General features: G+C 44.8%; 100 protein-coding genes, 4 tRNA genes, 1 other RNA gene, 2 pseudogenes and 1 riboswitch (2 of these 108 only partly in view). Of the genes and pseudogenes, 16 read left to right on the top strand and 91 right to left on the bottom strand.

Features of this window, described 5'->3' with window-relative positions; genetic code table 11:
* The 10 genes from WA381_RS02810 to WA381_RS02765 form a co-directional block, all read right to left on the bottom strand.
* A protein-coding gene (locus WA381_RS02810; protein ID WP_156086085.1) for a DMT family transporter crosses the window boundary here: on the bottom strand, positions 1-719 show its 5' portion. The gene continues 211 nt to the left of window position 1, outside the view; the window shows 719 of its 930 coding nt (coding positions 1-719); the start codon lies at positions 717-719; the stop codon falls past the left edge of the window.
* A 228-nt stretch (positions 720-947) separates the two neighbouring features.
* Entirely contained in the window at positions 948-1244 is a 297-nt protein-coding gene (locus WA381_RS02805) for a hypothetical protein (protein ID WP_014975948.1), read from the bottom strand.
* Positions 1245-1372: 128 nt separating this feature from the next.
* A complete protein-coding gene (rimI, locus tag WA381_RS02800) occupies positions 1373-1873 on the bottom strand; it encodes a ribosomal protein S18-alanine N-acetyltransferase (RefSeq protein ID WP_156086084.1) in 501 nt (166 codons plus the stop codon).
* A gap of 8 nt (positions 1874-1881) precedes the next feature.
* Entirely contained in the window at positions 1882-2610 is a 729-nt protein-coding gene (locus tag WA381_RS02795) for an alanine acetyltransferase (RefSeq protein ID WP_156086083.1), read from the bottom strand.
* A gap of 304 nt (positions 2611-2914) precedes the next feature.
* Positions 2915-2991: transfer RNA gene (locus WA381_RS02790), tRNA-Trp, on the bottom strand.
* 211 nt (positions 2992-3202) lie between these two features.
* Positions 3203-4054 carry a phosphotransferase gene (locus WA381_RS02785; protein WP_231506426.1) on the bottom strand — a complete coding sequence of 284 codons (852 nt, stop codon included), beginning with the start codon at positions 4052-4054 and terminating at the stop codon, positions 3203-3205.
* The gene (gene pnuC / locus WA381_RS02780; RefSeq protein WP_039226441.1) at positions 4011-4655 is read right to left on the bottom strand and encodes a nicotinamide riboside transporter PnuC; all 645 of its coding nucleotides are present in this window, start codon (positions 4653-4655) and stop codon (positions 4011-4013) included. The genes WA381_RS02785 and pnuC overlap by 44 nt, the downstream gene beginning before the upstream one ends.
* The gene (locus WA381_RS02775) at positions 4655-4918 is read right to left on the bottom strand and encodes a hypothetical protein (RefSeq protein ID WP_014948708.1); all 264 of its coding nucleotides are present in this window, start codon (positions 4916-4918) and stop codon (positions 4655-4657) included. Before WA381_RS02775 ends, pnuC begins: the two co-directional genes overlap by 1 nt.
* Before the next feature lie 17 nt (positions 4919-4935).
* Positions 4936-7026, bottom strand: a complete 2091-nt coding sequence (locus WA381_RS02770; protein WP_156078056.1) for a TonB-dependent receptor — start codon at positions 7024-7026, stop codon at positions 4936-4938.
* Positions 7027-7081: 55 nt separating this feature from the next.
* A riboswitch (TPP riboswitch) is annotated at positions 7082-7185 on the bottom strand.
* A gap of 130 nt (positions 7186-7315) precedes the next feature.
* Entirely contained in the window at positions 7316-7741 is a 426-nt protein-coding gene (locus tag WA381_RS02765; RefSeq protein WP_012517742.1) for an acyl-CoA thioesterase, read from the bottom strand.
* A 59-nt stretch (positions 7742-7800) separates the two neighbouring features.
* Here WA381_RS02765 and WA381_RS02760 point away from each other — a divergent pair, with 59 nt between their 5' ends.
* Positions 7801-10062 carry a GNAT family N-acetyltransferase gene (locus tag WA381_RS02760; RefSeq protein WP_156086081.1) on the top strand — a complete coding sequence of 754 codons (2262 nt, stop codon included), beginning with the start codon at positions 7801-7803 and terminating at the stop codon, positions 10060-10062.
* Positions 10063-10291: 229 nt separating this feature from the next.
* On the opposite strand, the gene WA381_RS02755 is transcribed toward WA381_RS02760, so the two are convergent.
* From WA381_RS02755 to WA381_RS02730, 6 genes are read right to left on the bottom strand one after another with little or no spacing between them, the layout of a single operon-like run.
* Positions 10292-11557, bottom strand: a complete 1266-nt coding sequence (locus WA381_RS02755) for a tetratricopeptide repeat protein (RefSeq protein ID WP_156078054.1) — start codon at positions 11555-11557, stop codon at positions 10292-10294.
* Between the two features lie 2 nt (positions 11558-11559).
* Positions 11560-12165, bottom strand: a complete 606-nt coding sequence (locus tag WA381_RS02750; protein ID WP_156086080.1) for an energy transducer TonB — start codon at positions 12163-12165, stop codon at positions 11560-11562.
* A gap of 1 nt (position 12166) precedes the next feature.
* Complete coding sequence (locus WA381_RS02745; protein ID WP_012517737.1) at positions 12167-12565, bottom strand: ExbD/TolR family protein; 399 nt, start codon at positions 12563-12565, stop codon at positions 12167-12169.
* An 11-nt stretch (positions 12566-12576) separates the two neighbouring features.
* Complete coding sequence (locus tag WA381_RS02740; protein ID WP_012517736.1) at positions 12577-13101, bottom strand: MotA/TolQ/ExbB proton channel family protein; 525 nt, start codon at positions 13099-13101, stop codon at positions 12577-12579.
* Between the two features lies 1 nt (position 13102).
* Positions 13103-14461 carry a MotA/TolQ/ExbB proton channel family protein gene (locus WA381_RS02735; protein WP_156078053.1) on the bottom strand — a complete coding sequence of 453 codons (1359 nt, stop codon included), beginning with the start codon at positions 14459-14461 and terminating at the stop codon, positions 13103-13105.
* A 6-nt stretch (positions 14462-14467) separates the two neighbouring features.
* Entirely contained in the window at positions 14468-15229 is a 762-nt protein-coding gene (locus WA381_RS02730) for a DUF3450 domain-containing protein (protein ID WP_014948702.1), read from the bottom strand.
* Positions 15230-15689: 460 nt separating this feature from the next.
* On the opposite strand from WA381_RS02730, the gene WA381_RS02725 reads away from it, so the two are divergent.
* Positions 15690-16247 carry a 2OG-Fe(II) oxygenase gene (locus WA381_RS02725; protein WP_014975937.1) on the top strand — a complete coding sequence of 186 codons (558 nt, stop codon included), beginning with the start codon at positions 15690-15692 and terminating at the stop codon, positions 16245-16247.
* A 6-nt stretch (positions 16248-16253) separates the two neighbouring features.
* Here the strand turns inward: WA381_RS02725 and WA381_RS02720 are convergent, their stop codons facing one another.
* The 7 genes from WA381_RS02720 to WA381_RS02690 form a co-directional block, all read right to left on the bottom strand.
* Positions 16254-18044, bottom strand: a complete 1791-nt coding sequence (locus tag WA381_RS02720; protein WP_231506425.1) for a putative 2OG-Fe(II) oxygenase — start codon at positions 18042-18044, stop codon at positions 16254-16256.
* A gap of 7 nt (positions 18045-18051) precedes the next feature.
* A complete protein-coding gene (locus tag WA381_RS02715; RefSeq protein ID WP_061485092.1) occupies positions 18052-19065 on the bottom strand; it encodes an aspartyl/asparaginyl beta-hydroxylase domain-containing protein in 1014 nt (337 codons plus the stop codon).
* 1 nt (position 19066) lies between these two features.
* Positions 19067-19324 (bottom strand): hypothetical protein, encoded by a 258-nt coding sequence (locus WA381_RS02710; protein ID WP_061485090.1) that lies wholly within the window; start codon positions 19322-19324, stop codon positions 19067-19069.
* Between the two features lie 17 nt (positions 19325-19341).
* Positions 19342-20481 (bottom strand): 2OG-Fe(II) oxygenase, encoded by a 1140-nt coding sequence (locus tag WA381_RS02705; RefSeq protein ID WP_061485089.1) that lies wholly within the window; start codon positions 20479-20481, stop codon positions 19342-19344.
* A gap of 69 nt (positions 20482-20550) precedes the next feature.
* The gene (locus WA381_RS02700) at positions 20551-23388 is read right to left on the bottom strand and encodes a TonB-dependent receptor (protein WP_061485087.1); all 2838 of its coding nucleotides are present in this window, start codon (positions 23386-23388) and stop codon (positions 20551-20553) included.
* Positions 23389-23710: 322 nt separating this feature from the next.
* Positions 23711-26656, bottom strand: a complete 2946-nt coding sequence (locus tag WA381_RS02695; RefSeq protein ID WP_061485084.1) for a TonB-dependent receptor — start codon at positions 26654-26656, stop codon at positions 23711-23713.
* Between the two features lie 250 nt (positions 26657-26906).
* Complete coding sequence (locus WA381_RS02690; RefSeq protein WP_061485082.1) at positions 26907-27995, bottom strand: tryptophan 2,3-dioxygenase family protein; 1089 nt, start codon at positions 27993-27995, stop codon at positions 26907-26909.
* Between the two features lie 236 nt (positions 27996-28231).
* Between WA381_RS02690 and WA381_RS02685 the strand changes: the two genes are divergently transcribed.
* A complete protein-coding gene (locus tag WA381_RS02685) occupies positions 28232-28513 on the top strand; it encodes a late competence development ComFB family protein (protein ID WP_014948691.1) in 282 nt (93 codons plus the stop codon).
* Between the two features lie 15 nt (positions 28514-28528).
* On the opposite strand, the gene ffs is transcribed toward WA381_RS02685, so the two are convergent.
* Together ffs and WA381_RS02675 are read right to left on the bottom strand one after the other, a co-directional pair.
* An RNA gene (gene ffs, locus WA381_RS02680) (signal recognition particle sRNA small type) lies at positions 28529-28625 on the bottom strand.
* 86 nt (positions 28626-28711) lie between these two features.
* The gene (locus WA381_RS02675; RefSeq protein ID WP_061485081.1) at positions 28712-29770 is read right to left on the bottom strand and encodes a Glu/Leu/Phe/Val dehydrogenase dimerization domain-containing protein; all 1059 of its coding nucleotides are present in this window, start codon (positions 29768-29770) and stop codon (positions 28712-28714) included.
* A gap of 308 nt (positions 29771-30078) precedes the next feature.
* Here WA381_RS02675 and WA381_RS02670 point away from each other — a divergent pair, with 308 nt between their 5' ends.
* Positions 30079-30546: an Lrp/AsnC family transcriptional regulator gene (locus WA381_RS02670; protein ID WP_014948689.1), complete on the top strand. Its 468-nt coding sequence runs from the start codon at positions 30079-30081 to the stop codon at positions 30544-30546.
* 45 nt (positions 30547-30591) lie between these two features.
* Here WA381_RS02670 and maiA read toward each other — a convergent pair whose 3' ends face one another.
* From maiA to pspA, 7 genes are all read right to left on the bottom strand, one after another.
* The gene (gene maiA, locus WA381_RS02665; RefSeq protein WP_061485079.1) at positions 30592-31245 is read right to left on the bottom strand and encodes a maleylacetoacetate isomerase; all 654 of its coding nucleotides are present in this window, start codon (positions 31243-31245) and stop codon (positions 30592-30594) included.
* Positions 31246-31400: 155 nt separating this feature from the next.
* Positions 31401-32411 carry a fumarylacetoacetate hydrolase family protein gene (locus tag WA381_RS02660; RefSeq protein WP_061485077.1) on the bottom strand — a complete coding sequence of 337 codons (1011 nt, stop codon included), beginning with the start codon at positions 32409-32411 and terminating at the stop codon, positions 31401-31403.
* A 416-nt stretch (positions 32412-32827) separates the two neighbouring features.
* Entirely contained in the window at positions 32828-34384 is a 1557-nt protein-coding gene (tyrR, locus tag WA381_RS02655) for a transcriptional regulator TyrR (protein WP_014948686.1), read from the bottom strand.
* A 215-nt stretch (positions 34385-34599) separates the two neighbouring features.
* A complete protein-coding gene (phhA, locus tag WA381_RS02650) occupies positions 34600-35400 on the bottom strand; it encodes a phenylalanine 4-monooxygenase (protein WP_014948685.1) in 801 nt (266 codons plus the stop codon).
* A gap of 203 nt (positions 35401-35603) precedes the next feature.
* The gene (pspC, locus tag WA381_RS02645; RefSeq protein WP_014948684.1) at positions 35604-36050 is read right to left on the bottom strand and encodes an envelope stress response membrane protein PspC; all 447 of its coding nucleotides are present in this window, start codon (positions 36048-36050) and stop codon (positions 35604-35606) included.
* On the bottom strand, positions 36047-36286 hold the full coding sequence (gene pspB / locus WA381_RS02640) for an envelope stress response membrane protein PspB (protein ID WP_014948683.1): 240 nt from the start codon (positions 36284-36286) through the stop codon (positions 36047-36049). The genes pspC and pspB overlap by 4 nt, the downstream gene beginning before the upstream one ends.
* A 75-nt stretch (positions 36287-36361) precedes the next feature.
* Positions 36362-37045, bottom strand: coding sequence for a phage shock protein PspA (gene pspA, locus WA381_RS02635; protein WP_014948682.1), 684 nt, complete (start codon positions 37043-37045; stop codon positions 36362-36364).
* A 222-nt stretch (positions 37046-37267) separates the two neighbouring features.
* Between pspA and pspF the strand changes: the two genes are divergently transcribed.
* The 6 genes from pspF to WA381_RS02605 are packed head-to-tail and all read left to right on the top strand — an operon-like array spanning position 37268 to position 43864.
* Positions 37268-38389, top strand: coding sequence for a phage shock protein operon transcriptional activator (gene pspF, locus WA381_RS02630; protein WP_061485076.1), 1122 nt, complete (start codon positions 37268-37270; stop codon positions 38387-38389).
* A 3-nt stretch (positions 38390-38392) separates the two neighbouring features.
* Positions 38393-40153 carry an ABC transporter substrate-binding protein gene (locus tag WA381_RS02625; protein WP_014975926.1) on the top strand — a complete coding sequence of 587 codons (1761 nt, stop codon included), beginning with the start codon at positions 38393-38395 and terminating at the stop codon, positions 40151-40153.
* A gap of 59 nt (positions 40154-40212) precedes the next feature.
* Positions 40213-41181 carry an ABC transporter permease gene (locus WA381_RS02620; RefSeq protein ID WP_014948679.1) on the top strand — a complete coding sequence of 323 codons (969 nt, stop codon included), beginning with the start codon at positions 40213-40215 and terminating at the stop codon, positions 41179-41181.
* Complete coding sequence (locus WA381_RS02615) at positions 41168-42061, top strand: ABC transporter permease subunit (protein ID WP_014948678.1); 894 nt, start codon at positions 41168-41170, stop codon at positions 42059-42061. Before WA381_RS02620 ends, WA381_RS02615 begins: the two co-directional genes overlap by 14 nt.
* 1 nt (position 42062) lies before the next feature.
* Positions 42063-43058 (top strand): peptide ABC transporter ATP-binding protein, encoded by a 996-nt coding sequence (locus WA381_RS02610; protein ID WP_014948677.1) that lies wholly within the window; start codon positions 42063-42065, stop codon positions 43056-43058.
* Complete coding sequence (locus WA381_RS02605; RefSeq protein WP_014948676.1) at positions 43058-43864, top strand: ATP-binding cassette domain-containing protein; 807 nt, start codon at positions 43058-43060, stop codon at positions 43862-43864. The genes WA381_RS02610 and WA381_RS02605 overlap by 1 nt, the downstream gene beginning before the upstream one ends.
* Before the next feature lie 171 nt (positions 43865-44035).
* On the opposite strand, the gene WA381_RS02600 is transcribed toward WA381_RS02605, so the two are convergent.
* The 10 genes and pseudogenes from WA381_RS02600 to WA381_RS02555 all read right to left on the bottom strand — a co-directional run bounded on the left by WA381_RS02600 (position 44036) and on the right by WA381_RS02555 (position 52729).
* Positions 44036-45166, bottom strand: a complete 1131-nt coding sequence (locus tag WA381_RS02600; protein WP_014948675.1) for a sodium ion-translocating decarboxylase subunit beta — start codon at positions 45164-45166, stop codon at positions 44036-44038.
* A 3-nt stretch (positions 45167-45169) separates the two neighbouring features.
* The gene (gene oadA / locus WA381_RS02595) at positions 45170-46990 is read right to left on the bottom strand and encodes a sodium-extruding oxaloacetate decarboxylase subunit alpha (protein WP_156086079.1); all 1821 of its coding nucleotides are present in this window, start codon (positions 46988-46990) and stop codon (positions 45170-45172) included.
* Between the two features lie 19 nt (positions 46991-47009).
* Positions 47010-47297, bottom strand: a complete 288-nt coding sequence (locus WA381_RS02590; RefSeq protein ID WP_041693403.1) for an OadG family protein — start codon at positions 47295-47297, stop codon at positions 47010-47012.
* A gap of 219 nt (positions 47298-47516) precedes the next feature.
* Positions 47517-48007: pseudogene (locus WA381_RS02585) on the bottom strand (acyl-CoA thioesterase).
* A gap of 141 nt (positions 48008-48148) precedes the next feature.
* Positions 48149-48225 (bottom strand) — tRNA-Arg (locus tag WA381_RS02580).
* Positions 48226-48278: 53 nt separating this feature from the next.
* Positions 48279-48355, bottom strand: a tRNA-Arg gene (locus tag WA381_RS02575).
* A 37-nt stretch (positions 48356-48392) separates the two neighbouring features.
* Positions 48393-48484 (bottom strand) — tRNA-Ser (locus tag WA381_RS02570).
* A gap of 565 nt (positions 48485-49049) precedes the next feature.
* Entirely contained in the window at positions 49050-49241 is a 192-nt protein-coding gene (gene csrA, locus WA381_RS02565) for a carbon storage regulator CsrA (RefSeq protein ID WP_012517705.1), read from the bottom strand.
* 134 nt (positions 49242-49375) lie between these two features.
* A complete protein-coding gene (gene alaS, locus WA381_RS02560; RefSeq protein ID WP_014948671.1) occupies positions 49376-51973 on the bottom strand; it encodes an alanine--tRNA ligase in 2598 nt (865 codons plus the stop codon).
* Positions 51974-52270: 297 nt separating this feature from the next.
* A complete protein-coding gene (locus WA381_RS02555; RefSeq protein WP_014948670.1) occupies positions 52271-52729 on the bottom strand; it encodes a regulatory protein RecX in 459 nt (152 codons plus the stop codon).
* 118 nt (positions 52730-52847) lie between these two features.
* Here WA381_RS02555 and WA381_RS02550 point away from each other — a divergent pair, with 118 nt between their 5' ends.
* Positions 52848-54173 (top strand): GNAT family N-acetyltransferase, encoded by a 1326-nt coding sequence (locus WA381_RS02550; protein WP_156086078.1) that lies wholly within the window; start codon positions 52848-52850, stop codon positions 54171-54173.
* Positions 54163-56238, top strand: a complete 2076-nt coding sequence (locus WA381_RS02545) for a M13 family metallopeptidase (RefSeq protein WP_156086077.1) — start codon at positions 54163-54165, stop codon at positions 56236-56238. Before WA381_RS02550 ends, WA381_RS02545 begins: the two co-directional genes overlap by 11 nt.
* Before the next feature lie 228 nt (positions 56239-56466).
* On the opposite strand, the gene betI is transcribed toward WA381_RS02545, so the two are convergent.
* The 4 genes from betI to WA381_RS02525 form a co-directional block, all read right to left on the bottom strand.
* Positions 56467-57042, bottom strand: coding sequence for a transcriptional regulator BetI (betI, locus tag WA381_RS02540; protein WP_289617962.1), 576 nt, complete (start codon positions 57040-57042; stop codon positions 56467-56469).
* Between the two features lie 73 nt (positions 57043-57115).
* On the bottom strand, positions 57116-59539 hold the full coding sequence (locus WA381_RS02535; RefSeq protein WP_156086076.1) for a TonB-dependent receptor domain-containing protein: 2424 nt from the start codon (positions 59537-59539) through the stop codon (positions 57116-57118).
* Positions 59540-59792: 253 nt separating this feature from the next.
* Positions 59793-61430 carry a SulP family inorganic anion transporter gene (locus WA381_RS02530; protein ID WP_014948665.1) on the bottom strand — a complete coding sequence of 546 codons (1638 nt, stop codon included), beginning with the start codon at positions 61428-61430 and terminating at the stop codon, positions 59793-59795.
* Between the two features lie 11 nt (positions 61431-61441).
* A complete protein-coding gene (locus WA381_RS02525) occupies positions 61442-62095 on the bottom strand; it encodes a carbonic anhydrase (protein ID WP_014948664.1) in 654 nt (217 codons plus the stop codon).
* 158 nt (positions 62096-62253) lie between these two features.
* Between WA381_RS02525 and WA381_RS02520 the strand changes: the two genes are divergently transcribed.
* Positions 62254-63222: a hydrogen peroxide-inducible genes activator gene (locus tag WA381_RS02520; RefSeq protein ID WP_014948663.1), complete on the top strand. Its 969-nt coding sequence runs from the start codon at positions 62254-62256 to the stop codon at positions 63220-63222.
* A gap of 17 nt (positions 63223-63239) precedes the next feature.
* Entirely contained in the window at positions 63240-64127 is an 888-nt protein-coding gene (locus WA381_RS02515; protein WP_156086075.1) for a LysR family transcriptional regulator, read from the top strand.
* A gap of 135 nt (positions 64128-64262) precedes the next feature.
* Here the strand turns inward: WA381_RS02515 and WA381_RS02510 are convergent, their stop codons facing one another.
* The 18 genes from WA381_RS02510 to flhA all read right to left on the bottom strand — a co-directional run bounded on the left by WA381_RS02510 (position 64263) and on the right by flhA (position 84870).
* On the bottom strand, positions 64263-66284 hold the full coding sequence (locus tag WA381_RS02510; protein WP_156086074.1) for a methyl-accepting chemotaxis protein: 2022 nt from the start codon (positions 66282-66284) through the stop codon (positions 64263-64265).
* Positions 66285-66772: 488 nt separating this feature from the next.
* Positions 66773-67057, bottom strand: a complete 285-nt coding sequence (gene ppnP, locus WA381_RS02505) for a pyrimidine/purine nucleoside phosphorylase (RefSeq protein WP_014948660.1) — start codon at positions 67055-67057, stop codon at positions 66773-66775.
* A gap of 79 nt (positions 67058-67136) precedes the next feature.
* Positions 67137-67727, bottom strand: a complete 591-nt coding sequence (locus tag WA381_RS02500; RefSeq protein ID WP_156086073.1) for a DUF938 domain-containing protein — start codon at positions 67725-67727, stop codon at positions 67137-67139.
* A gap of 23 nt (positions 67728-67750) precedes the next feature.
* Positions 67751-70375 (bottom strand): methionine synthase, encoded by a 2625-nt coding sequence (metH, locus tag WA381_RS02495; protein WP_156086072.1) that lies wholly within the window; start codon positions 70373-70375, stop codon positions 67751-67753.
* A gap of 9 nt (positions 70376-70384) precedes the next feature.
* Complete coding sequence (locus WA381_RS02490) at positions 70385-71452, bottom strand: homocysteine S-methyltransferase family protein (RefSeq protein ID WP_156086071.1); 1068 nt, start codon at positions 71450-71452, stop codon at positions 70385-70387.
* 3 nt (positions 71453-71455) lie between these two features.
* On the bottom strand, positions 71456-72394 hold the full coding sequence (gene metA / locus WA381_RS02485) for a homoserine O-acetyltransferase MetA (RefSeq protein WP_039224879.1): 939 nt from the start codon (positions 72392-72394) through the stop codon (positions 71456-71458).
* Between the two features lie 111 nt (positions 72395-72505).
* On the bottom strand, positions 72506-72940 hold the full coding sequence (locus WA381_RS02480) for a DUF2802 domain-containing protein (protein ID WP_014948655.1): 435 nt from the start codon (positions 72938-72940) through the stop codon (positions 72506-72508).
* Between the two features lie 59 nt (positions 72941-72999).
* A complete protein-coding gene (locus tag WA381_RS02475) occupies positions 73000-73491 on the bottom strand; it encodes a chemotaxis protein CheW (RefSeq protein WP_014948654.1) in 492 nt (163 codons plus the stop codon).
* A 17-nt stretch (positions 73492-73508) separates the two neighbouring features.
* Positions 73509-74315, bottom strand: a complete 807-nt coding sequence (locus tag WA381_RS02470; RefSeq protein WP_014948653.1) for a chemotaxis protein CheW — start codon at positions 74313-74315, stop codon at positions 73509-73511.
* A 7-nt stretch (positions 74316-74322) separates the two neighbouring features.
* A complete protein-coding gene (locus WA381_RS02465; protein ID WP_014948652.1) occupies positions 74323-75087 on the bottom strand; it encodes a ParA family protein in 765 nt (254 codons plus the stop codon).
* A gap of 28 nt (positions 75088-75115) precedes the next feature.
* Positions 75116-76246, bottom strand: coding sequence for a protein-glutamate methylesterase/protein-glutamine glutaminase (locus tag WA381_RS02460; protein ID WP_156086070.1), 1131 nt, complete (start codon positions 76244-76246; stop codon positions 75116-75118).
* A gap of 28 nt (positions 76247-76274) precedes the next feature.
* Positions 76275-78509, bottom strand: coding sequence for a chemotaxis protein CheA (locus tag WA381_RS02455; protein WP_039224875.1), 2235 nt, complete (start codon positions 78507-78509; stop codon positions 76275-76277).
* 12 nt (positions 78510-78521) lie between these two features.
* Complete coding sequence (locus tag WA381_RS02450; protein ID WP_014948650.1) at positions 78522-79277, bottom strand: protein phosphatase CheZ; 756 nt, start codon at positions 79275-79277, stop codon at positions 78522-78524.
* A 34-nt stretch (positions 79278-79311) separates the two neighbouring features.
* Positions 79312-79695: a chemotaxis response regulator CheY gene (gene cheY, locus WA381_RS02445; protein WP_012517682.1), complete on the bottom strand. Its 384-nt coding sequence runs from the start codon at positions 79693-79695 to the stop codon at positions 79312-79314.
* Between the two features lie 36 nt (positions 79696-79731).
* On the bottom strand, positions 79732-80463 hold the full coding sequence (locus WA381_RS02440; protein WP_014948649.1) for an RNA polymerase sigma factor FliA: 732 nt from the start codon (positions 80461-80463) through the stop codon (positions 79732-79734).
* Positions 80460-81326, bottom strand: coding sequence for a MinD/ParA family protein (locus WA381_RS02435; protein WP_014948648.1), 867 nt, complete (start codon positions 81324-81326; stop codon positions 80460-80462). Before WA381_RS02435 ends, WA381_RS02440 begins: the two co-directional genes overlap by 4 nt.
* 5 nt (positions 81327-81331) lie before the next feature.
* On the bottom strand, positions 81332-82741 hold the full coding sequence (flhF, locus tag WA381_RS02430; protein WP_156086069.1) for a flagellar biosynthesis protein FlhF: 1410 nt from the start codon (positions 82739-82741) through the stop codon (positions 81332-81334).
* Positions 82742-82770: 29 nt separating this feature from the next.
* Positions 82771-84870, bottom strand: coding sequence for a flagellar biosynthesis protein FlhA (gene flhA / locus WA381_RS02425; protein ID WP_039224872.1), 2100 nt, complete (start codon positions 84868-84870; stop codon positions 82771-82773).
* A gap of 242 nt (positions 84871-85112) precedes the next feature.
* On the opposite strand from flhA, the gene WA381_RS02420 reads away from it, so the two are divergent.
* Positions 85113-86720, top strand: coding sequence for a L,D-transpeptidase family protein (locus WA381_RS02420; RefSeq protein ID WP_156086068.1), 1608 nt, complete (start codon positions 85113-85115; stop codon positions 86718-86720).
* The gene (locus WA381_RS02415; RefSeq protein WP_156086067.1) at positions 86713-87687 is read left to right on the top strand and encodes a D-Ala-D-Ala carboxypeptidase family metallohydrolase; all 975 of its coding nucleotides are present in this window, start codon (positions 86713-86715) and stop codon (positions 87685-87687) included. The genes WA381_RS02420 and WA381_RS02415 overlap by 8 nt, the downstream gene beginning before the upstream one ends.
* A 69-nt stretch (positions 87688-87756) precedes the next feature.
* On the opposite strand, the gene flhB is transcribed toward WA381_RS02415, so the two are convergent.
* The 27 genes and pseudogenes from flhB to WA381_RS02280 all read right to left on the bottom strand — a co-directional run.
* Positions 87757-88881: a flagellar biosynthesis protein FlhB gene (gene flhB / locus WA381_RS02410; RefSeq protein WP_156086066.1), complete on the bottom strand. Its 1125-nt coding sequence runs from the start codon at positions 88879-88881 to the stop codon at positions 87757-87759.
* A 6-nt stretch (positions 88882-88887) separates the two neighbouring features.
* Positions 88888-89667 (bottom strand): flagellar biosynthetic protein FliR, encoded by a 780-nt coding sequence (gene fliR / locus WA381_RS02405; protein ID WP_014978604.1) that lies wholly within the window; start codon positions 89665-89667, stop codon positions 88888-88890.
* Positions 89668-89679: 12 nt separating this feature from the next.
* Positions 89680-89949, bottom strand: a complete 270-nt coding sequence (gene fliQ / locus WA381_RS02400; RefSeq protein ID WP_012517675.1) for a flagellar biosynthesis protein FliQ — start codon at positions 89947-89949, stop codon at positions 89680-89682.
* 8 nt (positions 89950-89957) lie between these two features.
* Complete coding sequence (gene fliP / locus WA381_RS02395; RefSeq protein ID WP_014948641.1) at positions 89958-90713, bottom strand: flagellar type III secretion system pore protein FliP; 756 nt, start codon at positions 90711-90713, stop codon at positions 89958-89960.
* Positions 90706-91158, bottom strand: a complete 453-nt coding sequence (fliO, locus tag WA381_RS02390; RefSeq protein ID WP_014948640.1) for a flagellar biosynthetic protein FliO — start codon at positions 91156-91158, stop codon at positions 90706-90708. The genes fliP and fliO overlap by 8 nt, the downstream gene beginning before the upstream one ends.
* A 28-nt stretch (positions 91159-91186) precedes the next feature.
* Entirely contained in the window at positions 91187-91594 is a 408-nt protein-coding gene (gene fliN / locus WA381_RS02385) for a flagellar motor switch protein FliN (protein WP_014948639.1), read from the bottom strand.
* 17 nt (positions 91595-91611) lie between these two features.
* Entirely contained in the window at positions 91612-92670 is a 1059-nt protein-coding gene (gene fliM, locus WA381_RS02380; protein ID WP_014948638.1) for a flagellar motor switch protein FliM, read from the bottom strand.
* Positions 92671-92697: 27 nt separating this feature from the next.
* Positions 92698-93237, bottom strand: a complete 540-nt coding sequence (gene fliL, locus WA381_RS02375; protein ID WP_156086065.1) for a flagellar basal body-associated protein FliL — start codon at positions 93235-93237, stop codon at positions 92698-92700.
* Between the two features lie 227 nt (positions 93238-93464).
* Positions 93465-95780: a flagellar hook-length control protein FliK gene (locus WA381_RS02370; RefSeq protein ID WP_156086064.1), complete on the bottom strand. Its 2316-nt coding sequence runs from the start codon at positions 95778-95780 to the stop codon at positions 93465-93467.
* Between the two features lie 351 nt (positions 95781-96131).
* Positions 96132-96578, bottom strand: coding sequence for a flagellar export protein FliJ (gene fliJ, locus WA381_RS02365; RefSeq protein ID WP_014948635.1), 447 nt, complete (start codon positions 96576-96578; stop codon positions 96132-96134).
* A gap of 72 nt (positions 96579-96650) precedes the next feature.
* Positions 96651-97985, bottom strand: a complete 1335-nt coding sequence (gene fliI, locus WA381_RS02360) for a flagellar protein export ATPase FliI (RefSeq protein WP_014948634.1) — start codon at positions 97983-97985, stop codon at positions 96651-96653.
* A complete protein-coding gene (gene fliH, locus WA381_RS02355; protein WP_156086063.1) occupies positions 97978-98760 on the bottom strand; it encodes a flagellar assembly protein FliH in 783 nt (260 codons plus the stop codon). The genes fliI and fliH overlap by 8 nt, the downstream gene beginning before the upstream one ends.
* Before the next feature lie 39 nt (positions 98761-98799).
* A complete protein-coding gene (fliG, locus tag WA381_RS02350; RefSeq protein WP_014975903.1) occupies positions 98800-99840 on the bottom strand; it encodes a flagellar motor switch protein FliG in 1041 nt (346 codons plus the stop codon).
* A gap of 12 nt (positions 99841-99852) precedes the next feature.
* Positions 99853-101547, bottom strand: a complete 1695-nt coding sequence (gene fliF, locus WA381_RS02345) for a flagellar basal-body MS-ring/collar protein FliF (RefSeq protein ID WP_101563697.1) — start codon at positions 101545-101547, stop codon at positions 99853-99855.
* 12 nt (positions 101548-101559) lie between these two features.
* A complete protein-coding gene (gene fliE, locus WA381_RS02340) occupies positions 101560-101895 on the bottom strand; it encodes a flagellar hook-basal body complex protein FliE (RefSeq protein ID WP_014948630.1) in 336 nt (111 codons plus the stop codon).
* 241 nt (positions 101896-102136) lie between these two features.
* On the bottom strand, positions 102137-103474 hold the full coding sequence (locus tag WA381_RS02335; RefSeq protein WP_156086062.1) for a sigma-54-dependent transcriptional regulator: 1338 nt from the start codon (positions 103472-103474) through the stop codon (positions 102137-102139).
* A gap of 16 nt (positions 103475-103490) precedes the next feature.
* Positions 103491-104633 (bottom strand): sensor histidine kinase, encoded by a 1143-nt coding sequence (locus WA381_RS02330; protein ID WP_156086061.1) that lies wholly within the window; start codon positions 104631-104633, stop codon positions 103491-103493.
* A gap of 136 nt (positions 104634-104769) precedes the next feature.
* A pseudogene (locus tag WA381_RS02325) lies at positions 104770-106233 on the bottom strand (sigma-54 dependent transcriptional regulator).
* Positions 106234-106396: 163 nt separating this feature from the next.
* A complete protein-coding gene (locus WA381_RS02320; protein ID WP_156086060.1) occupies positions 106397-107197 on the bottom strand; it encodes a flagellin in 801 nt (266 codons plus the stop codon).
* Positions 107198-107465: 268 nt separating this feature from the next.
* Complete coding sequence (locus WA381_RS02315) at positions 107466-107672, bottom strand: 3-oxoacyl-[acyl-carrier-protein] synthase III C-terminal domain-containing protein (RefSeq protein ID WP_231506422.1); 207 nt, start codon at positions 107670-107672, stop codon at positions 107466-107468.
* Positions 107673-107715: 43 nt separating this feature from the next.
* Positions 107716-107964, bottom strand: coding sequence for a hypothetical protein (locus tag WA381_RS02310; RefSeq protein WP_156086059.1), 249 nt, complete (start codon positions 107962-107964; stop codon positions 107716-107718).
* Positions 107965-108566: 602 nt separating this feature from the next.
* Positions 108567-111929 carry a motility associated factor glycosyltransferase family protein gene (locus WA381_RS02305; RefSeq protein WP_156086058.1) on the bottom strand — a complete coding sequence of 1121 codons (3363 nt, stop codon included), beginning with the start codon at positions 111927-111929 and terminating at the stop codon, positions 108567-108569.
* Positions 111929-112246, bottom strand: a complete 318-nt coding sequence (locus WA381_RS02300) for a hypothetical protein (protein WP_156086057.1) — start codon at positions 112244-112246, stop codon at positions 111929-111931. The genes WA381_RS02305 and WA381_RS02300 overlap by 1 nt, the downstream gene beginning before the upstream one ends.
* Positions 112243-112671 (bottom strand): flagellar export chaperone FliS, encoded by a 429-nt coding sequence (fliS, locus tag WA381_RS02295; protein ID WP_156086056.1) that lies wholly within the window; start codon positions 112669-112671, stop codon positions 112243-112245. Before fliS ends, WA381_RS02300 begins: the two co-directional genes overlap by 4 nt.
* A gap of 21 nt (positions 112672-112692) precedes the next feature.
* Positions 112693-114123, bottom strand: a complete 1431-nt coding sequence (gene fliD / locus WA381_RS02290) for a flagellar filament capping protein FliD (RefSeq protein WP_156086055.1) — start codon at positions 114121-114123, stop codon at positions 112693-112695.
* Positions 114124-114134: 11 nt separating this feature from the next.
* Complete coding sequence (locus tag WA381_RS02285) at positions 114135-114635, bottom strand: flagellar protein FlaG (protein WP_156086054.1); 501 nt, start codon at positions 114633-114635, stop codon at positions 114135-114137.
* A gap of 88 nt (positions 114636-114723) precedes the next feature.
* Positions 114724-115343: the 3' portion of a flagellin N-terminal helical domain-containing protein gene (locus WA381_RS02280; protein ID WP_156086053.1), read on the bottom strand. 220 nt of this gene lie beyond the right edge of the window; the window shows 620 of its 840 coding nt (coding positions 221-840); its start codon lies off the right edge, out of view; it ends in the stop codon at positions 114724-114726.

Below are 115343 nucleotides of genomic sequence, written 5' to 3'. Positions count from 1 at the left end.
ACCATGAGGCCAAAACCGAGACCCGTTGCCACTGGCCCAATGTACGCCAATAGTAACCAATCGCTTATATCGTAAGCCCCAAAATTAGGTATTGGTTCAACTATCAGTGCAATAGCAAGCATGGCGAAACCTGCGATGGTAAACTGCCAGAAGACAGCTTCAATGACGCTACCTTTCCATTTATGGAAAGACACCCTACGAATAGCGACCGCCCACAATGCAGACGCTAACAACATTCCGAACAGCGGTAGCCATGCGCCCGGTTGTCCCGAAGCAAATAAAATCATTGCACAGCCAATGGTAGATATACCGGTTAGAATTAATCGCTTAGAAGGCGGACGTTGCCGATACCATAGAGTGTCGATAAGCAGCATCCAAAGCGGTGTAGTGTAAATAAGAATACTGGCCGTGCCCGCAGGGATAAACTGCAGTGAGACAGTAATAAGCCCCATTGATAAGATAAACTGGAAAAACGCAACGACAAACACCACCGAGCGATCTTTACGGTTGAGCACCGGTAAACGTTTTTTGGTGATAAGTACAAACAGCGCAAGTACAGGAAGGCTTAACAAGAAGCGCAAGCAGACCATCCATACAGGCCCTACAATCTCAAGCCCTAACTTCATGCCTGGCCAGTTAAGTCCTAAACACAACACCGCAATCAAAAGCATTTTAATGCCTTTTGATTGCTCTTTTTCCGCCACCGATGATGAAGACATGCGTTTTAAAAAATCCAATTACACGAACTGCGTTAAGAGAAGTTTCTACCGCCTGGTAAGCTGAATGTAGGCGGAGAATTTTGAGGGCGCAAATATAAGTGAATTAGCAAGGGATTAAAACCTTCCTGACCGTGTAAACACGCCAATTTATCGACCAAATGGTCAACTTTTTAAAACCTTGTGGAAACTTTGCTATACGGGTGGTTAATCACTGATAAACACTATGACTTATAGGTACAATGCAACAGACAGCAGCTTCCGCTCCCCTTTTTCTATTTTGCTAACGCTGTGCATGTACTTATCTGGCCGAAAAAAGTAAATGCGGTTAAAGAGATTAAAGATGACTTTCTCTGCCCAAAATTGACCGCCGCGCTTAGGCTTTTTTAGTACTACATTAAATTTAAAGTAACGCCCGCTGCCCATAGGGTCATTATGTTCTAACACGCTATGACCCTCTTTGTAGGTAACCACATTTATAGCAAATCGTTTTGATGAGATTAAAGCCTTGTTGAGCACTTTAGCCATGCTATTTCTACCTTGATTGATGGGGACGTGTTCTAATTTAAACACGCACGGCTATGGTCTGGAAGCGTATGCTGAGTTCAGATAATGCTTTGATATACGCGAAACGTATATGCCTAGGATTACAAACACTAGGCTAAGGTGGGGTTTGTCCACTTCATGATTTTAGCGTTTTCTTTTTGTACGCTGTTTCCATTACTCTTGTCATGCCCGTCATTACTACTTTTTACGGTGTAATAGTTTTTGCGGGTTTCTATATGCTGAAACCCCGAGCTCTCGTAAAGCGCAATAGCAGTATGGTTACTTTCACGCACTTCTAGCCAAATTTCACGCATTGCTTTTTTCACTGATGTCTCAATAACAAAATCAACTAAAGCGCGACCTATACCCTTGCCTCTAGCGCCACTGTCTACCGCAACATCCATCAGCGTGGCTTCATCAACGACTTCAAGCATAATGGCATAGCCAATAATCTTGTCATCATCAAAGGCGAACACTCCGTAATAGGGTTTGGTGAAACAGTCTGCGAAGGTACTTAGTTTCCAAGGCGACACGTGTGCCTCTTGATGGATAGCATGCGCAAGTTCAATATGCTCGTTAAAGCCTTGTGGCGGTACGATTATTAACTTCATCGACGCGACTACTGTCCGTTAGCGGAGTGGTTTAATTCGCGTGCTGCGCTGATAAGCTGCGCCCACAGCTCCCGTTTATGCACAGTTGTAAGTTTAAGCGGTGTGGCTGGCAATATAATGGCCGCTTCGGTTACCGATAGCGTACGGCCAATCATTATGGTGCTAGCCCACTGTGACGGTATACCCAACTGAACACAGGCTAGCTGCAAGTCTTTTAGCCATTGCTGTGATTTCGCTTTCTGTTCGGCACTTAACGGAATACCTTCAGGCGATACCGGCCCTTTTACGCCAGTAGGCTTTGTTGAAGACTTATGCGAGGCAACTGCATTGTCGTAAGACGTAGAAGTGTTGGGTGACTGTGAAGCAGCTGTTTCGGTTTGCCCTACTTTCTCTTCATTTTGCGACGTGCCAGGCGTAGAAAGTTTTGCTGCCCCACTGTCTTTAGGATTAGCCTTATCTTTCGCGCTACTGCCAACATTTGCTCTCAACTGAGCAAGCCGTGATTGCTTTTCTTCTTGAGATATTGGCGTTGAAGGCGGCTTATTGATTTGCGCGTTTTGGCTGTAGGGTAATTGTGTCGATGAACTACTAGCAGTGCCGACGTTGCGTTGTACTGCATTAGTGTTGTTTTGTTTCGCTTGGTCTTCCTGCTTTAGCTCAGTGTAGGCTTCTTTGGTGATCCAAACCGGGATCCCCATTTCCTGTAAAACCGCCTGCTGATATGAAGTAAGAGACATTGCGTAAAAACACCTAACGTGGATAGTTCATTATATTTGTTTAGTTTACTAAAGTTGCAGGCTTGGTTGAATAACTATCGCGTTCTTTTGCTTGGATTGTACTTGCTCTTTAATGCTCAAGCGTTAATTCATAAGGGTTGATTCTTAAGCATTATTCGCGAATTTATAATGCCTGGCCCTTGGTATAAGAAATGAAACAGCTGCAGCAAATTAAGCACTAGCAACAGAAACCAATAGAATTTAAGAAGAATTTAACAAAGAAACGATTTGGGATTTGAACGTAAACGTTCACAAGAAGAGAAAGTGGCAGGGGTGGAGGGACTCGAACCCCCAACCATCGGTTTTGGAGACCGCTGTTCTACCAATTCGAACTACACCCCTAGCGCGCTGTGCATTATACGGATGACATTAAAAAGGTAAAGCCTTTTTATCACTACCATGCACTGCATGCTTAATTAACACGCAATGCGCTGTTTTTTCAATCGAATAACACCAAATAGGCTTTATCCATCACCTGTGTTTTGTCTTATTGCTCGCTTTTAAACCGACTTCTATGCAGCGTCACTTTTAAATGCGGAGCAGTTTATGCCAATTAGACCTTATTGGCGTTAAGCGCAGCAAACCACAGGTCATTAGTGATAGCGACAATCTCGGTGTGCAGATCAAATTTCGCTATCGCGTCGTGCTCATCGATATTCATTAGCTTGGCGTAATGCTTAACGAGCTCTCTACTTTCATTGATTTCAAGTTTATTGATAAGGCAGCAACTTGCTAAATCGAAGTAGCGGTTTCCCATGGCGGCATATTCCCAATCAATAATCTTGAGTGAGTTATCTGCGCTCAGTAATAAGTGATTAGTTAGCAAGTCATTATGACATAACACATAGTCGTCATCGTCTTGTTCACTTTTTATTACTTGTTTCCGCAATGATTGGGCTTTTAGATAAAGCTCACCGCTCATATCGAGCTGTGCAACATTAATATAATGCTGCCATCTTGATGCTAAATCTAATGGCCTAGCGGTAATGGGCAAAGAATGAATACGAGCGAGGGTGTTGGCCAGCTCAAGCATTGAAAGCGTCGCACTTTCACTGTGCTCTAGCCACTGCTCAACCCAGATGGTTTCATCATCGCTTAACCATATAGGTTGCGGCGCTACTCCCAACCTATAAAGCTGTTGCTGCAAAGCAAATTGGTGCGCACGATTAACCCCACTAAAGTCATCATCGCCCATCCATTTCACCGCTAAGTCGACAGGGTTATGATCCGATTTTGGTTGCCCACTACTTTGAAGGTTATTTGCAATCAAGGGTAACTGACTATCTGCGAGCTCTTGAACGCGGTAAACGTGATTTACCGCTCCAGCAGGGTGTGACAAAATTTTCGCACTGTCACTAAGATTAAGCGCCTTTTGCAGCGTGGCGATGATATCCAACCTGTTCACCTTGTTTTTTATATTGTACTAGCCACTGGTAATACCCAAATACCGCAAAACCAACGTAGCCTAAGAACAGGCAAGCAGATAATGCATAACCCACTTGCAGGTATAAGTATGCGGACGCTAAATTGATGAAAAACCAATAAACCCAGTTTTGCAGGATTTTATGCGCCACCATAAATGTTGTGACTACACTCAATAAATTAATGCTCGCATCTAATAGTAGGTACTCACTATTGAACTGTGAGCCTGCCACCTCAGACAGAACCCAAGCGAGCAATAACATACTCGGCACAATGAGCAAATGAGCCCAGAACGGCCAATGAAGCACTGGCTTAACATCGCCATCTTCCGCCCCTTTCGACCACTGATAATAACCGTATCCCGCCATTATCATATAAAAGAAGTTAAGCGCAGACTGAAATGGCAAAGTCACCTGCCAAAATAGCCAGGTGTAAATTGCGGTACTCACAAAAGCGCACAGCCAACACCAGCTGTTCTGTTTTGCGGCTAACAGCACATAGGCAATAGCGAGGACAACCGCTACCCACTCTAAAAGCGAAGTAGCGGCAATTTGTGAGGTAAACTCAGAAAAAAAGTTAGCCATTAAGATGATTTTCTAGATTGCATGGCATCAAAGTTTAAAAACTTAGCAACGAAAATAGCCTGCCCCACTTCTTCATGGGTCCTTTGCATTTCTTCGCCAAGTACTTTCATAACCACGCCATAGTCACCTGTAACCTGCGTGCTGGTTGAGCTTGTTGAAACTGCAATATCACTATAGCTATTTAACCTATCAATGAAATCTTGAATAGGTGGAATGTATTCGTTAACCAATGGGTACAACGACAGTTCAACCATAACTTGCATGTCTGTTTCCTTTTATTTTAAAACGCGTACTTAACAGTAACGCCAAACTGACGACCGTTACCTATTTGGTAATATGGCTCATCGAAGGCATACTCATCGCGAGGGTCGTTGCTGAAACCACCGAATCCACGGGTGTAGTACTCACGATCAAAGGCATTTTGTACCCACAGTGATGTCTGCCAATCACCGTGTAACACCACAATCTCCGAATTAACCAGCGTAGTACTTGGCGAGGTTACATCATGGCCGTCAGAAAAACGGTATTCGCTTTTGTAATCTACATCTACACGCCAGAGCATGTTATCTGTAAGTGCGTACTCACTATACAGGTTTGCGGTCCACTTAGGTGATTGAGCCTGCCTTTGCTCAGACACTTCAGTACCGTCTGCAAGCGTATACCCTTCAAAGGTAGCGCTTAGATATCCAACACTTGCATCTAGCTGCCATGCATCACTAGCAATCCAGCTAAGCTCCAGCTCGGCTCCTTTGTTTGTTCCTAAATCAGCATTATCAATAATGTCTACGAACCCTGCCGTACCGTCATCACGAGTGATAACGTCAAAATCGCTCACCTGAGTATCTTTTCTATCCATATAGAAAATTGCAGCACGAGCAATTAGGTCAGGCGTAAGTAATGGGCCCTTTACACCTATTTCGTAGTTCCAGTTATATTCTTCGTCGAAGAATCGCTGATTGTCATTCACGCGGCTGTCGGGGTTAAAGCCTGCACCTTTATATCCGCGTGAAATACTGCCGTAATAGAAGTGATTGCCCTGCGTATACTGAAGCGCGACTTTCCCGCCTACCATGGTGGTGTCGAACGCGCGAGTAAGTTGGTTGTTATCAGCGTAATCAAAATCGTAGTTTTCTACTCTTAACCCTGCTACCAGTACTAAATTTTCGTTCAAACGACTTTCAGTCTGAGCATAGATAGCGGTCGTCGTAGGCGTGTATTCACTGGCAAAGTCACTATCCAAATAAGTGTATTGACGTAGCAGCTTTTCTTCCGTGCTTTTATAAAACACGCCTATTGTCCAGTCAGTCATACCATCAAAAAGTGCGGCACTGTCAGACGACACGAAACGCATCTCGCCGGTCTGTGTTTCTACATCGCGATAATAGGCGTCAAAAGACGTGTAACCCCACGGGTGAAACCCTGTGAATGTCCAGTCTTCATCGTAGCCATAAGCAATATTGTGAGAAGCATGGGTGGCAATTAGAATAAAGTCGCCCGCTGCTGTATTGGTTGTAGAGCGCGCGCTAACAGCGTGGGTTTGGTGTTCGTCAAATCCTGGTTCATCAGACAGCGTTTTGTTGTCATTGTCTAGCGAGAATGCATCGTAACCGTTATCGATATCGTACCAGCGATAAGTAAGTGCAAGTGTGGTTCGCTCATCTACGCTGCCTTCAACGGCAAAGCGCAGTGCGGTTTCATCGATATTCGCGGTATCGCTTCTATTCAAGAACGTATTTTCTACAAAGCCATCACTGCGATTATGAACCAGCGCAACACGATAGCCCCAATCCGTGTTGATATCATCACCAGTGGCGCCTTCAATACGGTAACTCTCTTTGTTCCCAATGCGGGCTTCAACGTAGTCTGGGGCGTCGCTACCCACGTCATTACTGGAGAGTTTAACCGCTCCGGCCAATGCACCTGTGCCGTATAAGGTAGCCTGAGGTCCGCGATATACCTCTAGTTGTTTAGTATCAAAAATAAGACCTGCCGCAGCAAGGCCTGAAAAATCAAATTCATCGACGATAAAGCTTACAGAAGGATTGATAGGCTCGGCGAACTGACTACGCTCTCCAATACCGCGAATTTGCACGAAGCGGCCGCGAGACGCACCAGCTGCAAAGTTTACGTTTGGAATACTGTTTAGCACACTGTCGATATGGCTCGGCTGTCTACTGCGAAGACGCTCTTGATCTAAAATGGTCGCGCTAGCACTTAACTGGTCGAGTGTAGTTTGACGAAAATCACCAGATACGATGACGCGCTCAATATCTGATGGCGTGCTATCTGAAGTGTTACTTACATTGGTTTGTTGCGCATAGGCCGCAACGGAACTAGCAAGCAGTGAAAGTGTGAAAAGTGTTTTATACATGGGATCTCTTATTCTTATTTAAGAAAAAAGATCCGGGTCTAACGGCAGGTGATAAGGCTATATTGTGAACCATCCCTACGCCGGTATTATCCGGATCAGGTTTAAGGGTTCCCACGAATGTGGATCTCAGACCGAAAACGGACACCCCTTGGTATAGTGTTGCGCTGCTAAAACTAGCAAACTCAACTTCTGCGACGGAGTCTACCAGTTCGATACACGCCGTCAAGCAGATAAGACGTTAAGCTAACGTAAGGTTTTATATATGATATAAGGCGTTGAAAGCTTAGGGCTATTCAGCGTCAATATTCATATTTAGGCGACGTACTTCATCGTCAGTTTGTGCTTTTAAACCTTCCAACGTTTTGCCGTGTGCGGTTGGTTGACGCGTATCAGGGTCAACCTTTACGAAAACGATATCGTCTGCAAAACAGATGGTTTTCTTGGTTGCTTTGTTGCGTACCAAGCAGCTTACGGTAATAGACGTACGGCCTACAGCTTTAGTTTCTAGACCAAACTCTACGATATCACCCTGCATAGCCGGTGATTCGAAACTAATTTCACCAATATGCTTAGTTACCAAGCAATTAGTTTCTAGCTGACAAATAGCCCAAATTGCAGCTTCTTCGTCTATCCATTCTAACGCGCGGCCACCGAACAAAGAATTGGCGTAATTAAGGTCGTTTGGCATAACTAGACGCCGAGAAAGAAAGCGCATTCGAATTCCTCATAATAAATCGCTACTATAGCGTTAGATTATACCGAAAAAACTGATTCATGGCGCTAACTCAATTACGCGAATGGCTATTAGCCCCCTACTTTGAAAATAGCGGCGAAAATGGCTGCAAAAAAAGCTCTCACGCTTCACACTTATCAAACGTGACTTGCCCGCTTCACCGGAGAATGCTTGTAATATCTGGCAATGATGATTTTTGTGAAGCTGCCATACGTAGCGTTCAAGCCTTTGTAGATGAAGTTTCATCTATAAGCGTTGTGAATTTTGCTGGCGATACACTTAAGGGAAAGAACCGCAAACAAGTACTGGGGAGCGAATGTGACATTGCCACATTAGACTGTCGCGACTCATTCAAACCTGGCGACGTGATGGCAGTGGCGGGGATCGTTAAACGCAGTGGTTGTTTAATACTTATTTGCCCTGCATTGAGTGAATGGGTCAACAATATTTCGGTCTCGTTCCTGTCGAAGGGGTTTACGCTTACACAAAGTCGATACCTCGAACGCTTTATAAAGCACCTGCGTAACAACGACTACGTGGCATTTCACACTGAAGAAAAAACCACGCTTCCAGATACGGCTATGTACCGTATTAGCGAAGGCTTAACATCAAACGTCTATAGAGGCTCACTATTTAAATCAGAAGAGCAAGAGCAGACATACAGTCGTTTATATCAAGCACACTCACTTAATAAACTAAACGCGCTAATTACTGCCCCAAGAGGCAGAGGCAAGTCATCATTATTAGGTATATTCATTGAAAGCCTAATCAGACAGGGTAAAAATGTACTATTAACCAGTGAACGCTTCGATAATGTGAAGAACGTACTTTCACGTATTCAACAGCAAGAAATAGCCGGTGTCAGAACACAACAACCATCCACCGCTAACATTCGAACACAACTAAGCCTTGGTGATAAGAATAAGACAACGACATTAGGCAGTGTAAAATGGGTGCCCCCTGACAGTACCTTGTTATATTCCACAGAAGATGAAAAGTATGACGTTGTAATTGTTGATGAAGCGGCTTCAATCCCCCTCCCGGATGTATACCGGATTATAGCAAACCACAAGCAGTGGGTGCTTAGTACTACGCTTTTGGGTTATGAAGGCTCAGGCAGTGGCTTTATTCACAAACTCATCCCTAGTTTACCGCCTTCTGCTATTCATTTAAGACTATCAAGGCCGTTACGATGGTTCGAACATGATCCCATTGAAGCTTTTTTCAATACGACTTGTTTATTTGAGAACAGAGATGCGGCGCGCAATATTGGCAAGATTAATTTCAAAAACAGTATTAACCCACAGATAGATTACGATTTTTCCATAAGTTCGTTTAAAAGCATTTCCGAAGAGGCGCTTCAGCAAATAATGTCGCTACTTTCATTAGCCCACTATCAAACTACGCCCGATGATTTTATGCGCTTGATGGATAGCCCGGATGTACTTGTTGCCATACTTAAATTCAACGACAACGTGATAGGTGCTGCAATCATAAACGCTGAAGGTAGCGACTACCTGAACGATACCGCATTGGGGATTGCGTCTGGACAACGTCGTCCTAAAGGGCATTTAGGTGCGCAAAGACTTGCTCTGTTGTCTGCTGATGCAAAAACAGCAACGTTTAGATATTGGCGTATTAATCGTATTGCCGTCGATACGGTGGCGCAGAGTAAGGGTATGGGCAGTTACTTGCTACAAAGAGTTAGTAATGAAGCCAAAAAGCAAAGTATTGACGCTATCTGTACTTCTTATGGAATGACACAAAAGTTAGACAGCTTTTGGACAAGAAATGGATTTGAGATTGTAGACTATGGGCGAAAGCCTAATAAAGCCAGTGGCGAAACCAGTGCACTAGCGTTATATCCTCATTCCAACAGAGCAACAAAACTGCTTTCTGAATTGGTAGCACTAAAAGAGAGCTTTCAATTCGATAACCAGTTAGACAACGTGCCCATTAGCATACTGACAATCTATGTAGAAAAGTTAGTACATTTTACCCAAGGCACACGCACTTTAGATGATGTTTGGCCGATATTACATAAAATTGCGCGTTATGCAGAGACTCACCCTACACCAAGCGCAAATACTCAACTGAACAAGCCAAATAACACAATACTGTATACGCTATGGCGTCTTGTTGAAATCATTAACACGAAGCGCTTTCTCAGAAAAGTACTTACACATTCAGATATGAATGCGAAACAACTTGTTTCTACATTCAACGAAGAAAACCTAAAAGCAAGTGGGTTAAAAGAAGTCACTATTGTTATAAGAGAAGCAATTCTGCCTGCTTTCAAATAATAGAAAGTCTGTAGCCTGAAAGTACAAATAATCAGCTTAGCGTAGAGCCACTATACCTGCGTTAACAAGCCGCTATTACGAACATTTTAAATACCGCTGAGAGGCTAATGATTTATGCGGATTGGTGTTAAAGCCCTATAAATATAATCCTATTCGAGAAAAGCTCACTTACTAAATTAAGGGCAAAAAAAAGCCTCCCAAAGGGAGGCTTTTTTGCTAAAACCACATATTAGATACTAATACCGCGGTTCTTCGCTTTTTCCTTGATATAAGGTTCCCACGCTGCAGCGTTGCGGCGTAGAGAGCGATCTTTCTTAGCTTCTTGTACGTGCTTGTAAGCAGACTTGAAGTTACCTGCGTAGAAGTTCGCTTCCATTAACGTGAAGTGAATCTTCTCAGGGTTTTCAGCGCCACGCTCTAGAGCATTCTCTAGTGCTTTGATAGCGCCTTTATAGTCTTCTGCTACAAGTAAAAGCGTACCTTGTTTACGATAATGCTCAGGGTCTGAACTCTTAGCCGCAGCTTGTGCATACAAGTTTGCCGCTGTTTTAAAGTTTTTAGCCTGGTGATATGCATTAGCAATGTTTGCAATCATATCAGCATCGTTCTTCAACAAGCCTTCTTTCATGTGCTTTTCAAGAAGCTTAGCAGCCTTATAAGGCATACCGTTACTTTGATAAAGCTGAGCAAGCGTCTTTATTTCTGACTCTTTCTCTAGATAGCCTTGCATATAAGCAAGTTCTAGCGTTGAAAGACCTTTCTTATAGTCTTCAACTAAGATGTAGAAAAAGCCAAGACGTGACCACCAAGTTTTTTCCTGAGGGAAAGTTCTAACAAGATCTTCCGCCACAGCAACCGTTTCAGGGTACATCTTACGCTCGTAGTAAGAAGTTAGCTTTAATACATACGGGTTTTTGTTTGGCTCTTCATACAAACCAATCGCTTTGTCTGCTGGCTCAACCATCTTCGCTAGTTGCTTAGATTCAAAGTAAGCCTGTGCCAAACGCGTATATACGTCTGCGTCTTCTTTACACGTGAAGTCCATCCACTTGTTATACCATTTAATGGCATCAGTGTACTTCTCTTCCTGCATGCTCAAATCACCTAGTAATTTAAGTGTTTGAGAGTGTTCAAGGTCGTTTAGAACTTTTGGTTCAACTGATTCAACCAAATACCCTAAAGCTTTACCACCTTGACCTTCTTGCGCAGCAAGTAAGTTACCAATAAAACGCTTTACGTAAGCTCTATCGAAATCGTCAGATGCGTCGATTTCGTAAAGTACGTTTAGTGCTTCATTAACTTGGTCTTCATTGTAGAACTCAAAAGCTTTCTGAACTTTTTTACCGGTACGCTCACCTACAAGCGTTGTTTTTCCTTTCTCATATCCAGGACAAACAACAGGTGCTGACTGCGCTAGGGCAGCGGGTGCTGAAAGCACCGCACCTGCGCCTAGCACTAAAGCAACGGCTGACATTTTGAATGTACGTTTCATCATGATCATTGCTCCAGTTTAAAGTCTAGCTGTACGAACATGCCAGGTTGTTTAACTGGCTTGCCATCAACGATCTTAGGCTTGTATTTCCACTTACGTAGAGCACGACGTGCTTCACGGTCGAATACGCGCTTAGGTTCAGCTTCGATAACTTCGATATCTTCAACACCACCAACTTCGTTGATAGTGAAAGACAGTCTTACCCAACCTTCACGGCCGTCACGGGCTGCATCAGGTGGATATTTCGGGTCGATACGAACGATAGGTGTTGCTTCACCATCACGCTGCATTGCACCAACACCACCGATGTTTACACCAACACCACCTGTGTCGATAGCTGGAATAGCTAAGCTAAAGCCATCTGCATCAGGTTCCGCTGTTTCCGGCTCTACTTGCTCCATTTTAGGAGGCTGTGGAGGTGGCGGTGGTGGTGGAACACGAGTACGCGTTTGCGTCTGGTCGTCTGGTTCCTGCATTACAATATCGATAACCGGTGCAGGCGGTACTTCGTCTGCTGGTCTAGATGAATTTTCAATCAACTTGGCCATTAGAACGAAAAGGGCAAATGCAACACCAGCACCTAAAAGTATAGATACAATTATACGTAACATCTTATCCCCTTGCCGCTACCGAGACTCGGTTAACGCCAGCGGCTTTAACCTGATCCATAATCTCAACTACTAAACCATGCTTCGCTTTTACGTCAGCTTGAATGATTACGTAGTCAGTAGGCTGCTCGGTAAGCAGTCTTTCAATATTCGCTCTTACGCTGTCCGGCGCAACTTCACGCTTATCTAGCCATACATTTCCGTCTTCAGTTACGGCGATGAAAATGTTTGCATTTTTGTGAAGAATCGCCTGGCTCGCATCTGGCTTGTTGACTTCGATCCCTGCTTCTTTAACGAAAACAGTGGTAACGATAAAGAAGATCAGCATGATAAACACGATATCCAACATGGGCGTCATGTCGATCTGTGCATCTTCTTCCTCGGTTCTGACTTTTCGAGCCATAATCTCTCTCTCTAATGATGTGGCAGGCTATCAACTAGCCCTTCTCTTGCCAGCTTCACTTTCGCTTCAAGACGTGAACTGATGAACAGTCCAGATAGCGCGGCTACCATTCCCGCCATTGTCGGGATCGTTGCCATAGAGATACCAGCTGCCATTAGACGAGCGTTGCTGGTGCCCTGTGTTGCCATTGTCTCGAAAACACTGATCATACCGGTTACTGTTCCAAGTAGACCGATTAGTGGACACATTGCAATAATGGTTCTGATAATCAGCATTCTAGCGTTAAGGTCGTCTGACGCTTGAGAAATCCACGCGTCACGGATTCTATGCGCATACCATGATGTGGTATCTGCTCGGGCATCCCAATTCGCGATGATGTTTTTCTTCACCTTTGGGAAGACCGAGGTTAAATACCAGTAACGCTCAATCATTAAAACCCACATGAGAAAGAGCGCGGCAGCAACGAAGTATAGTACGTCACCGCCGGTAGCGATAAAGTCCCTGACCGATTCGAATAATCCAATCAGGTAATTCATATTACGCTTTCTCCGACTCTGAGTGAGCAGCTACGATACCCGCAGTTTGCTCATCAAGAATGTGGATGATTGACTTGCTACGAGAAGCTACGATGCTGTGAGTAAGGATTAGAGGCAGAGCCGCGATAATACCTTGAGCAGTAGTTACAAGAGCCATAGAGATACTTCCTGCCATCATACGTGGGTCACCTGTACCGAATAGTGTGATGGTTTGGAATGTCTCGATCATACCTAGTACTGTACCTAGTAGACCTAGTAGAGGAGCAATCGCTGCGAAGATCTTGATAACGTTAATGCCGCTTTCAATTTTTGGAAGCTCGCGAAGAATCGCTTCATCAAGTTTAAGCTCAAGGTTTTCTGCATCAGCAGTCTTGTTCTCTTGGTAAACTTTAAGGATACGACCTAGTGGGTTACCTTCTGAAGGATTGTTTACGTTCTTAAGCTGTGAACGCATTTTTCCACCAGTGATCGTTAGTGTGATCATTTTGTAGATACCAATTAGTAGGCCAATCGCAAGCATAATTGTGATTGTGTAACCAACTGGACCACCAGCATGATAACGCTCAGACATTGTCGCTTTTTGCTTCAATAGACCAAGGATTGCACCTTGAGAAGGGTCAGCAAAGAAAGGAACAAAACCAGAAGTAGCGCCGATTAGTTCGTCAGCAGAAGCTACAAAGTGACCATCTGGTTGACGACCAAGAGGCTGAACAACTTCAGCTTCAGCGTCATACGCTAGGTAACCAGCTTCACCAACAAGGTTGAAAGTACCAACACGAACAACTTCTTGCTGTGAAGAACCGCCGTCAAGGTTAACAACTTCAGTAGTGAACTTAACTACTTCACCGCCTTCAGTCATTTCTTTCTGAAGAGCAAACCATAGGTCTTCAAGTTCTTTAATGTTTGGAAGACCTTTAGAGTCTTCTGACATTTCAGCAAGGAACTGACCACGGCCAGGGAATTGTGCACTTACGATTGATGTAGAGATACGGCCGTAAGCTTCAGAAGATGCTTGACGTACCACACCGAACATTTCACCAAGTGTACCTGTAGCTTGGTCTAGCTCAGCAGCTTTCTCGTTTAATGTAACTTCGTTGTCTGAGAATTGCTTCTGTAGACGGTCACCACGAGCTTGTTCAGCTTTAAGATCTGCTTGTGCTTTGCGAAGAAGTGCTTGCTTGTCAGCACGTGCTGATTGGAACTCAGCTTCGCGTTGCTTATCTAGGCGAGCTTCAGAAACGCGGTTCTGTTGAACCTGGTCTAGAAGATCTTTCAGGCTCTTTGCTTCCTGAGCCTGCGCTCCGGTTGCTGCAACTGCAACTGTCGCAGCGGCTAAAAGAGATTTGAATACTGGTTTCATTAACAATTACTCCGCTGCGCTAATTGGTAGTTTAATCAGATCCGCAGGAATGACGTTGTTAGCCATTTTAACTGCGTCAACAACTGAAGACAGATACTCGTCACCCAGTTTTTCCCATGCGCGGCTTTCGTTGTTCCATACCCATGCGTGAGTTTGGTCTAGAGAAAGTGCAACTAGCGCCGTACGACCTAGGTTAAAGAAGTCAACAGTAACTTCTGTGCCTGCGTCGTCGATAGTACCTTGGTAAGAGTTGATCTTAGTACCGTATTCAACTTCAACTAGGTAAGCTTCTAGTACCTGACGGAACTGTTCTGAAACAGTTACGTTAGAGTTAGCCATAAGGTCGCGAAGACGCTCAACACGCTGTAGACGCTCGTCTAAGTGAATTGGACGGTCTAGCTTGATGAACTGCTCTAGGCTGTCGATCATGCGGAACATAAGAGGAACGATGCCCTGCTTAGTTTGTTCGATGCTGTCGATCTGACGTTGTAATGAATCGATACCGCGTTGCTGGTCTGCAACTAGGCTTGCGATGTAATCGTTGTAGATTTTAAGGTTTTCTGTCTCATCTACTGTTTGACGATACTCAACAAGTAGTTCTTGAGACTGTTCAAACAACGTATTGATTTTTTCTTGAGATTTCGCTGCAGCCGCGTGGATTTTCGCTTCTTCTTTATGAAGATCTTCAAGCGTATCTGCAGAGACTGCGCTACCTGTTAGTGCGAATGCACCCATAACAGTAGAAGCAATAAGAGTTCTCTTGCTCATTTTGGACATAGTTCCCAACCAAATTTCTTATTTGAATCCTCGCCGATAGGAAAATATTCGGGCAAGGGGCGTATAAAACTTTCACAATTTTGTTTCAGGAATGTAGCGCCGACGTCAATTGTCAGTACTACGAACGTATTATACTCACATGGAATGTTACGTTTAGTCAAGTAACACACTGTTTACACCTAGTAGATTTCATTCCGTCTGCCTAATTTGTGTTCATTAGCAGTGCAGATTTCATTCCAAAATAATGACATCAGACAAGAATAGAGCATCACTGACACCTTAATCGATTAACTAACAATCAATTACCAAGTTTATTTAACAATTTATCAGCGCGCATTTCTGGCTACTCGCAGAAATTAGATATGATTTTTAACCTAGATGTTACTTGCTATTAAAAGAAGGACTAATCATATAAACTTCATGAAAAATCCAAAATACAGACGAGTATGCAATGACATTCACGCCAACTCACCACATTACGATTGAGAACAAACCCCTGTGGATCTTCGACGACCTTTGTACTCAGGCAGAAGCGGAAAGCTTATTCAAAGGTTTACAAGTAAGCGCGTTCAAGCGAGACGAAATTGCTAGACCTGATACACAAGAATATCGGCATTGGGCAGTGAATCTAACATCTGAGCAAATTAGAACCCTTCCCGTATACCACAGAGCGATTGAGGCCATTCGCGGTATTACAAAACAAGATTTTAGTGCTTATAGAGGATATGTGAATCACGCATCGTATGGAGATATGCTTTTTACGCACACAGATTGTGCACCTGATGCGAATGAGTTCACTGTTTTGGTTTATATTGCACCTGAATGGGACATTGAGTGGGGAGGAGAAACGTTGTTCTATGACAACAACGACGATTGCTTATTCGCGTGCACACCAAAACCTGCTCGTGTTGCAATTTTCCATGGTGCGATCAAACACGTCGGTAGACCGCCCAATAGAATTTGTTACACGCCCCGTTACACCCTGGCGTTTAAGCTAGAAAAAGTGTAACTACGTTTAGATTTCGTTTGGAATAATATCGAAGGCAACGGTTAATCTGTGTTCATCAGTGGTAAAAGCGTTAGTACCGTGCCACATGTATGATGGAAACAGAACGACCGTCCCCCCTTCGGGTTTGACTGCATAATCCCCTTCAAATCGTTGATTCGCAATATCAGCCCTACCAAACATCAACCAGCCTTGCCCATCTGTATCAACGGCTTTAGGCACATCCACATAGTAAACGCCGCTTAACCATCCTTCTGGATGGTAGTGAGACTTATGAAAGCCTCCATTTCTTAACCTTACTGACCAAGAACCGATATATTTAAGCTTATCGTTTAACCGTGATAAAAACGGATGGGTTTTGTCTGAACACTGTTGCGCGGTAAATAGTTTTGCCTGCGCTAAAATGTTTTCCGACAATTCTTTAATGATAGGTAAGGATGTGACGAATAAATCTTCATATGTTTGCGTCCCATTCTTCAATGATTGTCCAATAGGATGCCGTTGATTCTGATGTTTTTCTACAAGGGCAGTTTTTAGTTTTTCATTGAAATTAGCAGTATCAACTGGACTAGATTTAATAGCGTTAACGTAAACAAGCTTGTCATAGTCGCACAACCATTTATAACGGTTTTCTTGTTCGGCCATAGACCAACATGTAGATAACATTGTCCACCAACCTTGGTTTAGTGGTTCTATTTTTATCAATTGGTTGAAGCAGTTGAGTGCTTCTTTTGCGCGCCCCAAACAAAGCAGCGAATAGCCCTTCTCACTTAATAGCGCCACTTTATTTGACTGTATTTTGGCATTTTCTATTTCAACAATAGAAGCCTCATACTCACCTAGTTCTCTGAGCACTCTGGCCCTCAATGGCGCAATTTCGTGAGTCTTAATCGCTTCTGTAGTAAGTAAGTCTAATTGCTCTTTTGCCGCATGATATTCGTCGGCTTGTATTAGCAACTGAATAAAACGAAACCTAAAGCTATCATCTTTAGGTTGTCGTTTGATATATGACTCAATGTGAACAAATGGCGCATCAACTCCCTCTTCCCATAGAAACTTGGCCAGCTCTTCCTGAAGCTCCCAATCAGATGGTGCAACATTCAATGCTTTGAGATACACCATTTTCGCGCGCTCTCTTTGATTTGATAGCGCGAGTACTGCTGCATAATTTCTCAAAATAGTAGGGTTAGGGTTAGCATTAGTTTTAGAAAGTGCTAATTCAAAATACTTTAATGCTTGTTCGTAGTCTTCAGTTTTGCGATACAAATTGGCGATATTGTTCAAAGCAACAATATTTTCTGGACTAATTGCTAAGACATCTTTTAAAACCATTATGGCTTCATTAACGTCTGATTGCTTCGAAAAAATGTCTGCCCAAATTAGCTTCGTTTGCACGTGATTCGGCACTAACGCTAGAACTTTTTCTGCTGCTATACGCGCTTGCTTTAACGCATTTTTTTCAATTAGTGCACGTGCCAAATTATAGTGTAAATCAACATTATTAGGCGCTAATTCACTCGCCTTTTGAAAGGTCGATACTGCCAAGTCAATTCGCCGAGTGGATAGGTATAAATTACCTAAAGCATTTGATAATTCGGGGTGATTTTTGAATTTCTTCAGCCCTTTTACTAAATATTTCTCAGCTTCTTTCACTCGCTGAACTTGGCGAAGCGAGCCACAGAATAGTTGAATAAATACTGGGTCTTTTTGCAACAGAAATAACTGCTTCTCAATAAATTGGATAATCTGCTGATATTGCTTCTGGTTATAAGCTGAAACGAGCTGTCGTACTATATTCATACTATTATTATTTTCTTCGTAACTGTGCATCTAAGTTAGCTAACTTACCTACCCCATTGTTCCAGACAGCGAATTTTGTCATAAACTTTGCCAATCCTTCCTTTTCTAACGAAGATAAGTCTGGATGCCATATATCAAAAATAAGCACAATTCTTACTTCATCGCTCTCATTTTTTGCGGAATGTAGAAAGCTATCATCGAAGATCATCGCGGATTGTTCATTTTCCCACTTGAATATTTCGCCTCCCGCTTTCAGCGATGCATGTTTTGTGACTTTTAAAGGTATATGCCCGGTAAGCTTACAATTTGAAATTCCGTAATGCGGAGGGATGTATGCCCCAGGCTCTAGCACAGAAACAAACATTTCAGGTGCATGAGGTGGACAATGCGCCAATGGTGCCCTTTCCAATACTTCACGGAGCGGTTCACTTAACGATTTAAACACTTCACTGTGTTCCCCACCTTTTATTAGATGAGTAGAGAGCCATTCATCTCTTAGCTTGTTCCACTCTTCCAAATTCGGTAGATTTTCAAACTCTTCAACATATTTGCTTTTTGATACTTTGCCTATATCCAACAACTCATCTTTAAAAGGCTGCAATCTCTGTATCCAACTCTTTAATCCTTCACATTCCTGAATATCGTAAAACGGTTTACTGGTAAGCTCAGGAATATAAATGAAATTAGGTCGTTGAAGCGGGTTTGAAAAAGAAGGTTGTGCAAGACCAAACAAAACTTTGACCATTTCACCTAATCGCGGAGATATATCTTTAACAAACTGCAGTTCGTTGAAACCTGCTCTTCGCGCTAGATTTGCGGCGTTAGCAATATGTGTAGCTTTAACACGTGAAGGCTGGCTACCTTCGATATTGAAGTCGAGGGGAGAAGCTTCGTACCACTCTAAATAAAGCGCTGTAGCGAGATCAAAATTCTGTTGTTTAAGGGCTTGTTCAATTTGCTTTGTCATTTTAATAAGTAGCGTTAGAAACGAGAAGGCTACTTTATAGTAGCCTTCGTTCACTTTACAAGCCTGAGCCTGAAGTTTCAGTCCCTCTTTGCATACGAGTCCAGCTTTCGCGTGCGGCCTCTTCCATCATTTCCCTTTCTTCTGCTGTATAGCAAACTCGGCGCATCATATTTGAACCGACTTTCTTTTCCATTTTACACACCATACCGTCGTCTTCATTGCTTGCCACATCGCTTGATGAAGAGTTTGATGTTGAATTACATCCGGAGATTGCGAATGCTGCCATTAGACTAACTAGAATAAATTTTTTCATATTGCTTCCTTGAACATTTATTTACAATTACTTCCGAAAACTAACGTACCATATTCGGTGCGATTTGACCTCACCCATTTTGTAAGCATCCATTTCTCATTTGTGAAGACAGGTTTGCCACAATGATAACTCTGTTTTTCTAGCGCCAGATTTTTATCAACATTAAGAAAACTCACTAGTTTTCCCTTTTCTGGATAGATCGTTATTCCTAACTTGGGAAAGTGAGTAGCGCCCTCACTCAATGAATTCAAGTATGCCAATATCGTATGGGTGCGCTGGCCTCCCTCTTCAATAATACTGGTTTGCTTTAGTTGAGTATCAGTAAACCCATCATAATGCGGTTTGTATTCTTGGCCATCTTTGTACCTCAGTAAATTTAGTGGTTCACCATGCTGAGGTTTTGTATCAGACATACGGCTCATCTTCACTTCTACTTCGCGACTTATCCAATCTACCCATTGATTAGTGATAATAGCGACCTCACTCGTGCGAATATCATCTTTCATGGGATTACCATTCAATGGATTTAGTACCATAGATGGCTGAAGTAAACTTTTGTATCGAAGAAGCATGTAGTCACATTCAATATCTGACAGTACGCCGCTCATTTCACAAACGATACTGTTGCTATCAACAGCAGTTTTAGTTTTATTTAGTAGCGAAGTTTGCTTTTCAAGTACCGTGGTGATGATTGTATCTTCACATAAAGACGTAGAAACATCGGCGTAATTAGGGTCTCCCACGAACAATTGACGATAAATGTTGGGATTATAGCGACCTAATGTACTTTGCAATTGAGCGTAAACCGGTGCGTTTTGCTCAGTCCAGCAAAGTAATACGATAAGCGACTCCGCATGCCCTGCTGAAGCAAGCCTGACAAGCTCTCTCACCAACTCATTATTCATTTCTTCAAATAGATAAAACCGCGAAATGAGTAAACATTGAAACCTTACAGTAGGTTTTGAGTTGTCTGGTAATGCGTTCAGATAATCAATAGCTGCCTTGGGGCTATCTGGAGCGAGGTGATAAGCGTAGTCTAATGCGGCATACAAATGTCCTGACTGACCAGCAATGCGTAAACAATCATAAGCTTGACTGTATTCGCTTCTTTGAAAATGCAAATCTGCTTTTGTCAGGAGTTGTTCAATGCTCTTCACAATATTCTCCTACAAAAAAGGCCTCTTACGAGGCCTTTAAATTTTTGAAAATCTTATGCAATCATTGAATTAGAATTCAAGATTTACACGACCGTAGAAGAATCTTCCAGGGATTTCATACATTGATGGGTCGAAGCTATTCGCAAAAGTAGTGTAAGAAATTTCTGGGTCAGTATCCCAAAGATTATTAACACCAAGCGTTAGACGAAGGTTATCAGTAACTGCATAACCAACAGACACATCATGGTAAGCCATATCTTCTAGCTCGTTAAAGCTATCTTTAACTAGGTTACCGTCATCATCAAATGTAGTCTCACCTGGATCACTACATAGCGTATCTTCTAGGTAGTTACCATTCTCATCCGTATCGTCATCGAACGAACAAGCTTCTGTGGTGTGGCCGATGAAGCGTACTAGGTAGTTTGCAGTCCAATCTTCGTATGCCCAAGTAACAGACAGGTTGGTACGAAGACGTGGAATTACGTCACGGTCAAAAGCGCGACCTGCGTCATTCTCTGTAATTGACTCGCCACTTACAGGGTCAACGATAATAGTAGTGCGCTCATCTACGTAAGTACCATCCCAGTTAAGACGGAAATCACCAAATTCAGTTTCGAAGTTATAAGCAACGTTATAATCGAAACCAGATGTTGTTTGACCACCAAGGTTCACAAGACCGTTAAATAGCTCAGTTACAACACCACCTGAGTTACGTTCGATTAGTGAACAGAATTGCGTACCAGTCTCAGCACACGCATTTAGGATACTTTGCGCACCAACAGTTGATACTGCGTTGTCAACTTCGATATCAAATACGTCAAACGTGATTGATAAGCCTTCAACTTGTGCTGGAGAGTATACGAAACCATATGTGAAGCTCTCTGCTTCTTCAGGCTGAAGATCAGCGTTACCACCAACGGTTGTTCTGATTTGAGGGTTAGGCTGCTCGTAAGCTGACGGGATACCCGCACAACCTGGTGCGCTTGGGTTTCCTGCTTCACCACCGTTACAAGGGTCTTGAAGTGTAACGAAGCTATCGCTGTTACCCAAGAATAGCTCTGATAGAGAAGGAGCACGGAACGCCTCAGACCATGTACCGCGAACGATTAAGTCTTCGTTTACACGCCACTTAAGACCAACTTTAGAGTTTGTTGTATCACCAAAGTTGCTGTAGTCAGAGTATCGAGTCGCTAGTTCAAGGTCTAGTTGCTCAACGCCAGGCATATCTGAAAGTAGAGGAACAGCAAGCTCTAGATAGAATTCTTCGACACTAAATGAACCTGAAGTTGGTTGACGAGAGTTACCAGAAGTAATCCCGGCTGCGATTAGCGCGTCCGGCTGATCGTAACCAGATTGCCAGCGCTTTTCATAACCTGTAGCAAAAGCAAGGTAACCTGCTGGAAGCTCCATGATTTCGCCAGAAAGGTTAGCAGTGTAGCTTTCAAGAGAAGAATTCAATGCATCTTGTGCAGTAAATTGAATGTAATCAAGCTGTTCTTGCGTGATTGTACCTTCCCCAATTGCAGTCGCGCCACCAAAGAAATTCAGAGGTACACATCCATCATCAGAATTGTTACAAGCGTCAACATCGCCTAACGCCAATGCAACACGGTCCATGTTTAGCAAACCGTCAGTCAACGTATTTTGCGTGATATCTGCGTACGTATAAGTAGCGTCCCAGAAGAACTCCTTATCGCCTAGTTCGATAACCCCTTCAAAACCACCGTTAAACTGGAATTGGTCTACGTTTTGAGCGAACTGACGATAGCCAGCTTCAAGCATACGACGACCGGCGAAGAAAAGACTGTTAGGCTCACCGAAACCAGCTGCGTCAGTCAGGTCTAAGCCCGTTGGGTTATAAGGGTTGTTAGCCGCGATAGTGATACCAGTAGTACCTGCAGCGTTACCTACGAATAAAGGTGTTGGCGCTAGAAGCTGAGACGAACGACGGTTACCGTAGAAACCTGTAACATTTACAGTAACGTTATCGGTCAGCTCATAACGACCCTGAGAATAAATATTGGTACGTTCTTGAGGCGTTGAAAGGTAGTTAAGTGGTGCGAAGTTGAAAGCGCTGCTTCCAGTCCATGGGATTAGACCACCGTTGCCATCGTTTTGAACGTTAAAAGAAGTACCTTCGTCATCGAAATACCAGAAGCGGCCGTTAGGTGTACCTGATGAACCACCGTAACCAGTAGGTGCGCCGAATACAGGCACTGCTGAGATTTCACGGTCACCCGCGAATGTTGGCTCTTCTTCTACATAAGAAATGTTGAAGTAAACGTTGCCTTTATCGTTTGAAGTACCGAAACCGATATCCCACTGTTCTTTGTTACCGTCGCCTTCATCGTATTGACCCATGTAACCAGACGCGTGAACGCCTTCAAAATCTTGACGAGTGATGATGTTTACAACACCAGCTATCGCGTCAGAGCCATATACAGCAGACGCACCATCTTTAAGTACTTCGATACGCTCGATAATTGCTGCTGGGATGTTGTTAAGGTCAACTGAACCGCCAAGACCTGGAGCCCAGCGTTTACCGTTAACTAGAACAAGAGTACGGTTTGAACCGATACCACGAATGTTGATTGTAGTTGTACCATTACCACCGTTGTTGTTGTTGGTGTTAATAGCAGAACCTGCAGAAGGGATAGCCTGAAGAACGTCACCGATAGACGTTACACCAAATCGCTCAATGTCGATTCGAGACATTACTGTAACTGGGTTTGCACCTTCGATGTCTGTACGACGGATACGTGAACCTGTTACTTCGATTTTTTCTACTGCTTCCGCTGCTTGTTCGGTTTCCTGTGCGTTAACTGCACCAGTGAAGCCGATAGATGATGCAGCACCGAATGCGCACGCTAACTTCACTGATTTAGCCAGCTTAGAGTTTGTAAACATGTATTGTCTCCCTGGACCACTAAAACTCTTAGTGTGTGTTTCTTAAATCGTTTATATAACGAATTATTATTAGTAAGGTCAAAGCCTCACTTTGATAATAACCACATCCTGTGCGAAGGGTCAACTGGGATCAGACGGGTGTTTCACAAAAGTTCAATTTTTTTTTCTATTTTTACCTCGTTTCGTAAATATTAACTTACATTTAACATTTTGAGCACAAAAAACAACCTGCCAGTATGCTTTTTAAACTAACCAATAAAAAAGGCACGGTTTACACCTTAAGTATACCCGCGCCTGTTCTTATTTTTAGTTATGACACTATTTAAAACGAGTAATTTACGCTGAAACGAACATATCTAGGTGTTTGCCATGCGGTCGGTAGACCATAATTTGGGTTTACATCAGGATTTGTTGGGTCAGCCGAGCTCTCATCGTCATATATTTCATTAACTTCTGTTACACGGTCGTTGTTAAGCAAATTGAAAATATCAGCTCGAACTACCAATGTTTGATCTTCGCCAATATCTATATTGTATGACGCAGAAACGTCGATTGAGTAATAGCTGCTCGTGCGGCCACGCGAACCACGAGGCGCTGGCTCACCACCGGCAAAAAACGACTCTGAATCATAAGCTTGAGCAAAAAGATCTGTAGGATGATAGCCAAATGCGTTTATAGGACGACCAGTCCAAAACTGTAAGTTTGCTCCAAGCGTTAAGTCTTCAGTTACGGCATAAGCACCGTAAAGTTTAACTTGATGACGTCTGTCATTCGGTAAGTCACCATAAGCATTATCAAGCAGGCCAGGTTGGTCAAATAAGGTTGTTAAACCTGCGTCATCCTGACCGTTATCTGAGCGTACATAGCCTTCGTTGTTACCCCAGCTATGTGACCACGTATACGCTGCGTTCAGCATCCATACTCCGTCCCATGCTCGTTGCCACATAAAATCTACCGCTGCATATTTACGAATTGAATCAGGGTAGCCCAAATCTTCCGCTGATAGGTCCATGTAAACTAACTCACCTTCAGCACCCGGCAACTCGGTAGTACCAATACGCATATCAGAATTAGGGTTTGTAAGTACATACTGGTGGAACCCATCCCAGATATCAGATACGTCGCCGTAGCCATTCGCTGCAGCCCACTCAATAACCGCCGCATCAATTGCCATATCTTCTATAGTGGTCGAAAGCTCTCGATATGTACCTTGAATTGACATGCTCCACTCATCATTCAACTGGAATTGATAACCGGCGATGAATTCATCCGAGTACATTGAGTCCAAGTTTTGATCTACGATTTCATCTGGAGATTTTGCAGTACCGTCTGCAAACACGTCATCAGGTTGCGTTTTAGCACCAGTGAGGTTTGGAATACCAAGAGCTTCATCGGCAAAGCCGTCAAACTCGTAGTACTCTTGAGTATAAGTTTCCGCTCCAGCCAAACGAATATTCGTGTTTGCTGCAATAGGCAAGTAGTATCTACCATAGCTTGCCCATGCTTTCGTCTCACCATCACCAAACACATCCCAAACAGCACCTAAACGAAGGGCCCACTGATTGTCTAATTTGGCAAAAGAATCACCATCGGCGTTGAAATTTTCAAATGTATCGTTACGAAGACCTGCGTTAATCACGAGCGTATCTGTAACCTGCCATTGATCTTGAATGTAAAAGGCAAAGTTTTCAGAATCAAACTGACCACCGACGTTATAGTTGCGGTGACGTACTTGGTAGATTTCTTCGTTCGATGGGTCACTATCGTCAACGTAATACAAATAGTAAGCACCGCCTGAATTGATAGTGCTGCTATTTGAGGTAAGCTTCTCATAGTCAACTCCAAACCGTACTGAGTGATCGCCCGCATACCAGTCTGCATCCAATCGAATAACTTCACGCTCGTCATCACCTTGTTCAGCAGTGAAGTTAGCCCATGTATTAGTCGGAACGAACGCTGCAGTGCTGTCATAGCGGTAGTAAACAACAGGATTGCCATCCAATTCGCTTCGCACTGTTCTATCTTGCTTGTTTATCCCATATTGAGCAGAAATTGAAAAATCGTCATTTATGATACTTGTCCATTTTGCTGTATAGTTTAAACCACCTTCATCTTCATAGCCTACACGGCCATCGGTATAATTCCCGCCATCAACTGAGTCATAGGTTGTGATTTTCGTTGAACGTTCATCCGAGAAAGCGGTGATTTCTAGAATATTGTTTTCTGTAACGTACCAATCAAGTTTTGCTACCCAGAATGCGTCATCATCTTTCTCGAAATAACCATTCTGTAACACACCTTCAGCGGTGCTTGTTTGTTCACCCGCATAATTATTTTCTGCCGAGCGAGGATTGAACAGTGCGTAGAAAAACAGCTTATCTTCAATCAAAGCACCGCTCGCCCATACGTTGACATCCCACTCATCAACTTCATCCTGAGTGTTATCAATTCGGTAAAGTCCATTGACGTTATTACGGGAGGAGTCACGCTGTTCTCGAAGTGCGTCGGGCTCCCAGTAAAAGTTAGCGCCAGCTTTAAATTCGTTAGTACCGCTTTTGGTTTTAGCGTTGATTACACCACCAGTTACACGTCCAAACTCAGCTGAATATCCACCTGTTTTTACTTCAAATGTTTCGTACATATCAAACGGTGGCTCACTCGAGCCCACACCAGTTCGGAAGTTAGTGATATTTAACCCATTAATGTAATATCCATTTTCCCCAACCGATGCGCCACCAATAGAAGGCAAATCACCAAATGCCGAATCACCTTGCGTTGTACCTGGCGCTAATAATGCTACAGAAGTCAAGTTACGAGGAACCGGTACTCGATCAAGAGTGACGCTGTCTACTACGATACCAGTACTTGAACTTGTCACGTCGACCATGGCGATGGTGGTACCGGTTACTTCAATACGCTCAACGTCATCACTAGCAAGACGCATGTCTAAGTTTGTTTTGCCGCTAATGCCTACTTTTACAGATTCTTGAATGGTAGTGCGAAACCCATTCTTTTCTGCGGTTACTTTATAATTACCTGCTGGGAGTAATGGGAAACGGAAATTCCCTGATTCGTCACTTTGAACAGAACGCGTTAAGCCCGTGTCTAGATTTTCGATAGTAATAGTAACGTTTGAAAGACTGTTGCCATTTACTTGAACTGAGGTTCCCTGAATTGAACCATTGGTGTTGTTTGCTAAGGCGGGGGCGGTTGCCCCAATCGATAGAGCAACTGCCAATGCTACTGCACTTCGTTTAATTTGATACATTTACGTATTCCCTGGTTAGTGTAATTTAGTATTAAGCTTTTATTAAATATCAATTAAGCCAACCTAAACCCTTGTTATTATTAAGGATAATAAAAATTATCCTAAAGAATAATTGACCAGCCAGAGCGAAATAATCAACAAATTTATGCACCACTTGCGACAAACTAATGATTTTGAGCGATGAGCATTTGAACCTACCTCAAGTTAAGCTAAATTGTTAATTTGTATTAAATCTTATGAATGTAAAGAACTACTGCAAATAAAACCCCAGTCGTCTTCTTACAGTTTCAGGCAATTCTGGCAATGCACTTTTGGGAAGTAAGAAGGTTGCCATGTTAAAAAAGTCTAAATAGATACGATTAGACTCAGTGGTTTTCTTGAGGTAATGATGTCCTGACGATCCACCAGTGCCAATTTTAGTGCCCAGCATGCGCTGAACCATCATTGCGTGACGATAGCGCCATATAGTGAGTTGCTCGTCTATCTCTGTGAGTGCGGTAATAAGCTGGAACGGCAGATTAAAGATAGGCTCTTCAGAGTACTGTTTTATAAATAATGCAGAAAGCAATGCTTTATGACTCAAGCGGAACTTGCCCTCGCCTCTTAACTTTTCAAACTGCGTATCATCAAACAACGCATCAAAGTTCTCCATCGTTGCTTGTAAGTCTTTTAGCTCTTGTCGCCGCTCTGTATCAGATAGCATGTCACTGGTTGAAATTGTATGATGGTCGTCTTTCAACATTTCGTCTGCCGCATCTTTATAATATTGCCAAAAATCGAAACCTTCCGTTTTTAGAAGCGGCATTCTTGAAAGCCATTTGTCGACCAGCTCAAACAAACTAGGTTTGTTTTCAAGGGTTTCCAATAACGCTCTATCTTTATCAGTCAGACGGTTGTAGAAGCTTTGCTTATCAAAGTCGATTCTGAAATCACGCTTTAGGCCTAGTGATATTTCTAAACGCTTGAACTGTATACTTTGGAAGCCCGACGCGGGCACCAGGTAGTCCCTAAACGACAAAAACTGCTGTGGCGTCATGGTTTCCATGATAGTAATTTGATCGTTCATTAACTTTTGAATTTGTATGACTCGCTGTAAGCGATGCACCACTAGTGTTAGCTGCTGATCTTTAACCGTTTCTTGATTAAACGTATCAATTACTGCATTTAATTCATGAAGAACCTGCTTAAACCAAAGCTCATAAACTTGGTGAACAATAATGAACAGCATTTCTTCGTGCGCCGCGTCACCGTACTTCTCACTCTGTAAGTCCTGCGCCCCCAAAATCTTATCAAGCTGTAGGTAATCGCCGTAGTAGCAGGGCTCTATATTTTTTTTCATGTCGTTCTTGCCTTATTGCTTTGTTTAACTTCGTAATTCTATCACCGTCGACTCGACATCCACAGAATACAAGCTATACATTATAAGGATATATAGCCAAGGTTCGTGTTGTGCCATTTAGCTTGTATAAAAATGTGTCCAATTAGTTGGACAAGTGCTGTATTTTCCGCACAACATATTTGCATACCACAGCACTTTTACGCAGGGCGCTAACAACAATTATAAGGGGAATTAATATGAAACTAGATGACGACATCCATAACTATTATGAACACCTGGTTTTAGAAAGAATCAGTAAGCTGGGGCTCGATACCACGAAAAGTCCTGATTACTTAGCAGACTTGTGCTGTCTTGCCTTAAATCAGGTTCCACCACGTTATATCCGCTACGAAGTAGACATGGCGTTTTACCTGCCTCAGAGCGAACGAAATCAAATGGAAATGAATGTTGAGCATGCTATTAGTAAAGCACTCAAGTACTTAGATGAAATAGAAAAGACTAAAAAAGAAGACGAATAAGGAATTTGGGTGGCGGGCCTCCAGCCACATCCCGGCACATGAGTCGTCTGCTGCGGCTGCTCCCTTCCAGGCCTGACCGGGTTCACAGAGTATCATTGCGGGAGGACCAAAAGCCCACCATAGAAAATCGCATTCAAAGCAAAGTCATTCGCCCCTGCCTGAGTGCGGGGCGCATTATGACTATTTGGTTGAGAGTTTTCAACCCTTTAAAGAAAATCTCTCTTCGGCAATAAGGTTGGCAACGCGGTTTGTCGCCGCCCCTTCTTGCTCTGCACGGGTATAAATTTCTTTTAGAGTTTCGCCGATTTGCTCAATATGTGCGCGAAGCGCTTCATTAGAACTCGATTCCATACGCTGATGGAAGATGTCGATAACGCCACCCGCGTTGATCACGTAATCTGGCGCATACAGAATGCCGCGCTGTTGAAGCAATTCACCAATATCTTCACGTGCAAGCTGGTTATTTGCAGCGCCTGCAATTACTTTGGCTTTGATTTCAGGCAATGACAAATCGTTAATGGCTGCACCCAACGCACATGGCGCTAACACATCCACATCTAGGCTCAGTATTTCTTCCGGCGCTACAGCTGTCGCACCAAATTCAGATACTGCTTTTTCAACACCTTCAGGATAGATGTCCGCAACATAAAGCTTGGCACCGTGCTCATGCAAGTGCTTTGCAAGACGGTAGCCAACGTGCCCCATACCTTGTATAGCAACACTGACGCCATCAAGGCTGCGCCTCAAGCCGTACTCTACCGTCGCCTTTAAACCCACAAACACACCGTACGCTGTAGACGGAGCCGGGTTTCCGTCAGGTACTTCGCCCGCATAGTGGTATTTAGCATTAACACCAGCGATGTAATCCGACTCGGTTGCCATGGTTTGCAAGTCCGTTACTGAAATACCAGAGTCTTCAGCAGTGAAATACTTGCCGCCCAATGATTCAACAAACTTGCCCATTGCCTTCATCATTTCTGGCGATTTAGCCTTACGAGGGTCGCCGATGATCACAGATTTACCGCCGCCAAGCTCCAAGTTAGCCATGGCTGCTTTATACGTCATCCCCTTTGACAGTCTCAACACATCGGTCAATGCCTCACCACTATTTACGTAGGGCCACATGCGACAACCGCCAAGTGCTGGCCCCAGATTGGTATTGTGTACAGCAATAATGGCGCTCAAGCCCGCCTTCTCGTCATGATAAAACGCAACGTGTTCGTGATTATTGAACTCCGGGTGATCAAAAACTGACATATTTTCCCTATTAATACTGTGATGAATTAAAGCCTACCCAAGGTCTAGCTGTCACGAAAACGAAACGCCGCTCATTTGGGATGATGTGAGAGTCTGAAGATGATTTGCGGTACACTTATCGGCCTCGCAAAGATCAGCAACATTTTGCCAAGTGTATCCGATTGTTTTGAGGACAGGCCTTGCAAAGTTTGTTAATGAAATTTACAAACTGAAACGCAATAGAATTGATTACAATTTTTCTAGGACAGCTATCCTAGAATTTTTTTTGATATATAATAAACATCATAAAAACGACGGAAACAGTGTTAATGAAATTGGATAAATTTGACCGTGAGATTTTGCGCGTACTTCAGCAAGACGCCACGGTGTCGATGGCAGATTTAAGCCAACGTGTAGGATTGTCGCATACTCCGTGCTGGAGACGTGTCAAACGAATGGAAGCCGACGGCATCATTCTTGGTAAAGTCACATTGCTAAACAGCAAAAAACTGAATTTAGGTGTGTCGGTCTTTATCTATGTCACGTTGAAAAACCATGACGGTGACTCGCTAACCGATTTTGAAAATGCCGTACAAAACATCGATGAAATCGTGGAGTGTCATACCACCAGCGGTGAAAAAGATTACTTACTAAAAGTGATAGTGGAAAGTATTGAAGAGTACGAATTCTTACTTAAAACGAAATTAACTCACCTGCCTCTTGTCGATCATTTAAGCTCAACCTTCGCCTTAAAGCAGGTGAAAAACACCACCGAGCTACCGATTAAACGCCAATAACTCAAAAAATGGGGTCAGAGTACATTTCTACTCTCCCCCGTCAGTCTAAGTGGCGTCTATTTGATTTTCGGGCTTAGCCCGCTCAAAAGCATCTAACTCGTTACAATTCTTCGCTATCTTACTAATTAAAGGGTAGCGACTCATATCGACGTTAAAACGTTGCGCATTATACACTTGGGGTACTAAGCAAATATCAGCCAGCGTAACATCGAAATCAAAGCAGAACTTTCCAGCTTGGGTCTGAAGACGCTTTTCAATGCCGTCGAACCCCAGCGTTATCCAGTGGGATGCCCACTTCGCCACATCATCTTGTGACGCCTCAAAATCCCCTTTTAGCGCATTCAGTACACGTAGATTACCCAAAGGCTGAATATCACACGCGATATCTTGTGCTAGCGCTCTGACCCTGGCTCTCTCTGTTCGATGTTCAGGAACCAGCTGGTGTTCGCCTTCATACCGTTCATCAAGATATTCGATGATTGATAGCGATTGATTCAGAATAATATCTTCGTCTTCGTCAACCAAAGTAGGGACAAGGTGCGCAGGATTGAGACGCGTATATTCGCTACTGTGCTGCTCGCCACCGTTGTTTACAAGATGGACAGGTACATACTCGTACTCAACCCCTTTCAAATTCAGCGCAATCCGCACGCGGTAAGAGGCGGTCGAACGCCAATAGCCGTAAAGTTTTATACTCATGGTACTACCACACCTATTAAACGTTTTTGGTAGGAGTACAGGGCTTTGATGAATCTAAACGCTCTACTCCCTCTTATAATTATAGTGGGGAAAACAACAACGTGCCTACTAAGTAAACCGCGTTATTACCCCACACTACTTTTCATTTTAAAGTTTTAGCTAAGCGGCTTAACTTGCTGTTCAATGGCGCCAAAAACAGAGTTGCCTTCTTTATCTAGCATTTCTATGCGAATACGATCGCCAAACTGCATGAAAGGAGTAGAAGGTTTGCCGTCTCGAATAGTCTCAATCATGCGCACTTCTGCAATACATGAATAACCCACACCGCCTTCAGCGATGGCAGAGCCATGATCTGTACCCTGTTTATTAGACACTGTACCCGAGCCGATGATAGCACCTGCACCTAGGTTTCTGCTCTTGGCGGCATGCGCGACTAGCTGACCAAAATCAAACGTCATGTCCTGACCCGCTTCAGGCTTACCGAATAGTTCACCATTGTAGGTTGAACGCAAAGGCAAGTGCACTTTGCTATCTTTCCACGCATCACCTAATTCATCTGGTGTTACAGCAACCGGAGAAAAGCTAGACGCAGGTTTTGATTGGAAGAAGCCAAACCCCTTCGCCAATTCGCCTGGGATTAACCCTCTAAGTGACACGTCGTTAACTAACATAATAAGTCGAATGCGCTCTGAAGCTTGTTCAGGCGTACACGCCATAGGAACATCATCGGTAACAACAGCGACTTCACCTTCAAAATCGATTCCCCAATCATCACTTGGAAGTATGATGTCATCCTCGGGTCCAATAAAGTCATCGGAACCACCTTGATACATCAATGGGTCAGTCCAAAAGCTTTCCGGCATTTCTGCATTACGCGCCTTTCGCACCAATTCCACATGGTTCACGTAAGCACTTCCATCAGCCCATTGGTAAGCTCTAGGCAGAGGCGACTCACAGCGAGATGCGTCAAACGGCACGCTGTCACACGCATTGTCATTTAGCGCTTGGTATTTCATCTGTAGCTGAGGGGCAATCTCTTTCCAATTATCCAGTGCGTCTTGCATCGTTTTCGCAATGTCCTGTGCACTGCATGCTCGAGAAAGGTCCTTCGACACTACCATTAGGCAGCCATCTCGGGTTTCATTCTTATAGGTTGCTAGTTTCATTGTTCTTTCCTCGAAAAATTATTCATCAGCTTGGCGCTCTTGTCTTTTATTAATACGTTCTGAATAAAAGACCTATATCTTTTTACGCGGCAGCATCACACACAATTCCATGATTATAGTTATGCCACTAGTTGGTGTGCGTTGAGAAGTGATCTGTTGACGAAGTTTTATTTGGCTGTAAGAAAGGATGTACGCTAGTAAGCCTCTGTTGAGCAGGTATAGCGCTGCCCGCTTGCTCCGTGGGCGATGTAAATTTATCGTAACAGATGAATTGATATTGCTCTGAGGCACAAAAACGCATTAACGATATAAAAATTGGCGTAGACCATTTGCCATTTTTACTTTGCTAAACGACGTCAAATATACTTGGTCACATTAACCTTCACCCTATGGCAAAGGTCAATGCTCCCATATAATTAAAGCTTTACCGTTGCCTTGTTAATACCGTACTCACGTAATTTATTTGCAATTGCCGTATGACTTAACCCCAGTTTTTTAGCCAATTGACGGGTACTTGGGTAGGAAGGATATAACCGCTTGAGCAAGTCCTTTTCAAACTTTTTCACTTCTTCGTCTAATGTGCCGTCAAAGTTCTCGTCAATATAAGTGACGCTTGGCGCACAACTTGGAAGCTGAATGTCTTCCTTGGTAATCTCCTTACCGTCAAGGAGTGATAACGCGCGATACAGCGCATTCTGTAGCTGTCTCACATTACCCGGCCACGGGTACTGCTGCAGAAAATCAACACAGGATTTACTGAGTTTCGCAGGACGGCGACCTAACTTGGTACTGTGTTGAACGATGAAAGACTCGGCTAGAGGAACGATATCCTGCCTTCTGTCTTTTAAAGAAGGCATAACCAAACTTAGTACGTTTAAGCGGTAGTACAATTCTTTTCTAAATCGTCCTTCTTCTACAAGCTGACCTAAATCACGACAGGTGGTGCATATAAATCGCACGTCTACCTTAACTGGCTCAGAATCCCCTACTCTTCTAAATTCGCCGTCTTCTAGAACGCGGAGCAGTTTAGCTTGAAGCTGAGAAGACATATCAGCGATTTCATCGAGAAGAAGCGTACCGCCTTTTGCTTGCTCTAATAGCCCCACTTTTGCATTAGGCTGATTGAATGCCCCCGCTGCGTAACCGAATAATTCGGTTTCTGCCACGCTGTCAGGTAAAGACGCGCAGTTTAAAGCTAAAAATGCACCTTCACTGCGACGGCTAGACTGGTGACAGGCTCTGGCAATCATTTCCTTGCCTGTGCCTGTTTCACCAAAAATTAAAATAGGTGCATCCAAATCAGCTATTCGCTTGGCTTCATGAACGACTCGCTTCATAAACGGAGATTGAGTGACAAAGCGGTCAAAGCTATCAGTGGGAGACTGGTGGAACGCGGTAAATTGTTGCCCTAGTCGCATCTCTGATTTTAATATCACCACAGCACCTGCCATGATCATATTCTGCTCGCCGTCAGGTACGGTAATAGGTAGCATATCGGCTAGGTAATCCTGTTGAATAAACTTCACTTTCGAAGACTGAGGGCCAGGCGATTTACCGTCCATCCATTTAGTAAAGTTAAAGCCTTTCACAACTTCGCCAATTTCAATGCCTTCTATTTCGCTACTCGGAATTTCTAGCCCCGCGCATACCGCTTCATTGCATAGCAAGATATTGCCTTTGGCGTCGATAGAAAACACAGGGTCGGGCAACGTTCTTAAAATAGCGGAAAGCTGATTTTTTTCACGCTCTCCTGGCATGAAAAGCGTCGTCTTCACATCGTCGATACCATCGATGCGACGAATTTGAGGCATGAGGTGTTGAAAATCTGCAAATTCGATATTGGGAAAATTAAGGAAAATTTTCCCCGCAGGGTCAATTTCAATACCGCGTAAATCTATTTCTTTAGTAACGAGAATATCTAAAACATCTTGAGTGATACCAAGACGGTCCTGACAGCTTATTTCTAGACGCATAGGGTGTTATAGCTATTTTGTAAACATATATGTACAGAATATCATACTTTTACAAAAAGATAACAAGATAAATGTTACAGATGGTTAAATTTGCGATGAATCACACATTTAAGAACGCGCAGAGAGCATAATTAAAAGGCCGCGCATACCAAATAAAAAAGATGCCGCTTCAGTGAGCGGCATCCTATATAAAACACATTTAATTAACAATAGTGTTAGCTGGCTTTTTTCTCTTTAGGTGGGAAAAGTGGGGAAAATAGCCCTAAAGACTTCGCTTCTTCTACGAGTGCCATAATATCCATTTCCGCTAATTCAAACAGATGGTCGAATTCCGGTAAGATATAATAAAGAGGCTGCATAATATCGATACGATAAGGTGTTCTTAATGCATCAATAGCAGTGAGCGGGTTACGCAGAGGTGTGTCGCTGTCTAACGCGTATATTGTCTCGCCAGGAGAAGATAAGATGCCTCCACCGTATATCTTCAATTCATCTTTGGCTCTAACCAATCCAAACTCTACGGTGAACCAATAAAGACGAGCGAGATAAACTCGGTCTTCTTTGCTGGCAGCAAGACCCAACTTTCCGTAAGTGTGAGTAAAATGAGCAAATGCAGGATTCGTTAGTAGCGGACAATGACCGAAAACTTCATGGAAAATATCCGGCTCCTGCAAATAATCGAATTCTTCTCTGGTGCGAATAAAGGTGGCAACAGGAAATTGCTTATTCGCCAGTAATCTGAAAAATTCGCCAAAATTAATTAACGCAGGCACTTCAGCTGTTTGCCAACCCGTTTTCTCCATCAGTACTTTGTTGATGTCGGGTAGCTGAGGAATTTCCTTTTCATTTAACTTCAACAAATCAAGCCCGTCCAAGTATTCTTGGCACGCTCTTTCTTTCACCAGCGGAATTTGTCTCGCATAGAGTTCAGACCAAATTTGGTTCTCTTCGTCTGACCAATGGATAATGCCATTCTCGTCAGATTGTCTCGACTGGTATTGCGTTGACTTTGGCATAACTTCTGTAACCAATAAGAGTTGAAAAACTTGTCTATCAGTCTAATGAAATTCGCGACGTCGAAAAGTGTAAGCCCTTACGAGCGACTCGATTTTGCTGTAACAGGAATTTTACAAAACCAAGTAAACGCATTGTTTTATATAACAAAAAGCCGCTCATTACGAGCGGCTTCATTCAAGTTTGCTTGGTGCGCCATCGCTAATTAAAGACGGCTAATTTCTTTATTGAGTTGATATTCGCGAGACGTTACATAAGTTTCCATTTTACGAAGTCGAACTTCTGCTTTTTCAAAACGATTACGAATATCGTGAAACGCTTGTTTTGGTGGCTCGCCCGCCTGCCAAACTTTCGTTTTCACTTCCACTTTTGGGCTTTTTACCTGACCACCGTTGGGATTTGTCCATCCCTTACCTTTTGAGAAAACAGGTTGCGTTGGCGCATTTTTTAACCCAACAGGTTTTTTATCGAGAATGAACCAAGCTGCAATGTATGCAACAAAGATGAAAGGTCCGGCTAACAAGAAGAAACCTGTTACAACTAAAATCCTTACTAACCAAGTTTCTAAGCCGAAATATTCAGCTACACCCGAGCACACGCCTGCAATTCTTGCATTTTCTGGGTTGCGATAGAGCTGCTTACCGTTTCTCATGCTCTATTCCTCCACTCAGGTGCCTCGCTGTCTAAAATGGCCTCTAGAGTCTCAATGCGTTCGCTCATTTTCTCGGCTTTCTCGGCTAAGTCTTGCAAAGATGCGTGCTCTTCTGCACTCAATCCCTGATTCACTTGCTTCTTGCTTCGATAGTGTAATATTAGCCAAATTGGAGCAACGAATATTGAAAACACCACAAGGGGCATCACCAACATTGCAATCGTACCTTCATCCATCTCAATCTCTCCTACAAACTCTGATGTAATTACCCTCCTTCCGATTTCACATCCGGAGGGTACACCCTATTCTTATTATTCTGATTTTTCGGTGCTTGTGTTTGCACCTTTTACTTTCGCTTTAAGCGCAGCAAGTTCGTCTTCAACTTTGTCACTGGCCTCTAGTTCAGCAAACTCATCCTGTAACGTTTTCTTACCTAGATCGTAAGCTTCAACCTGCGACTCAAGGTCATCGATTTTACGCTCATATTGCTCAAAGCGTCCCATCGCATTATCTACTTTAGTGCTATCCAGCGTCTTTTTCACTTCAAGACGAGAGCTTGCAGTTTTCTGGCGCATAATAATCGCTTTTTGGCGACTCTTCGCATCCGCTAGCTTTTCTTGAAGCTGACCAATTTCATCCTGAAGTTTGCTGATTTGCTCATCAACAATAGCCAGCTCTTTACTTAACGCTTCAGCAGCTTCTGCAGACTTCTTCTTTTCCTGCAGCGCAGCACGCGCCAAGTCTTCTCTGTCTTTGCTCAAAGCAAGCTCAGCTTTGGCTTCCCAGTCACTTGCATCGCTTTCATACTTTGCAATTTGATTAACAATTTCTTTTTTGTTGGCTAAGGTCTTTGCTGATGCTGAGCGCACCTCAACCAATGTGTCTTCCATTTCCTGAATGATTAATCTAACCATTTTCTCAGGATCTTCCGCTTTATCTAAAAGCGCATTAATATTCGAATTCACAATATCTGTAAAACGCGAGAAGATACCCATAATAATTACCTCTTGCTAAAAATGGTAAGTGTTTAAAAAACACCACACTTGATAAATAGGTTACTCTTGGTATTAGTTGTATTCAATATGCTTGCCAACTTTATAACTGTGCTAACCTGCTATTTTTCATACACTTTTTATAAGTTCAAATAATACTCGTTTCTCAATATGTTTTGTTCTACACTATTAATTGGTCGAAATGACTAACTTTTGAGGGATTTAATGAGTAGGTATCGACAGCAAGACAATTTACTTGGCCAAGCGAATAGTTTTCTAGAAGTTTTAGAGCAAATTTCACAAATTGCACCGCTAGATAAACCTGTGCTGGTAATAGGTGAGCGAGGCACAGGTAAAGAGCTTATTGCCGCGCGACTTCACTTCTTATCTAAGCGCTGGGATCAGAACTATATTAAGCTTAATTGTGCTGCCTTAAGTGAAAGCCTATTGGAAAGTGAATTATTCGGTTATGAAGCAGGTGCGTTCACCGGTGCCTCAAAACGCCGCGAAGGTCGCTTTGAAGTGGCCCACAACGGCACCTTATTTCTTGATGAGCTGGCTAATACTTCTGGCCTTATTCAGGAGAAGCTACTGCGCGTTGTCGAATATGGCGAATTTGAGCGCGTTGGCGGAAGCAAGTCAGTAAAAACTGACGTACGCCTTATTGCAGCTACAAACGAAGACTTACCCGCGCTTGCCGATGCAGGTGAATTTCGTGCAGACTTACTCGACCGACTTGCCTTTGACGTAATTACCATTCCTCCGCTACGCGAGCGTAGGGAAGATATCATGATGTTGGCAGAAAACTTTGCTATTAATATGGCCCGTGAAATGGAAATGGAATTATTCAGCGGCTTTACAGAGAAGGCGAAGCGAACCCTTCTTGATTACGATTGGCCAGGCAATATACGTGAACTTAAGAACGTGGTCGAACGTGCAGTATATCGAACAAATAACCCTCATCTGCCCGTACATGAAATCGTTCTTGACCCCTTTGAGTCAGCTTATCGCCCGAAAGGTAGAGTGAAGACCAATGACAGAGTGAATACGTCCGACTCACCCGTTTCTCAATCCCCTTCAGAGACCGCTGCCACCAATGAACGCATTGAAAGTGCAGACATTACGCCACTGGCACCAGTGAAAAAGCCAGAAATTGTTGAATATCCCATAGATTTGAAAGAACGTTCTCAACAACATGAGATAGATATGATAAAACAGGCACTTGCTGACAGTCAGTTTAATCAGAAGAAGACTGCTGAAAAATTGAGCCTGACGTATCATCAGCTGCGAGGCTATCTCAAAAAATATAACTTACTAGATTCTTCCGCGGAAAGCGTCGAGGCGTAAAGCATGTCCCATGGTTTGGTAAAGCGTTTGTCATTATGTATATGTACAGCGCTTCTTGTTGCATCCTGTGCTAAGCAGAACAAACAAGCGTTTTACAATACGGGTATTATATACTGCTCTGAAAGCAATCCAGTTACCTTCAATCCGCAGCTAGATACATCAAGTACAACGTCAGATGCATCTTCACACCAACTCTACGACAGATTGCTTGATTTCGACCCTGAGTCTGGCCGCATCGTGCCTAGTTTGGCGAGTAGCTGGTTAGTGAGTGATGACGGTCTTACCTACGCTTTTCAACTGAGAAAGGATGTATGGTTTCACAATACGCGCTACTTCACGCCAACACGAAACTTTAACGCCGACGATGTTATCTTCAGTATAGACAGATGGCGCCTACGCTCCCATCCATACCACTACGTATCTGGTGGGCGCTATCCCTACTTCGAAAGCATAGGCCTTGCACAAAATATCGCGTCGGTAGAGCGCGTAAACGGCTACCGCGTTGAAATTACGCTTAAGCGCAGGGATAGCTCATTTTTGGCAAATCTAGCAACCGATTTCGCCGTTATCTTATCAGAAGAATATGCTAACCAGCTGGCACAGACCGGCACGCCGGGCAAAATCGATGAGCTTCCAGTAGGTACTGGCCCCTTTAAATTCGATAGCTATCGCAAAGACCATTTCATTAAGTTCCTGCGCCACGACAACTATTGGCGTGACCAAATGGAAGATGCGCCTACGAGTGATGAAGTCCTAAGCGATAACAATACTGTAGAGAGTGCCAACCAAGAAGTTGAAAATGGCCAAGGTGGCGAAGATACTGTTCAAGATGGTACAGCACAAAACGGTGACGAAACGCGCCCTGTTGTAGAGCAGCTTATATTTGACATTACGCCAAGAAGCTCACTGAGACTGGCTAAATTAATGACAGGTGAATGTGACGCTACCGCTTTTCCTGCACAGACTGAACTTGAAGTGATTCGGGCAAAAGAAGATCTGACGCTAGCGGAAAAACCAGGACTAAACATTGGATTTTGGGCGTTTAACACTCAACGCCCTCCTTTTGATAACCCAGATGTAAGACGTGCGCTAGCGGCCGCAATCGATAAGAACACATTGCTAGAAGCGGTGTATTTTGACAGTGCTACTAGAGCTAAGACCCTGCTGCCTGCGGCAAGCTGGGCGTTTCAAAATGACGCAGACGATACCGCCTACAATCCAGTTCTAGCGCGCAAATTATTAGCTGACGCCGGAGTTAAGGCCGGCTTTTCTATGACGATATGGGCTATGCCTGTTGAACGCTCTTACAATCCTAACGCAACAAAGATGGCCGAGCTCATTCAGCGTTATTTGCGTGATGTAGGCGTAGAAGCAACCATTGTCAGTTACGATTGGACTACCTTCAGACGCCATCTTCAGGAAGGCCTGCACGACTCGGTATTAATTGGTTGGTCTGCCGACAACGGAGACCCAGATAACTTCTATCGTCCGCTATTGAGCTGTGGCGCTATACCCTCAGGTACAAATCGTGCCATGTGGTGCAGTGAAGACTATGATAAGTTACTCAACGACGCTCTTCAGACAGATGATATTGAAGAACGCACAGCCATATACCGGCAAGTTAACCGATTATTATACGAACGCCTTCCTCTTGTTCCCATCGCACATGCCTATCGCTATCAGGCATACAGGAATGAACTAGAAGGAATGACCATTAATCCCTTTGGCGGTGTACGCTTTGGTGGAGTAAAAAAAGCACTGTGATCCAGATCCTCGTAAGATACTGCACTTTATTTATATTAACGCTTTTGGTGTTAGCGATTATGTCGTTTTCACTCGCCTACCTTTTTCCAGGCGATACACTTGAAAACCTAACAGGACTCGTGCCGCAAAATGAAATTCAACGCGCGGCATTGGAGCGGCAATTTAAACTAGATCAGCCCTATATTTTCCAGTTTTTCTATTATGTAGGCAATTTGCTCACTGGTGACTGGGGATACAGCTTTACGTCAGGCCTGCCGTTAAGAGAAGAGGTAGGTATTGCGATGCCAGCCACAATAGAACTGGCAACCTATGCCATGTTGATGGCGTTATTCATTGGAATACCGCTTGGTTATTATGCGGGGATTCGCAGCTATTCAACGTCGGATCACCTAATAAATAGTGCAAGTATAACAACCTATTCTTTTCCTGTTTTTTGGTTTGCGCTCCTGCTTATATTGGTTTTCAGTTTGCAGCTAGACGCTGCACCGCTGTCGGGTCGTATCAGTTTGCTTTATAACATCGAACCCGTGTCAGGCTTTATTCTCATTGATATATTATTGTCTGACATAGAAAACAAGACCTTAGCCTTCAAGGATGCGTTATCGCACTTAGCATTACCTACGTTTGCCATTGGTGCTATCGCCACCGCTTCGATGATACGTATAACAAGACGTTCTGTTATAGACGTGAAACACCGCCCCTATATCGCTGCAGCAATATCTAGAGGCCTTTCAAGTTGGCAGATATTCTTTCGTCATATTCTGCGCAACGCGTTACTGCCCATTTTACCGCTAATGGCGATACAAATTACGACATTAATAACGAACGCGATGATTGTCGAAACCTTGTTTTCTTGGCCGGGGATCGGTAATTGGCTGATTCAAGCTATTTATCAGCGAGATTACCCTGCCCTTAGAATTGGTATGATGGCAGTATCCACGGTAGTAATTACACTCACGATTCTCGTTGATTTGTTTAACCGAATGATTGACCCAAGCAGAGAGAAATACGAACGTGCCACAGTTTAGTTTATACGACGAAGAATTCCATCCGTCGCCGTGGCAACGGACTTGGGCATCATTTAAAGCGAGCCACATCGCCATGCTTGGCCTGATTATGCTGGCGTTGTTTGTTGTTTGCGCGCTGTTCGCACCAATCATCACTCCCTATGATGCCGTGGAACAAAATATCGACGGACTGTTAATACCGCCTAGCTGGTTAGCTAATGGCTCTATATCGCACATTTTCGGTACTGATGCGTTGGGTAGAGACCTATTTACCCGCATAATTTATGGGTGTCGCATCACACTAGGCTCCGCATTCATTACTGTTGTGCTTGCCATGTTAGTCGGCGTTAGCCTTGGGACCTTTGCTGGCATGCTGCGGGGTGTTCGCTCAAGTATCGTCAACCACTTACTCGATGCACTTATGGCCATTCCCACGCTACTTATTGCGATTATTATCGTTGCAATATTGGGTACCGGTCTGGTTAACAGCATGTGGGCAATTACCCTTGCACTTATTCCACAGTTTGTGCACCACACAAGAAGTTTTGTGCGCGCCGAAATGAAAAAAGAATATATAGTGGCGTCTAAATTGGACGGTGCCAGTAGATGGCAACTTTTTGTTCATTCTATACTACCCAACATGACCGAAATGCTGGTTGTACAGGGCACGCTTGCACTTTCTATTGCCGTTATCGACATATCTGCACTTGGTTTTCTGAATTTAGGCGCACAGTCACCGCTTCCTGAACTTGGCGTTATTCTAGCTGATGGGCTAGATGTTGCTTATCTAGCACCGTGGAACGTTGCCGTCCCCGGAATGGCAATATTCTTCATGGTGCTATCTATCAACATTGTGGGTGACGGTTTGCGTTCAGCACTTAGAAAAAGAGTGAGTCATTAATATGCCAATGCTTGATATTAAAAACCTCACCTTGGAAATGCAGAGCAGCGATGGCGCAATTAAAGCGTTGGACAAAGTTAACCTGTCAGTTAGCAGCGGGGAGATTCGCGCACTGGTAGGAGAATCTGGCTCAGGCAAAAGCTTGATCGTGTCCGCCATTTGCGGAGCCCTTCCTAGCCAATGGAATTTAACGGCTGACCGCATGAGTTGGAATGGTGAAAACCTGCTGAGTATGTCTGTGCAGCAGCGTCGTGAGGTAATGCGCCGAGAAATAGCGGTCGTATTCCAAAACCCACAGGCAAGTTTAGACCCATCGGCAACGCTTGGAGAGCAGTTGGAAGAGAGCATTCCCGATGAATTTGTTGAAGGGAGCTGGTTCTGGCAACGAGCACAACACCGCAAAAAGATCGCAATAAGCACCGTTCACAAAGTAGGAATAAAGTACCACAAGCATTATTTAAGCGCTTTTCCTCATCAAATACCGGCTGACATAGGTCAAAAATTCATGATTGCGATGGCCTTGGTTTCACAGCCTAAATTGCTCATCGCCGATGATCCAACTCGGGGAATGGAACCTACAACAAAAACACAAATTCTGAAGCTCTTCACGCGTTTGAATCAGACCCGCTCGCTCTCGATCTTGTTTGTTAGTCACGACCTACTGGCAATTGCAAGTATGTCTCACTCTATGACGGTGTTGTATGCAGGGCAGACTGTAGAATCAGGTAGAATGAAGCACATTAAGAAGCGCCCTCTGCACCCTTACACAAAAGCATTACTAGACAGCGCGCCGAGCTTCAGAAAAGATTTACCACCGAAATCGCTGCTACCCACGCTTGGTGGCTCTATTCCCACACTACAGCATTTGCCTATTGGTTGCCGATTAGGTCCGCGCTGCCCTCGTGCACAGCGCGCCTGTGTACAAACGCCAGCCGTGCGTAAAATTCACGATCACAATTACAGCTGTCACTTCCCTCTACATATGGAGAAGCTGTAATGGATATCATGCAGGTGAAAGATCTCACGTTTATTCATAACGAGAGGAAACGTTGGCTAAAACGTCCTGAAGTTTTTCAACTTGGTCCAGTGAACTTAAGCGTAAAGCGCGGTGAAACCATTGCAATAATTGGTGAAAACCGCTCAGGTAAATCCCTGTTGGCTAAGCTCTTGGTAGGTGCACTGCCTGCTGATGCAGGTGAAATTGAAATTAACACACACAAATATTTAGCCAAATATCAGTCTAAAGATAGCCAGCAAAAACGTACCCATGACATTCGTATGATCTTGCAGCATAGCTCCGAGTCGATGAATCCATCGGTTCCTGTGGGAAAAATTTTGGATGAGCCATTGCGTTTGAATACAGGCCTAAGCGAAGCAGAACGCAAACCAATTATAGAAGATATGTTGGTGAAGGTAGGCCTCTTGCGCGAACACTATTACTTTTATCGACATATGCTTTCTGATGGACAGCAGCAGCGCGTAGCGCTAGCCAGAGCCATTGTGTTAAAGCCCAAAGTGTTAGTGGCTGATGAACCCTTTGCAGCGTTAGACCCTTCCATTCGTTCGCAAACGGTGAATCTTATATTGAAGCTTCAGCAAGAACTTGGCTTGGCGTTTATCTTTATTAGTCACAACTTGGGTATTGTACGACACATTGCAGACAGGATTATTGTGATGGAAGGCGGTGAAATTGTAGAAGAAGGCAAGACCGAAACTATCTTTAGGTGGCCCCAGCATACGCGCACTAAGAAACTCGTTACCGCCTACCAATCACTGGTGCCACAAAACACAATTCGAGAATAAAGAGCTTATCGTTTGGGTGCTGTTTTCTTTGAGAAGCGCACTTATGTTCCGAACTGGCACGCTCGACTCGTCACAAAAAGAAAACCCTAGAAAGCCTTTTTTTGAACAAACGCCATGCAATAAAAAAGGGGCAAATAAATTGCCCCTTGTACAGCAATGCATTCGTGCTTTCTAGCCAACCAGAGCCAATAGAATACCTGCGGCAACCGCACTACCTAGCACACCAGCCACGTTAGGTCCCATTGCATGCATAAGTAAGAAGTTATGAGGGTTTGCTTCTAGCCCAACTTTGTTCACCACTCTGGCTGCCATCGGCACAGCAGAGACGCCAGCTGCGCCAATCAGTGGATTTATACTGCCACCAGACAGCTTACTCATAAGCTTGGCCATGAGTACGCCTGCGGCAGTGCCTATACCAAACGCGATAGCCCCAAGCCCCAAAATACCTAAAGTCTCGACCGTAAGGAATGCTTCAGCTGATAGCTTTGATCCTACTGCTAAACCAAGGAAAATAGTGACCGTATTGATGAGCTCGTTTTGGGCTGTTTTGCTCAATCTGTCTACCACGCCACACTCTTTCATTAAGTTACCGAAGCAGAACATACCGACAAGTGGCGTTGCTGCAGGTAAAAACAAGATAGTCATAAACAGAACAGCAAGCGGAAAAATAATCTTCTCTCGCTTTGACACAGGTCGTAGTTGACCCATTTTTATCTCGCGCTCTTCTTTTGTGGTCAGCGCTTTCATGATAGGTGGCTGGATAATAGGTACCAACGCCATATAAGAGTATGCAGCGACTGCAATCGCACCGAGCAAATCAGGCGCAAGGCGTGAGGCGAGGAAAATGGCAGTAGGCCCATCCGCGCCACCTATGATAGCAATGGCACTCGCGTCTTTTAACGTAAACTCAAAGCCAGGTATAAGGTTTAACGCTATCGCGCCAAACAAAGTAGCAAAAATACCGAACTGCGCAGCTGCGCCAAGTAACAACATTTTGGGGTTAGCAATAAGTGCACTGAAATCAGTCATTGCGCCTACCCCCATAAAGATGAGCAGAGGAAATACCCCTGTATCTATGCCGATTTTGTATATGTAGTGCAGCAAGCCACCCGCTTCTGAAAAACCAGCGATAGGGATGTTAGTAAGCAATGCACCAAAACCAATGGGCAGTAAAAGCAATGGCTCAAACTTTTTAACAATGGCCAAGTACAACAAGCCGAAACCCACTGCCATCATAATCAGCTGGCCGGCTTCAAAGTGCGCAAGCGCGGTACTATCCCAAAGTACCATTAACTTATCCATGTACTACCCCAATAAGATTAACGGTTGACCACTGGTTACGGCATCGCCTTCACCAACGGTAATGTCAGTAACAGTACCTGTAAATGCGGAGCGGATCTCTGTCTCCATTTTCATGGCTTCTAAGATCATCACCACATCGCCTTCTGACACGCTGTCGCCGTTTCTCACCAAAACTTTAAATACGTTACCTGCAAGCGGTGCATCAATAGACTGAGAAGAGTTAGAGTCTGATGGCGCAGCGCTGTTGGTTTGAGGCTGTGCTTGCGTCTGAGAGCCACTAGCAGGTGTAACGCTCGTCAGCGTACCTGAAGGTGCCACTTCTACGCGATACACTCTTCCATCTACGTTTACGTCGTAAGTTTCACTCGCGGTAGCCCCTTGTGAGCTTGACTTGGCTTCAGCAGGCTTAGGCGCACTCGAGCTTTGCGACTCTTGCGCGCTAGGTGCAGGTTCAAACGCATCAGGGTTGCCGCGGTTTTCGATAAACTTTAGGCCTATCTGCGGGAATAAGGCATAAGTCAAAACATCATCAATTTTATCGTCTGACAGCGAGAGTTGCTTTTTCTGAGCCAGTTCATCAAGCTCTTTACTCAGTGTATCCAGCTCTGGTGCAATATTGTCAGCAGGCCGGCATGTCACGGGCTCTGCGCCATCAAGCACACGCGCCTGCAACTCCTTGTTTACTGGTGCTGCGGTAGCGCCATATTCACCTTTAAGAACGCCTGCGGTTTCTTTTGTAATGCTTTTGTAACGCTCGCCGGTGAGTACGTTAAGCACTGACTGCGTGCCCACGATTTGTGAGGTTGGCGTAACAAGAGGAATGAACCCAAGATCTTCCCTTACCCGTGGAATTTCTTTTAACACTTCTTCGAATTTATCTTCAGCGCCCTGCTCTTTGAGCTGACTTTCCATGTTGGTTAGCATTCCGCCCGGTACTTGAGCCAAAAGAATACGTGCATCTACCCCTTTGAGACTGCCTTCGAACTTGCTGTATTTCTTTCTTACTTCCCTGAAGTAACTGGCAATTTCTTCTAGTTCGGGTAGTGCAATACCCGTATCGCGCTCTGTACCTTCTACGATAGAAACCATGGTCTCAGTTGCACTATGACCATAAGTCATGCTCATTGAAGAAATAGCCGTGTCCAGCATATCAATACCGGCATCGATAGCTTTTTGATACGTCGCCGTACTCAACCCTGTTGTGGCATGGCACTGCATGGCAATTGGTACATCAACCGTTTCTTTTAATCCGGTAATCAATGCCTCGCACTCGTACGGTTTTAAAAGCCCAGCCATATCTTTTACGCAGATAGAATGAACCCCTAGGTCTTCAAGCTGTTTCGCCATTTCGAGCCAAAGCTTAAGATTGTGCACAGGGCTTACCGTATAAGAAATTGTCCCTTGCGCGTGAGCGCCACTGTCTATGGTCGCTTTTATTGCGGTTTTCAAATTCCTAATGTCATTCATGGCATCAAAAATTCTAAATACATCTACGCCACTTTCGTGAGCACGCTCTACAAAGCGAGTGACAACATCGTCAGCATAATGGCGGTAACCCAATAGGTTTTGACCACGCAACAGCATTTGCTGTTTCGTGTTAGGCATGGCTGCTTTTAGCTTTCTGATGCGCTCCCAAGGGTCTTCCCCTAAATAACGAATACAGGCATCAAATGTAGCACCACCCCAAGATTCAACTGACCAAAAGCCAGCTTTATCTAGTTTTTCCGCTATGGGAAGCATATCTTCAATACGCATGCGCGTAGCAAGAAGGGATTGGTGGGCATCACGCAGAACCAGCTCGGTAAGGGCCAGAGGCTTAGACATGGTAACTCCTGATTAGGCTTTATTTTTTAGAATTTTGGCGATGGGTATGAATTGCGGCAGAAATAGCTGCGATAACGTTTCCGTCTATTCCTGGTTGTACCGCTTGATTGTTTCGACTCAAATTAGCTGAAGGCCCTTTTAAATGAGCTGAAGGCTCTGCTGTTTCACCGGGAAAAGCTTCACAAAATCGGGCAATGAGATGAATACCCACAATAAGAAGCCCTAAGAATGAGAAAACAAATACCATTCCTATAAGCATAAGAGAAGCTGCTTCAAAGAGCAGGCTAGCGACGGATCCCGAATTCATATTCAAACCTGTTGTTATTTCGTACCTGAATAAGTATCACGTGGTTTTTCAAAACACAACAAAGCAGCATAAAAAACCACTTTAAAATGAATAAAACCCGCCAAAATGAAACTTAATGCATTATTCTTTAATAAATTTGCAACAAAAGTATATTTTAGGAATTAGCATAAGCGTTGCCGATGCCAGCAATCTACGTTTACGTTCATTTATACTCACGCCTTAATGAAAGCCTATATTTTCCGTAAAGTCACTGTCTAGCTGTTTAGCGAAATCTTTCGCATGCATCGCCACTAATTCTAGCTGCATATGTCGTTCATCCTCGGGTACGTAAGCAGGCACATTTACTGGGCTTCCCTCACAGTCCACCGCCATAAAAGTTATAAAACAGCGATTTGCGACAGACGTAGTGTTTTCCGTGGCGTCGCCCGATTTAACCACAACATAGATATGCATACTTGACGCTCCAGTGTGTACCAACGATGCGGTTATCTCAACTAGCTGACCTACTTTTATAGGTTTTATGAAACGTATGCCATTGGCAGACACCGTGACGCAGTAACATTTGGACCACTGCGCGGCACAGGCATAGGCTGCTTGGTCAATCCATTTCATTAAGCTGTTATAGAGAGCATGCCACCGTGAACGTTACCGCCAAAGTTTACGTCGGTAGGTTCTGCTAAAAATCGAAAAGTAGTAGATGGATGTGCCATAGCGTACCTCGCGCTTTACTGCTGTTAGACACATTAAGTTTAGCTTAAATTTTAAACAGTGCGCTTAGACGAAAGTGGAGAGAACAAAAATAAAAGGAGTAGAAATGAAAAAACCCACCTAAAAAGGTGGGTTTTTCAATGTGGCGCGTGTGGAAGGATTCGAACCTCCGACCGCCTGGTTCGTAGCCAGGTACTCTATCCAGCTGAGCTACACACGCGTAAACTTGTGTACTTTTGAATTTTACATCAAAAGGTGACGCTTTAAAATAAGTGGCGCGTGTGGAAGGATTCGAACCTCCGACCGCCTGGTTCGTAGCCAGGTACTCTATCCAGCTGAGCTACACACGCGCAAAACTTGTTGTTGGCCGTCACTGCCAACGAATAATGGCGGAGAGGGAGGGATTCGAACCCTCGATACGCGTATATGCGTATGGTTCCTTAGCAGGGAACTGGTTTCAGCCACTCACCCACCTCTCCTTGACTGCGGGGTGCATTTTACGGATTCATTGGCCTGAGTCAAACCTTTTTTATAAAGAAATTGTTCACCCGCTGCCATTTTAAACGATTCGAGCAAAAAACCAGTAATTTGTTCGCAATACAAGCAATTAAACCGAATTTTATTTAACGATGCTCGTTAATTTGCATTTGAATATGCGCAGCTTCATTGCAGTTTTAACTGACCCGCCTTAATAATTTAGTCAATTTTTCAAGAATAATATCAAAAAGTTTTGAATTTATTTGTTCATAACCAAGTACGCTGATTCGTATTACTTACTTAAGTTATTTAAAAACGCTCCAAAATCTCAAATAAAGCGGTATATGTCTCTATTTAAAAATCGTCCACCCAGAAGGCATTGTGCTAGAAAAAAGCTGTGCACGACCCAGAGACTTAACTTGGTCATTAGCGCGAGACATCACAACGTCATTTCTGGCGAAATAGAACAGAAACAATAGACTTGCGCTAAAGCCCGATAAGATTTACTCACTTAAAACAAAAAAGGCCAGCGTAAGCTGACCTTTTCCAATGAAGCGTATAATGCAATTATTCTGCAGAGCCTGGCTGACCGCCTTTTTCTGCTTGAATGCGCATGTATATCTCTTCACGGTGCACAGAAACTTCTTTTGGTGCATTCACACCGATACGTACCTGATTCCCTTTTACACCTAGTACGGTAACGGTTACATCGTCACCAACCATAAGCGTTTCACCAACTCGACGAGTCAAAATAAGCATTCGCTTGCTCCTGTTCCTTAATACTGAACATCATCCATTAAGATTTGCCAACCCATCGGCACGACCCGATGGAAGCGACAGTGATTCCATGTTTCTGCGTCACTTCAAAAACTCACTGTTATACACAAAAATAATTATAGCTTATCTTGTAACCAAGCGTTAACCGAATCTAGCGCCTGGCCCAAGTTTTCAGGCTGGTCACCGCCTGCCTGTGCCATATCTGGACGACCGCCCCCTTTGCCACCTACTTGTGATGCAACAAAGTTAACTAGCTCGCCCGCTTTAACTTTACTAGTGAGGTTTTTAGTAACGCCAGCAATAAGATTCACTTTCGCGTCATTAGCCACACCTAATACTACGATCCCTTCACCAATTCGGTTTTTAATGTCATCCATCATTGAACGCAATGACTTCGCTTCAACACCTTCCAAATTCGCAATAAGAACTTTAACGCCATTTATCTCTACTGCATTACTAAGCATATCAGCACCTTGCTGACTCGCCAATTTTTGTTTCGCAGAATTGAGTGCTTTTTCTAGTTCTTTAGTCTGATTTTGTAGAGAAACTACGCGATCAAGTACATTTTGGCTGTCTGTTTTCAATAACGCAGACAATGAAGACAGTGTCGCTTGTTGGGTTTGCACGACTTCAAGTGCATGCTCGCCAGTAACTGCTTCGATACGTCGAACGCCCGATGCAATACCCGCTTCACTGGTAATTTTAAACAAGCCAATATCACCAGTACGTGTAACGTGAGTACCACCACATAGCTCAACAGAGAATGGCCCCATGGTTACCACGCGAACTTTTTCGTCGTACTTTTCACCAAATAGCGCCATTGCGCCTGATGCTTTGGCTTCATCCAAATCCATTAGTTCAGTTGCTAACGTGTGGTTTGCACGTATTTCTTGGTTAACTCGTCTTTCAATCTCAGCAAGTTGCTCAGCCGTTACTGCCTCAAAATGCGAGAAGTCAAAACGCATGCGCGGCGCTTCAACCAATGAACCTTTCTGAGTTACGTGCTCACCTAAAATTTCACGCAGTGCTGCATGAAGTAAATGCGTTGCGCTGTGGTTCTTTTTAATGGCTTCACGATTTGCTGCATCAATCGCTGCGGTTGCCGTATCACCTTTAGATACCGAACCTTTAGCAATACCTTTGTGTGCAAACGCATTACCCATTTTTTGGGTGTCAGTAACGATGAATTCACCGTTTGCCACGCGAAGCACACCTTTGTCACCTGCCTGACCACCGCTTTCAGCGTAGAACGGTGTGCTGTCTAATACCACAACGCCTTCTTGACCGTCTTCAAGCTTCTCAACAAACGCATTGTCGGCAATAAGTTCAACCACATTCGCCTGGCCTTCTACATCGGTGTACCCAGTAAATGAGGTTGTGTGGTCAATGGCGAGTTTACTATTGTAGTCTGCACCAAAGTTGCTAGCCTGCTGTGCACGGGCACGTTGTGCTTGCATAGCAGCTTCAAAACCTTCTTCGTCAATCTTAAGGTCGTGCTCACGCGCTACATCATTGGTTAAGTCAGTAGGGAAACCATAGGTGTCGTAAAGCTTAAACACTACGTCACCCGGCACTGTGTCGCCTTCTAGAGTTTCTAGTGTATCGTTTAGAATAGCCATACCACGGGCTAACGTTTTGCTAAACTGCTCTTCTTCAACACGTAGTACTTTTTCAATTACCGGTAGCTGGTCTACAAGTTCTGGATACGCTTCACCCATTTCTTTGGCAAGTGATGCTACAAGCTTATAGAAGAAAATATCGTTTGCGCCAAGTTGATAGCCGTGGCGGACAGCGCGACGAATAATGCGACGTAATACGTATCCGCGCCCTTCATTTGATGGCATAACGCCATCGCAAATTAAGAAGCTGCACGAACGAATGTGATCGGCGATGACCCGTAGCGATTTATTTTCTAAATCTTCGCTTCCAACAATTGATGCTGCTGATTTGATCAAGTTTTGGAAAAGGTCGATCTCGTAGTTGCTGTGCACGTTCTGCAAGATAGCGGAAATACGTTCTAGGCCCATACCGGTATCGATTGAAGGCTTAGGGAGTGGCTCCATGGTACCGTCAGCTTGTTTGTTAAACTGCATAAATACCAGGTTCCAAATTTCGATAAAGCGGTCGCCGTCTTCTTCTGGTGTTCCCGGAGGACCTCCCCAAATGTGCGCACCGTGATCGTAAAAGATTTCAGAACAAGGACCACATGGACCGGTATCGCCCATAGACCAGAAGTTATCTGACGTACTAATGCGAATAATCTTTTCTTTTGGAACACCAATATGGTTTTCCCAGATGTCGAAAGCTTCGTCATCTTCAGAATAAACGGTGACTAAGAGCTTTTCTTTTGGCAAACCAATTTCTTTGGTAAGGAAATTCCACGCAAACTCTATCGCTTCTTTTTTGAAATAATCGCCAAAGCTGAAATTACCCAGCATTTCAAAAAAGGTATGGTGACGCGCAGTGTAACCTACGTTCTCAAGGTCGTTATGCTTACCACCTGCGCGAACGCAGCGCTGTGACGATACCGCACGGGTATAGCTGCGTTTTTCCGCACCTAAAAAACAGTCTTTAAACTGGTTCATGCCCGCGTTGGTAAAAAGAAGTGTGGGATCATCTGCCGGAACCAGTGACGAGCTCGCCACCGCTTGGTGGCCATGGCTTTTAAAATAATCGATAAACTTGTTACGTAAGTCAGCAGTTGATAATGTCATTGAAAACCTAACTTCCTTTATTCTATTTTTGAAACGTGCGATTTGCCTGTTCTAATGAGCTTTATAATCGGGGCAGTTTGCGAATACGCAATACGCTTATCCTCGCTATAATTCTCTGGATAATTAAAATGCACACAAATTTGCGCAACAATACCATGGATAACGCAATTTTGTTAAGTGTAACGGGGAGAAGATAGGCTCAAATTTCACTTTAAGTAGACGAAAATAGCCAGTATTCATAAAACGAATCGCCAACGGCATCTATTTGTCGGTAAACATGAGCATAAACCAGCCGTTTTAGCTAGATTCGTTTGCGCTTACAGCATATTCAATGTGATCTTGGTAAAAGCCACGATATTGAAGAAATTGTTTCTGCTTTTGTCTCAACGCGAATTCGGTTTCATAAAACTCGCCAAACTTTTTCTCTTTTACTTTTTTAGCACTTTCAAACCAGTCAGCGTCAATCTCTCTCATTGCGTGTTCTGCAGTACTTTCATCTACACCGTATTGCTGTAAGTCTAATTTAATTGCGCGGGGTCCCTTCCCTTTTAAATACAGTGCGCGAGCTCGGCTTTCTGCAAATCTAGCATCGCTTTGGATATCAGCATCTTTGAATTCCTCCAGAATAGGCATGAAAGCATCACTCGCTATTCCCTTCTGCTGCAACTTTCGCATAATCTCGTTAAAGCTATGCTCTCGTCGTGCCAGCATGCGAGTAATCGCGTCGGTAATGATTTTTCGGTCGAACTCTGACATTTTTGTAAACTTACTCTTCTGTATTAAACGTAGAAACCGCGTTATTTTAGCGTTAATTACTCGTACATTGCGACTATCTAGCGTTTTACGCACTTAACCTCTACATGATGTAAACTGCATGACAGCATCCAACTATCGCATAACAATAATAGATTCGATTGAACAGATCTCTAAAGAGCGCTGGCAATACCTCGCAAAAGAATCGGGTCCTTTCGTTTCTTATGAATTTTTACATGCGCTAGAACGCAGCGGCTCGTGCAGCAATGAATCTGGGTGGCAGCCTTGCCATATTGCTATAGCGAAAGGTCAGCATGAGGCTGTTAATCTCGTTATTCCCGGCTACCTGAAAACTCACAGCTACGGTGAATACGTGTTTGACCACGCATGGGCTAATGCTTATGCACAGCACGGTCTCGACTATTATCCTAAATGGATATCGGCCATCCCCTTCACGCCTGTAACAGGCTCTAGACTACTTTCTGATGGGCACATTGCGCTTACTCCGTCACTTTTAAGTGAACTGGAAAATACATTGACAGCGCATGTAGAGTCCGTTTTTGGTGAGGCTTTATCTTCTTTTCATTGGCTATTTCCCAATGAAAGCACCTCAGCTCAACTTATTGGTAAAGACGAGCCTGAGGCCAGTGAATTAGCCGATGATTTGCCTAATGACCAATTCAAAGTTCAACCCAGTATTCCCAACCACTACCTGACCCGATACGCGGTTCAGTTTCAGTGGCATAACTACGGTTATGGTGATTTCGACGATTTTCTTAACGCGCTTACTTCCCGCAAAAGAAAAGATATCAAGAAAAGTCGACGTAAACTGAACGAGCAAGGCGTTCGCTTCACCCATCATACCGGCAGTGAGATTAGCCCAGAGACACTGCAGTTTTTCACAAAGTGTTACAAAGTAACCTATTTAAAACGAAGCGGTCACGTGGGATATTTGAACGATGCGTTCTTTGAGCAGCTAGTCGAGAGCATGAGCGATAACATGCTTATAGTTACGGCAATAGAGAATGAGGTAGCAGTAGCCAGCGCCCTCTTTTTCTATGATGAGACAGGACTGTATGGCAGATACTGGGGAGCACTGAAAGAAATAGACGGGCTACATTTTGCCTGCTGTTATTTTGAAGGCATTGAATTCGCCATTGAGAAAAAGCTATCGCTTTTTAATCCCGGCACCCAAGGTGAACATAAAATACTTCGAGGCTTCGAGCCCATTTATTGCCGTTCTCATCACAAATTACAACATCCGTCGTTTCACACTGCTGTAGCAGACTTTTTACAGCGAGAAACGCCACATATCGCAAGCTATTTTAATCAGGCACGGAATGCTTTACCGTTTAACAAGGAATTTGTGCCTACTTTAAAAACAACGAGTGTCACTGCACCTAACGACGACACTTATAATCACAACGAGAAAAACGATGAAATATAAACTTCTTGCCGTAGCGATTGCGGCATCTTTGGGACTTGCTGGTTGCGGTCAGCCTGAAAAAGCCCAAGAGCAAACCAGCAATGTTGAAGCGCCAGAAATGAAGGGCGAAGCGGAACTAGGCTCTTTTGGCGTAGACTTGACCGCTCGTAATGAAGCGGTAAAACCTGGTGATGACTTCTTCATGTACGCGAGCGGTACATGGTACGACAACTACGAGCTGCCCGCTGACAAAACTCGCTACGGCGCGTTTACGGGTCTTGCAGAGCGTAGTGAAGAGCAAGTTAAAAACATCATTGATGGGCTAATGGAAAAGTCTTCTCTAAATGCAGAAGAAAAGCTTGTTCACGACTTTTTCGTTGCTTATATGGATACAGATACCATCAACGAAAAAGGTATTGAGCCAATTAAAGACGTACTCACGTCTATCGATAGCATTGAAAACAAAACTGACCTAACCAAAGCATTTGGTAACAGCTGGTTAGTAGGCTCAACCACGCCAATTGGCGGCGGTATGTGGTACAACCGCCTTGACCCAAATGAATACCAATTAAGTGTTGGTGTTGGTGGTTTAGGCCTTCCTGATCGCGACTACTACCTGAGCGATAGCGAACGTTTTGTTAAAATTCGTGAAGCTTATGTAGCGCACATCGAGCAGATGCTAAATTTTGCAGGCGAAGAAAACGCAGCTGAAAAAGCGGCGAACATTCTTGCCCTTGAAACACAAATTGCAGAAATTCAGTGGCCTCGCGAAAAACGCCGTGACCGCGATCTTACTCTTAACCAGATTGAACGTAGCAAGCTGTCTGACGAGTACCCTGGCTTTGATTGGGATACGTATTTTGCTCAAACCGGTTATAAGGTACCTGAGCTAAATATTACACAGCCTGAGCCAGTAAAAGACGTTATTAAAATTATTAACGAAGCTGATCTCGCTGATTGGAAGTCGTACTTGAAATATCACACTATTTCAAACAATGCGGATTTCCTTTCTGAAGATATCTACCTAGCCAACTTTGACTTCTTTGGTCGTACACTAAGCGGTCAGCAAGAGCCTCGTCCTCGTTGGAAACGCGCAGTGAGCCAAATGTCTGGTACTGAGTCACTTGGTTTTGCTATCGGCAAGATTTACGTAAACGAATACTTCCCAGAAAGCTCAAAAGAGCAGATGGCGGAGCTGGTTGAGAACTTGCGTACAGCACTAGGTGAGCGTATTGAAAACCTAGACTGGATGAGCGAAGAAACCAAGGTAAATGCCAAAGAAAAGCTAATGGCATTTAACCCTAAAATTGGCTACCCAGACGAATGGCAGTCTTTCGACGGCGTAACCATCAGCGACAAAGACTTAGTAGGCAATGTTCGAAACCTACGCACATTCTTCCAAGACCAATCGGTAGAACGTGAGCTAGAGAAAACGGATCGCAATCGCTGGGGTATGACACCGCAGCGCGTTAACGCCTACTACAATAGCTCGTTCAACGAAATTGTATTCCCAGCGGCTATTTTGCAACCACCATTCTTTGATCCAAACGCCGACGCAGCAGTTAACTACGGTGCAATCGGTGCGGTAATTGGTCACGAAATGGGACATGGTTTTGACGATCAAGGCTCGAAGTCAGATGCAAACGGTATTCAGCGCAACTGGTGGACCGATGCTGACCGCGCAGCGTTTGAAGAAAAAGCAGATATGCTAGCCGAGCAATACAGCCAGTACGAGCCTATCGAAGGTAACTTCGTAAATGGTCGCAACAGCTTGGGTGAAAACATTGGTGACGTGGGTGGTCTAGCCATGGCTTACCACGCCTACAAACTTAGCCTTAACGGCAAAGAAGCACCGGTAATTGACGGCCTAACAGGCGATCAGCGTTTCTTCCTTGCATGGGCACAAGTGTGGAAAGAAAAACGCACTGAAGAAAGCATGCTGAATCAACTTCGCGCAGGTACACACGCGCCTGGTCGTTATCGTGCACAAGCACCAAGAAACCATGATGCATGGTATGAAGCGTTTGATGTGAAACCAGATGATGCACTTTATCTTGCGCCAGAAGAGCGCGTAAGAATTTGGTAACTCATTGAGTTAAGCACTTAGTGAGCACATGCTAGCTTCTCGCGCCGGATAGAGATTTGTATCTGGCGCCAGCTAATACCAGTCCGCATAGCTCATTTAGAAAATGTAGATAATTAAAAAGGGCGGTTCGACTTATCTCGAACCGCCCTTTTTATTTTTCTAATCAGTATTCGCTCGGTGGTACTTATACGCCAGCCCCGAGTACTTGTTTAACTTCCGTTTGCTTATTTATCTTCCGTATTGGGCAACTATATCGCGAACGTATTGTTTACAACGGGCTACAGCCTCTGAAAAATCACCGTTACCCACACTGCCCATGGAATAACGAAGCCAATACCCATCAATTAATGCAGCGGTAGACGCAGCGGCGTTTTTGACCTGCTCAGGTTTAAGTAGCTTGCGGTAACTAAACGCTAAATTACGCTCTAAGCGTTTGTGGTTAATACACTGCAAACGATGCAAGCCTTCGTTGTGAAGTGACAACGCCCAGAAGTTGAACCAAGTATTGGTGGCGGAACTCGCCCCTTGCGTTTGTGAAAAGTTATTTTCAATAATGAAATCAATCCGCTCTAGCGGATCGTCAATACGCTGCGTGATTTTTAGCGCATCGAGAAGGTGGCGCATCGTTGCTTCAATTAAACCTTGCTTGTCACCAAAATAGTGACTGATTATCCCTGAAGAAAGCCCAGCTCTTTTGCTAATTAAGCTAATCGTTGTACCGTGATAGCCAACTTCTGCCATCACTTCTAGCGTTGCTTCTATTAATTGCTTCTTGCGAACTGGCTCCATTCCCACCTTGGGCATGCTACAACTCCAAACCTTAAATCTAAAAAATAACCTGCGACAGCACAATGCCGCCGCAGGCATGATATCACGATTAAAAGGTTAAGCGTGCGTTGACTGCAACAGCGCGAGGTGCGCCAATCCAAAATGCACCTGGTGCAATGGTAGACGCATAGTCTTCATCAAACAGGTTGTTTACTGTTAAACGCACTTCTAGCTCTTCAGCACCTGAACCAATGTTTTCGATAAAGCCGCCAATATAGAAGTCGCTAACGATATAGTCATCAACTTGTGCCGCATTATCAATATCCAGGTAGCGGCTATCAACGTACTTGGTAGACAGGCCTGCAAAGTAGTTATCGCGTGCCCAATCAAGGCTAATTACCGCCATAGTGTCAGGCGTACCGATACCCGTATTACCTTCAATAGCTACCAGTGACACTTCAGGGTTTTCAGGGTCTGCGATGGCTGCCAGCGCATCGTCAAGTGTATCGTATTGCGTACCTGAACTACCTACCGTCGCAACATATTCTGATTCGCTTAAGGTAATAGAAGTGAACAACGAGAAGTCTTCGGTTAGCATAATGTCTGCTGAAATTTCAAAACCACTAGACTCAATACCGCCCACGTTTTTGTATCCACCCGCGGCTGCTTCAAGAAAGTCTATACCCTCTGAGGTTTCGTTACTGGTAAATTGAATACGGTCGTTAAACTCAATATTGTAGTAGGTCACGCTGGCATTGAAACCAGGTGAAGAGTAGCGGAAACCTACGTCAATGTTGTCAGCGGTTTCTGGCTTTATAAAGCGAAGGTCAGTATCGTTGCGCTCTAGTTGTGCATCTTTGATTGCCGCAAAGTTCTCACCGTAACCTGCGAAAACTTCCACTCCTTCAATGGGTAAAGGTGCAACGATACCGGCAGAGAATAAGGTATCTGAGTCAGTATTCACCGCTAAGTTGTTGGCTGAATCAAAGTTGTCCGTTTTCTCGATATCTACGTTAAACTTCTTGGCACCAGCGCGAATGCGGGCAAAGCCTAGATCAAGCTCATCTTCCACATAGTACATCAAGGTATCAACTGGGAAGGTTCTGTCGTACTGCACCCAGTAAGGCACGTTGTCATAATCGACGCTAATAGACGAGTTGGTAATTTTATGCCAATCGCGAGACTCGCCACGCTCATAGTCTTCCCACCAAATACCAAAACGTACGGTATTATCAAAATCACCAATTTTGGTGTACCACACAGCATCAGCATTAATGCCAAAACGCTCTTTATCATAATGGGTGTGACGATATGAGCCCACGGGAATAGCGCCTTGCGCATGACAGCCTGGGTCATATTCTGCACCTGCACCACCATAAGGGAAGGTCAGTGAGCTTTGACACCCCTCAATAGGGCTTAGCTGGTTGCCTTGTCTATCAACAAAGTAGATTTGTCCCAGCTCCTCTCCACCGAATACTGTATTTCCAACAATAAGCTCTGAGTGCCCTTCTGCTCCGTCATCAGTGATATCAACAATATAGGGTGGAACCCATTCGCCGCGTCCTTCATTGTCGTGATAATACACGTTAGTCATAAAATCGACCTGGCCAATAGTAAAGTCAGCCTGTAAATAAGCGAAAAGGTTTTCGCGTAGGGTAGACCAACCTCGACGATACGCCTGATCTTGATAAGGCACGCCTGTCCACTCGTCAGTTAACTGGTCCCAATCTGGATTTTGCTCATATTGCGCCAGCCCGTATATGCGCTGGTAGTTATCTTCGTGGGTATCGTCGTAAGACAGGTAACCTGTAAGAGACACGTCGTTAACGGTAGAGATAAACTTCATGGCTAAATGATCACGGGTGTTCTCTGCTGCCTGCTGCATAAAGTCAGAACTTTCTTGACTTGAAAGGCTTATCCACGCGTAAGTATCTTTAAAGATTTCGCCTGTTTCGTAGCGTACATAGTATTTTGACGCATCAAATGAACCCGCAGTTACACTGGTTATTAAGCCCTGCTCCGCAGACGGGTTAATGGTGGTGAAATTCAGTGTGCCGCCCAAGGCTTCGTGTGAACGGGAAGCGATATCCGCCGTACCCTGAGAAACTTCAACGCCTTTTACGTTTTCGGTATCGATATAGCGATTCGCTTTCGCGCCACCACCGTAATTCGAGTTACCGTTGGCGATGCCATCTACCGTCATGCCAATTTGCTGCTCATTTAGGTTTACTTGAAAGCCACGAATAACAATAGACGTTGACCAGTCATCAGCCCCAAAGGTATCACCTTCGTTAATAAGCACACCCGGCAGGTTATCAACCGCGGCTAACACACTGCTAAGATTAGCCTGTTGTTTAAACATATCGTCGCTCGTTGCGTTATTCGCGTAAGAAACGCTTCGCCCAACAACGGTAATTTCTTCTATGCGCTCTTCGTCAGCACGCTCTGCTTCCTCTGCCCACGCCACTGTAGGTGTAGTCATAGACGAAAGTGCTGCAAGTACAGCTAACGAGAGTTTATTGTGTGTTTTCATGTGTTTCCCAAAGTAGTTGTGTAATGTTTACTCACTACTCTAGGGAGGAATTGTTACAGTAGCGTTAAGTTTAATTGAACAATCAATTAATAAAACATTTTCCATGTTTGTTTACTCAATGACATCCAAGTAAACACGCACCAGCTGTAAACGGACCCAGAAATTTAGCAAAGAAATCTTTGCCTAACAGACACAAAAAAGCCCTCACTAAGGAGGGCCAAAAGGGAAAGGTTTATCTTACCTTGATATTACTTTACGACTGCGTTGCGGCTTGAAAACGGGTGTTTTTGCTTTCAGTCCCGGCTACTTGCTTTTCTGCGTAAAGCAAGGCGTCGTGTAGCGTGTCAAAGTTGGGGATACCTGGGTGCGCTTCGTTTACGCCCTCAAGCACCTTATTGACTTCTGCATTAGCACCACAAATAACCAGCTGACGACCTGCCGCTAGTGCATCTGAGGTAACTGTATCAACTGCCATCGCAGCAGAAACATCCATAAGTGGAACGCGCGAGAAATCTAAAATGGTGACTTTAGAACCCGGCTTCACACGCTCACGAACGTGGTGGCCCAAATCGGCAGCCGCACCAAAGCTTAGTGGTCCGCCAAAACTAAAGATTGATACTTTGTCTTTAAGAGATTCCAATAGCTCATTTTCTTTAGGGTCGTTCAACGACTCAGGGATTTTCTTAAGCTCTTCAATTTGCAGCTGTGCGATTTGCTTAACGTAAGCTAATGCTGCGAATACCACGCCAACACCAACTGCTGTGATCAGATCTACAAATACCGTTAGCGCAAGCACCATAATCATTAGGCCGAAGTCCCAACGTGGGCCTTTGTGAGCGCGCTTCAAGTAACTCCAGTCGATGATATCTAAGCCAACTTTAACCAAGATACCAGCAAGAACTGCGTGAGGAATTTGCGCTGCTAGCGGGCTAAGACCTAACACAATTGCTAGAAGAACTAGTGCGTGTACCATACCTGAAATGTTGTACTTACCACCGCTACGGATATTTACAACAGTACGCATCGTTGCGCCTGCACCTGCGATACCGCCGATAAGACCAGCAAATGTATTACCAATACCTTGGCCGATTAGCTCTTTATTACTATCGTGACGGGTACGCGTCATGTTATCAGCAACAAGAGATGTAAGTAGACTATCGATGGCTCCCAGCACAGCTAGAATAAACGCGGCTTCAAGAATAAGCAGTGCTTTGCTTTGGTCAAATACTGGAAGGTGAAGGCTAGGTAAACCCGTCGGGATATCACCAAGAATTGGCACAGACAACGCTAAACTTACAAGCGTGCCAATGATAAGTGCAGCCAGTGCGCCAGGCACATACTTGCCTAATTGCGGTGGCCATTTGTAGGCAATAACCAAGGTACCAAGGCCTAACGCTAAGGTTGCAAAATCAATATCGGCAAGCGCGGTTGGCAAGTATGTCAATGCGCCGATTGTTCCGCCTGGCGGCTCATGGCCCAGTAAGCGGCCGATTTGAAGAATGATGATGATTGCACCGATGCCCGACATAAAGCCCGATATTACCGGGTAAGGCACCAGGCGAATGTATTGGCCAACACCAAGGACACCAAAAACAATCTGGAATATGCCGGCCAATATCACAGCTGTGAATATAAGGCTGGCGTCGCCTGACAGACTTGCGAACAAGCCTGCAAGAACAACAACCATAGGCCCCGTTGGACCAGAAATCTGTGCTGGTGTACCACCGAAAAGTGCGGCAAAGAAGCCAACCGCAATAGCACCATACAGACCCGCCATTGGGCCTAAGCCTGACGCTACACCAAGTGCAAGCGCCAGTGGTAAAGCAACGATACCGGCTGTTAAACCGCCGGTAAAATCGCCTCGTAGGTTTGAAAGGTTAATTTTTACCATAGTTATAGACCTTATTCACCGCGAGCAAGTTGTGCTTCGGCAGTAGACTCGTCCATTACATCAAATTCACCAGACTCAGTGTTGTAGTAAAGCACTTCACCTGAACCAATGTTATAAACCCATCCGTGAAGTTTAACCTGACCTGTTGCAATTTTTGCAGCAACAGCAGGGTGAGTGCGAAGGTGCTGAATTTGCTGAACAACGTTCTCTTTCGTTACCGCTTCTAGATCGTCAATAGAAAGGTCTGAATGGCCACAGCGCTCTTTAACAACTTCAGTTGCAACACGGCAATGACCTAGCCACTCTTTTACATGCGGAAGCGCACTTAAGCCTTCAGGGTTGATGGCGCCTTTCATTGCACCACAGTCAGTATGGCCACAAATAACAATGTGAGAAACGCCCAGTGCAGCAACTGCAAACTCAATAGACGCTGTCATGCCACCAGTTTGGTTGCTGTGAGGAGGTACGATGTTGCCCGCATTACGGCAGATAAATAGCTCACCCGGATCAGTTTGTGTTACTAAGTTCGGGTCGATACGTGAATCAGAGCACGTAATGAAAAGCACTTCAGGGTTCTGCCCAGTAGCTAGTTTTTGAAACGTAGCTTTTTTGTTTGGGTAAACTTCTTTCTGGAATTTGGCAACACCTGAGATAACGTGATCCATATATAACTCCCAATTTTTTAATAATTGTAATGATTATGTAATTACGCCAGTTTCACCTGATAGATTAATAGTTTAATATACTAACTCGCGATAGCTAAATACTATCACTGCTTACGTAACACTACCCATAAGCATAGTAAGAGAGAGCCATTTTCACCATGCAATTCAACGGAAAGACCCCGTCAATTAACCAAATCCGCTATTTTGTTGCAGTGGCTAAATACCTAAGCTTCAGGCAAGCAGCGGGAATACTGGGAATTAGTCAGCCTACTCTGACCAGTCAGATCAGTGCGCTAGAAAACCTCTTAGGGCTAACGCTTTTTGAACGATCACGCACGGGAACGCTGTTATCTCCCCAAGGTAAAGCCTTGCTTGATGCAGCGGAAGAGGTGCTGCAGGCCTCTCAACGGTTCAGCGAAATTGCACGAGACTTGTCCGAGGGCGAAGTTGTAACCTACCGGTTAGGGATACCGCCAACACTAGGGCCTTATTTACTTCCCTTTGTGCTACCAGATCTGCACAAACGGAAGCCCGGCTTGCGCTTCTATGTTCGAGAAGGCGCCCCTAACGCATTGCAACACGGTCTACTGCGTGGTGAATATGACCTAATACTTTCCCCACTTTCGGGCGAAAACTCTCAATTGATCACGCAACCACTCTTCAAAGAGCCTTTAAAATTCGTCACGCCTTCTGATCACAAATTGTCAGGAAAAGCCTATGTCAAGCCAGAAGAAATAAGCGGCGAGAAAGTGTTAACACTCGAAGACCGACATCACTTTCATCATCAAGTGCAGCGCATTTGCGATGAGATTGGGGCAGATTTACAGCGTGATTATGAGGGCACCAGCCTCGATACTTTGCGTCAAATGGTAGTAATGGGCATGGGTGTAGCCTTCCTACCAGGGCTTTATATTCATTCTGAGTTGCACAAGCCTGAAGCGTTACACGTGTGTGAGATTGCCGATATGCCTATTGAGCGTCAGCACTCATTAGCGTGGAGAAACACTGCGCCTGGACGAAAGACCTTTAGAGAAATATCAATTATCATAAAAGAGATAATTGAAACTCGCCTGTCGGACGCCGTGACTATAGTCAGTGCTGCCCCAAGCCCTCTTCAAAAACGTTAAACTGGTTGTAATTTATTATGATTGATAGACAACATTTACGAATAGTAAGAGCGATAGATGCTGAAGGCACGATGACAGAAGCGGCAAAATCGCTTTTTCTAACCCAGTCAGCGTTAAGTCACGCAATGAAAAAGTTGGAAGCCCATTTTGACGTACCGCTTTGGAAAAAAGACGGCAGAAGACTCACGCTGACTCAGGCGGGTCAGAGTGTATTGGGCTTAGCTCACCGAGTTTTACCCCAGTTTGAGCATACTGAAGCCCAATTACGCAGATTCGCCGATGGTAAACAGGGCATATTACGTATTGGGATGGAGTGCTACCCGTGTTTTGAATGGTTGCTGAAGGTAGTGGCGCCTTTTTTGAAAGCCTTTCCAGATGTTGATGTAGATGTACGCCGCGCGTTCTCTTTTGGCGGTTTACAAGCGCTTCACGGGTACGATATTGATATATTGCTCACGCCAGACCCTCTTTCACTTGAAACCATTACCTACACGCCAGTGTTCGAATATGAACAAGTGTTGGTAATGGATAAGCACCACCCTTTGGCAGAGAAACCATTTATTACACCGAAAGACTTAAGCAATGAGACCCTTATCACCTACCCCGTAGAACTCAGTCGACTGGACGTATTCACGCATTTTCTTACTCCTGCCAATTGCACAGTGAGGCAACATAAAACGATTGAAACCACAGAGATCATCTTACAAATGGTAGCAGCGGGACGTGGTGTTACTGCGCTACCTAAATGGTTAATTGATGAATCAAAAGAAAGCGATCTCCTGACTTGTCGGTCGCTTGGTGAACAAGGCGTATCAAAAACGCTGTACTTGGGTCATAGAAAAGCGCAGGACGTATTGGGGTTTGTAGATGATTTCATTGCCCTTTCGCAAACGCACAAGCCATAGGTTTTCCAAACTTTATTTCGGAAACTTATGTCAAACTAAGGAATAAAACAACTCGCTTGCCAACAATGTTGGCAAGCGACAACGCTCTAATTAAAGACTATTGCGCATTATGTGCGGTTAACGGTATGAATGGCGCTAAATTTTAAACTGCCCCACCAATTCTTTTAAGTCACCAGAAACGGCACTTAACTGCGTAGCTTCCACAGCTAACTCTTCTGCATGCTGACTAGTTTTATCACTTAAACCAGTGATAGCTACGAGCGACTTATTAATATCTTGCGCCACCTCCGTTTGCTGCTCGGTCGCAAGTGCTATGTGAGTACTTTGCTCGTGAACCAAACCTATAGACTGGGTAATGTCTTTAAGCGTTTCGACCACTTTCTCTGTTTTATCGACACCAGATTGAGAACGGGTTTGTCCTTCCTGCATAACACTGTTGGTCTGCTCAGACATCGCCTGCAATCGCTCTACCATTTTTCGTATATCAGTCGTCGATTCTTGTGTACGACTTGCTAATGAGCGAACTTCATCTGCAACAACGGCAAAGCCGCGCCCCTGTTCACCGGCTCTCGCCGCTTCAATGGCTGCGTTTAATGCCAGTAAATTAGTTTGTTCAGCTATGCTGTTAATTACATCGACTACAGCACCGATGCTGTCTGACTCTTTGCTCAATCCGCCTACAACTTCAACACCCTGACTGATGGCGTCAGCCAGCGCGCGAATTTCCCTCATGGCATCTTGCACTTGCTCACTGCCGGCTTGTACCAATTCATCTGCTTTAGTCGCAGCGTCACTGGACTGTGCCGCATTTTTTGAAATTTCAACGACGGTAGCAGCCATCTGCGTCACTGCCGTAGACACATTGTCCACCTGACTACGCTCTTGGTTAATTTCCTTGCTAGTGGCGTGACTCACATCTCGAAGGTGATCCGCTGCATCAGAAACAGCCTTAGTGTTAGCGGCAGTATCTTTTAGCAATGATCTTAGTTTATCGGTAAAGGTATTAAACTCTATGGCAAGCGCACCGATTTCGTCGTTACTCTTAACTTCCAGACGCTTGGTTAAGTCGCCGTCGCCATGCGCTATTTCCGCCATTGCGTTGCGCATTTCGACCAAAGGCTGAGTGACTTTAGCACTCGCAAAATAAGTAATAAGCGCTATTAATCCAATAATCACAAAGGCGACGATAATTGCCGTAGTAATTGCATTATTTATAGGGCTATCAATGATGCTTGCAGGGATAAGAATGCCCAGCGACCAATTCATTTGTGGGTTAGTTAACTGAGCGTGCTCAAAAACCGCAACATAGTCTTCCCCCTTCCAGGTTACGTGCACAATACCAGATTCATTAGCCGCTATATTACTTGCCAACTTGCCAAACCCTTCAGTGCTATCAAACACGCTGCCAAAGTTGCGAATAGAGGAGCTTAGTGGCAACGCTTTGCTCTGTTTTGGAAAGTAAACAATGTTTTGGTTTTCATCGAGTAAAAACGCCGTGCCTTGTTCTTCATAACGAATGGCATCTATGACCTTACCCACCGTGCTAATAAGAATATCGACACCGCCAACGCCTAGTAACGCTCCATTTTTGTATATCGGGGTTTGTACTACTGCAGATACGCTTCCATCTTGGGAATCGACAGCAGGAGGCGTTACATATAGCTTCCCTTTTTCAACGGCAGTAGTAAACCACGGACGCTTAGTTGCAAAGTAACCGGCGTTAGGATTGCCAGCATCAGGACCCGAAGTGTCGACGCCGACTCGGCCCTCTTCGTAGAAGTATTCACCCGTCTTAGCAGAACCAAAGAACGCCGATTTAATAATGGGATCTTGACTGCTGATGCCCTCAAATGTGGCATAGATATCTTTGGATTGAGTCAGTTGGCTTTCGGGCGCCCCTCGCGTGTTATGGCGCGTAAAAAAATCTTGTAGAAAAGGACTACTTAGGAATGCTCTAGCAACGCCGCCATAGGTTGCGAAGAAACCTTCGACATCATTTGCTTCACGCGCAACTAGGGATTTAACTTCTTTTTCAACGCGGCTTCGGGTGTTGTCTGCAACGGTATTGACTAGAAAAACGGCCGTGATAAGTAACATCAGAGCTATGCTACCGCCAACGATAAGCATAAACTTCTTTTGGAGTGATATGGATTTCATTTGTACTTCTCATTGTTTACTAAACGCCACAACGTGTGAAAAGTGTATTCCAGCACTAGGGCCTGTTGACCTTTGTTGTACATTTTTGCAGCGGTCTTTGTGCCATCTAGACAAGGCGGATGTTTGACGGTTTCGTGGTTCTAAGTCGAAAACACTCAACGCAGTATAGATGGCACAAAGGCGCTGCCCGAAGGGGTCGTTATGGAAGCCTTTTACTCTTTGTCACAGCCCTTTAACTTAGCCCACTAGGCTTGCAGGACTGTTTCGCGATTAAAAGGCTTCCATTTAGACCAAAATTCGTACATTAAAGGTCAACAGGCCCTGATAATTCGCACACATTTTAGGTTTAGTTTTATTAGTATAAAAGCGCAAGTGAGCCGAGCTCACTTGCGCTTCTAATACTTTGAGATATACAGAGAAATTTTACAACCTCTGAAAGTCAATTCTACGAAAGTTTAAATACAGAGTGAATTAAACGCTTTTAAAAATTAGCTGTAAAAGCAAAGATAAGCGGTAGGCGTAGACACTTTTACGTCAAAAGATGCATCGGCAGGCACATTAAAGCTGGTGCCTGTAGCAAAAGATTGCCATTCGTCACTTCCCGGAAGCTTCACAACTAGCTCACCTTCAACCACTTTCATCAGCTCTTTTTGAGAGGTAGAAAATGTATATTCACCCGGCGACATCACGCCCGAGGTGCAGGGGCCGTTTGCAGATTCAAACCCAATCGAGCTCACTTTATTGTCGAAATAATGGTTTACTTTAAAGCTCATAGTTACTCCTTTGATGTGAGTGCTGACTTTCTTTGCTTTAACTGTTTTTAAAGCAAAGTGCTGCAGCCTTGATACTTCTTTAGCGTTTTTGCCAAATAAGCATATGGTTGTTGGCGGGCATGTCGATTATTTCTTGCAAGCTTAACTCGCCTGCCCAAGCAGTAAGCTCATTGATATCGCGGTAGCCACCATAACCACGCGCTAAAAGCGAAGTATGGAAGGCTTGGTTACTTTCAGAAGTAAACTTACCACTATGTGTAAAAGGGCCATACTGACAGAATACGCCCCCTTTGGGTAAGTGCAACGCTACTGATTCCATGAGTAGCTTCGCCTCTTCTTTTTGCATGATATGCGCGGTGTTTGCTGTAAAAATGCCGTCTATGTCGAGATTGGGAAAGTCATCTTGCCCAACGGTGAATGCAATGGGAGGTTTCACATTCCCCGTATTTGAATCATTCAGCCACGCGGCAATGCCTTCGTGATAGTGTGGTTGGTCGCTTGTGTGCCAAATAAGATGGGGCAAATGCTCAGCCAAAAATACGGCGTGCTGACCTGTTCCACTCCCTATCTCTAATACCTGTCGGCAATTGGCAAATTTACGTTCAAGCACGCTCAAAATGGCGCGCTTGTTGTTCTCACAAGCCTGACTAAAAGGCTTTTCGATTTGCATACACGTTACCTGCCTAATCAGCATTAATCACTTAAGTTTGGACCCAACCACTTTTCAGCCTCTTCTAAGGTCCAGCCTTTACGTGTGGCGTAATCTTCTACTTGGTCGGCTTGAATTTTGGCGACAGCAAAGTATTTGGCATCAGGGTGAGCAAAATACCAACCCGATACTGACGCCCCCGGCCACATGGCGTAACTTTCCGTAAGCTTCATACCTGTATGCTGCTCTGCTGACAACAAATCCCAAATAAGCTGCTTTTCAGTATGCTCGGGACACGCGGCGTAGCCTGGTGCCGGTCGAATGCCTTGGTATTTTTCGCGAATAAGTTCTTCGTTACTTAGTGATTCGTCAGCGGCGTAACCCCAGTAATGCTTACGCACTTGCTCGTGCAGATATTCCGCAAACGCTTCGGCAAGCCTGTCTGCCACCGCTTTAACCATAATGCCGTTATAGTCATCGCCAGTCTGAATATAGCTATCAGCAAGCTCGTCTTCACCTATACCGCCGGTGACGGCAAAAGCGCCCACATAATCATTTATGCCACTCGACTTTTCAGCTACAAAGTCTGCTAAACAATAATTAGCGAATTTGTCTTTTAGGGTTTGCTGACGCAAGTGATGGGCAACACCTTGAATCTGGTTTCTCGACTCATCGGTATAAATTTCGACATCGTCATTAACGCGGTTGGCAGGAAACAAGCCGATAACGCCTTTCGCCTGAAGGCTGTTCTCTTCGGTAATTTTATCCAGCATGGCGTTGGCGTCGTTAAACAATGACTGTGCCTGCTCTCCCACCACCTCATCTTCAAGTATACGTGGGTACTTGCCTGCCAAAGACCAGGTTAAGAAAAATGGCGTCCAATCAATGTAGTTGCGCAGCGTAGCCAAATCGGCGGTTACCGGTGTTACACCCAGGTTCGCAGGCTTTACTGGTAAAGTCGTAAAATCTGGCTTAAAAGCGTTTTCTCTGGCTTGAGCTAATGTCACCGGCTTGCTGCGCGGCTTTTTACGGGCGTGCTGTTCACGTACCGTATCGTATTCTTTTGCCAATTCCTGCGCGTAAATCTCGCGGGACGTTTTGTTTAGAAGGCGCTGACATACGCCTACTGCTCTACTAGCATTTGGAACATAGGCTACAGGCGCATGGTAGTTTTGTTCAATTTTTACCGCAGTGTGCGCTTTAGACGTAGTGGCCCCGCCAATAAGCAGCGGGATATCAAAGCCCTGACGCTCCATTTCTTTGGCAACGTGAACCATTTCATCTAGTGAAGGTGTAATAAGGCCCGACAGGCCTATCATATCAACGTTTTCATCTTTAGCGGTTTGTAAGATTGTCGCCGCTGGCACCATTACGCCAAGATCAATCACTTCAAAGTTATTACACTGAAGTACCACGCCAACAATATTTTTACCGATATCGTGAACATCGCCCTTTACCGTGGCTAATAGAATTTTGCCGTTACTTTTAGCGTCGTCTGACTTTTCTTCTTCAATGTATGGCTGTAAATGGGCTACCGCCTTTTTCATTACACGGGCCGACTTTACCACCTGAGGAAGGAACATCTTACCTTCACCGAATAAATCCCCTACCACGTTCATGCCATCCATTAATGGCCCTTCGATAACGTGTAACGGACGCTCAGCTTGCTGACGCGCTTCTTCGGTGTCATCAATGATGTAGTCGGTGATCCCTTTAACTAGGGCGTGCTCTAAACGCTTATTAACCTCTTGCTCGCGCCAGGATAAATCTTCTTTTGCGGCAGCCTTTCCATCGCCTTGATAGTTCGGTGCAATATCGAGTAAGCGTTCAGTGGCATCACTTCTGCGGTTTAAAATCACGTCTTCAACCGCATCTCGAAGTTCAGCCGGTATTTCGTCATATACCTCTAGCTGACCTGCATTCACAATAGCCATATCCATACCCGCTCGAATAGCGTGATATAGGAATACCGAGTGCATAGCTTCACGAACCGGATTGTTACCTCTGAACGAGAATGAAATATTAGAAAGACCGCCGGAAATATGAGAGTACGGGCAGGTTTTACGTATCTCACGGGTAGCTTCAATAAAATCAACCGCGTAGTTATCGTGCTCTTCAATACCCGTCGCTACTGCGAAAATGTTAGGGTCAAAAATAATATCTTCAGGTGGAAAGCCGACTTCTTCTGTCAGCAGCTTGTAGCTACGCTGACAAATTTCTACTTTTCGAGCCTGCGTGTCAGCCTGACCAGTTTCGTCAAACGCCATCACTACGGTTGCTGCACCATAGCGTTTTATTAGCTTGGCTTGGTTTAAGAAGAGCGCTTCCCCTTCTTTTAAGCTGATAGAGTTAACAATCGCTTTGCCCTGCACGCACTTAAGCCCTGCTTCGATAACATCCCATTTAGACGAGTCAATCATAATGGGAACTCGGCTAATATCAGGCTCAGAGGCGATGAGGTTCAAAAAGGTGATCATGGCCTGCTTAGAATCAAGCATGGCCTCATCCATATTGATATCGATGATCTGCGCGCCGTTCTCTACCTGCTGTCTTGCGACATCAAGTGCGGTTTCATAATCGCCTTCAAGAATAAGTCGTTTAAAGCGAGCGGAGCCTGTTACGTTGGTGCGCTCACCGATATTAATAAATGTGGAAAATTCTGCGCTCATAATGCCCTCCTAGTGTACAAACGGCTCTAGGCCTGACAAACGCATTTTGGGTTCAAACTGTGGCACTTTTCTTGGCGCAATTCCATTGACCGCGTTAGCAATTTCGCGAATGTGTTCTGGCGTACTGCCGCAGCAGCCACCTACGATATTCACTAGCCCTGACTGCGCCCATTCTTTGATGTGCTCGGCCATTTCAGGGCCTTCCATGTCGTATTCACCAAACTCGTTGGGTAAACCAGCATTAGGGTGCGCTGAAATTAAGCACTCACTAACAGTAGCAACTTCATCTACGTATTGGCGCAGTAAGTCTGGCCCAAGAGCACAGTTTAAGCCGAATGAGAATGGGCTGATGTGTCGCATGGAATAATAAAACGCTTCCGCGGTTTGACCAGACAGCGTGCGCCCTGAGGCATCGGTAATCGTGCCAGACACCATAACGGGCAGCGATATACCTAGCTTTTCAAAAACCGACTCTACCGCATAGGCTGCCGCTTTCGCATTAAGTGTATCGAAGATGGTTTCCAGCATGATTAAATCTGCACCGCCTTCAATGAGCGCTTCGGTAGACTCGCTATACGCTTCCACGAGTTCGTCAAAAGTAACATTGCGTTTGCCCGGGTCGTTAACGTCAGGCGAAATTGAAGCAGTGCGGTTTGTTGGCCCAAGTACGCCCGCCACGAAACGGGGTTTGTCGGGTGTCTTTGCTGTGAACTCATCGGCAGCTTTACGCGCCAATTTAGCTGCAGCTAAATTAATATCACGGGATTGAGCCTGCATATCGTAATCGGCCATAGCGATAGTCGTAGCATTAAACGTATTCGTTTCAATAATGTCCGCGCCAGCTTCAAAGTAATCACAGTGAATTTGATAGATGATATCGGGCTGGGTAAGAACCAACAAATCGTTGTTACCCTTAACATCGCAGTGCCAGTCGGCAAACTGTGTTCCGCGATAATCTTCTTCTTCTAACTTATGGCGCTGGATCATGGTGCCCATGGCACCATCTAATATAAGGATGCGCTCTTTAGCGGCTTCTGTAAGCGTTGCTTGCGCGCTAGAATTTGGTCTTTGGCTCACGTGCTACCTCTTTGGCTGTGACTTTTCAGCAAGCTGACTTAAATCGTAAGGCGTGGTCTGATAGACATAATAATTCAGCCAGTTTGTAAACAATAGGCTGCCGTGTGAGCGCCACTGTACAATAGGAGACTTGGCTGGATCATCCCCTTCAAAATAGTTTTTTGGAATTACTGGCGTTTGTCCCGCGGCAATATCTCGAAAATACTCGTCTTTAAGTGTATCTGGATCGTATTCCGGGTGACCCGTTACAAATACCATGCGCTTATCTTCTGACGCCACAATATAGGCGCCTACATCGTCAGACTCTGCAACAACACTAAGTCCATCGACGCTGTTATACAACGAGGTGTTAATATGTCCATAACGGGAATGTGGTGCGTAAAAAGAAGGATCAAAGCCTCTTAATAGCTCATTGTTCGGGTCATTCACTTTATGTTTAAAGACACCTGAAAACTTTTCGTCTCTAAGCTCTCGTGTAATGCCGTAAAAGTGATACATGGCGGCGTGAGCAGCCCAACATAAGTAAAGGGTCGAGTTCACGTGACGCTGCGCCCACTCCAATATGGTGGTCATGGTTTCCCAGTACTTTACTTCCTCATAATCGATAAGCGCGAGAGGCGCACCGGTGACAATGAGGCCATCGTATTTCTTATTCGCTACCGCTGAAAAGTCGTGATAGAAAGCATCCATGTGCGATTGGGGGGTATTCTTCGGCGCTTGATTATCAATTCGAATTAAATCCACGTTTATTTGCAGTGGCGTGTTCGATAACAGGCGGAGTAACTGTACCTCTGTTTCTATCTTGTTCGGCATTAAATTAAGAATACCGACTTCAAGAGGACGAATATCCTGATTGGCAGCCCTGTCCATGTCCATGGTAAAAATATTTTCACCTAGTAGTACATTCTGCGCGGGTAACTGCTCAGGAATACGAATTGGCATAGAGGGCTCCAGTGATAAATTACAATATCTGTATTGTGTCTATAACTGGCGATATGTCAACATCTTTACGTCTAGACGTCTAAACGTTTTTTTCTCTGGTGTTCAAAAATACTAATTATTTTGTTTATGCACCATTACCAACATCTCAGCTTCGGCACGAGGAATGTCGCAGGCTTCAATAATTTCATCAATGCTAGCGCCTTGCTTGACTAAGTCCGCCGCACGCTGATATAGGCGTAGGGAAGGATCTTGAAGCTTGAGTTCTCGAAGCTGGTTTTCAATATCAGTTTGCTTTTCGTCTAACTCTTGAAGGTGTCGAGTGATCACCAAGGTGCGTGCTTGCGCCTCAGTTTGTTGATTATTTGCATTTTTAGCAAGGGCTTCAGTGCGGGCAATAGCCTCTGCGTTAGCATGTTCGCTTTCGCTTAATGCAGAACGCAACTGCTTAATGTGTGAATACAGCACACCCATCGCGGCGATGAGTATAACTACAAGAATACACAGTATGAGTTCTAATAAGGTAGGTGCAGCAAGCTGCCAATCCATGGACATAACCCTTGGGGAAATGTAGGCAGTATTATAATCAATACCGCCTATTCATTTATTTAGATGTTGCTAAGCTCATCCCACTCTTCGTCGCTTAACAATTTATTAAGATCTACAAGAATAAGCAGTTCGCCGTCGCGGTTACTTACACCTTGGATAAACTTAGCACTTTCTTCAGTACCTACGTTAGGGGCACTGTCAATCTCTGAAGATTTCAAGTAAACCACCTCAGCGACACTATCCACCAGAATACCAACCACCTGCTCGTCAGACTCAATAATAACGATACGGGTATTGTCAGTAATTTCTGTTGGCGGTAATCCGAAACGAGCACGTGTATCAATAACCGTTACTACGTTACCACGCAGATTGATAATACCAAGTACATAGTCAGGTGCACCGGGTACAGGGGCTATTTCGGTATAACGCAAGACCTCTTGAACTTGCATCACGTTGATACCGTAAGTTTCTTCACCTAAGCGATACGTTACCCATTGAAGGACTTCGTCGTTGCTGTCGGTGGCGTTATTATTTATTCTTTCGTCGCTCATGAACCTGGCTCCCAATACTATGGCGTCTGGTCGTTACTGCCTAAGCCTTTGTTAAGCATAGATATTAATTCTTCAACGTCAATTAACGCGCACATTTTTTCTTTAACCATCCCTGCTAACCAGGGACGCTTACCTGTGGACTCGCGCCATTTAACATCATCGGTAGTCAAATTGACCGTATTGACTAGCTTTTCACTAGCCAGACCCCACGCACTTTCCCCTAACATTATAAGATATCGGTAGTTAAGCGATTGTGCGAGGTTTTCGTCATATTTTTCTGGCATTACCCATTTTGCAGAGTCAACAACACTTAGTTTAGACTCTCTGTGCAACATTACACCCATAAACCAATCAGGTTTTCCAAATAAAGGGCCAATCTTCTCAATTTGGTGGATCCCACCTAGCGACGTCAAAGGCACCGCAAGTGTTAACCCTGCAACCTCAAAGAATAGCGCCTGAAAGCGAAAACCGAGAGTATCCTTTAGTGGAACTTTTGTTTTTTCAGCGCGGTTTAACGCAGCTTCTTGTTCATTTTCTACTAAAGTTTCTGCGTGAGACTGTTGCTGTTCATCTTCAATTGTCTCTGCTTTTTGCGTTTCAATTAACGATGTAACCTTTTCCGCTATCGCTTCTTGTTCATTCGATTGCGGCTCACTTTCATTGGCGGTAGAAGCAAGCGCCGTTTCAGCCATCTGCTGAGAAGCCTGTTCGAGCAATTTTGCCGTGCGCGCAGTCACATCTTCCGGTGCTTCTGGCTCTTTGAGGAGACTATCAAGGTATGCCTCCATCACTTCTTCACGGGCAAAAGGCGATTGCTTGCTCATGTTCTCGTTATTTCTCCAATACCGCTAATAGTTTCTCGTACGCAGACACACCACGTGTTTTGGGGTACGCTGCGGAAATGGGAAGCTGTACTAAACTTGCATCCCTGAAGTGCGTGTCGACGGGAATAACCCCTTCCCACACGCGCTCACCATAGTCATTCATTAAGCGCTTTCGCGATGCAAGCGCCGCGTTAGTGCGCTTATCAAACATAGTTGGAATAATCACAGTATCAAAGGATTTGTCCAACGAACGTCCCATGATTTCCATGGTACGAATCATTCTGTCTAGCCCTTTAAGCGCCAGATATTCCGTTTGGGTAGGCACGATAACCTTGTCACACGCTGCAAGAGCGTTAACCATCAGCACCCCAAGCACTGGAGGGCAATCGATGATAGCAACATCGAATTCCCCTGCGATTTTTGCCAACGCTTTTTTTAGGACTAGGCCCATACCTTGTTCGCTACCCATCGTTCTATCTAAGGTCGCGAGCGCCATTGTTGCAGGAAGCACATATAAGTTGTCTAACTTTGTCGGGCACAGACAATCCATAACATTATCGGCCGTTATGTCATTAGACTTAATAAAAATATCGTAAACTGAATGACTCGACGCTTCTGCATCGATACCGAAGTAATAACTCAGCGATGCATGTGGATCAGTATCAATCATGAGCACTCGCTTGCCTTGCTGTGCAAGCAAGCCGCCAAGGCTCACCGTAGTGGTAGTCTTTCCTACACCACCTTTCTGATTCGCTACTGTCCACACTTTCATATTTGCTGTTCCATTACTGTTCAAACTGCTATCGCATTTCGGTTTGAACGCAACTGCTCATATCATCAATATTTATATTTTTACTGGATATATTGGCAACGGCGACAGCTTGAGGCATACCATACACAACACAGGAATCTTGGTCTTGAGCCCAAATCGTTGCGCCTTTTTCCTTGAGCATTTGGCATCCTTCTCTGCCGTCAGCCCCCATACCCGTTAATATAATTCCTAATACATCCCCACCATAAGCTTTAGCCAGAGAACTGAAAGTGAGATCAACACTGGGCTTATAATTCACCTTGTCACTCGCATTTGCGTCAACAATGGCAATGCGTTTATTCGCACCTATGGTTTCTAGCAACATTTGCTTCCCACCGGGAGCAAGATACGCATGACCTGGTTTTAGAATGTCACCGTGCTCGGCTTCTTTTACTCTAATCTTACAGTTTGTGTCTAAACGCTGTGCAAATGCCGTAGTAAATGTTCCAGGCATGTGTTGTACAAGCAAAATGGGGTAAGGAAACTCTGCAGGTAAAGGAGACAGCACTTTTTGAAGCGCCACAGGCCCGCCTGTAGAAGCCCCAATTGCCAAACACTTGTAGTGCTTTCCCGTCGCTCTTACAGACGAAACGGTTGGTTGTTTGGCTGCGTCTTTATGCCCTGATAGCAACCCTGATGTTTTAAAGAACGCCTGCTTTGGCGCATTATCAGGAAGCTTTCTTGCCTCTGTAGAGCGAAACGACGGACGCTTAAGACCAATACCACGACGCGCGATTAAGCGTACTTTTGTACACAACAAGCGCGATGCGTCTTTTCTGTCCTGCGCGATATCTTCAAATTTCTTAGGTAAGAAATCGAGCGCGCCCGCTTCTAACGCATCTAATGTCGCTTGCGCACCATGATGCGTAAGCGAAGAAAACATAAGAATAGGTGTAGGCCGTTTGTCCATTATGGCCTTTACAGCTGAAATGCCGTCCATGACAGGCATTTCAACATCCATCGTTATCACATCCGGCTTAAGCGCTTCTGCTTTTTCAAGTGCATCGCGCCCATTTCTCGCTTCCCCAACAACTTCAAGTTCCCTATCGCCATCGAGTATTTCTTTTACTCGACGACGATAAAAAGTCGAGTCGTCCACGACAAGGACTTTAAAGACCATGGATTATTATTCCTGTTAATTCATCGCCTTACTTGATGGGTTTACGCGCATACCGTTTTAGCAGGCTCGGAATATCTAAAATTAGTGCAATTCCACCGTCTGATGTAATCGTGGCTCCCGCCATACCAGGCGTGCCTTGCAATAATGCATCAAGAGGTTTAATAACCACTTCTTCTTGGCCTATTAGCGCGTCTACTACGAATCCTACTTGTTGTGTACCAATTTGCACTACAACAACGTGTCCCTTTTCTCTATCGATGTTTTTGGGACCTCGAATCAACCATTCACCAAGGAAGAACAACGGAATTGCTTTTGAACGAACTATCATTGTTAGCTGGCCATCGACCGTGTTGGTCTTTTTGATGTCCATATTTATTATTTCGTTCACCGCACCTAATGGTAACGCAAAGGTTTGTTTTCCTACAACAATCATTAGCGTCGGAAGAATGGCTAGCGTTAGCGGAACTTTGATATCCAGTCGCGTGCCTTTTCCTAGCTGTGAATCAATGTTCACGGTGCCGTTAAGTTGGTTAATTTTGGTCTTAACCACGTCCATGCCCACACCGCGACCAGAAATATCACTAATTTCTGTTTTGGTTGAGAACCCTGGCGCGAATATCAAGTTAAACGCTTCAACATCCGACATACGTGCAGCTGCGTCTGCGTCTAGTACACCGCGACTAATAGCAATTTCTTTAAGCTTTTCAGGATCCATTCCTTTACCATCATCTTCGATGGTTAGAAGAATATGATCGCCTTCTTGAGATGCCGATAGCTGAACCGTACCCATGCGCGGCTTACCCGCTGCAGCACGGTCATCAGGCATTTCAATACCATGGTCGACGGAGTTTCTCACCAAATGCACAAGTGGATCGGCCAGTGCTTCAACCAGGTTTTTGTCTAAATCAGTTTCCTCACCCACAAGCTCAAGGGTTATTTCTTTTTTCAAGCTTCTAGCGAGGTCTCGAACAACGCGAGGGAAACGACCAAACACCTTCTTGATAGGTTGCATGCGGGTTTTCATTACCGCACCTTGCAAGTCGCCCGTTACCACATCTAAGTTGGCAATGGCTTTGGACATGCTTTCGTCGTTACTGTTGATACCCAAGCTTATTAGCCTGTTTCTCACTAGTACGAGTTCACCCACCATGTTCATAATTTGGTCAAGGCGCTTGGTATCTACACGTACTGTAGTCTCAGCAGGGGGCGCAGCTGGTGCCGCCTTCTTCTCATCTTTTTTAGGCGCTGCTTTTGGTGCAGCAGGCGCGCTTGCTTTAGCTGGCGCTGCGGCGCTAGGAGCAGGCGTCGCTTTTGGCGCAGCTGGCGCTGCTTGTTTCGCTTTTTGAACCGCTTCTGTTGCTGCCTTATCTACAGGAGGCTCTGGCGCCTTTGAAACGGCTCCCTGCTTGGTAGGCCCTTGCCCTGAGCCATGTAGTTGGTCAAGCAGTGCTTCAAATTCGTCATCGGTGATTTCTTCATCACCAGCTGCACTCGGCGTAACTGGTGCTGGAGCTGGTGTATTTGCCTTTGGCGCAGCTTCTTCACCACCAAACTTGCCTTTGCCATGTAAATCATCGAGCAGCGCTTCAAATTCTTCGTCGGTGATATCGTCGTTATCACTAGCGGCAGCAGGTGCAGCAGCCTTTGCAGGTTCGCTTTTAGCCGCTGAGGACTGTCCTGGTGCCCCAGAGCCATGAAGCTCATCAAGCAGCGCTTCAAACTCATCTTCAGTGATTTCGTCAATACCGCCGCTATCACCAGAACTTGGGGCCTGTGCAGTAGGCTCTTCAACAACTAATTCTGGCTCTTCAATCGCGGGTTCAGGTTCTGACGCCGGCGCGCTTTGTTCACCAAAAATATTCTCATCTGGAGATTCCGGGCGACTTAGTTTGTGTAACAAGTCTACTAGGTGTGCATCTGCTGGCTCTAATGGATCCCGAGCTTTCACTCGTTCAAACATTTCAACCACCACATCTGTGGCTTGCAGAATAATATCCATCAGTTCAGGGGTTAGTGTTCGTTGACCGTTACGCATTACGTCAAAGACGTTTTCCGCACCGTGACAAATTTCTACTAACTCGGTAAGAGACAGGAACCCTGCTCCCCCTTTAACTGTGTGATAACCACGGAAAATTGCATTCAGCAAATCCGCATCTTCAGGATTGTTCTCAAGATCAACGAGCTGTTCTTGTAATTGTTCAAGTATCTCTCCAGCCTCAACTAGAAAGTCCTGTAATATATCCTCGTCAACATCAAACGACATGCGCCCGCTCCCCTAAAAACCTAAGCTAGACAGAAGATCATCTACATCATCTTGGCCTGACACGACGTCGTCGCGCTTATCGGCATCAATGATAGGGCCTTCTGCCTCTACACCATCAACCTTATCGGCCTTAACGCTAGATGGTTTAGTTTGTTCTGCACCGTCGCGTTCACCAAACATGGTAAGCATGTTAACTAAGCTGTCTTCCACTTCTTTAACCAAGTCGATAACGCGGCGAATAACCTGACCAGTTAAGTCTTGATAACCTTGAGCCATCAATACTTCTGTAAGTAACTGTGTAAGTTTAGCTGACTGTGCCGAACCTTCTTCCAACAATTCGTCTAAGTCTGCGCATAAAGCCTTGAATTCACCCAACTCTATTTGGCGATTCATCAGCTTCTTCCACTCAGGCATAACCTTTTCGATGCGCGCCGACAGCATTTCAGCTATAGGCATGCTCGCTTCAACGGCATCCATTGTAGTATTAGCAGCTTTTTCAGTTTCTTCAATTACGTAGGTTAGGCGGGATTGTGCATCGGGAATATCATCGGTCGCGAGATTTTTAATGCGGTCGTCTATTTGGAAATTATTCAGCGCGTCATGGAGCTGACGCGTCAGTTTCCCTACTTCGGCAAATAACTCAACGTTTTCTTTCATTGAGGCCGCTTCTAATAGGGCATTGGCTGAAGCGTTGTCACCCTCTTCAAGGTAGGTGACAAGCTGTTTTGCTTCTTCCAACGAAATTGGAACGTTTACATTCGTTGACATCCAGTAAACCTCATTTCTCTGGTGAGCGTCTGGATCAACCTAAACGTTCGAATATTTTATCTAATTTTTCTTTAAGTGTTGCTGCAGTGAACGGCTTAACAACGTAGCCATTAACACCTGCTTGCGCGGCGGCAACAATTTGCTCTTTCTTCGCTTCAGCAGTAACCATAAGTACTGGTAGGTGCTTGAGCTTGTCATCGGCTCTAATCGCGCGAAGCAAGTCAATACCCTGCATTCCAGGCATGTTCCAATCGGTAACTACGAAATCGAAATCACCTTGCTGCAACATAGGCAATGCAGTACTTCCGTCATCCGCTTCCTGGATGTTGGAAAAACCCAAATCTTTAAGTAGGTTTTTGATGATACGTCTCATGGTAGAAAAATCATCGACCACGAGAATTTTCATGCTTTTGTCCAAAATAGCCTCCAGTGAGGGGTTAATTGTTATTAATTTCTATTCTTCGTCAGCTTGCCACGACTTCATTCGTGATTTGAGTTTTAACATGGCCTGACTGTGAATTTGACTGACTCTCGATTCACTTACATCAAGAACCTCACCAATTTCTCTTAGGTTCAGCTCTTCATCATAATACAGCGAAAGTACAATCGCTTCTCTTTCAGGTAATGTCGTAATTGCATGGGCAAGCGCTTTTTGGAAAGCGCCTTGCATCAAATCTTCCAGTGGTGCGTCGCTACCTCGATTTTGCTCTGTCGAAATAACATCTTCTGACACACCTAAATCTTCAATACCTACCAGCTTTCCGGCATTTACTTCATTAAGCATTTGGTGATAGTCCTGCAAGCTTACATTAAGCTTATCAGCAATATCAGAATCTCTAGCATCGCGGCCTGTTTCGCTTTCTACTTGCGAAATTGCTTCAGTGATCGCTCGGCCATTTCGGTGGACTGAACGCGGTGTCCAATCCCCTTTGCGAATTTCATCTAGCATAGCACCGCGAATGCGAATACCGGCAAACGTTTCAAAGCTGGCTCCTTTTGAACCATCAAAGTTTCGTGCGGCTTCTAATAATCCAATCATGCCTGATTGAATTAAATCGTCTACGAGAACACTAGCCGGCAATCGCGCTATCAAGTGATGCGCTATACGCTTAACCAATGGCGCATGTCTTTCGACTAACTGCGCTTTATCGGTTTGTTGTTGATAAGCGGCTGCCTTGCTGTTCAACGCTGACTTCCTACGGCTTTTTCTGCAACTAACTGTTCAATAAAGAACTCTAAATGGCCACCTGGCTGCGCTGGAATAGGCCATGTTAAGGCTTTACTCGCCAACTGTGTTATTGCAACGGCTGCCGGTGAACCTGGGTAAGCATCGACAATGGCTGTTTGTTTACGCACTGCTTTACGAATGTTCTCGTCAAACGGTACTGTCGCCACTAATTCTAGTGCAACATCTAAAAAACGCCCTGTCACTTTGCTTAATTTACTAAATAGCTCTTGGCCTTCTCGCACGTCGCGCACCATATTAGCCACAACTTTGAAGCGGAAAACACCGTGCTCTCTATTCAGAATTTTTATCAATGCATACGCATCTGTCAATGAAGTAGGCTCGTCACACACAACGACCATGATGTCTTGTGAGGCTTTTGAAAAGCTCAACACCATGTCTGAAATACCTGCCGCTGTATCAACGATTAGCACGTCAATTTGCGAGCGAAGCTCACTAAAGGCACGAATTAGGCCAGCGTGTTGCGTTGGCGACAATTCTGCCATCGACTGCGTGCCTGATGTGGCAGGGGCAATCTTTATTCCGTGCGGACCGGTCACTAATACTTCATCAAGTGTACATTCGCCGGAAAGCACGTGGGATAAGTTTTTCTCAACACGCAAACCTAACATAACGTCTACGTTAGCAAGACCGAGGTCCGCATCGAGAACCATTACACGTTTACCTTGCTTCGCCATGGCGATAGCGGTGTTCAATGTAATGTTTGTTTTACCTACGCCACCTTTGCCACCGGTGACGGCGATTACTTTGATTAACCGTGATTGCTTCATTTTTCTTAAGCTACTCGCTTGGTCGTCAATCATACTGCTTATGCTGTTTTAATTGCGTTGTTACCACTAGTATGATTCAAACCGTACTTTTTATAAAGCTTTGCAGCAGCGGAAACCAAAGATTTCGCTTCTGCAATCTTAATGTCTTCAGGTACTTTTTGACCATCGGTGACATAACTAACCGGTAATTGGAATTCAACCGCTGCACTAAGCACCTCTCCTAAAGAGTAGCACTCATCTAACTTTGTGAAAATACAGCCACTTAGTTCAATATCATCATACGCTTGAATGATTCTCTGCAAAGCAGGATATTGCGTATTTGCTTGCGCTACCAAATATTTTTTAACATTTGGCATTTGTCCGTTATCAAACTGCTTAATTTGTTTAATTAATCGACTGTCTCTTTGACTAAATCCAGCCGTATCAATCAATACTAGTCGCTTATGACGAAGTTGGAATAATAAATCCGCAAGTTCTTCACTAGTCTGCGCTTTTCTCACCGTGCAGCCAATAATCTTTCCGTATGTCGCTAGCTGCTCATAGGCGGCAATTCTATACGTATCGATGGTAATCATCGCAACCGACTCTGAACCGTATTTCTGCGCATAGCGGGCAGCAAGTTTCGCAACGGTAGTTGTTTTACCAGTACCTGTTGGTCCTACTAATGCAACAGCACCTTGTGCGCTAAGTATATCGTTTCCTGTCACATTTATGCGATTAGCCAATAGGTTAAGAAGATATACCCATGCATCTCGTTCGTTGTAATGTGACGGCGTATAGCTAATAAGCTGTTTCGCTAACGCGTTGCTTAACCCCATATCGGTTAAACGGGTGATTAGATATTGATGAACAGGTTTTTGACGTTTGTTCTTAGCTTCCATCAAGTCGGCCACTTGATATTGCAATACATCGCGAAGAGACGCTAGCTCTTCCTTGATTTGCGCAAGCTCCGCTGACTGCGTCACAGCGGTATCATCCATACTCGACGCTTGATGCTCTGGGAAAGCGTTCTGACGAACTGGTTCATGAGAAGACTGCTGGGCTTCTACGTCGTCAATAAAGGCTTCTGAGAAGTCTAAGTGCGAAGCAATTTCATTGGCGTGCTTAGCATTTGCTGTCATTGGTTGGTTAGGTTGCGCGGGACTCGCTACGCCATTATTTCCACCGTGCTGCTTTTCTAGCAGTGCTTTAAGGCTATCAGGACCGTCGTCACCAATGATTTCGCTCAAGCTAGGCACTGCCTTTTGGCCAGGTGTTTTTGCAGCGGCTTGTGGAGACGCTTTCGGCGTAAACAACTTCGCTTCAGGTTCTTTGTCGTAGGCTGCGACAAGCTCAATACCGTCAGCGACTTTGCGATTTGACATGATCACAGCGTCACTGCCCAATTCAGCTTTAACTTGGCTTAACGCCTCACGCATATCTTTGCCGAAGAAACGTCTAATTTTCATTGCAACCTCTCCAATCACCCAGTGTCAGATTATTGACCGACCGAACTGACTATTTTTATTTGTTTGTCGTCAGGCACTTCTTGGTAAGACAGAACATGAAGCCCAACAACCGAATATTTTAAGAAGCGAGACAGAACGGGTCGTAGCATGCCTGAGGTAAGGAGTACTGCAGGCTCTCCTTCTAACTCTTGCTGCTGACTGGCTTGCTGCAATGATTTTTGCAGCTTGTCTGCCAGACCTGGTTCTATGCCAGCGCCATCTTCGCCACCTGCTTGAAGTGACTGGTGCAACATCTGTTCCAACTCTGGCGCCAAGGTTATGACAGGTATCTCTTTTGCACCTTGCGTAATTTCTTGGACGATTAAACGTTTAAGGGCAATACGCACTGCGGACACTAAAACATCGGGGTCTTGGCTGCGCGTGCCGTACTCACTGAGTGTTTGCACGATTGTACGCATATCGCGAATAGGCACGCCTTCAAACAATAAGGTTTGCAGTACTTTCACGACGGTGCTTAGCGGAAGAATGTCTGGTACTAATCCTTCAACCAATTTCGGATGCTGCTTGGCAAGCATATCAAGAAGTTGTTGCGCTTCCTCGTGCCCTAATAATTGATATGCATTGTTAGAGAGTAATTGGCTTAAATGGGTCGCTACAACGGTCGCAGCGTCTACTACTGTGTACCCAAGGGTTTGTGCATGCTCCCGTTTATTGGGCTTAATCCATACTGCGTCTAAGCCGAAAGCGGGGTCTTTAGTGGCACGCCCTTCTAATTTACCGAACACTTGCCCTGGATTAATAGCAAGTTCTTCATCGTGACTAATGATGGAATCGCCTATCGTTACGCCTAGCATAGCGATGGTGTAAGTATTGGGCTCTAAATCCAAGTTATCGCGAATGTGAACAGGCGGAATAAGGAAACCCAGCTCTTGCGATAGTTTCTTACGTACACCTTTAATGCGCGTCAACAACTCGCCACCTTGGGATTTATCGACAAGAGGAATTAAGCGATAGCCCACTTCCAATCCGATGGTATCTACCTGCTGAACATCATCCCAGCCAAGCTCTTTCACTTCAGGCGCAACCGATTCATCTTTTACCACATTGTCTGGCACTTTGGGCTCTGCGGCCTTTCTCTTTTCTTGGACCGACTGCCAGTAAGCAAAGCCTGCAATCAAGAATGAGAACCCTAAGAATGCGATATGAGGCATCCCAGGAATGATACCCATCACAAATAGAACTCCCGAGGCTATATAAAGGGCTTGATTATTACCAAGCTGACCGCGGATTTCTTTGCCCATTTCCTGGGTCTCGTTTTCACGAGTAACGATAATGGCTGTAGCGACCGAAAGTAACAATGAAGGAATTTGCGCCACCAAACCATCACCGATGGTCAATATGGTGTAGATTTCTATAGCGTTACCGAATGAAAGCCCGTGCTGAATCATGCCAATAAAAAGACCACCAACAATATTAATCAGCATGATGAAAAGGCCTGCGACCGCATCACCCTTTACAAATTTTGACGCACCGTCCATCGACCCGTAAAAATCCGCTTCTGCGGTAATCTCTTCACGGCGTTTACGTGCTTGGTCTTGATCAATATACCCTGCATTTAAATCAGCATCTATGGCCATTTGTTTACCGGGCATAGCATCTAACGTAAAGCGAGCGCTTACTTCTGAAATACGTCCTGCGCCTGCGGTTACAACTTTAAAGTTGATAATAAGAAGAATGGCGAAAACAACAATACCTACGGCGTAGTTACCACCAATCACGACCTCACCGAAGGCTTCGATAACTTTACCTGCTGCATCGCCGCCTTCATGTCCGTAAAGTAAGACAACGCGAGTAGAAGCCACGTTAAGCGCTAGTCTCAAAACGGTAGCGATAAGTAACACCAAGGGGAAAATGCCGAAATCTACTGGACGCTGGGTAAGTACAGCCACCAAGATAATGACTAGCGACAACGCAATATTAAAGCTAAACAGCACGTCCAGTAAGAATGGCGGCATAGGCAATATAACCATGCCCATAATTGCCAAAAGGACGATGGGTGCGCCTAAACCACTGGTAAAATTTTGCAGCTGATTTTTATCGAATCGCTGAAGATAACCGGATAACTGCATGGCTTGGTGTCTCTCTATCAGAAAATTGACGCTTTATGTGAATCTTCTAGTGAGTTTTCAACTAACGTGCCAGCTTTGTGTTTTACGCAAAAGTTATCCAAATCTGAGCTGTAATCATGCGTGATTACTGTCTACAGTGACTTGTATAGGGCGATTAAGATTTTGTATCCGAGGGGCATACGAACAGTTTATAATTACGTCACTATTCCTAGGGCCTACTCTTCGTTTTAAAAGGATTATTCATGGTAGTACTACAAAACCGTGTTGCAACGTTTTGTTGGGTCAGCCTTGTCATCATGCTGACTTTTAGTCATGTAGCTCATGCATCTAAACAACCTAACTTACGACAGCGCGTGGAGAATTTGCTAGTTGATTCAGTGGAGATATACGGTTCACAAAATAGTAACCCATCTCGTGTGCACAATAGAGTTTTGGTAAGCGAGGTCTACACTCAACAGGGCTACCAGCTTATATGGTTTGGTACTAGTGATGCTGAAAACCGTCTTCAGGAACTCCTCCATGAAATTGCTGATTCAGAGTTACATGGCTTCTCGCCCGAGTATTACCACGCATCAATGCTCGAAAGTCGCGACGCCAACACGGCACTCTTAGATGTACTAGCAACCGATGCCTTCATCAGTCAAACTCTGCATCGATTAAATGGGCTTGTTAGCCCCGCCAATGCAGATTCGCAGTGGTTCCTTAAGCAAAGAGAAGCGGATCCTGTGGCATCGCTAAATCACGCATTAACTAACGGTGTTTCTGCAACATTGCGGGCCATGTGGCCATCACACCATGAATACCAGTTACTGTTAGAAAAAAAGCGTAGTTTACTCACGGCAGTTTCTACAGTTACCACACAAATTCCAGTTGGCCCAACACTTAAGCTGAACTCAACGAGCGAAAGAGTTGTGTTGCTGAAGTCTCGTCTTTTAGGGCCAGGCACCTATTCAGAGTTATTCGATAAAGATTTACTGGACGCGGTTAAGCAGTTTCAAATGTCTGCGGGCGTAGAGCCAGATGGTATCGTGGGAAATTCCACTTTAGAAGCATTAAATGCCACCACGTTTTCTTGGTTAGAAAGAATTGATGCAAACTTAGAGCGTTGGCGCTGGCTCCCTCATCAAACTTGGTCAACATATTTACGCGTTAACATTGCGTCGTTTCAGTTGAGAGGATTTACTGAAGGTGAAGAAACATTGGGAATGCCTGTGATTGTCGGTACACCAGTGAGGCAAACGCCGGTTTTCGCTGAATCAATGAAGTATATGGTGTTTAACCCCTACTGGACCGTGCCTTTCAGTATAGCCACTAAAGACAAGCTGGCGAAATTAAAAACCAATCCTTCTTTATTGGTTGAGCAAGGTTACGAAGCCCAGCCCGCCGGTGTCAGCGGCTTCAGCCCTGTCGATGAGTTTGATTGGACAAATGTTAGCCGTGGTACGTTTCACTATACACTCAGACAAAAGCCCGGACCGCACAATGCCCTTGGTAAAGTGAAATTCATGCTTCCAAATAAGCATGCCATTTATCTTCACGACACGCCCGATCACAGCCTTTTTTCGAAATTAGAAAGGAACTTCAGCTCTGGCTGTATCAGAGTCTCCAACCCTTTGAAGCTGTCTCAATGGTTACTCACTCATTCAGGCCAGACAGAGGCAATACCGCAAGCTGAGCAATTACTTCAAAGTGAAGAGACCAGTACACTGTATTTGAAGAAACCGATACCGGTTCTTATTGTGTACTTCACAGCGTTTGCAGATGAAGCAGGAACCATTGTATTTCGCCGCGATGCATACAATCGGGACAGCCATATTATTGAGAAATTAAAGGAGTTTAAACGTGCGTAAGTGTTTGTTAGTACTGATTGCTCTTTTAACTGTAGTGCGCGCCAGTGATGCGTTCTCCTTTGACAATGACATGCTCAACTCTAAGCTTGATATTAATGGAAATACGGTCCCCCACCCTATTTTCTCTATTTTCGTAATGCCGAATAAGACGTTCACTGTTGAGTTTGACAACAAAAGCCATACTGGGAACTTTCAATTTCACCAAGCGAACGGTGAGGCACTAAAGACGAGTTCGAACCTTCCAATAGTTAGCGGGGTTGTGGGGAAAGCGCCAATAATGGCACCTAAGAAATCAGGGCACTATGTACTTAAAACCACCAACGCGCAGTCAGGTGAAACTGCGACGCTCAACGTCTTTGTGATGACATCTTTGGAAAAGGTAGACAAAACAGGTAAGTTAAACGGGTACACAATTGGTAAATATCCTGATAAGCCTTTAAAAAACAATCCCATTTATTTACCCCCATCAGGACTTATTGAAGTATCGCCAGAACAAACGGACGTAAGGTTGTCGCCCAATTTCACCCTAGGTCAATTTCTATCCAAGCAGCAACAAGGATTTCCCAAATATGTACATTTGCGAGCAGGCCTTTTGTTGAAACTGGAAAAAATACTGCACACCTTAAATGACGAAGGGCATGCTGTTGAAGGGTTAACCATAATGAGTGGATATCGCACTCCGTTCTACAACAAAGCTATTGGCAATGTTCAGTACAGCCGTCACGTTTGGGGTGGCGCAGCGGATTTCTATATCGATCAGTCACCGAAAGATGGGGTGATGGATGACCTCAATAAAGACGGTGTGGTAAACCGCGAAGACGCGGTATGGCTCGCGAACTTTATATCAAACATGTCTAAACAAGGCGCTTTCGGTCCAAGAGTCGGTGGGCTTGGTATTTACGGTGCTAATGCGGCGCACGGGCCTTTTGTTCATGTGGATGTGAGAGGAACCCTAGCGCGCTGGTAGAACTGTTGGTTCGGGGCACATACCTATGCCCCACCTTCAAAGTCAATTTTCACCCATTTAGCGGTTGGGTTAGTGTCGGTACTCTGGTGGGATAGGCAAATCCCGTTTAAGTGGCTTAGGACGTTTGCCCTTACCTGCTCTATGCGCTTTTAACTGATAAACATGTGCGAGCACCTGCGCTACCGCCATAAATAAAGCGTTAGGAATTTCGTCGTCCACTTCAGTGGAGTAGAAAATGGCGCGGGCAAGCATAGGAGAAGGAATTAACGGCACATCGTTGGCGGTAGCAATTTTTCTGATGTGCATGGCTAGTTCATCAGCACCTTTCGCGACCACAACCGGCGCCCTCACTCCCTTCTCATCATACTTGATAGCAACCGAGAAATGGGTCGGGTTAGTCACCACTACGTCTGCTTGTGGTACTTCCTGCATCATGCGCTTGGTTGCAGCCTGATATTGTAGACGGCGAATTCGGCCTTTAACCATAGGGTCGCCTTCCGCATTTTTCCGTTCGTCTTTAACCTCTTGCTTGGTCATCTTCATTTCTTTGTTGTGCTTATACATTTGATAAGGCACATCAATGAGCGCGATAGGGATCATGCCGCACACCAGAATAAGAAACGCCCACTTAAGCATGTCGAGTGCGTGAAAGATGTTTCCCGGATAAAGGTCCATATCAAGGTGGAGCGCTTCATCTTCAAAGAACAGTAACGCCCCGATGGCCATACCGATTATGACCACCACTTTCGCTATAGACTTGAGTAACTCAACCAAGCCGTTCATGCCGAACATACGCTTGAAGCCTTGAATAGGGCTCATTTTTGACCCCTTAGGTTTTGCACCTTCCCAGGTAAAGTTAAAACCGCCAAGGGCGATAGAGCCATAAATGCCCGCTATCATTGCCACAACCATGTATAACAGCACGGCAGGACCCACAGCCGAAAAGGCTTCACCCCATGCGCCAAACATGTGGGTGATATCATAGGTTTCGTCACGAGAGAGAATGAACATTCTCTGAGTAAGTTTAAAAACAGATTCAGCAATCCACCCGCCCACAAACAAGAACATAAAAGCACTGACGATAAGTACTAGGGTCGTAGAGAGTTCACGGGAACGAGCTAGCTGCCCTTTTTTTCGGGCATCTTCGAGTTTTTTCCCCGTGGGGTCTTCTGTTTTTTCGCTTGAATCTGCCATGTTTTCCTACGAACAAATATTCAATAGTTCACACATAAACTGTTCGGCTCTAAACCATTGGGTTTCGAAGTGTGCAGTAAAGTTATCAAGTGTTATCCAAATAATCAGTAACCCCATTACTTGAGCAATGGAAAAACCAATACTAAAAATGTTTAGCTGTGGTGCAGCTTTGGTCATTACGCCAAACGCCAAGTTCACGATAAGCAGCGAGACGATTGGCGCAAGGGAAAGGGTCACTGCCGATATGAACATCCAGCCGGCCCAATGGGCAATATCGCGAAACTGTTCACCGGTCCACCATGCTTCGCCTATGGGAAACGCCTCAAAGCTCATGACTATCATTTGGATCATGGACAAATGCCCATCCAAAGTCCAAAACAACAAAGTCGCCAATATCAGATAAAACTGGCCGACTGCGGGCACGTTAATACCGTTTACCGGGTCAACGATTGACGCAAACCCCAAACCGGTTTGCATTGCTATAATTTGACCTGCAAGCACGAAGGTATTGAGCACCATCATTGATATAAAACCAATAGCAATGCCTATTAGTAACTGCTGAATAACGATTAAAAATGTGCCCACATCCACCAAATTTTCTATGGGTGACGGGGGCACTACCGGCATGATAATGAGCGTGAGCATTATACCCAACAAGGCTCTTACCTGCGGAGGAATGGATTTAGCACTTAAGCCAATCATTGCCACAAACAAGCCACTAATGCGCATAAACGGCAACAGCATGTCTGCAAGGAATTGATTGATGGTCGCGAGTTCGACTTCCACAGCTTTAGCCTTCTATCCCACAACCTGCGGGATCATATCAACCATTCTGAAAGTAAAGTCCATAAGCTGTTGCACCAACCAGTTTCCGCCCCAACTCAGCGCGAGAAGCGTTACAAGTAAGCGGGGCAAGAAACTCATGGTCTGTTCGTTGATACTGGTCGCCGCCTGAAAAACAGCAACAACTAGACCTACGATCAAGCTTGGAACAATCACCGCAGATACCAACACAATAACCATGAACATAGCTTCTCGCAGTATTTCTACAAAGACTTCTGGTGACATAAGCCCTCCTAGACGCCCATACCGAAGCTGGTCGCCAACGTGCCGAAAATCAAGTTCCATCCATCAACCAACACGAACAACATGAGCTTAAACGGTAAGGATACAATCATAGGTGAAAGCATCATCATACCCATAGCCATCAATATAGACGCTACCACCAAGTCAATGATGAGAAAGGGAATAAATAGCATAAAACCGATTTGAAACGCGGTTTTAAGTTCACTGGTTACAAATGCGGGGATAAGGATGGTTAGCGGAACTTCATTGGTATCGGCATATTTTCCTTCATCTCCAGCTATCCGTACAAACGTTTCTAGGTCTTTTACCCTTGTTTGTGAAAGCATAAACGCGCGCATGGGGCCTTTGGCTTGCTCAAGAGCGTCTAAACTGGTGAGTTGCTCATTAAGGTAAGGCTGTAAAGCTCGCTCGTTCACCTCTTCAAACACCGGCGCCATAATAAACATGGATAGAAACAAACTAACGCCAATGAGTATCTGGTTTGACGGTGATTGTTGTAAGCCAATCGCCTGACGCAAAATAGACAACACCACAATAATACGCGTGAAAGAGGTCATCATCATGATAAACGCAGGAATAAGGCTTAGCGCCGTCATGATAAACAGCGCTTGAAGCGTCATGGTGTAGTCTTGAGAACCATCTTGATTGGTTGTCACCGTGACTGCAGAAATCCCCTGTTGAGCATAGGCGGGCTCAACGAGAAGTAATAAGGGCAGTATTAAAAGTAGCCAGGCAAACTTACGCATCTCTCGACTCTTCCTTTGTTTTATTCTTTTCTATATTCGGGTTGAGCTTTCCCGCCATGGCAGCAACAAGTTTTTGTTTAAACGCATCGGCACCATTTTGTTGCTCGCCTGTGGTTTTGTTCACACCTTTCACAGGCACATCGAGATTCTTATCTAATTTGCTTAAATGAGAGATGTTGTGACTGGTAACACCAATGAGGTGCTGCTCTTCACCTACCTGAATCACCATGATTTTTTCTTTTGTGCCAACAACCATGCTGGCCGCGACTTTCATTTGATTTCCCCCCATCGCAGTGACATTAAATCGACGCATCACATAAGCGAGAGCGAAAATGACGCCAACAACGACAAGTAAAGAAAGGAAAATTGACAGTACCGACGTGGGATTGGTGATTGACTGGGTCGACTGCGCGACAGCTATCTGGCTAAATAAAAGGGGCAGCATTGCGCAACCCCTTACTTTATAAGAAGTTTTATCTGAGCTTCTTGATTCTCTCAATTTGACTAATAACATCCGTTAATCGAATACCGAATTTGTCGTTGACCACTACTACTTCTCCATGAGCAATCAACGTGCCATTAACTAATACATCTAGTGGCTCACCGGCAACACGATCCAGCTCCACCACAGAACCCTGGTTCAACTGTAGCAGATTTCGGATACTTATTTGACTACGACCGACTTCCATCGAAATAGTCACGGGTATATCTAGAATGGTATCTAGCTTTTTCTTTTCTTCTTGCGTAATCGGCGCGTCGTCAGTTAATTCGTCAAGTTCAGCAACTTGTACGTCTTCGTTATCGCCAGCCTCTTGTTCCGCTTCAGATTCGGCTTGTTCGGCCATTGCCGCTGCCCAATCGTCCATACCGTCTTCACTCATGGGAACTCCCCTCTACCTTACAGGTCTTCTTCGAGTACTTGCAGTTCTGCGTCATTATCAATAATGCGCCCACCGCGGGTTAATAACTGTAGCTCAGACTTCACTGAAGTCGGTCTTGCAATCTTCTCTACAATTTTCAGTGCCAAATTGTCGCGACTGCGACCTAATTTAGCCCTGAACGTGGGTAAATCTTCAATTAATACTGTGATGGTTTCTGGCATCTCCACAGGGATGATATCGCCAGGTTTAAACTCCATCACATCGCGAAGCGGTACATCAACGTCTAGCATATGCGTAGTTAACGCTACTTTAACGTCCATGATTTCATCGCGAAGCGCCTTACTCCAACGTAAGTCTGTATCTTCTTTATCGCTTTGAACACCCGCATCAAGCAATTCGCGAATGGGTTCTAACATTGAGTATGGCAAGGACACGTGGAAGTCGCCACCGCCGCCATCTAGTTCGATATGGAACGAGCTGATGACCACCACCTCGGTCGGGCTCACAATGTTCGCCATCGCAGGGTTTACTTCTGAGTCCAAATATTCAAACGACACATCCATGACCGGTGCCCAGGCTTCTTTATAATCTTCAAAGATTATTTTAAGCAGCATCTGGATAATACGGCGCTCCGTTGGCGTAAACTCCCGGCCTTCAATCTTCGCATGATAACGTCCATCACCACCAAAGAAGTTGTCTACCAGAATAAATACCAAGCGGGCTTCCATGGTGATAAGCCCCGTGCCTTTAAGCGGACGGAAGCGCACCATGTTCAAACTCGTTGGAACGAATAACGTATGAATGTATTCGCCAAACTTGATCATCTGAATACCGTTAATCGATACTTCAGCTGAACGTCGCATCATGTTGAACAAGCTCACACGCATATGACGTGCGAAACGTTCATTAACTATTTCAAGCGTAGGCATACGCCCACGCACAATTCTGTCTTGCGAGGAGAAGTCGTACTCGAGCGTAGAAGCATCAGAGTCGCTGCCGCCGACCTCTTCTTCTTCTACATCATCTACCCCGTGTAATAGGGCATCGATTTCATCTTGAGATAATAAATCACTCACCGTCTTCTACCTTACTTAGTCAATGCATTACTGCATGACAAACCCAGTGAACAATACGCGCTCAACTACATCGCTGCCCGTAATGTCCTTTAATGCTTTTTGTACTTCTGTTACTGCCTGCTCGCGAAGCTCAATTTTACCGGCTTCGGTAACCAGATCGTCTGCGTTTGAAGTACTAAAAGCCTGTAGTAATGTCCCTTCAATTAGCGGTATATGCATCTTCGCCAGCTCTTCATTGTCAGAACCGCGCACAAGCAACTGCACTTTTATCTGAACCAATCTGTCTCTTCCTGCGCCCGGTACGTTAAAAACAAATGGTCGCGGCATCGCTACGTAAAGCGCAGTGCCCATTTCAGCCTTCCCTGCTGCTGATGCTGGTGCACTTGCAGCCGCTGCGGCGGCATCAGTCTCGGCAAGCTGTTCGGCTGCTGGCTCATCAGCGCCTGCAAACATTAAGAAATAGGCTGCGGCACCGCCTCCTAAAAGAACCACAGCGATAATGATGATCAACATCATTTTGCCTTTCTTTTTGCCGCCTTCTTCTACTTGTAATTCTTCTTCAGCCATGTGTAACTCGTCAGTAATGCTCGGAAAAAACGTATTATCAAGGTTCCGTCAAAAATGGCAATGCCATTATTTGAGGAAAACAATATGTGTACGGGTAATTTTTTGCGTCTTCACGCTTCCTATTTCCCTCTAATACCACCTACTGCTCACTCCCTTCATTCAAAACATAGCAGCGTTTACGTATTCTCTCTATGCGACCTATTGGTAATAATTCATACGGGATGTGGTTAAGCGTAAAAGTCTATACCGCCCTTGTCCGCGCGCGAAATCGACTGTTCAATAACCCGCATGCCATCCGTGTCGTCTACACCGTCATTTTCTCCACGATCCCCAGCTCCCTGACCTTGGTGACTGCTTCCTGCAAGTTGCTGGCCATTTTCTTGACCAGAAGAACTATCTTTCCTAACTTGGGCGTCGCCTAACTCAATACCTTGTTCTGAGAGCATATCCCTTAGCTTAGGCATAGCATCGGCCAACGCATCTTTAGCTTGCTGTGATTGCACAACAAAGCTCACGCTTGCAGCGTCACCCGCCACATTTACTCTCACCTGCATACTGCCAAGCTCGGGAGGATCTAAGCGAATTTCAGCCATGGTATTTCGCGCATTAACCATCCAGCGAATTTTCTCACCAAGCTGCTGCTGGCCGTCGCTCTTATGAATATTGACCGCTTTATCAAAACCTTCAAACTGCTGCTGAGTTTTTGACGCTTCAGCGCGAAGCTGAGAGTTTTCCTGCATAACCGATTCAGTTGGATTAACCAATCCAGCAATAGCGTGTTGAGCACTTGCTTGAGTTTGCGTCATCAAATTTAAGAATTGACTGGCTTGACCGTCTACACGCGCTGTCATTGAAGCAACCACATCAGCACTTACCGCAGCATCTTTTGCGGCATCGGCAACAATAGTTGATAAATCAATGCCAGGCTCTCTACCTTGCTGGACTTGTTGCTGAAACTCGTTAATGCCAGCGATAATGTTAGCCTTCACCGCTTGTTGCTGTGCACCACCAGGCAGAGCCGCGACTACACGCTCTGCAAACGCTTCTGTTGCCTTTTGCGCGCTTTGTGGCGATAGCTCACTTATCGCTGAAAGCAGGTCGCTTGAAATTTCTGTAGCACCAAAAGAATCAACTACCTTGGTTTGCTCACCGCTGTTTTCAACGTTTAACAGCCCCTCAGATGATGCTGACTTAGCGTCGTTTGATGCTGCTGTATTAACCGCCACGCTGCCGGCAACAGCTGTCTCTGAAGTTAACTCGGCCAATAACTCTTGAGCCTCGGCGAGATTGTCATCAAGAGATTTTGCCTGAATATTGTTAAGTTCATCTGCTAGTAGACTTAGTACGAGCGATTCATCGGCTGATTTTTTGCCGCTTTCAGATAGCCCATTTAACGTTTCTAACATACCGCTTAATGCATTTGCGGCTTCAGTGTCTGACACTAGACCTTGCTCAGGATTTTCTGTGTTCTCAGTCTGCATGAGCTTGGCAATTAATGCTGAAAGCTCATTGTCATTTTTTACTTTTTTATCTGAATTAGTATTGATATCGGTTTGCGCATTTGAAGACGCATTGTTCGCTTCACTATCACTTCCACTCTGTTGATTGTTAGCGTTGCCACCAATAAGAAGTGAAGTTAGTGCAGTGAGTGTTTGTTGTGCTTCAGACGACAGGGATTCGATGGCTAATTCACCATCATTGTTACTATTAAGTTGCGACAAAAGATGAGCCATGACCGATGGCATATCGCTCGCATCCACATCCTCCGGAAGCTTCCAAAGTTTTCCGCTTTCTTTTATAGATACGACGTTAACTGCCTCGCCCGCAGCTTCAGAGATACCCTTATCTTCTGCGGTACCTGATTCACCTGAAGATTCGTCACTTTTTCCAAAACGATTGGCTACCGTCTCAACGTAGGCAATCCAGTCTGGCTCGCCGTCGTCTTTGCTTGGCTTTCCGTCTGGCGTGCCAGGTGAGGTTATAACGCCAGCCTCGGCATCTTTCCTGCCGCCTTCTCCAATGACATACTGCGCGTCGGTCACGTTTTTTTGTTCAACGGCGCCTTCAGCGTCGTCAATAACGAGCTTGGTATTTTCACCGTCAGTTGAAGGCTGCGTTGTCGTTGCTGAACCTTGCGCAACCTCGTGTGCACCAAGCGTTGCATTTTCTTCTTGATTTGCATTATGAGAGTCAGCTTCAGACTCAGCTGGAATATCTGTCACTTCGTCACGAACAGGTAAATCCGTATGTCCCGCATCGCGGTCTTTACCATTTTTGATCGTGTCACTGGAGACTGAAGATTGGGGAGCCGCTCTGTCCGAACGGTTTGCTGTTCGAGATTGAGCAACCTGATCTTCTTTTTCGTTTAAAACAAAATCTGACTTGGTCGTTTTCGCGTCTTGATAAAGTCGGTTAAATGCTTGGTTATTTTCATTGTTCGCTTGTTGCTGAGTTCCGATACCCGTTCCAACGGCTTTCGCCGTACCAGAAGCAGAGAATGGTAATGCGGCAATGTCTGTTTTATGTGCGGCAACTTGTTGCATATTGTCCTACCGTCCTACATTTAAATCGTCTTTCACCAAGAAGACGTATCGTGATGCGAATGATTCACGTGGCGTTTTATTACAAAAAACTTGATGCCATTTCATCGCAAACCCACCAATGCTTACTTTAATTACAATCACTTAGCATTACTTAGTCAGCATGTATCGCTATGATTTTTCGCTACGGCCCTTAGTCGCCCTCGCTGAATTTCAAACGCTATACTGTGTGATGAAACTCAAAGAAACGATGATTTACCGTAGTAGCGATTGCAAAGTAATTACGTCGCGCTAGTACATTATGAAATGGTTTTTGCAAGGGTTGAGCCAAAGTGGCAGAGGCTCGACTAATTATCAGAAAGGCGAGCGCTTAGCTCTGAAAAATCGTTGGGTCGCGAACTCATCCATCATGGCCTGCTCAGCTCTGGCTTCTTTTTTCTGCTCTGCCAACTTTTTCTTATCTAGCAACAAGGTAACAGCTTTCACTTTTTGTTGTTGCTTTAGCCAAAGTTGCTTTCGCTGATCCGCCGCCATTTGTGCACGAGCAATCACTTGCATCTGTTGTTCGCATGCTTTATCCAGTTTTCCAACGAAGGATAAATGCTGCTGATAATAGGTGGCGGTAACACCTGCTTGACCGGTTTGTTGAATACCTTTTATGTAGTCAATGCGGTACTGCTCAAGACTGGTTAGCTTTTGCTTTTGCTGATTAACGTTCTGTTGGGCCTGTTTGTAGTATCGGGCTTCTCGCTGCTCTTTTTCGCGCTCGAATTCGGCTAAACGTTCTAGTTGTTTAGACATTATGCGATACCTTTTGGAAAGTTGACGACTTCTGGATCATAGGCAAGCTAACTTGCATTGCAGCACTATACATTAGCCTTGCCCCAGTCCTTTAGCCAGTGCAGCCATGCCTTCTAAGCTCTCGTCATACGGTATGACTTGTTTCATCCCTTGCTGCAATAAAGCGTTGATTGCAGGCTCTGCGCGAATTGCCAGATCAATACGCGGGTCTGATCCTTTCGCATAAGCGCCAATAGAAATGAGGTCTTGGTTTTGTTTGTAGTTTGAATAAACTTGTCGAATACGACGCGCCATCAATTGATGTTCTTCGCTCACGACCATAGGCATTACACGACTTATTGACGCCTCAATATCAATAGCAGGGTAATGACCGCTGTCGGCAAGGGTTCGCGACAACACCACGTGACCATCTAATATAGCGCGAGCGGCGTCGGCTATGGGGTCTTGCAAATCGTCACCTTCGGTTAGCACCGTATAAAAAGCCGTGATAGAGCCCTGTCGTTCGCTGCCGTTACCTGCACGTTCTACTAGTGCGGGCAGCCGAGCAAACACCGAAGGCGGATAACCTTTTGTGGCCGGTGGCTCACCCACAGCCAACGCAATCTCGCGCTGCGCCATGGCATAGCGTGTTAAAGAATCAATCAGCAGCAGTACTTTCATGCCTTTATCACGAAAATATTCAGCGATAGTTACCGCCGTCTCACAGCCCTTTAAACGCATAAGCGGTGAAGTATCGGCTGGCGCTGCCACTACAACCGCCCGTTGGCGTTCTTCTTCTGTCAGTATTTCGTGGATAAACTCTTTTACTTCTCGGCCACGCTCACCTACAAGCCCAACCACGACCACATCGGCTTCACAGCCTCGGGTCATCATGCCAAGTAGCACACTTTTACCCACGCCACTTCCTGCAAAAAGCCCCATACGCTGACCAACGCCAACCGTATTTAACGCATTGATGGCACGTACGCCAACATCCATAGGGGTGTTGATTGGACGGCGAATGAGCGGGTTCATAGGAGGACGCGTGGTGGGAGCTCGCGCTTCGGCATTGATTTCACCCAGTCCGTCAAGGGGCTGACCGTTGCCATCGACCACACGACCCAACAGTCCCATACCTACCGGCAAACCGCTTTGCCGGTTTAACGGCATAACGCGACTCCCTGGCACAATACCGCGAACCGCTTCAGTGGGCATCAAATAGGTAATATCATCACCAAAGCCAACTACTTCAGCTTCTATTTCGCCTTCGATGGTTTGCACTAAACATTGACTGCCCACCGGCAGCTGGCAACCTACAGCTTCAAGGGTAAGCCCTATGCCCCGGACTAATTTTCCCGCCGCAACAACGGGTGGCGATGTCACTTGTTTAGTAAGTGATTCAAAATGGGCATGCCAAGGGCTAGTCATTAGATAAACCTTGGTTTAAAAGAAACTTATCGATAACGTCGCGGCATCGACGCTCAATCGACACATCTACGGCATTTTGCGCAGTGGTAATGTCACAGCCACCGCGTTCCATTGCTGGTGCTTCAACCAAATTCCAGCCTTTTTTGGTAATTTCCTCTTCACCAAAATGCTCTTTAACCAATTCAATATCTTCAGGATTCATATGAATTTGATAGTCAGCTTGATTAATTGGTAGCGCTTTAATACCTTCGCTTAACGCCTGCATTATAACCTGTTGGTTAGTACTTACCTCTGTTTTAATAACTGCTTTTGCAAGAGTTACGGCGAGTTTTACCAATTGATCTCGGGTTTCATCGTTGGCTTGCGAGAGTGGGTCGTGAAATTTTTCAGCAAGCATTTGCCACACTTCGGCTTGTGCCGTCATTTGCTGGCGGCCTTCTTCAAGCCCTTGTTCAAGTCCTTCGGTGTGACCTTGCTCTTTACCTTCCGCTAAACCTGCTTCAAGGCCTTGCGCTTTTCCTTCTTCAAAACCTTTTTCTTTACCTTCCTGATAACCTTCATCATAAGCAGCCTGACGTATAGCTTCTATTTCTTCAGCGGTAGGCGGCTTAATCTCTTCCTCAACTTCAGGCGGTTCATACTTCCAGTCTGAACGTTTGTTTAACGCGTTGGTCGGCTCGTTTTCTCGGGGTGCAGTGGGGTCATCAACGAAAGGTAGGTCCCATTTTTTAGCTTCATTTACTTCGTTTTCGCTGAAACTTTTTTTGGCAGTCATATGTTTACCTAGGCTGAATGAGTGACGGGACTAACGTTCCTACAGGAACTCTTCGCCGCCGCCACCACCAAGCATGATTTCACCAGAGTCAGAAAGTCGACGGGCAACAGAAAGGATCTCTTTCTGCGCAGTTTCCACTTCACTAATACGCACAGGACCAAGCGCTTCCAAGTCATCATTAAGCATTTCAGCAGCACGCTTAGACATGTTGCGCATAATTTTGTCTTTAAGCTCTTCGTCAGCACCTTTAATGGCTTTAAGCAGCGCGTCTTGCTGTACTTCGCGCAGTATGGCCTGAATACCCTTGTCGTCTACATCGACTAGATTGTCGAATACAAACATCAGGTCTTGAATTTGCTGGCTCATCTCTTCGTCTTGCTCGCGAATAGCATCCATCAACTGACCTTCTATCGCGGTATCTAGGTAGTTCATAATGTTCGCTGCAGACTTCAGGCCGCCCATTTTTGCTGCTTGTGTACCCGCTTGACCTGCAAACTGTTTCTCCATGATTTCGTTCAGCTCTTGTAGTGCAGCCGGCTGAACTTCCTCTAGATTTGCTATACGCATTAGCAAGTCGAGTCGCACTTTTTCAGGGAACTGCGCCAATATTTCAGCACTTTGTTCAGGCTCTAAATAAGACAATACGATAGTTTGAATCTGCGGGTGCTCATTGCGAATAATGCTGGCTACTTGCTTAGAATCCATCCACTTCAATGAGTCTAGGCCTTTTGCACCGCTTCCCATCAGGATTTGATCAATTAGGTTTGCGGCCTTATCTTCACCTAACGCGGCTGTGAGCGCACGTTTAACGAAGTCTTGGCTTTGGAAGCCAATGGTACTGTAATTCTGAATTTCTTCGATAAAGTGCTTATGAACCGCCGTAATTTTGGTTTGCGTCATATCGTCCACTTTTGCCATTTCAGTACCGAGCTTTTGTACTTGCTTGGGCTCTAAGTGTTTCAATATCTGGGCGGCGTCTTCTTCAGAAAGACTCAGCAGCAAGATGGCCGCTTTTTCTACGCCTTCTAATTTACTGACGTCGTATGACGGCTCGTCAACATTGGCAAGTTCTTCAGCCATAATCTTATCTCACTACTCGTCTTGCATTAACCAGCCCTTCACTACTTGGGCTGATAACTCAGGTTCATTGGCCACAAGGGCACGTACGGCTTTAAGTACATCTTCATCTTTGTGCAGGTCAGGCAGCATGAGTGAACCATCTGGCGCAAAGCCTACCTGTCCTTCGTCAAAGTCAGACGTTAACATGCTAATGGTGTCGTCGCCTAAATCTAAGCCCTCGTCTGCATCAAACTCATCGGCGTCGTTCGACTCATCAGGATTAATAAGACGACGTAGCATAGGACGAATCACGAAGATGATAAGCACTATTATAACCAAGCCACCAACAACTAGCTTAAGAATTGGTAGAAATCCGGGCTGCTCCCAAATAGGCGCGTCTTCAATTTCCCCTGCGTCCATCCGAGTAAAGGGCACGCTTACAACTTCTAACGAATCACCACGGGTAACGTCAAAGCCAATGCCGCCCTGTAAAAGCCTACGTATGTTGAGAATCTCTTCTTGTTTACGCGGTGTTGGCGTCATCGCACCGTCTTCACCCGCAACTTGGGTATAGTCCACCGCCACAGATACACTTAATCTGCGAATAACCCCTGTCTGTTTCTTGGTATGACTGATAGTGGTATCAAGTTCGTAGTTGCGCGTAGACTCTTTTGCTGTGCGCCCAGGCATAGTTTGTTGACTGCCGCCCACTGCATTTTCTGGAATATTAGAATCTAATGGAGGTTGATTAGACAGTGCACCAGGAATACCGCCAACACCGCCACCTACGCTGTTTTCTTCCATGATCATCTCACTGCGAACCGCAGGTAAATCAGGGTTGTAGCTACGCTGTGTTTGTTCCATAGCTGTAAAGTCCATGGTAACGTCAGCTTGTGCTGTGTAGTTACCTATGCCCAATACTGGAATCAGTATCGCGTCAATTTTTTCTAAGTACTCTTGCTCACGCTGGCGCTCAATCTCGTATTCTTTTCTGGCACGAGCACTCATAGAATCTTGAGAGCCTGAGTTAAGCAGACGACCATTGCTGTCTGTTACGGTTACCTTAGACGGCTCCATGTTTTGCACTGCAGACGCCACAATATCGACAACAGCATCAACCTCTTCACCTGCAATAACGGCACCGCGCTTAGCCGTTAGCACAACGGTTGCCGACGCTTTCTTCTCTCTTCGCGCAAATACGTTCTCTTTAGGCATAGCTAACAAGACACGGGCTTTTTGAATGCTTGCGATATCTTCGATAGTGGCCGCGATTTGTTGCTCGCGGGCGTGTTTTAGACGTTCCATCTCAACACGCTGGCTCACGCCAAACCCCATATCCTGCATAATGATATCGGTACCGGCATCAGAGACCTTAGTTAACCCTTGGCGGGTCATGCCTAAACGAATATTTTGGAATTCGTCACTTCTTACGTAAACAATATTGCCTTCAAGCTTATAGTCGATTTGGTTCGCATCCATATAATCGAGGGTTTCAATAAGCTCTTGGGTTTCCATTTTCGCAAGTGGACGGTAATCAGGTTCTTGCGACCAGATAAGAATAAAAATAGCGATGGCGACGCAGATTACCAAAACAACCACAAGGGCCATTTGGCGCATCATATCTGCGCTACCTAAAGTGTCCATAAAACCAGATTTGTTTTCTGGCTCATTGTCCACTGCTTGATTTTGATCAGGAACCGTAAGGTTTGTACCTGTAGCTTCAGCCATAACCTACTCCACCTACACCGGCATATTCATTATTGTTTTATAGGCTTCAAGTACTTTGTTACGTACTTGAACAGTGGCTTCAAAAGCAATGCCCGCCTTTTCTTTCGTCAGCATAACTTGAGCTAGGCTTAAGTTAGGGTCGCCCATTTCAAAACGCTGCTGCGCGTCTTTTGATTCGAGCTGCATGCCGTTTACACCATCTACCGCATTCTTTAGCATGGTCGAGAAATCACTTGCCGAGCTATTAACTTCACTAAGCGGCTGCTGTTGAGGCTCATTAACTTGAAGACGAGTTTGCCCAATCATGTTCTGCATTTCTTGATACAAACTATTGGCTTTAACGTCCATAACCACTCCTAGTGCTTTTTCGAGACCGCCTGAACATCGGCGTATAACTTATGTATAGAGGGGATTTAGCAAAGGGCTTGCCAACTTTAAAAAGCTATACATATCAATAAGATAAATCAAAAATAAGAGGGTTAGCCAAATTTATGGCGTTTGACTTAGTGTGAGCAACAAAAAACCGCCGCCTTCTTTACTACAGAGGCGACGGATAAGGACGAGGAAACCGAAAGTGTAGAAAGCGACCTTATGCGGGCACTTCAATACCGTCTTCGCGCATGCGCGCTAATTTGTAACGAAGGGTTCTTGGACTAATGCCGAGCTTTTCTGCCACATCTTTACGCTTGCCGTTACACGACACCAATGTATCGAGGATAATTTGATGTTCTTGGTAGCGCAGCTCAGACCCTAACCTATTTTCTTCAACATGCTCTTGCAGTGTTTCAACAGGTGCCGTCATGTCTTCGTCAATCATTAAATCGCCAGCATCTATTTCATTGTTCTCACAAAGAATAAGCGCTCGCTGAACCACGTTCTCTAGCTCTCGAACGTTTCCTGGCCAGCTGTATTGGGACAATTTATTGCGCGCTGCAGCACTTAATCTGATAGTACCCAAGCCCTGTGAACTGGCGTGACGCTGAACAAGGTGCTCGGCAAGCGGAACAATGTCTCCTGGGCGTTCCGATAGCGGGCGCCACCCAATAGGGAATACATTTAAGCGATAGTACAAATCTTCTCTGAACTCTCCCGCATCCGCTGCTTTTCTCAAATCTCGGTTACTTGTAGCAATAACACGGACGTTGAGCTTAACGGTTTTACGTCCGCCAAGACGCTCTACTTCGCGCTCTTGTAACACGCGTAGCAGTTTAGCTTGAAGCGCCAAATCCATCTCGGTTATTTCATCAAGTAACAGCGTACCGCCTTGGGCTTGTTCAAATTTACCCGGGCAAGCCTGAATAGCGCCGGTGAACGCACCTTTTTCGTAACCAAACAAGGTCGCTTCTAGCATGTTCTCTGGTATGGCTGCACAGTTGATGGCGACAAATGGCGCATCGCTTCGCGGCGACTGATCGTGAATATAGCGAGACAGCACTTCTTTACCCGAACCGCTTGGTCCCATTACCATCACAGTGGCGTCGGACTTCGCGACTTTGCGAGAGAGCTCAAGTAACTTCAAGCTTGAAGGGTCAGCAACAATAGGCGTGCGTGACTCTATTTTTTGAGCCGGCGCGTAGCGTCCCACTAAATTAAGCAGTACTTCTGGGGCAAACGGTTTTGATAGATAGTCTGTAGCGCCATCGCGCATTGCCTGCACGGCATCATCAATAGTGGCATAGGCTGTCATCAATAGCACCGGCATATTGGGGTACTTGGTTTTGATACTCTTAAGTAGCGTTAAACCGCTCATTTCGCCCATTTGAATATCGCTTACCACTAAATCGACGGAGCGCGAAGACAGTACCATTAACGCTTCTTCAGCACAATCAGCGGCAACAACCTCATAGTTACCTAACAGAAGGGTGTCTAGGAGTGCTTCGCGTAATCCTGCGTCATCTTCAACAATTAAAATGGTAGTTTTAGACATTATTCTCTCCTATGACCTACGCAACATGCGTCAATGTTTGTGAAGATTGAGCGTTCACCACACACGGCAAAGACACACTAAAGCACGCCCCACCTTCTGGCATATTTGATACGCTAAGCAAACCGTTGTGGGCGTTTACGACGGATTTAACCACCGCAAGTCCAAGACCCGTGCCATGAGTTTTAGTTGTGAAAAACGGTTCAAAAATTTTGTTTTTGAGTTTATCCGGTACGCCAGGACCTTTATCTATAATGGCCACTTGCAAACGTTCATCAGACACTGCAGTTTCTACGTGCACGCACTCCCCTTTCGGAGTAACTTGGCTCGCATTGTGAACAAGGTTTAATAACGCGCCCTGAAGCGCTGTAAGATTGCCGGTGATAGATACGTTTTTATCGAAGCCGCTAAAAGTTAGCGTTTGCTGTGCTTGAGCCGTCATGGTTTGGGCACTGCCTTCAATTGAAGTAAACAACTCTCCCAAGCTAATTTGGCTGACCACTTGTTCTTCCCCTGACTTAGCGAAAAGCAGCATGTCGTTAACCTGACTCTCTAGCTCTTTAAGCCTGTCAGTTAGCTTGTTTGCAAATTGAGTTTGTGCTTCTTGTCCCAAGCCTTTGCGCGTTAAATTAGACGCATAGAGCATGGCCGCAGAGAGAGGCGTACGAATTTGGTGAGCAAGGGATGCCACCATTTTTCCGAGAGAAGACAGGCGCTGCATATGACTCACGCGTGCTTGCAGCTGCCGCGTTTCGGTTAAGTCGGTAATAACAATTAATTGCCCAGGCTCATTTTCTAATGGCGTGATAGAAAGCTTCACTCGGCGACCGTCAACAAGTGAGACTTCGTGGCCGTCGTCAGCGCGGGGCTTAAATGAGCGCGTGATAATACTTCGCCACACTTCCTCTTCCAGCGGTTCACCCAACAGTGCTTTCGCTTGTTCATTGGCTTGGCGTACGATCCCTTTGCCGTCTATAACGATAACGCCCGCAGGCATTACCTGAAGTAAGTGTTCAAGTCGACTCGCCTGCAACCGCAAAGACGAAATATCGTCACTGCTTGAGGGGTCGTATTCATCACGAGATATCGCATTATCAATACTATCTAACGCATAGCTTGATGCTGAGTACTCAGTTGATTGTGGTGTGCTGTCAAAAGCCATATTGCCCTCGTCAAATTGCAGACGCTGTTAAACTATGGCTTAGATAAAGCAGAAGATGTGCCAATTCATCATTGGCTTATTTATCAATTAGATAGAGAAGAATTTAAAAGAAAAGCGTAACGTCAATTACCTGACATTACGCTTCTTCAGTGCGCTGAATATCGTATTTCCGCATTTTCTCGACAAGCGTTGTTCTGCGCATACCAAGTTTGTCGGCAGCTCGAGCCACCACCCAATCTTGATTGTCTAACGCCTGTCGAATGAGGTTTACTTCCAACTCAGAAAGGTACTCTTTGAGATTAACCCCTTCCTCAGGTAAAGATGAAGAAACCATTCCGTTCAAACCCTTATGGCTTTGCTCGTTAAGGTCTTCTTCTGGCTCTTGCGCGGCCGCTTCAGCAAAGAGTGCATTGAATGCTTCACGCTCAAGAATTTCTTCGGGATAATCAGGCTCGTAAGCCTGTATATCACCGTATTGATATTTCTCAGGTAAATCGGCGATATCAACGATTTGACCAGGATAAAGAATTGTTAAGCGTTCAACCAAGTTAGACAGCTCACGAACGTTGCCCGCCCATTCGTGCTCCATTAACGAGGCGATCGCTTGCTCGGTAAAGCGCACACCTTCCACCCCATCACCTTGGATACGGCTATTTAGCTCTTGGAGCAGTAAGGGGATATCGTCTTTTCTTTGTCTGAGTGCAGGACTATCAATCGGGAATACGTTGAGTCAGTAATACAAGTCCTCACGGAACTTGTCTTCATTGATCATGGTTTCCAAATTGCGGTGCGTCGCGGCGATGATGCGTACGTTACACTGAAGGGGTTTGTTGCCACCTACGCGCTCGAAGGTACGCTCTTGTAACACGCGCAATAATTTAACCTGCATCTGAAGCGGCATATCGCCGATTTCATCCAAAAACAACGTACCGCCTTCCGCTAACTCAAAACGGCCTTTACGCGCGCTGATTGCGCCAGTAAACGCCCCTTTTTCGTGACCAAATAGCTCGCTTTCTAGCAGCTCGCCAGGAATGGCACCGCAGTTTACCGGAATAAATGGCCCGTCTTTGCGTTCAGATAAGAAGTGAACATTACGTGCAACAACCTCTTTACCTGTTCCAGACTCACCTAGAATCAAGACAGTGGCATCAGTTGGAGCAACCTGTTCAACTAATCGACGAACTATTTGTATTTGTTCGCTTTTACCAATAAGGCTTCTAAACAGTCGCGTCTTTGTTCCCGATGTACGAGACAAGCTCGGTTTGCGCCTTGAATATTCTTGGCAACGATGGATAGCTTGGGTCAAAACGGGATAGGTTAATGGCGTTGCAATAACGCTAACGAGATTACAACCTGCTGATGCTTGGCTATTATTTTCAACCAATGCTACAAATGGTATGTGAGGAAACTTCTCAACCAGTCCACTGACTATGGCTGGCGATATGTGCTCTATAAGAACAGCATCAGCTCCACTATCTTGCAAATACCGTTCGCAATCACTAAAGCCTCGCGATTGACACGATTCTCCCATGAAGGTAACGATAGTTTCCAAGTTTTGAATAAGTTCCTGGTTGTCACTAACCAGCAAAATGTTCTTCATCAATTCCCCGAGAACGCTTTGTTATTATTTACAGTTTAGCGCATTTATAAATTGTAACGACAAAAGATCGGAGCGCAACCGCTGTTTTCGGAAATGTATCAATAAAAAAAGCAGGTTACCCTGCTTCTTTCGGTTAATTTTAGCAAAATTAACGTACGTTGGTTTAACTCAACAGTGATAAAACCTGACTTTGCTGCTGATTCGCTTGCGCTTGAACGGTTAGCGCCGCCTGACCAAGCACATCGTTTGACGCCTGCTGTGACACAGCTTGAGCAAAATCAAGATCTTGAATGCGGCTACGCGCTTCAGCGGTGTTCACGTTAGCTTGAGTAAGAGAACGCGCCGCACTTTCGAAACGGTTTTGGGTAGCACCTAAATCGCCTCGCGCGTTACCGAGCGTTTCAATTGCAGCATCAGTTGCACCTAGCGCATCTTCAATGCTGGTTCCCGACGTAATATCGATAGCCAGTACATCGTTTAATTGAGCAGCAACATCCTGTGTGTTGACGCTTATTGATTGGCCCGCACTTGAACCTGATTGGAAGTCAAGTGAGCCATTTTCAGATAATAACGGCTTGCCAGCAAAATTCGTCTGCTCAATGGTTTGGGAGATATTCTCTTGTAGCTGTGTTATTTCAGATTGGATAGCACGGCGATCGCCACTGCTCAAAACACCATTACCAGATTGTAAGGTAAGTTCGCGAATGCGGTTTACATCGTCATTGATGCTGCCTAAACCACCCTCTGCAACCTGCGCCACCGAAATTCCGTCGTAAACGTTATTAATAGCCTGGCGGTTGCCTTCTACTTCTGAAGTTAACCGATCGATGATTTGCTGGGCCGCTGCGCCGTCAGTTGCATCGTTAATTTTCTTACCACTGGCAAGCTTCTCCATCAAGGATTCTTGCTTCTCTTGCACTTGGCTGAGAAGTGAGTTACCTGAATCGGAACCTATTTTAATCATGAGGCTACCCTATTAAACTTTCACTTAATATAGTGTAGTAAATAGACAGAAGAATAACGAGTGACTGTTTTTTTAAAGAGTATGAAAATGAATACCCAACGGCTCAACGGTATCGTTACTGTTGAGTATTTCACTTTTTATTTAAGGAAGACTCGTTAAAAACTAATGGTTTATGGCATTGTTGCCGACACATGATATATTTAAACGATAATCATAAAAATCGTGGGCGATCTATGTTTGACGGCAAGTCTATATTGATAACAGGATCTTAATTCCTCTTTAATAGGCTGGTAGGCCGCTTAAACCCTACACAAAACCCGCTCAATACGAGTCGCGTTCTGTTGTCGCTATTTAAACAGTTTTCCAGTATGAGCGGAACGGATACAGAGGCAGTATTACCCATATCTTCTAAGGCTTTAATGAGTTTATTCTCGCAACCTTTGAAACGTCTTGCTATTGCATTTACGATAGCCAAGCTTCCTTCAATGACATCTCTGCATCAATCAGTTCTGTACCACCTAACCAACTAGCATGAGGGCACCAACTCCCTCGTATTTAGCGGGCTCATCCACAAATAGCTCAGTAACCTTAAAACCTGCACCTCTTTCTTTATCTAAACAATGCTCCTTATGAAGCTGCGAGATAAAGATTATCGATACGCCACGTTCAAACAGCAACTTAGCCAACGTCAGGCAGAGCATGATGCGGCTTGTTCTTATGTACTCTGCAATATCCGCGCGGAACAGCACCGTAACAGAATTGCCCACCCTTACAATCCTCGATTCTGCATCGCGCTAAATAAAAGTTCTGCTGTTCCCCATCTCCCTCGGTATCAATATCTTGTACGCGGTATCTTGGCATCAAATGCGCGCTAGCATGGTGGGAGTAGATAAGCAAGTTTTGTAGAAAAGCGTCAGCTTTTCCCCAGTAAAATTGCCCTGCGTTATGATAGGCTTCTTGTAGGTCTGGATATCGTGTTTTCATGAGCTTTTTGTCAAACATCTCAATATCGCCTTGCGGCGTGAACTAAAACGCACGCTGAATCGGGAAAGGGAAACTGGTAGCTGCAAAGTAAGAGTCTTTCTTTGCACTTTTTAGCTGTGCAGAAACGCTAACCAAACCATTAGATGTAACAAAAGGGGCAGTGGCGTACAATAATCTTATCAAGTTGCGCAGAGTTTAAAGCGGCTTCAATAGACTAAGCAATGATAGGCTTATTGCAAAAAAAGCGAAGTTTTTTTCGCAAAATACGAATGCTTCCGCCTCACGCTGGAATTATTGCTACATTCATATATATCACTGCTGTTAGCGTATTCTGATTTAGTAATTTTTGACGCTAATGGCGTGATGACTAATCAATTTAATCACGCTAAGACGGCGCCTTTTTACCGAAAATGAGTTTTGTCTCACAAAGTGATGCTTCTAACGGTCTTGGGCATAACCAAAATCTATCTCCACCTTCATTCGTCATTTCTTTATCGGCCAGAGGTTCAGAAGCTAAAGCAAACATATTATAGGTTTCAAATGATGTCATACCGCAGGAAAGTGTAGAGAAGTAACTCTCAAAGAAGCTCCCCCAATCTTTCTGCTCAAGTTTAGGGAACACTATTTTCAATTTATCGCTCGATGTTAGCGCAAGCATAGCGATAAACACGGCTTTTTCTAGAGTTTTATCATCAACGCTTTCAAATGGGCTATATATAAGGATGTCGCTTTCAGCTGGTTTGGGCCGCTCGTGTAAGGTCAATAGAAGTTCAGGGGAATTTACAATATATGCCATTCGGCTGATATTAGACTTTCGCTCTTCCAATCCTGAAACACTCGAGATAAGTTCAATCTGATAGTGGCATTGGGTATTTTCAGTGTTTTGGTTAATTTCTAGTTCTTTAAGTACGTCGCTCACAGATTCACTAACGAAGGCTACGCTTTCTCTTTTGATAAACTCTTGAAGGGCGATCTCTTGCCTTTCTCTTGTAAAACTTGAAACTGTATCAAAGGCGTTTGGATACATCGAAATACTCGTTAACGCATCGTCGAGAAAGTTATGCCAACACTCTCTTATTGCCTCAAACTTTTCCATCACAAGTTTGTCGTTCTTGAAATGCGTTAATTTACTAAAAATACTGTTTATATAGTTCGATGTGCCATTGAAGTAAAAAAACAAAATAGAGCATTTACGCAAATACGCTTCGACCAAAAATTGCCTCTGGTCGAACACCAGCTTATCGATATCTTCGCGCCCGCTAAACTCTCTCTCAGATAACGCTTTAAAATTGGTGATGTCTTCGATTAGCGCTTCGTGGTTAAAACGTTGAGCAAATCTCTGTTGGAATTCATCGGCTGGAATAGAAACATGAGCCTGAGTTTGAATCCAGTTCATAGCTGCCTGTTTGTCTTTTACTGAATTAGTAATTATTAACGCATCTTGCTCTAGTGGAGGACTACCGGCAATTTTAGCGCCGTCGTTTAAGTTATAAACGTCGGCATCACTAAACGCTGCTAGAGTTTTCTCAATCACAGATTTAGACATATTGAATTCAAACTTGGTATTTACATAGGGTCTTAAATTTCCCGGCACGACTAACGACGTGTCTACTTGCTCTTCGTGGTTGAAGAGCTCCTTGCCGTCTTTTTTATAATAGCCCGACGATTTAGAATGATGATGTTTAACATCCACCATACCTAAGTCTACCCCAAATAAATAAACTTGTTTAAAGCCCATTTCTAATACGTAATTAACAACTAGATTAGACACGGTAGGATAAGAAAAGTGAAGGTAGGGTAAATCTAACTCAGGGAAGAGTTCTCTCATTAATACCGTTGACGACTCACCCTCTTTAAACGCGAGATATGTATTTTTATAAAGCTCTGCTGTATCAGGGTGTACACCATTACAGCTGATAAAATTGATTTGTTTTAAGTACGCCTTATCACCAATTCGCGATGCCCAATCGAAAGATGCTCGGTTCGACTCCACTTCCGCATGAAAGTCAGGAACGATCCCATTAATATACATTGCCTGAAGAGCCGTACCACACGAGATAACAATTGCGTTCTCCCTCTCCCCTTTTAAAAGAGGCATTAATTTGTCGAGAGACGGGCCATTTCCTACAACAAACACGGCGACATCACCTAGTTTTTTACCCAAGGCTGGCACTCCATCTTTGCGATAAAACCCTATATTGTTTTCTACTGCCCATTGGGTATGGGCTGTCCCAAAGCGAGAGTGTTCGAAATTTTCTCCCATAGCAACAATTAAGCGTAGGTCTTCTCTTAGCTTATCAACAGCAGGAAGAAGTACCTCGTTATCATAGCCGAGTGTTAAGTAGGTATTGGCAATGATATGTGTTCCGATAGAGTGGAATTGACTTAAAAGGTCCCGTACGAGGTTAGTTCCGTCATCACCGATGTTCAGGTAAATACGATGCCGTTTTTCCTCAACTTTGGTCAGAATTGCTGCCCAATCTATCGCATACAATGAAGCAAAGAAGTAATCACGATTAGGCTCACAAACAAAGAGCTTTTCAATGTCTCGGGATTTACTTAAGGCCTCTAGCTGATAGCCGGATCCCATTCCAAAGAGAAGCATCGACTTAACAGTTTCAGGTAACTCGCCTTCTTCCTCTTCCATCCCTGTCAAATATTCTTGGATTCTTCTAACCATTTTGTGATGCGAGTGATGAATCAGCTTTCCACCTGCGTAACCTAAAATCAAGTTATCTCGGTTGGGCTGTCTGACAAACGCATTATAAGCCAATTCAGATTCATGTTTCGGACTGTCGCCATGTAGTGGTGTACAGGTCTCTATGTGAAAGAGGTTTACCTCTCCTCGTTGATTCGCTTGAGGCTCCCATTTGAGCGGAGCATAATCTTTAAATTCGTGTGCTACGTCTGGGTAGTACTTAGCAAACGCCGCTATATTTTTATCAAATGTGTCGCGGCTGAGGTTGCTTTTATCCCAATTACTTCTCGTAACTATAGGACTCCATGGCACTAAATAATCGTCGAACGGCTGTGAAGAAGGGAAGGAAAATAAACGTTGTTGTACGTTATCGATGGTTAGCTCTGACAGGCTCCTTATTACTGAGTCAAAGCTCACACTATGATAATGCTGATAGAAATAAACAGTTGTAAAAGGGCTAGCTTGCTTTAATTCACTTAAGTCTTCTAAGATCGAACTTCCGTCACGCTGGCTTTGAAAGTAAATCGCCGTCCCTTTTTCAGCGGCAACCTTAAAAATTTCCGGCCACACACCTGTGTACAAAGAGCAATGTGTGTATTCAAAATTTGGCTCGTAAAGAACAATCCTTTTGAAATTGGCTTCTTTCACTAGCTTTAAAAGGTGAATACCTAACCCCAACCCCAGCAATACCAATACGTCAGCGTTATCATCCAGAGGATAGGCTTGCCGCGAAAAGCCGTTTTCATCTAAAACTAACGGAGAACGTAAAAAAGCATCAACATGTTTGTGAACATTTGCGGTTACTTTATCGCCATAAAGTACCTTACCACTATTAAAGTCGACGATATCAAGCTCTTTATCTTTATTGACGAACACAGATGTAGACGTGCTTCGCGATTGCATTAACTGAGCACAGATAACAGGCATCACACGTTTGAAGGCTATCAGGCTTTTTTCTTTGTTCTTTTTAATCGCATATGCAGATTCAACTTCTAGTGATGACTGTTGCTCTTCATCATCTAAAAGGTAAAATTTAATGGCTTTAAGCATTATTTTTTATATCTCTTTACCGCTTTTTGCGCTCTCGAAAAGCCAACTATCTCCTCTTTTGCTGCTAACTTCAACTCAAGTGCTAAAGCTTCCAGTTCTCGGTTAATAGTTAACTCCTTTTCAGCGAAAGCTGAGCGGGCATCGTCCGAGAGTCTGCGCAACTCTCGAAGCACTAAAGAATGTCGAAGGCTAATAAGGTGATAGAATTGTTCTGTGGAGAGCGCGGCAGACTCTGACGCCACGCAACCGACAATTGCTGCGTTAACTTTACCTAAAAAAAGTGGTGTTAAAGAATGATCTAATTTATCAACGTTCAAATGGCTTGCTTACTTTCTCGTTGAGCCCGAAATGCCTCATCTTTCGCTTCTTGAGGAATTTGTACCCACGCATCTCTAATCGGTGCTAAAAGAGAAGACACTTCGTCCAACAATGCTACGTCATTATTTACGTGAGCTTCATTTAGCTTTTCAATCATAAATTCATAAAGCGCAAACATGTTTTCAGCAACTTCGCCGCCCACTTTTACATCTAACGTATCGCGCAAGTGAATAATGATAGCCGTTGCTTTAGAAATGAAAGTCGCCTTTTCTTGCAACTCTTTTCGTTCCATTGCACCTTTCGCATATGCAATCCTGTCTAACGCGCCTTGAAGCAGCATCAAGGTCAACTTGTGAGGATCTGCATTGGCAACATCTTGCTTTAAATTACCTTTTTTGTAGGCATTAATACCTTTAAGAGACATACTTTCTCCGAAACTCGTACGTTATAGTGCGGCTAATAATGCCGAGCTTGTCTGATTCAATTGTGCCACGGTCTGATCTAAGTTTAGGTATTTGTCTCGCAAAACTTGCTCATAGCTAAACATACGAAGTTCCAAGGTTTCCCTATCAGCATAGACATCTTCTCTATTCTCTTTCGCTGTTTTTTCACGCAGTGAGATAAGGCCCCCAGATGACGTGAATTCATCAACAAAATCGTAGAGACGAACTGCTATACCTTCGTTTTCATCAGTAAACAATGTGGCGATATCGTCGAAATTATCTTCCAACGCATCTTTTAGTCTGTCTTCACCAGACCCGATCCCGAAGTCTGAAGAGCTAATTTCGAGCTTTCCATCTTTATCTAGTTCTATGCCAAGTCTGAATAACCCACCAAGCTGTGAAGTAGACACGTTATCGCCAATGATAGATGATAGTCCAGACTGGATTCCTCTTAGCAATGAGTCTCCAGCAAGCGCACCATCTTCTTCTAGCTCAGATTCACCGTAACGTGTCAATGTACCTATCTCGTCGATTATTGCATTGTAATTATCAACGAAATCTCTAATTTTTTGTTCTAGCCCTTCTTTGTCGAAACCAATTTTCAATGTTGTTGACAAAAAATTGCCTGCATTATCTTTGGGTGAAATTTCGTTTACGTCAAAGGTGACGTTTTGAATCGTATTTTCAAACTTGTTCGATTCGCTTTGAACTTCAATACCATCCACGAATGCGATAGCGTTTTTCGCCGACTCAATATTAGCTGCACTGATATTACTGGTACCGCCAGCAGTTGAAAGTCTGTCTAGTTCTGCAGCGCCTGTGTCATTGTTGATAACTAGATCATTACCTTCACCGGTCTCTTCAGACAAAAACACCAAACGAGGCCCTTCGGCAGTACCTGTATCTATAATATTTGCGGTTACACCGAAATTATCGTCTGCGCTGTTGATCGCTTCTCTGAGGTCTACAAGAGATGTGCTAGAATCGACGTTGATAGTAAATGAATCGCCACCAGGAATACTAAAGGTTAACGAACCTGTTCCAGAACTTAAAACAGGGTCTGTGCTTGAAGTAAACGCTCCCGCGTCTGTCGTTATGCGACTTCCCGATGCTAGCTGTTGCACGGTAATATCATAACTTCCGCGCAAGGCTGAGCTCGATGCTTCGGCCGATAGCACGTCATCATCTTCAGAAGGGTTAACGATTGTAGGCTCTCGACCGTTTATATCAGTATCGCTACGCAAATCGTCTACCGCATCTTTAAAATCTGACAGCTTTGACTTTATCTGACCAAGAGCAGATATTTCAGCTTCGATCTGTTCTTCTTTAGCATTTAGCCTTTCCTCTTTAGGCAACCTTTCAGCGTCTAAAAGCTGCTGAACAAGATCATCAAGGGCTAAACCTGAACCCACACCTAGCGACTGAATAGTCATAACCTACCTCGTTAAACCTGACTGTTGATAAACACCCCTACGCTATTCCCTACATCCTGCTGTAGTTCTTGGATTCTTTCGGCAAGCTTTAAAAGCTCCTCGGAAGGAATCTGCCGAATAACGTCTCCAGATTGACCGTCTTTAACCGTTACTACTGACCGATTAGTATTTTCGTCGATCGAAAAAATTAAGTCCCTGTTTTGAATAGTTAGAAATGATTCAACTTTTGTTACTGCCTCTTCGAGTTTAGCAGTATTCCTCTCTTCACCTTGGTTATCGGCGTCTTGAGATAAACCTTGAGACGAATTTTCCTTTTTTAATTCAGCATTCACTTGCTGAGTTAAAGGCGCCTTTGTAAGTTCATCTGTATTGATACCGCCGCTTTGCACTTCTTTAGGTGAACTTAGATTATCCCTTACCGATTGTGCAGTATTGGCAGCACTATCCGTCGATGCGCCTACTCGTCCCTTTGATGCAAAAGGCTGACCACTTTGAATATTCGGTATTTCCACGTTTCTACCCCCTTCTGAAACGACAAAACGGGAGCCTGCCTAAGCAAGCACCCGCTACATCTCAACTAAGGCTAAATTGTATTATAGCTTATCCAAGCAACGATAGCGCAGTTTGTGGACGCTGATTAGCCTGGCTCAGAACGGAAACAGATGCTTGTTGAATAATTTGGTTACGCGTTAGTTCAGCCGTTTCCGCAGCAAAGTCCGTATCTCTGATTTGAGAGCGAGCCGCTGACAGGTTTTCGCTAATGTTACTAAGGTTACGGATAGTCGATTGGAATCTATTTTGAAGCGCACCTAAATCGGCACGAACGCCCCCAACACCAGATATTGCAGCATCAACCGCACTTAATAACGCAGCAGCACCTGACGCAGTCACAACGCTATCACCATCTATACCAAGACCAGCTGTGCTGAACCCTGTGATTGAGCCTAGGTTACCGGTTGAAAGGTTTACTGAAATCGTTTGACCTGCGTTAGCACCCACTAGGAATGACGCTGAAAAATTACCATCTAAGATGTTTACGTTTCCAAACTGAGTATCCGTTGCGGTACGAGAAATTTCAGTTCTTAGCGCTGATACTTCTTTTTGAAGCGCCAAACGGTCAGCAGAAGAGTTGATGCCGTTTTGCGATTGAATTGATAGCTGACGAATACGCTGTAGGCTCGTAGTAATCTCACTGATCGCACCTTCAGCTGTTTGTGCTA

It is taken from the genome of Alteromonas sp. CH_MED4-4 (genome assembly GCF_037029575.1).
Classification (GTDB): Bacteria; Pseudomonadota; Gammaproteobacteria; order Enterobacterales; family Alteromonadaceae; genus Alteromonas; species Alteromonas macleodii.
Note: the sequence above shows the minus strand (reverse complement) of the source record. Positions and strands in the feature narration are given on the sequence as shown.

Coding starts and splice junctions, on each gene's coding strand:
- WA381_RS02605 (WP_014948676.1), top strand. CDS start 43,058: ATGGATATCATGCAGGTGAAAGATCTCACGTTTATTCATAACGAGAGG.
- oadA (WP_156086079.1), bottom strand. CDS start 46,990: ATGTCTAAGCCTCTGGCCCTTACCGAGCTGGTTCTGCGTGATGCCCAC.
- WA381_RS02500 (WP_156086073.1), bottom strand. CDS start 67,727: ATGCAAATCGAAAAGCCTTTTAGTCAGGCTTGTGAGAACAACAAGCGC.
- WA381_RS02675 (WP_061485081.1), bottom strand. CDS start 29,770: ATGTCAGTTTTTGATCACCCGGAGTTCAATAATCACGAACACGTTGCG.
- WA381_RS02745 (WP_012517737.1), bottom strand. CDS start 12,565: ATGGCTCGAAAAGTCAGAACCGAGGAAGAAGATGCACAGATCGACATG.
- fliG (WP_014975903.1), bottom strand. CDS start 99,840: ATGGCTGAAGAACTTGCCAATGTTGACGAGCCGTCATACGACGTCAGT.
- WA381_RS02510 (WP_156086074.1), bottom strand. CDS start 66,284: ATGAAATCCATATCACTCCAAAAGAAGTTTATGCTTATCGTTGGCGGT.
- alaS (WP_014948671.1), bottom strand. CDS start 51,973: ATGACATTATCAACTGCTGACTTACGTAACAAGTTTATCGATTATTTT.
- rimI (WP_156086084.1), bottom strand. CDS start 1,873: ATGAAGTTAATAATCGTACCGCCACAAGGCTTTAACGAGCATATTGAA.
- flhB (WP_156086066.1), bottom strand. CDS start 88,881: ATGGCAGATTCAAGCGAAAAAACAGAAGACCCCACGGGGAAAAAACTC.
- WA381_RS02420 (WP_156086068.1), top strand. CDS start 85,113: ATGGTAGTACTACAAAACCGTGTTGCAACGTTTTGTTGGGTCAGCCTT.
- metH (WP_156086072.1), bottom strand. CDS start 70,375: ATGAGCGCAGAATTTTCCACATTTATTAATATCGGTGAGCGCACCAAC.
- WA381_RS02320 (WP_156086060.1), bottom strand. CDS start 107,197: ATGATTAAAATAGGTTCCGATTCAGGTAACTCACTTCTCAGCCAAGTG.
- WA381_RS02470 (WP_014948653.1), bottom strand. CDS start 74,315: ATGAGCAAGCAATCGCCTTTTGCCCGTGAAGAAGTGATGGAGGCATAC.
- WA381_RS02435 (WP_014948648.1), bottom strand. CDS start 81,326: ATGATTGACGACCAAGCGAGTAGCTTAAGAAAAATGAAGCAATCACGG.
- WA381_RS02710 (WP_061485090.1), bottom strand. CDS start 19,324: ATGAAAAAATTTATTCTAGTTAGTCTAATGGCAGCATTCGCAATCTCC.
- WA381_RS02765 (WP_012517742.1), bottom strand. CDS start 7,741: ATGCGCTTTCTTTCTCGGCGTCTAGTTATGCCAAACGACCTTAATTAC.
- fliS (WP_156086056.1), bottom strand. CDS start 112,671: ATGTCTCTTAAAGGTATTAATGCCTACAAAAAAGGTAATTTAAAGCAA.
- WA381_RS02515 (WP_156086075.1), top strand. CDS start 63,240: ATGATTGATAGACAACATTTACGAATAGTAAGAGCGATAGATGCTGAA.
- maiA (WP_061485079.1), bottom strand. CDS start 31,245: ATGAGTATAAAACTTTACGGCTATTGGCGTTCGACCGCCTCTTACCGC.
- pspB (WP_014948683.1), bottom strand. CDS start 36,286: ATGGATGAAGGTACGATTGCAATGTTGGTGATGCCCCTTGTGGTGTTT.
- WA381_RS02735 (WP_156078053.1), bottom strand. CDS start 14,461: ATGAAACCAGTATTCAAATCTCTTTTAGCCGCTGCGACAGTTGCAGTT.
- fliH (WP_156086063.1), bottom strand. CDS start 98,760: ATGACTGCCAAAAAAAGTTTCAGCGAAAACGAAGTAAATGAAGCTAAA.
- WA381_RS02370 (WP_156086064.1), bottom strand. CDS start 95,780: ATGCAACAAGTTGCCGCACATAAAACAGACATTGCCGCATTACCATTC.
- pspA (WP_014948682.1), bottom strand. CDS start 37,045: ATGGGTATCTTCTCGCGTTTTACAGATATTGTGAATTCGAATATTAAT.
- WA381_RS02550 (WP_156086078.1), top strand. CDS start 52,848: ATGACAGCATCCAACTATCGCATAACAATAATAGATTCGATTGAACAG.
- fliF (WP_101563697.1), bottom strand. CDS start 101,547: ATGGCTGAAGCTACAGGTACAAACCTTACGGTTCCTGATCAAAATCAA.
- WA381_RS02590 (WP_041693403.1), bottom strand. CDS start 47,297: ATGAATTCGGGATCCGTCGCTAGCCTGCTCTTTGAAGCAGCTTCTCTT.
- WA381_RS02625 (WP_014975926.1), top strand. CDS start 38,393: ATGTCCCATGGTTTGGTAAAGCGTTTGTCATTATGTATATGTACAGCG.
- WA381_RS02535 (WP_156086076.1), bottom strand. CDS start 59,539: ATGAAAACACACAATAAACTCTCGTTAGCTGTACTTGCAGCACTTTCG.
- fliO (WP_014948640.1), bottom strand. CDS start 91,158: ATGCTGCCCCTTTTATTTAGCCAGATAGCTGTCGCGCAGTCGACCCAG.
- fliJ (WP_014948635.1), bottom strand. CDS start 96,578: ATGTCTAAACAACTAGAACGTTTAGCCGAATTCGAGCGCGAAAAAGAG.
- flhF (WP_156086069.1), bottom strand. CDS start 82,741: ATGAAAATTAGACGTTTCTTCGGCAAAGATATGCGTGAGGCGTTAAGC.
- betI (WP_289617962.1), bottom strand. CDS start 57,042: ATGCCCAAGGTGGGAATGGAGCCAGTTCGCAAGAAGCAATTAATAGAA.
- WA381_RS02750 (WP_156086080.1), bottom strand. CDS start 12,165: ATGTTACGTATAATTGTATCTATACTTTTAGGTGCTGGTGTTGCATTT.
- WA381_RS02525 (WP_014948664.1), bottom strand. CDS start 62,095: ATGGATCACGTTATCTCAGGTGTTGCCAAATTCCAGAAAGAAGTTTAC.
- WA381_RS02730 (WP_014948702.1), bottom strand. CDS start 15,229: ATGAGCAAGAGAACTCTTATTGCTTCTACTGTTATGGGTGCATTCGCA.
- WA381_RS02305 (WP_156086058.1), bottom strand. CDS start 111,929: ATGCTTAAAGCCATTAAATTTTACCTTTTAGATGATGAAGAGCAACAG.
- WA381_RS02760 (WP_156086081.1), top strand. CDS start 7,801: ATGGCGCTAACTCAATTACGCGAATGGCTATTAGCCCCCTACTTTGAA.
- WA381_RS02775 (WP_014948708.1), bottom strand. CDS start 4,918: ATGCAAGTTATGGTTGAACTGTCGTTGTACCCATTGGTTAACGAATAC.
- WA381_RS02660 (WP_061485077.1), bottom strand. CDS start 32,411: ATGAAACTAGCAACCTATAAGAATGAAACCCGAGATGGCTGCCTAATG.
- WA381_RS02530 (WP_014948665.1), bottom strand. CDS start 61,430: ATGGTAAAAATTAACCTTTCAAACCTACGAGGCGATTTTACCGGCGGT.
- flhA (WP_039224872.1), bottom strand. CDS start 84,870: ATGCAGTTATCCGGTTATCTTCAGCGATTCGATAAAAATCAGCTGCAA.
- fliQ (WP_012517675.1), bottom strand. CDS start 89,949: ATGTCACCAGAAGTCTTTGTAGAAATACTGCGAGAAGCTATGTTCATG.
- fliI (WP_014948634.1), bottom strand. CDS start 97,985: ATGACTAGCCCTTGGCATGCCCATTTTGAATCACTTACTAAACAAGTG.
- WA381_RS02720 (WP_231506425.1), bottom strand. CDS start 18,044: ATGAATATAGTACGACAGCTCGTTTCAGCTTATAACCAGAAGCAATAT.
- WA381_RS02600 (WP_014948675.1), bottom strand. CDS start 45,166: ATGGATAAGTTAATGGTACTTTGGGATAGTACCGCGCTTGCGCACTTT.
- fliN (WP_014948639.1), bottom strand. CDS start 91,594: ATGAGTGAAGACGGTATGGACGATTGGGCAGCGGCAATGGCCGAACAA.
- ppnP (WP_014948660.1), bottom strand. CDS start 67,057: ATGAGCTTTAAAGTAAACCATTATTTCGACAATAAAGTGAGCTCGATT.
- tyrR (WP_014948686.1), bottom strand. CDS start 34,384: ATGCGTCTAGAAATAAGCTGTCAGGACCGTCTTGGTATCACTCAAGAT.
- WA381_RS02455 (WP_039224875.1), bottom strand. CDS start 78,509: ATGTCGTTTGATGTTGACGAGGATATATTACAGGACTTTCTAGTTGAG.
- WA381_RS02460 (WP_156086070.1), bottom strand. CDS start 76,246: ATGGTCTTTAAAGTCCTTGTCGTGGACGACTCGACTTTTTATCGTCGT.
- WA381_RS02755 (WP_156078054.1), bottom strand. CDS start 11,557: ATGATGAAACGTACATTCAAAATGTCAGCCGTTGCTTTAGTGCTAGGC.
- WA381_RS02695 (WP_061485084.1), bottom strand. CDS start 26,656: ATGTATCAAATTAAACGAAGTGCAGTAGCATTGGCAGTTGCTCTATCG.
- pnuC (WP_039226441.1), bottom strand. CDS start 4,655: ATGGCTAACTTTTTTTCTGAGTTTACCTCACAAATTGCCGCTACTTCG.
- WA381_RS02700 (WP_061485087.1), bottom strand. CDS start 23,388: ATGTTTACAAACTCTAAGCTGGCTAAATCAGTGAAGTTAGCGTGCGCA.
- phhA (WP_014948685.1), bottom strand. CDS start 35,400: ATGCCAAAGTCAACGCAATACCAGTCGAGACAATCTGACGAGAATGGC.
- WA381_RS02740 (WP_012517736.1), bottom strand. CDS start 13,101: ATGAATTACCTGATTGGATTATTCGAATCGGTCAGGGACTTTATCGCT.
- fliE (WP_014948630.1), bottom strand. CDS start 101,895: ATGGACGTTAAAGCCAATAGTTTGTATCAAGAAATGCAGAACATGATT.
- pspF (WP_061485076.1), top strand. CDS start 37,268: ATGAGTAGGTATCGACAGCAAGACAATTTACTTGGCCAAGCGAATAGT.
- WA381_RS02770 (WP_156078056.1), bottom strand. CDS start 7,026: ATGTATAAAACACTTTTCACACTTTCACTGCTTGCTAGTTCCGTTGCG.
- WA381_RS02330 (WP_156086061.1), bottom strand. CDS start 104,633: ATGGCTTTTGACAGCACACCACAATCAACTGAGTACTCAGCATCAAGC.
- WA381_RS02480 (WP_014948655.1), bottom strand. CDS start 72,940: ATGGATTGGCAGCTTGCTGCACCTACCTTATTAGAACTCATACTGTGT.
- WA381_RS02690 (WP_061485082.1), bottom strand. CDS start 27,995: ATGAAAAAAAATATAGAGCCCTGCTACTACGGCGATTACCTACAGCTT.
- WA381_RS02555 (WP_014948670.1), bottom strand. CDS start 52,729: ATGTCAGAGTTCGACCGAAAAATCATTACCGACGCGATTACTCGCATG.
- WA381_RS02725 (WP_014975937.1), top strand. CDS start 15,690: ATGACATTCACGCCAACTCACCACATTACGATTGAGAACAAACCCCTG.
- WA381_RS02465 (WP_014948652.1), bottom strand. CDS start 75,087: ATGAAAGTGTGGACAGTAGCGAATCAGAAAGGTGGTGTAGGAAAGACT.
- WA381_RS02335 (WP_156086062.1), bottom strand. CDS start 103,474: ATGTCTAAAACTACCATTTTAATTGTTGAAGATGACGCAGGATTACGC.
- WA381_RS02520 (WP_014948663.1), top strand. CDS start 62,254: ATGCAATTCAACGGAAAGACCCCGTCAATTAACCAAATCCGCTATTTT.
- csrA (WP_012517705.1), bottom strand. CDS start 49,241: ATGCTTATTTTGACTCGTCGAGTTGGTGAAACGCTTATGGTTGGTGAC.
- WA381_RS02670 (WP_014948689.1), top strand. CDS start 30,079: ATGAAATTGGATAAATTTGACCGTGAGATTTTGCGCGTACTTCAGCAA.
- WA381_RS02545 (WP_156086077.1), top strand. CDS start 54,163: ATGAAATATAAACTTCTTGCCGTAGCGATTGCGGCATCTTTGGGACTT.
- metA (WP_039224879.1), bottom strand. CDS start 72,394: ATGCCAATTCGTATTCCTGAGCAGTTACCCGCGCAGAATGTACTACTA.
- fliD (WP_156086055.1), bottom strand. CDS start 114,123: ATGACTATTCAGTCGCTAGGTGTGGGTTCAGGTTTAGCCCTTGATGAT.
- WA381_RS02805 (WP_014975948.1), bottom strand. CDS start 1,244: ATGGCTAAAGTGCTCAACAAGGCTTTAATCTCATCAAAACGATTTGCT.
- fliP (WP_014948641.1), bottom strand. CDS start 90,713: ATGCGTAAGTTTGCCTGGCTACTTTTAATACTGCCCTTATTACTTCTC.
- pspC (WP_014948684.1), bottom strand. CDS start 36,050: ATGAGAAACGGTAAGCAGCTCTATCGCAACCCAGAAAATGCAAGAATT.
- WA381_RS02475 (WP_014948654.1), bottom strand. CDS start 73,491: ATGAGCGACGAAAGAATAAATAATAACGCCACCGACAGCAACGACGAA.
- WA381_RS02450 (WP_014948650.1), bottom strand. CDS start 79,277: ATGTCAACGAATGTAAACGTTCCAATTTCGTTGGAAGAAGCAAAACAG.
- fliL (WP_156086065.1), bottom strand. CDS start 93,237: ATGGCTGAAGAAGAATTACAAGTAGAAGAAGGCGGCAAAAAGAAAGGC.
- WA381_RS02795 (WP_156086083.1), bottom strand. CDS start 2,610: ATGTCTCTTACTTCATATCAGCAGGCGGTTTTACAGGAAATGGGGATC.
- WA381_RS02620 (WP_014948679.1), top strand. CDS start 40,213: ATGTCGTTTTCACTCGCCTACCTTTTTCCAGGCGATACACTTGAAAAC.
- WA381_RS02610 (WP_014948677.1), top strand. CDS start 42,063: ATGCCAATGCTTGATATTAAAAACCTCACCTTGGAAATGCAGAGCAGC.
- WA381_RS02685 (WP_014948691.1), top strand. CDS start 28,232: ATGAAACTAGATGACGACATCCATAACTATTATGAACACCTGGTTTTA.